The sequence below is a fragment of the Pseudomonas sp. KH_040 genome, from assembly GCF_057839305.1.
This window is the reverse complement of the sequence record NZ_CM174487.1, coordinates 3,443,189-3,558,531: the sequence shown is the minus strand read 5'-3', so window position 1 is coordinate 3,558,531 and position 115,343 is coordinate 3,443,189. Positions and strand designations below refer to the sequence as shown.

Sequence of the window (115,343 nt, the reverse complement as noted above, 5' to 3'; positions counted from 1 at the left end):
TTTCTGCGTGCCGATCATGTGCGAGGTGTAAGCGAGCATGCCGCTGCGGTCGGCCTCGGGGAAACCGCCACCGCCGTAATACACCTTGCCGTCGCTCGCGCTGTCGCGGTGGGTGTACGCAGCTTTCAGGCGCCAGCCGCCGGCCAGTTGCTGATCGAGGGTGGCAAACGCGGTTTTGTCCTGCAGCGGCCAGGAACTCCACGACGTCGCCATGTTGGTCGAACGGCCGAGACCGGCCTTGCTGCCATCGGCATTCCAGTAAGGCACGGTGCCCCAGGACGAGCCTTGCACATGCTTGTTCTGATAGTCGTAACCGACCGCCAGCACGGTGGAATCGCTCAGATCCGCCTCAAGCACGCCATAACCGACCTCGCGTTGCAGCGCGTATTTGTCCTTGATCGATTGGTTGTCGCGATAGGCCAACACCGTGCGCCCGCGCAAGCGTCCGTCGAACGCCAGCGGCCCGCCGACATCGACGTAGCTGTAATAATTGTCATAGCTGCCACCACTGACCCCGGCCAGCGCCTGCCACTGCGCGGTCGGACGCTTGCGCACCATGTTGATGGTCGCCGATGGATCACCGGCCCCCGTGGTCAGGCCCGTGGCACCGCGCACCACCTCGATACGGTCGTAGATGATGGTGTCGGAATCGGACTTCATGCGATCAAAGGTGTTGAGCATCCCGTCGATCTGGAAATTATTGATCGCATAACCGCGCGACGAATAACTGACCCTATCCGAATCCAGATGCTGCACCACAATGCCCGTGGTCTGGCGCATGGCCTCGGACAATGTACCGAGTTTGAAATCATCCATCTGCTGACGGGTGATCACCGACACCGATTGCGGGGTTTCCTTGATCGACAGGTTCAGGCGCGTCGCCGTGCTCATGGCGCCGGTGGTATAGGACTCGGTGTTCTCGGTGGTGGTGCCCAGACCTTGTGCACTGACGTTGGTCGCGGCCAGCTCAAGCGCCGTGTTCGCAGGCTGCGGCGGTTTTTCGGCTTCGGTTTCAGCCAGCAGATCGGCGCTGAATGCAGCGCTGCACAGGCCGAGGGTGAGGGTCATGGAACGGGTAATGGGCGCGAACATCGCAGCCGACTCCTTGTCTTTGAGGGAAAAATTCCGTTTGTTCAAAGACGAGGGGGAGGGCGGGGATTTAGTGTCAAACGAGAAATATTGTTATTTGCAGGTATTTCAAAAGCAAAGGATCGCAGCCTTCTGCGCGCCTGGACGGAGATCTGTAGGCGCGCAGAAGGCTGCGATCTTTTGATCCAAAAAACGCAACGTGGTCTGGCCCTGATTCGTGTTGAGTCAGAAGCCCAGCGGGTACTGGATCACGACATAGATCCGGTCGATATCATCACCCGCCTGCGCCTCGTTGGCCCGGTGCGAGACATGCGATACCTGCACCGACAGGTCCTTTGCCGCGCCCGACTGCACGACGTACTTCAAATCGATATCGCGCTCCCAATGCTTGCCGCCATCGCCTTGCTGCGGCTGGTAGTTTCCGCCGTCAGGGTCGAACGGATTGTAGGAGCCGCCCTTTGGCGCGTGGGTGCCGTCGATGTGGCTGCCGCTGACGTAGCGGGTCATGAAGTTCAGGCCGGGGATGCCGAAGGCGCCGAGGTCGAGGTCGTAGCGCGCCTGCCAGGAGCGTTCGTTGGCGCCGTTGAAGTCGGCGTATTTGATCGAGTTGGCGAGGTAGATCGAGTCGCCGCCAACGAAATCGAACGGCGTGTCGCCATTGATCCGTTGCCAGCCGAGCATCACCGCGTGGGGGCCGAAGGTGTATTTGCCGGACAGGCTGAACGCGGTGTTGTCGATGGCGCCGGCCAGCGCCCGGCCGGTGTCGCGGGTGTGGTAGAGGTTGGCGTCGAGCAGCACGCCCGATTGCTTGAAGTGCAGATTGCCGTAGTACTGGTGCCATGTGTCGCTGAGGTCTGAGGCGTACAGCGCGCCGCCGACGGGGCTATCGCTGAACAGATCAGCACCGAGAAAACTGATCCCGCCAGCCTCGGTGTTGGCGCCATAGCCGTAGAAATCGCCTTTGCCGGATGAACTGTCCTGATTCTTGAACGCGGTGAAATGCCCGGCCACCAGATTAAGGTGATCGAACTCGGCGCTGTTGAGCAGAAAACCGGTGGCGTACTCCGGTTGCAAGCGTTTGTCGGAAGTGTCGAACACCGGGGTTTCGACGGTCATTTCACCGAAGGCGAGGGTGGTGCGCGAGGTTTTCAGCTTGAGTGCGCCGCCCGCGCTGGAGTAGTCATTTTCGCTGCGACCTTCGCTATCGACCGGCAGCAGACCGGTCCCGGAATGCCCTTTGCCACCGTCCAGTTTCAGCCCGGCGAAGGCGTGGGCATCGATGCCGAAACCGATCGTTCCAAGTGTGAAACCGGATGAGAAAGTGCCGATAAAGCCTTGAGCCCATTCTTGTTTATAGTTTTTGCCGGAGGGTGAGGGCGAGCGATAGTCGTTGCTCAAGTAGAAATTGCGGGTGAGCACTTCGCTTTTGGCATCGTCGAAAAAACCGCTGGCGTGGGCGGTTGAGTTCAGACCGCAGAGCAGCGCGAGGAGGGTGAGGCGTGAAGGGGCGCGGTCGATCATGGTCGGTGGCCAGCGGCAATGAAGATGGCTGGGATGATCGCGGGAATGCAGGGCAGGGGATTGAGCGGATGTGCTGAATTGCTGTGGCTGTAAGGTCAAGAGGTTGTGATAGTGCTGACGCCATCGCTGGCAAGCCAGCTCCCACAGGGATCTATGGTGTACCCACCGATCTTGGCATCACACAAAAAAATGTGGGATGAATGTGGATTTTGTGACTGGAGCTGAAATCTGTGGGAGCTGGCTTGCCAGCGATGGCGGTGTGTCAGTCAAGTTTATCCAAGCTGACACACCGCTTTCGCGAGCAGGCTCGCTCCTACAGTTTTAAGCGCGTTACGACAATGGCGGCGTACGTGGCGGGATCTGGCGTTCGCTGCCGGTCGATTCAAACGCTGCAGCCAGGCGCAGCAGGTTCGAGTCGTCGTAGGCGCGGCCGGCGAAGGTCAGGCCGACCGGCATGCCGATGTCGGCCATCACGCCCATCGGCACGGTCACGGTCGGTACGCCGAGGTGGCGGATTGCAAGGTTGCCGTTGGCCACCCAGATACCGTTGCTCCAGGCAATGTCGGCCGACTCAGGGTTTACATCGGCGTCCGCCGGGCCGACATCAGCAACCGTCGGGAACAGCACGGCGTCGAGGCCCAGTGTGTCCATCCAGTCTTCGAGGTCGATGCGCCGAGTCTGTTCCAGGCCACGCAGGCCATCGGGCACGGTGGGGATTTCATTCCACGGCGTGATGCCGCGCTCGGCCATGCGCACGTATTCGTCCATGCCGGCAGCCAGATCGCCTTCACGGTTGGGCAGGGTACCCGGGTCGTGCGGGAAGATTTTCGGCCCGTCGACGTCAACCAGACGATTGAGTTTCGGGTCGCCGTTGGCTTGCAGGAAGTCGTCGAACGCCCAAGCGGTCAGATCCCATAACTCATGGTGAAGGAACTCTTTCGAGACCAGACCTCGGGTGAACACGGTTGGCGCGCCGGGACGATCGCCTTCGCAGTTGGAGACCAGCGGGAAATCGGTTTCGATGACTTCGGCACCGGCAGCTTCGAGTGCCTGACGCGCCTGTTTCCACAAGTCGATCACCGACTCACGGGTATTGATGCGTTGGCCGGTCGGGCCACCGATGCCCGGTGCTTCGCTGGTGCCGGCTTCAGGGTCGGCATTGATGAACATGCGCGGTACCGCGAAACGTTTGCCGGCCAGCGCTTTGGCGTCGGCGGCCAGATCGGCGTAAGCGGCGGGGCGCACCTCGCTGACGCTGGGGATCGGCACCCACGGTTGCAGGCGCCAGAGGTCACCACGGGTGTCCGGGTCTTCGGCGACGACGATGTCGAGGACTTCAAGCAGGTCAGCCATGGTCCGTGTGTAAGGCACGACCACGTCCATGGTCGGCGTCAACGGCCAGTTGCCGCGCACCGAGATCACCCCGCGCGACGGCGTGTAGGCGCACAAGCCATTGTTCGACGCCGGGCCACGCCCGCTCGACCAGGTTTCTTCAGCCAGACCGAATGCAGCGAAACTCGCAGCAGTGGCGGTGCCGGCACCGTTCGACGAGCCGGAGGCAAACGGCGCGGTCAGGTAATCGGCGTTGTAAGGACTTTCAGCGCGACCGTAGACGCCGCGTTGCATGCCGCCATTGGCCATCGGTGGCATGTTGGTCTTGCCCAGGCAAATTGCCCCGGCCGCGCGCAGGCGTTCGATGGTGAAGGCATCGCGATAGGCAACCAGATCAGCGAAGGCCGGGCTGCCGGACGCGGCGGTCAGGCCCTTGACCAGGTAGCTGTCCTTGGCGGTGTAAGGAATGCCGTCGAGCGGGCCGAGGGTTTCGCCTTTGGCGCGACGGGCATCGGAGGCCTGTGCTTCGTTCAACGCTTCAGGGTTGCGCACGACTACGGCATTCAGCGCCGTTGCTGTGTCGGCACCGTCGTAGGCGTCGATACGGGCCAGATAGGCCTGGACCAGCTCGACTGCGGTGGTCTGCCCGGACTCAAGGGCGGCACGCAGTTGGGCAATGGAAACCTCGGTGACTTCGATCATGCGCTCACCGCTGTTTGAATTTGGGTGTTTATCCTGGAATGGGTGTTCATATCGGTTCTCGTTGCACAGCTATAAGCGACAAGGTTAAGACTGGCGCCTATTTAACACCAAGCCGCGTGCGGAGTAATCGGCGGGATTGATCTCTTGCCTGTTTTCAACCCGACCGACGCCATCGCGAGCAGGCTCACTCCTACAGGGGCTGCGGGGTATGCAAAATTCGTGTCCGCTGTAGATCCATGTGGGAGCTGGCTTGCCAGCGATGGGGCCAGCCCATTCGATAATGAAGTGTCTGAACTATCGCCATCACTGGCAAGCCAGCTCCCACAGGGATTTGTTGCGTTCCCAGAAGACAGGTACGTCCTCAGACGATCACAGCACCCCATACTCCCGCGCCGTCCGATCCACCGCAATCCGCGTCTTGTCGATCAGCTCATCCAGCTCCGCACGCGTGGCGACCAGCGCCGGCGCCATGATCATCCGCCCCAGTGTCGACCGAATGATCAGCCCTTCCTCAAAACCAATCGTGCGGCAACGCCAGGCGATATCGTTTTCATTGGCAAAGCGCTTGCGGGTGGCCTTGTCCTCAGCAAATTGCAACGCCGCCACCAGACCAACCCCCTGAATCTCACCCACCAACGGGTGATTGCCAAACACTTCGCGCAGGCAGTTTTGCAGGTACGGGCCGGTGTCGGTTTTTACCTGAGCCACCACGCCCTCATCACGCAAGGCCTTGAGGTTGGCAATCGCCACGGCGGCCGCGACCGGGTGGCCGGAGTAGGTCAGGCCGTGGGCAAACACGCCGCCTTTCTCGACCAATGCATCGGCCATGCGCCGCGACAGAATCAGGCCACCCATGGGGATGTAGCCGGAGGTCAGGCCTTTGGCGATCGACAGGGTGTCGGGCTCGAACCCGAATGTCTGATGCGCGAACCATTCACCGGTGCGGCCGAAACCGCCAATCACTTCGTCCGCACACAGCAGCACATCGTATTGACGGCAGATACGCTGGATCTCCGGCCAGTACGTCGCCGGCGGAATGATCATGCCGCCCGCACCCTGAAACGGTTCGGCGACGAACGCCGCGACCTTGTCGGCGCCCAGTTCGAGAATCTTCTCTTCCAGTTGCCGCGCCGTGCGCAAGCCAAATTCTTCCGGGCTGAGGTTGCCTTCATGGGCGAACCAGTACGGCTCATCGATGTGCGCGACATCGGGAATGCTGCCGCCCATTTCGTGCATGAATTTCATCCCGCCCAGCGCCGTCGCAGCCAGGGTCGAGCCGTGGTAGCCATTCCAGCGGCCGATCATGATTTTCTTCTCGGGTTGGCCCATCACCTGCCAGAACTTGCGCACGGTGCGGATCAGCACTTCGTTGGCTTCGGAGCCGGAGTTGGTGTAGATCGCGTGGCTATAGTGCTTGGGCAGCAGGCTGAAGAGCAGTTCGGAGAGCTCGATCACCGCCGGGTGAGTGGTGTGGAAGAACATGTTGTAGTAGGGCAGTTGTTCCAGCTGCGCGGTGGCGGCAGCGGCGAGATCCTTGCGCCCGTAACCGAGGTTGGTGCACCACAGGCCGGACATGCCGTCCAGGTAACGCTTGCCGTCGTTGTCCCACAACGCCAGCCGATCGCCGCTGACCATCACCCGCGGGCCTTCCTCGTTGAGGGCCTTCTGGTCGACGAACGCGTGGATGTGGTGAGCGGCGTCAGCGGCTTGGTAATCGCGGGTACTGCGGGTCGAATCGAATTCGGCGGACATGGCGGATCTCCAGAGCAAAGGGCAAGTGAGTGCGTTCGTCGCAGCGCTGCACGGACAAAGTTTTGTCATCTAAAAATATTTTTGTAAAGAAAATATTTGTCGGTGAAAAAAGATCTCCGTAGGCTGAGAGCCATTGGCAAGGATCATCAGAGGCAACATGAGCGGACTCAGAGAGCGGCAGAAGGAACAACGCCGGCAGGTGATTGCCGAGGCGGCGCTTGAGCTGTTCAAAAGCAATGGCTTTGCGGCGACCACGCTGGAGCAGATCGCGGTCCAGGCGGGCGTTTCCGCACCCACAGTGGTGAATTATTTCGGCGGCAAGCAGGAGATTCTGCTGGCCTTGCTCAAGCAACCCGACGAGCAAGCCATGCGCGAAGCGCGGGCCAATCTGGACGAGGACAGCGATCCCCTGGAGGCGCTGTGCGAGTTCGAAGGGTTGATGACCGATTACCAGCTACAGGCAATGCCGGCTTCGTTGTGGCGGGAACTGGCGCCGTTTCTACTGACCGGTGAGCTGGCCGAGGCGATGAGTCCATGGAACGCGGCCGTGATCGAAGAGACCAAAGCGCTGCTTTTGCATTTCCAGCAAGCGGGAAAAGTGCGCGAATCGATCGATCTTGACGTGGTGGCAACCCTGTTCAACCAATACGCGAACATGGCGTTCATTCGGTTGGCAACGCAGGAAGTCCCGGACAGGGCCGCGCATGCCTTGCACATGCGCGGGGTTTTGAACCTGTTGTGTCACGGTATGCTGGAGCGCTGAGCGCCCCGATCAAAATCGCCACGTCACGCCACCGCCAACAATGTGCAGCGCGCTATTGGGATAACTCCCCGACAGCGTCTGCCCATTGCGTTTGGTCTGTTGCACATCCATGTCGCCCAGCCAGACCAGCGTGTAATTGAGGTTGAGGTCGGTGTCTTCGGCCAGTTTGTAGCTCAGCCCGGTCGCCAGCCGCCAGGTCTCGTTCATCGGGTTGTCGACGGTGCGATCCTTGTCCTTCACGGCGGAGCTGTCGTAACCCACGCCCATGTTCCAGCGCAGTTTCGGGCTGATCTGGTTCTGTGCGCCGATCGACAGGTGCCAGGTGTCCTGATACTTGCGGTCGACCGAACGTGAAACGTCGCCTGCCGCCGTATCCACCGACACGCCGATGTCGGCAAAGTCGCTCCAGTCCTGCCAGTTCACCGAACTCAACAGCGTCCACTGTTCGTTCAACTGATGGGCAATGCTCAGGGTCGCGGTCTGCGGGATGTTCATGTCGATTTCCAGGTCGTCGACGTCCAGCCGCGACAGCGCCAGATTGAGCAGCGGATTGCGAATGCCATGCACGGAAGGTGAGTCCTTGAACTCAAGTTTGACCTTGCTGGTGTAAGCCAGGCCGACAGTGGTGCGTTCATTTAACTGATAGCGCAGGCCGAGGTTGATCCCGGTGCCGATGTCGGTGTCCTTGTACTGCAACTTGCCATCCTCCTGAAACGGTGTGCCCGGCAGGAAGGCGTTATTGTCGATGGCCATTTTTGTGTAGTAGTAGCCATAGACCAGACGCGGTCCGATGCCCATCGAAAGATCGTCGGTGATCTTGTAGGCGAAGGTCGGCTGCATCGAAATACCGATCAATGTCGATTCCTGGCTGAAGTAGCGGCCGGCCCAGTCATCGTCGTATTTCACGCTCAGGCCGAAGTTGCCGTACATACCGAAGCCGATACTGGCGCGATCATTGAGCTCATGGCTGATAAAGAAACTGGTGCCCGGCAGGAGCGGCAGCGGATTGCCGCCCTCGTTGCCGGAAAAGTCGTTGTCACTGTCGCGATCAAAACCCAGGCCGCCAAATATGGCCTGACCGGTCAAGCTGATTTGCGTGCCCTTGAGTGCAGCAATGCCGGCCGGGTTACTCATCAACACGCTCGGGTCAGTGGCCAGCGCCGCCGAGCCGGCATTGGCCAGACCGGCGCCTTCCTGACCTGCTTCATACAGATCGATACCGCCCGCCAGTGCCTGACCGCCAGTGCCTGCCAGCGCAAGAATGATCAGTGAGTGCGTCGACTTCATCGCGAATTCCTTATCAATGCAGATCAGCCTTCAGGTTTAGTCGCGATTTGGCGTGCGCACCAGTCGAGACGATGTACCGGATGTGAACTAGGCTCACAGCGGTTCATCGATGGCCCACTCAGGAGCGCCGACATGGAAGACAAACCGCTGATCACCTTTCACAGTTCCAGAGCACTGCTGGACGTACTGATACGCGCGGGTCTGATCACCATTCTGGTGTTGTTCTGCTACGACATCTTTCATCCGTTTCTGAATGTCATGCTGTGGGCGCTGATCCTCGCGATCACCCTGTATCCACTCAATCAGAAGCTCGGCGCAAAGCTAGGCAACCGCTACGGTTGGGCGGCGATCTTGCTGGTGCTGCTGGGGTTGCTGATTCTGATGGTGCCGCTGAGCCTGCTCGGGGCTTCCGTTGCCGATTCGGTGAAAGTCGGCATGCACACGATGGAGGCAGGCCAGTTCGAGATCCCGCCACCACCGGCCAGCGTCGAGAACTGGCCGCTGATCGGTGCGCCGGTTTACGGCATCTGGCAACACGCCTCGCAAGACTTGAGCTGGGCGTTCAAGGAGCTGGCACCGCACCTGTCCAACTGGGGCAAAGTGTTATTGCATCAAGCCGCTGGCGTCGGTGCCGGGATCGTGGTGTTTGTGATTGCGCTGATCATCGCCGGATTGGTCATGACCCACGGCGAGCGCGGGCATCGCACGGCAGTGGCCATCACCACACGCATTTCCGGTCCGGTGCGTGGCCCGCAAATCGCCGAACTGTGCACGGCAACCATCCGCGCCGTAGCGCAGGGCGTAGTCGGCATCGCGTTTATTCAGATGCTGCTGGTCGGCGTGGCGCTGGTGGTCATGGGTGTACCGGCGGCCGGTATTCTCGCCTTGATGGTGTTGCTGTTGGGCATCACCCAATTGCCGGTGCTGCTGATCACGCTGCCCATCGTGATTTATGTCTTCGCGCAGGACGGGGTCAGCGCCAGCACGATTATCTTTGCGGTGTGGATGGCGATTGCCGGGCTTTCCGACAATGTGCTCAAGCCGATGTTGCTGGGACGCGGCGTTGCGGTGCCGATGCCGGTGGTGCTGATCGGTGCGCTCGGGGGCATGGTCACCAGCGGTATTATTGGTCTGTTCATCGGCCCGGTGATTTTGGCGGTCGGTTATGAGTTGTTCATCGGCTGGGTGTATCAACCGGCCGATGTCACCGAGCTTCTGGAGAGCCAGCGCAAAGAAAATCTGCCGTGACATTTATCGGTGCGCGGGAATCTGACAACCGTTCATCGCTCAACTACGCTGCCTTACGTATCCCTCTCTGACACTTGGGCGTAAGGAAACAGGCGCATGCGAAGCAGGCTGCTGGCGGTATGGATAGTGCTGTTCGCGGCGCTCTGGAGCGGGCTCGGCTGGGCGGCTGATGAGGCGACAAAACCGGCCGACGAGGCGGTTGAGCTGAAGGTCGCCAATCGCAGCATCATGCTGTTTCGCGCCACCATCCTCGGCGAAGCGCCGGCCTCGCGGGTCAAACGGGCGAAAATGGTCATCAGTGAGGCGCTGGATGAAGGCGAGGACCTCAACGTCAGCATTGATCCGATCCAGAACAGCTATCTGGTGCTGATCGGTTCTAAACGCGCCTTCATCGTCGCGCCCAAGGACATCGACACGCTGGCCTATTCATCGGTGCAACAGGCTGCCGAGGGCGCGGCGGAAAAACTCCGCCAAGTGGTCAATGAAACCCGCGAAGCGCGCAGTCTCGACTTGATTCTGCGCTCGTTGGCACTGGCTGCCGTGGCCACGCTGATTTACCTTGCGCTGCTTTGGGGCCTGGCGTATCTGCGCCGCAAACTGCTGGCAAAACTCCCCGAACTGATGGATCGCCACACTCAGGCACTGAAGGTCGGGCGGGTGCAACTGATCGACTCCAACTTCTTGTATCCGCTGGTCAGCCGTCTGCTGTTGCTGCTGCGCTGGCTGCTGATTTTGCTGTTGACCTATGAATGGCTGGGTTTCGTCCTGTCGCGCTTTCCCTACACGCGGCCATGGGGCGAAAGCCTCAATAACTATCTGTTCGAGCTGGCCGGGTATTTGTTGCAAGGCATCGTCGATGCGATTCCCGGACTGGGCGTAGCCCTGGCGATATTCTTTATCGCCCGTGGCGTCACCGCGTTCACCCGACGCATCCTGCGGCGCATGGCTACGCCGGGAACATTCAGCTGGCTCAATCACGAAACCCTGCAACCGACTCAACGCCTGACGGCGCTGGCGGTCTGGTTGTTTGCTCTGGCGATGGCCTATCCGTATCTGCCGGGTGCCGGTACCGATGCGTTCAAAGGCTTGTCGGTGCTGATCGGCCTGATGATTTCCCTCGGCGCGACCAGTGTGGTCGGGCAGGCCGCCGCTGGTTTGATCCTCACTTACACGCGCACCTTGCGTCCGGGTGAGTTCGTCAAAATCGGCGAGTACGAAGGCACCGTCACCGAGCTGGGCATGTTCACCACGCGCATTCGCACCGGTCTGGGGGAAGTGCTGACGCTACCCAATTCGATGATCACCGGCACGGTCACCAAAAACTACTCGCGCACCGTGCAAGGCCCCGGTTATGTGGTGGATACGGTGGTGACCATCGGCTACGACACGCCGTGGCGTCAGGTCGAAGCGATGCTGCTGGAAGCGGCGAAGCGTACGCCGGGGATTCTCGAAGATCCTGCGGCGCAGGTATTCCAGACCGCGTTGTCGGATTTTTACCCGGAATACCGGCTGGTCGCGCAAGCGATCCCAAGCCAGCCGCGCCCGCGTGCGGTGCTGCTGAGCATGCTCCACGCCAATATCCAGGACGTGTTCAACGAATACGGAGTGCAGATCATGTCGCCGCACTATCTGGGCGATCCGCAGAGCGAAAAGTGGGTGCCGCGAGAAAAGTGGTACACAGCACCCGCGCAAGAACCGAAGGATCAGTGACCGCCGCTCAAAGGAGTTCGCCCCATGCTCGAATTCATCCTGCACGCCTTGCGCACCGACCCGGAAATCGCGGTGTTCCTGGCGATTGCCCTGGGCGTGTTCGTCGGCCGGATTCACATCGGCAGCTTCCACCTCGGCTCGGTGGCCGGTGCGCTGTTGATGGGTTTGCTGATCGGGCAGATCGGTCTGGAAGTGCCGGCGGGCCTGAAGTCAGTGTTTTTCGTGATGTTCATCTACGCCGTCGGGTTCAAGAGTGGCCCGGAGTTTTTCGGCAGCCTCAATCGCGGCACACTGAAACTGGTGCTGCTCTCGGTGGTGCTGTGCGCCACTGCGCTGGGGGCGATTCTACTGATGTACTCGCTGTTCGATTTCGACGCCGGGTTCACCGCAGGCCTCGGTGCCGGTGCGCTGACCGACACGGCGATCATGGGCACCGCGACCAGCGCGATCAATCAACTGACGATTGATGCGGCGGCCAAGGCGCAACTCAACAGCCACATGGCAATCGCGTATGCCATCACCTATCTGTTCGGCACCATCGGCTTGATCGTGTTTGTCGGCAGCATCGCGCCGAAACTGCTCGGGGTGAATCTGCGCGAATCGGCGCGTGAACTGGAGCTGGAACTGGGCATCGCCAAGGAAGAAGAGGCGATCACCGTGCCTTACACGCGCATCGTCGTGCGGGCTCACCAAGTGGCGAGCAATGGCCAGGCGGATGGCCAGCGCATCATCGATTTTGAAAAACTGCATGACTCATTGACGGTTGAGCGCGTGGTGCGGGCCGGGCAAATCATCGAGCGTGATGAAAGTTTCGTTCTCATGGCCGGCGATGTCCTTGGCGTGTATGCCTTGCGTGATGCCGTCGGTACGCTGAGTCACTGGGTCGGGCCGGAAATCGACCACCCCGAGTCCTTGTCATTCCCCACCCGCGAAGTGGACATCGTCCTGACTTCAGCCGAGTTTGCCGGCAAGACTATCCATGCAGCGAAAAACCGGCTGGCCAGTGATGGACGCCTGGGCTGTTTCGTCAACACCATCTCCCGCCAGGGCTACGAGCTGCCGCTGCTGCCCAACACGGTGCTGCGCCGAGGCGACGTGCTGACGCTGACCGGGCGCACTGCCAGTGTCGAGGCGATTGCCAAACGCCTGGGGCGGATCCGCAAGAACAACTACAAAAGCGATATCGCCATGCACACCCTGGGCATGGTCCTCGGCTCACTGCTGGGATTGCTCTCGACCCATGTCGGCATGATCCCGGTGGAACTGGGCATTGGCGGCGGGGTGTTGGTCGCCGCGCTGGTGATTGGCTGGTACAACTCGCGCCACCCGGAAATCGGCGCGCTGCCGCCCGCAGCGCAATGGGCGTTTTCCGAGTTTGGCCTGACGGCGTTTGGTGCGGTAGTGGGTTTGCTTGCCGGGCCGGCGGCGTTTGCCGCAATGAAAGAGCAGGGGCTGGCATTGCTGCTGTCCGGCGCAGTGGTGACGATTTTGCCGCCACTGGTGGCGTTGTATTTCGGTCGCTATGTGCTGCGCCTGCACCCGATGATCCTGTTTGGCGCCTTGGCCGGCGCGCAGACGGAAGCGGCATCGATGAACAAGATCATCGAGCAGTCGGGGAGTAATACTCCGGTAATCGGTTTCACCGTGTGCTATGCGATTTCCAATGTGCTGCTGGCGGTGTGCGGGCCGATTATCATCTTCGTGGTTGCTGGCTAGAGCGGATTGTCAGAAACCACTTTCGCGCATCAATACCGCCAGCACATGAGTCGCGCCGTCGGCGAGCCAACTGCGCCGCTCACCCTCAATCTTCAGGTGCCCGCGGGTTTCGCGCAGGCTCGGCAACGGCTCATCGAGCTGAATCAACACCTGAAACAGCGCGTTGCTCGGGATCAGCGCATGTTCGGCATTGGTCGTCGGCACGGGCCCGCCAAAGCGTGACGACAACATGCGGTGCGACAGCTGACTGGCGCGGGTGCTGCCGATTTGCACGACCCGGCCGGACAACGGCGTGGTCTGGCCATCGGCATAGAAACGCACGTGATCTCCGGTAGCCATGCGGTGCACCTGATCCTGCGCGACATAAGCATCGACCTGCCAACTGCGCGGATCAATCAGCATACCCAGCGACTCCTGACGGCCGACCCATTGCCCGGCTTTCCAGTCAGGATTGACGTCCAGCCAAACCCCGGCAAACGGCGTTTGCAGGTTCAGCCGGGCGATTTCCGAGCGGGCGGCGCGGGCTTCTTCGAATTGCACATTGAGGCGCTGGCGAGTCACGGCGTCTTCGGCCAGGCCGCCGGGATCGGCGATCAACCCGGACAGCCGCGCCTCATAGCTGCGCGCATTGGCTTCGCTGGATTGCAGGCGCGAGGCGATGTCCGGCTCGTCCAGGGTAACCAGGGTTTCCCCAGCCTTGACCGGGCCGTGCGGGTGAATCGATTGCAAGCGCGCCGGGTAGGGCGCATACACGCGCAACTGGTGCTCGGCGCGGGCCACGCCGACCGCATCGATCTGCGTGCGCCATGGCATCGCCAAACCCAGCAGAATCAACAGCAGCATCGCGTAAAACGCCACTTTGCGCCGGCTCGGAATCGCCGCGCGGTTTTTCCACCAGTGGCCCAGCTCGCGCATCACGGGCAGGGCGATAAACCACGACAGTTCGACCATGAACAGGAAAATCCCCAAGACCTTGAAGAAAAACAGATAGACCGCCAGCGCGATCCCCAGAAACAGCACCAGCCGATAAACCCAGGTGATGATTGCGAAGGTCACCAGCAAACGCCGCTGACCGCTCGGAAACGTTTCCGGCCAGTCTTCCTGCAAACCCAACAGATTGCGCCGCAGGGTGACGCGCGCCAGCGCCGAAGCGCGTTCATGCAGGTTGGGAAAGTCGAGCAAATCGGAAAGGATGAAGTAGCCGTCAAAGCGCATGAACGGACTGGCATTCAGCGCCAGTGATAACAGCCAACTGGTGGTTGCCAGATAGAGCAGGGCATTGCGCAACGCGCCGGGATCACACAACGCCCAGCCCAGCGTCGACAGTCCGGCCAGCGACAACTCGGTCACGATTCCCGCCGAAGCGATCGCCAGACGTTGCCGTGAACGGCTGAGTTTCCAGCTCTCACCGGTGTCGGTGTAGAGCATCGGCCACATCACCACAAACGCAATGCCCATGTGCCCGACGCGCAAACCGAGCCGGGTCGCGACCAAGGCATGGCCGAGTTCATGCAGGGTTTTCGCGACGATCAGCGCCAGGGCAAAACTGAACAGGCCCTCGGTGGAAAACGACTCGACCACCGCGCTGGTGAACACATCCCACTGCTGCAACACCAGAATGATCCCAAGCAGGCTCAGACTCAGCACGATAATTCCGGTGAGCGGATGAAACAGCCAACCCAGCGCTCGCGCCAGGTATCGCAACGGCTGTTGCGGGCGCAGCAGCGGTATGCGGAAAAACAGGTAATGGTGCAGCCACCAGCGCCAGGTCAGCCAACTGCCTTCTGCGCTTTTGTTCTTGAGCCGTTCAAGCGCAGCGGGACCGGCGCGCAGCAACTGATGCTGTTCAAGGAACTGGCGAAAATCGAGGACTTGCTCGACATCCGGTTTCAGCGCGGTGCCTTCGGCGATCTGCTCGCTGATCTGACGCGGCGACTGGCCCCAGCGCAGCAGGCACTCGAATTCCAGCCAGCCGATGCGGTAGAAACGGTTGATCACCGTGTCCTGAATCACCCACGCCGGTTCGCCGTTGCTGCCATGGGCCGCTTCGCTCAGGCGCAAGTCTTCGCGCAGCGGCGGCACCGGCAGATCTGCCGGGTCGAGCATTACCAGCCACTCCAGGCGCGCAGCGTCGCCAGCGGCCGGCGCAGCAAGTAATAACCGAGCATGACCCGCCCGCCGTAAAGCTTCGCCGTGCCGTGCAGGCCGAGGCGCGCATGTTCGGGGGCGCCCTCAATGCTGGCGAGCAAGCGGTAGGCGACCACACCCTCATCGCTGGGCCGCGCCTGATAACTGGTTTCCAGAATCTGCCCCTTGAGGGGCGTTAGCGGATAAGCGGTGAGAAACAGCGTGACCTCGGCGCCCGGTTCCAGGGCGATGGCATCGGCCACGGCCAGTTGAATCAGCATGGCCGGTTGCGTCGGGTCAGCCACTTGCAGGATGCGCTCGCCGGTCACCACCGGTTTGCCCAGCCAGTCATTGGGGTCGCTGAACACCGCGACGCCGGCCTTTGGCGACAACACTTGTGTACGTTTCAGTTGCGCCTGCACCGCTGCCAACTCAGCCCGGCGTTGCTGCGCGCGCCCGGCGAGCAAGGTCAGTTCGCTTTTGCTCTGCGGGTTATCGAAGGCCCGTTGGCTGGCTGCCTGCAACTCGGCATCTGCCACCGCGACCTCTTTGCCGAGCACTTCAGCGCGGCTGCGCAGGGTGGTTTCGTCCAGCGCAAACAGAGGTGTGCCAGCCTCCACCGGTTGATTGGGTCGAACCTGTATCTTTTCGATCACGCCATCAATCGGTGAGCTGATGATCTGCGCCTGCCGCGAAACGATTTCAGTCGGCGCCAAAGCCGTTTGCCGCACCGGCAACAGCAGCAGGGCCGCGAGCACGATCAACACCAGCAGCAGTTGTTTGCGATTGGGCCGCCAGCGCCGCAAGCCCTTGCGCCGGGTCAGCGCTGACCAACAATAGGCCCAGGTGCTGACCAGCCCCTTGAGGTGGTGCCACAACAGCGCCGGCGGTTCCTGCTCCAGCAACAGCAGCAATAAGCCCAACCGTTGATTGTCGCGATCCTGCACTGGCACGCACCACAGCCCCGACGGCCACCATTCGTTCCAGCCTTCGGCGATGTCCAGCGGTGGACTGGCGCTGTCCTGGGACAGCCACACCGGCTCTGCATCGGGTACTTGCGCCGCGACCCAGCGACTGGCGCGCCGCAGCCACACCAGATAGGGCGAGTCTTCGCTGGGCCGTGACAGCCCCGAGACGTTCAACAGCTCCAGCGATGACTCACGCTGGGCGAACACCAGCGCCTGATGAAAGGGCAGCAGCGGGTACAGGTCGTTGGCCATGCTGAACGCCAGGCTGTTCAGCGAGTCAGCGGCCATGGCTTTATCACGCAGCGCATCGAGTTCGAGCAGCAGGTGAGGGTGAGGCAACGGCTCGTTCATGGTCATGGGCGCGCGTCTTGCTCGAACTGCGCGGTGCCGCTCATGCCGGCCATCAAGTCGGGGTACTTGTTGTCGAGCTTCGCTTCCAGTTCAACGGTTTGCGCTACTGCATCGACGCGTGAGTTGATGCCGCTGACATGGGCCGGATAGGTCTTGCCGGTTTCATGGATGCTGACCTGCAGCGGCAGGCCGGGCTTGAGGGTTTTCAGCAGGTTGGACGGTACGTTCAGGCGCACCTTCAGTGCACCGTCACTGACCAGATCGAACAGCGGCGTGCCGGCCGTAACCGTTTGGTAAGGCTTGACGTAAACCTTGGCCACACGCCCGGAAAACGGTGCGAGCACCTGGCAGTAACTGCTTTGCGCCGCGCCCATGGCCCGCGCGCCGTCGGCCTTTTGCACTTCGGTGTTGGCCATCGACACTTCGATATCGCCCACCGCGTTGAGTTGGCGCAGTTGTTGTTTGGCCTGCAGGTTCTGTTTGGCCATGGCCAGCTCCGCCGCCGCGACTTTCGCGCGCGCTTCGGCTTCATTGCAGTTGAAGCGGGCTAGCAATTGGGCCTTGGCGACCTGTTCGCCGAACCCGGCTTTCAGTTCGCCCAAGGTGCCGGCCATTTGGCTGGACAGGGTGGTTTCCAGTTCGGCGGCGAGCAACACGCGAATCGCACTGGCGCTTTCCAGTGTGGGTGCCGAAGTCGTTTCTTCAGCGTGGGCAGGGACGATCAGACTGGCCAACAACAGGGCCCCGAAACGGCACTCAAGGGCGATTTTGCGCATTCGGCGTTCCTTGCGAAGTGGCAGCGAGCAGACGTTGTTGTTCTTGTTCGTTCAAGGTGCGCTGGATTTCCCGGGCCAGGGTCTTGATGTCGTGTTGCGAGATTTCCTTGGGCAGCACGTCCAGCCCGACCGAGTTGTACATCCGCCCCCATGCGGCCTGCGCACTGGAGAACGCCGCTTCACGCTGATAACGCGAGAGCAGATAACGTCCCTCGGAGCGAATCACTTCCAGTTCCGAGCCCAACGCACCGGTTTTCGCCGCTTGCGCATAATCGAGCAGGCTGCGATCGACGCGCAGGCTGTCTTCGGCAAACTCGACCTCCTGCCGCGCCAGTTGATAGCGCAGGGTGCCGACCCGCACTTGGGTGAGAATCGCCATCGACAGCGCCACGCGCCGGGTGTCGTCGGTTTCGCTCTGGGATTTTTCCGCCGCGTTCAACGACGGCAGTTGCAGCAGACGAATCAGGTTCATCGACACTTGCAGACCGGTGCTCATCCAGTCGTTGTTGTAGAGGTATTTGTTGGAATCGTACTTGTAGCCGAAATCGACGCTGACGTTCGGCCATAGCTGCGCCTTGGCGATCTCCAGATCCTTTTGATTGACGCGTTTGCGGTACCACTCTTCCATGATTTCCGGTCGATTTTCCAACGACAGCTGTTCCAGCCGCGCCATGCTCTGGCGCACTTCCGGCAGCGGCGGGTCGGGCATGTCGGCGAGGATCATTTTCGAACCCGGCGGCAGCGACATCAGCGCCGATAGCTCGGCTTGAGCGAACTCCAGATCCTGCCGGCGCACGGTCAGCAAGTAGATCGAATCGAGCAGCGCGCGCTGATAGGCGAGGATTTCCTGACGCGGCAGCAGGCCACGGGTTTCCGCCTGGCGGGCCGAGGTCAGTGCGGTGTGGGTGCGCATCAGCAGTTTGTCGACTTCCGGCATCAAACGCTGGGCGCCGAGCGCCCGCCAATAGGCATTGCGCACGTCCTGCAGCACGTTCTGCGCGACTTTGCGCCGGCGCTCTTCGGCCATGAGGATCTGGTCGGATTTCTGCTGGGTACGGTAATACGCGACGCCAAAATCCAGCAGACTCCAGCTCAAACCCAGACCGTAGACTTCGCGATAGCGTTCTTCGGAGGTCGATGGACGCAAGCTGACCTGACGGTCTTCGATGCCGATCGAGGTGCCGCCGGAATCATTGTCACGCCCGGCATAACCGGCCGAGGCAACCAGACGCGGGAGCATTTCATGGCTGGAAACATCGCGCAGGTCCGAGGCAAGCGCGCTTTCCATGAGTTTGAGACGGTAGTCGAGGTTGTATTTCAGGGCCCGCGCGGCGGCTTCGTAAAAGGTGATCGGCGCGGTGACCGGCTCCTGACCGGAATACATGCGTGACTGGTCGGCGATGATGCGTTGACGGTTTTCTTCGTCGGTGGAGGGTTTCGGCTCCGTTGATGAGCAAGCACTGAGCAACAGTGCAGAAGCGATGGCGGTACTGAGAAGCCGGTTCGCGTGTAGGCGCATGTTCATTCCTTTGCATTCTTCGAATTTTTCTTCAGGTCGACCGCTTTACCGTGGCGTGCGCCGTTGCGCTGCATCGCGCAATTGCGCGCTGAAGCCCTTGGCCCGTGGTTTTTCATGAGGCTTTTCTGCGTGTGCCGGGCTGTGTGTCAGGTCGGCCGGGTTCAAGGTGAACAGCGACGGGTCGCTCAACAAGCCATCGGCGCTCAAACCGGTACGGCCCTGACGCCCCTGAATCCACAGCAGGTCGAGTTCGCTTTCGAGGCGACTGGTACGCACCGCTTGCGCGACGAATTGCCCCGGCACCAGGCCCAGACCATTGCCCACTGATTCGCTGGTGAACTCGCCGACCGCCGCCAGTCGCAGGTTGCTGCCATCGACGCCCCAGGCCGAGAGTTCGGAGATTTCAGCGGCGCGCTCGACCACCGGGGTGACGAAGATTGCCGGCTGTGGATCAGGAATCAGCAAGTTGCGGTTCAAAGTGTTCGGATCACGCTCGAAGTTATTGCCGCCGGGTGCCGGTATGAACGGCGTGGCGATGTCGAGGGTGATCACCAGTTCGGCCTGATCGCTGGCGCCGGCACGGTCGTTGATCGTGTAGGTGAACACGTCGCGCAGAATCTGCCCGAGGCCGGCGGCGGCGAGTACGGAAGGGTTGTTCTGATCGATGGTGTAGGTGTAACTGCCGTCGGCGTTCAGTACCAGTGTTCCGTACAAGCCAATGATCGGCTGGCCAATCACGCCCTCCGTGCCGGAACCGGCTTCAGCACCGGTGCGTACGCCGACCACTACCAGACTGTCATTGCCGTCGATGTCGCCATCGTTGGGCAGCACGTTGCCGGTGGTTTGCGGGGCAGGGGACTGATCGCTGGCAAACCCGCTGTCATTCTGCGCGACCGGTGCGTCGTTGGCGCCCTGAATGACCACCGTCAGCCGTGCGTCCGAGGTCGCGCCCGCCGCGTCGAGCATGCGATAGGTGAAGGTTTCGCTGAGGGTTTCGCCCGCAGTGCGCAAGGCCTGCACCACGGGATTGTTGTTGTCGATGACGTAGGTGTAACTGCCATCGGCATTCAGCGTCAGTTGCCCGTAGAGACCGATCAACACCTGTCCGGCACCGGTTGACTGGCCGGCCTGATTGCTGACGCTTTGCACCTGTTTGCCTTCGCCATTGGCGACGCTGTCGACATCCGTATCGTTGTCCAGCACGTTGCCGGTGGCGTTGCTGCCCGGCGTGCCGTTGTTGACGCCTCCGGCTTCGATCGCCGTGGCGCTGTCATCGGTGGCGACTGGTGTGTCGTTACGGCCATCGACGGTGATGCGCAATTCGGCGGTACTGGTGTCGCCCCAGCGATCGACGATGGTGTAGGTGAACACTTCATTCAGGGTCTGGCCGCTCTGACGCAAGGCCTGTACGGCAGCAAGGTTGTTGTCGACGGTGTAGGTGTAGCTGCCGTCGGCATTGATCAGCAAGTCGCCATACAAACCGCGCAACGAGGTGCCGACGCTGCCGACCGCGCCGATAGCGTTGACGGTGCCGGTGTGAATGCCGATCACCGACAGCGGATCGCTTTCGGCATCGGTGTCGTTGTCCAGCACATTGCCGCCGGGGTTGAGACCGGGTTGATCGTTGTTGCTGCCACCGGCCTCGATCGCCGTCGCTGTGTCGGTGTTGGCCACCGGTGCAATGTTGCGCCCGCGAATGATGATGTGGATTTCCGCCAGATCGTTCTGCCCGCCACGGTCGCTGACCTGATAGGTAAAGCGCTCATTGAGAAATTGCAGCGGCCCCAAAGCCAGCACCGCCGCATTGTTCGAATCGAGGTTGTAGGTGAAGCTGCCATCGGCGCCTATGATCAACTGCCCGTAGAGTCCGTTGATCAGCGTGCCGTTGCTGTTGTCGGTGCCAGCCGTGACCCCGGCCAGACTGCCGCCGGCGTCTTCCGTGCCGAAACGAATGCCGGTGACGGTCTTGCTGTCACCCTGGTCGACGTCGGTGTCATTGGGCAGCACGTTGCCGCTTGGGTTGACGCCATTGCCCTTGCCGTTATCGGCCACGGCCAGCACGGTATCGTTGGCCGCGACCGGCGCATCCCAGGCGCCGTCGATGCGAATGCTCAGTTGCGCAGTGTCGGTGGCCCCGGCGATGTCGCGCAGGCGATAGGTGAAGGTTTCCACCAGCGAATCGCCGACTTTCAGCGCCTGCACGGCGGCGAGGTTGTTGTTGACCACGTAACTGTAAGTGCCGTTGGTGTTGACGGTCAGCGTGCCGTACAAACCGTTGAAGGTCTGTGCGCCGGCAACGGTGGTGAAGGCACCGCCGGCCGCTTCGCTGCCCGTGCGGATGCCGGTGACCAGTTTGGCGTCGTTGGCATCGACATCGTTGTCGTTGTTCAGCACATTGCCGCTTGGGTTGACCCCGGGTGTGCCGTTGAACGTTCCGCCGGCCTCGACTGCCACGGCACTGTCGTTGCTGGCGATCGGGTTGTCGTTGGCCCCGCGCACGGTTATGGTCAGCGTCGCGCTGCTGGTGGCGCCGGCCAGGTCGCGGATCTGATAGGTAAAGGTTTCGGTGAGGGTGTCGGCATTGTTGCGCAGCGCCTGGACCAGCGGATTGAGGTTATCGACCACATAGCTGTAGCTGCCATCGGCATTCAGGGTGAGAACGCCGTAGGTGCCATTGAACCCGCTGCCGATCAGGCCCACCGACGAGCCTTGATTGATCCCGATGACACTGAGCACTTCGCCGTTGCCGTCGACATCGCTGTCATTGCTCAGCACGTTGCCGCTCGGATTGGTGCCTGGCGTGGCGTTGTTCAAGCCGCCGGCCTCAACCGCGGTGTTGCTGTCGTTCTGCGCGACCGGGGTGTCGTTGCGTCCCTGAATCGTGATGTTCAACGTCGCACGATCACCGGCGCCGGCGGCGTCGATCACCTCGTAGCTGAACGCATCGAGCAACGTATTGCCGGCGCGCAAGGCCTGCACGGCGGCCATGCTGTTGTCGAGGCGATAGCTGTAGCTGCCGTCGGCATTCAGCGTCAACCAGCCATAAGTGCCACGCAATTCGGTGCCGAGAACGCCAGCGTTACCGGTTCCGGCTTCGCTGCCAGTGCGCACCGAGGACACCGCGCGGGTCTCGCCATAGTCGTAATTGGGCAGATCGCCGGGGATTTCGCCGCCGTCGACGTCAGTGTCGTTGTCCAGCACGTTACCTGTCGGGTCCTGACCGGGCTGGCTGTTGTTCAGGCCTCCGGCCTCGATAGCCACGCCGGAATCATCGCTGGCCAGCGGGTTGTCGTTCTGCCCGCGGATCAGCACGATGATTTCCGCGGTGTCGGTTTGCGGTGTAGCACCGACGCCATCGCTGACGGTGTAGGTGAAGCGCTCGGAAAGCAGATCGGCGCTGCGGCGCAAGGCTTGAACGTCAGGGTTGCTGTTGTCGACTTCATAGACGTAGCTGCCGTCGGGGAAAATCGTCAGCGTGCCGTACAGCCCGGCAATCACCGTGCCGCCGAGATTCACCGCAATCGGTGTGCCCGGGTCGCCGCTCGCGCCGGACTTGATCAGCGTGACCGTCAACGGGTCGCCATCGGGGTCGGTATCGTTGGCCGTGACGTCGCCCGAAGGGTTGACGCCCGGCGTCAGGTTGTTGATCCCGCCGGCTTCGGTGGCAACGGCGATGACGTTTTGCGCCACGGGTGGATCGTTGACGCCGTGGACGGTAATCACCAGTTGCGCGGTGTCGGTCAGGCCGGAGGTGTCGGTCACGCGGTAGGTGAAGAACTCGGTCAATGTCTGCCCTGGCGCCAAGGCCTGGACCGCTGCATTGGTACTGTCGACGTCATAGAAGAACGAGCCATCGGCGCCAATGCGCAAGGTGCCGTAAAGGCCTGTCACCAAGGTGCCGTTGGCTGAGGTGGTGCCGGTGGCCACACCGCTCAGCACGTCGACGGCCGGGTTGTAACTGGCTTCGCTTTTGTTGATCACGCCATTGACCAGCAACTGGCTACTCGGCTGGTCATTGGCATCGACGTCCTGATCGACGCCGTTGCCGCCGGGTTGGGTGATCGGTCCGGGGCGGCTGGGGAACTGAATCACGTTGCCGCTCGGATTGCTTTCCGAGGCTGCGCCATTGCTCGACGCGGCTTGTGCCGACGCCGCATCATCGCTGGCAACCGGGTTGTCGTTGGCGCCCTGAATGACGATGCGCAGTTGCGCGACATCGTCGAGCCCACCGGTATCGGTCAGCCGATAGCTGAAGAACTCGACCAATTGTTGACCTGCGCTGAGCCGCTGAACCGTGGCGTTGCTGTTGTTGACCACATAGCTGTAAGTGCCGTCGGGATTGATGGTCAACGTACCGTAGAGCCCGGCAATCGCCGTAGCGCCGCTGACAGCCGTGAAGTTGCCAGAACCGGCCTCGGCCACCGGGCGGATGCCGGTCACGGTGCGGGTTTCGCCATTGGCGGCGCTGTCGACGTCCTGATCATTGGTCAACACATTGCCGGTGGCATCGCTGCCCGGTGTGCCGTTGTTGACACCGCCGGCCTCGACGGCCACGCCGTCATCGTCGATGCCCTGCGGCGTATCGTTGGCGCCCTGCAAGGTGACAGTCAGCGTGGCCGTCGAAGTCTCACCGGCAAGGTCCGCGAGCACATAATTGAAGTTGTCCTGCAAGGTCTGGCCCGACACGCGCAAGGCCTGCACGGCCGCATTGTTGTTATCGACGACATATTGGTACGAACCGTTGCTGCCAATCACCAACTGACCGTACAGGCCATTGATCACGGTGACACCGAGCACCGGCGTCTGAATGCCGGCGCCGGGGCCGACCGAAACCACGTGCAGTTGGTCGGCGTTGGTGGCGATGTCGACGTCGGTGTCATTGCTCAGCACATTGCCGCGTGGGTCGATACCAGCGGAAGCGTTGTTGCTGCCGCCTGCCTCCAGTGCCGTGGCGCTGTCGTTGACACCGACCGGGTTGTCATTGACGGCGGCGAGGACGATTTGCAGGGTGTCGGTGTCGGTCAGCGCATCGGCGGCCGTGCCGGGAATACCGTCGCCATCGGCATCGCCGTAGTTGCCACGATCGTTGCTGAGCACGGTCAGGGTGTCGGTGCCGTTGAAGTTGGCATTGCCCAGATAACGCAGGCTGGCCAGCGCGGTATTGATATCGGCGAGGTTGCCGGTCAGGGTCATGCTCGCAGTATTGGCCCCGCTGATCGTGACGCCCGGCACTGTCGCGCCGAGGAACAGTGTCCCGTGAGTGACCGTGAGAATGACGCTGATGGCGCGGTCGTTGACGTTCGGATCACGGCTGGCATCGACATCGGCAACGCTGATGCCGCCGATATTCAGCACCACGTCTTCCAGGCCGTTTTGCGTGCCGGGGAGGGTGTTGACCGGCGCGTCGTTCTGTTCGACGTAACCGGCGTTGGCGCTTTGCGTGTCGGCATCGCCCAACGTGATTGTGATCTGGCCGAGAGTGCCGGCATCGCTGTCGACGCGCACGCGCAGATCGCCCACCGGTTGCGGGTAACTGACCAACCCTGCGGGCACATCGATACGGAACACGCCCAGCGGCAACACGCCGAAGCGGTACTGGCCGTTGGCATCGGTCGTGGTGGTGAATTGCAGGTTGTCGGCAGTAGTGTCGAGGCGGCCGTCGGCGCCGGCCCAGGTCAGGGTCACTATTTGCCCGGCCAGACCGGCGCCGTCCGGTGTGGCGCTGGCGGTCGGGCTGGCGGTGTCGTTCCACAAGGTGCCGGTGATCACGCCAAGCCCGGCGGTGTCGCGCAAAATGTACTGGTTCGGGCCGACGGCGCTGCCGTCGCGCTCGCCGGTGGCGGTACCATCGACCCCGACGCTGTTGCCGCCCCAACTGGTGAAGTCTTCGGGCAGGCTGCTCCAGGTCAGTGTCGCGTTGCTGCTGGCGATAATCGTCGAGTTCGGCAAGTCGACCGAGTAGCGCACCTGAATCTGCGCGCCGACATTCAGTTGATCGAAGTTGACGCTCAAACCGCCGCTGGTGCTGAAGCTGATTCCCGCCGGCAGGTTGCCCGGGCCGTAACTCACGCCATTGATACTGACGCTGAGCAGGGTGTAATTGCTGCCGCCGGCAAAGCCGTCGCTGACGCGCGCATCGAACGCCGGCAGGCCGCCGTTCTGGGTAAAGCTCAGTTGCACCGTCGCGTTGCCGGTGCTGCCGGCAGGGTTTGGGTTGAACGCGACAATCTGCTTGTCGAGGCCGCTGAAGCTCGGCTCGACCACCCGTTCAAACACCGTGTCACTGACCGCACGCCCGGCACCGTTGACGATTTCCTGTGCGGTTACCGCCAGTTGCGCGCCGGCAATGTTGGCGGCGATGTTGGTCACACGCACGTTGAACTCGATCGAGATGCCTTCCAGATCGTCGTCGTTGCCATTGCCGTTGACCACGTTGCCGAGGTTGAACGTCACAACCTGGCTGCCATCGGGGTTGGTGACGACGGTCAGCCGGCTGGGGTCGAAGATGCCTTGCGGCGCCAGACCTGACAGGTCGGCGGTGATCGGCAGGGCCTCGGGGCTGTTTTCGTTGCCGTCGATATTCAGCGTGCCGCCGACGATCAGGTTGGCGTCGCTGGTCAGCCCGCCGTTGGAAATGAACGCAATGCGCAGGGCATTGACCAGCGCATCCGGGGAGATGAACTGCAAGCCGTTGGCCAGGGTGATTTGCACCTGATAGTTGGGGTTGTTGCCTTCGGGCACCAGCACCACCACGCGGTAGCGAATCACTTCGCCGACGGTGACTTGTTCGACGGTTGCGGAGGTCGGGTTCGGCGCCGCCGTGTCCGGCAGGCCACCGACACGGGATATTTCGATGGCCTGAGCCACAGGAATCAACAAAGTCGACAGGTTACGGTAATCGTTGAGCGTGCCGCCATTGAGCACGCCATCAACGCCGGTACGTTCGCCGGCATTGCCGCCGTCGAGGCTGGTCCATTGCACGCTGGCGACGTTGGCGATGTTAGATAACGCTGCGGCGCTGGCGTTGACGATGCCGCGCAGTTGCAAAACGATGCTGCCGCCCTTGGCGATGTCGATATTGGCGCCGCTGGCGGTGCGCAACTGGCCGCCGACGATTTCGAAGGCAACCCCGCCGTTGTTGGTGGCGCCGTTCTGATACAGCACGCCGACCAGCGTGACGTTGCTGAGCTGGGTCGGCAGGGTGTCGAGGAAACTGATGTCGAACGCACTGAAATCGGTGCTGCCATTGCCGTTAGTGATGGTGATATTGAAAGTCACCGTGTCGCCCTGGTCATAACCGCCCAGGCCCGAGGTCGAGGTGATCACCTGATTGATCTGCAAGGTCGGTTCGCGCAGGGTCACGGTGGGTTGGCCACCGCTCAGGGCAACGTTGCGATCCAGCGTGACCGCACCGTTCGGCGTGTCGCCATCCGGGTCGTTGTAAACCAACTGTGCATTGTTCTGCAGCGAGACGTTGGCCTGATTGGCAATGACGTTATTGGCCACCAGTTGCAGACGAATCACGAAGGTGTTGTTGCCGGTCTGGTTGTCCGCCGAAACGCTGGAAACGCTGAAAGTCCAGCGTCCATCGACCCCGTCGCTGCCCAATGTACCGCCGATCCCGGCGAAACCACCGACCAGCACGCTGCCGGCGAAATCGGCGCCGAGCGCGCCACTGCCGGCGCGGGTGGTGATGATCTGGTAGCCAAGGCCACCGTTGAAACTGGTGTCCAGGCGCATGCCCGGCGGAATCAGGTCTTCGATGCGCAGGTTTTGTGTGGTGCCTTCGGGCAGGGTGATGACAATGTCGTAGCGCATGCTTTCGCCGACCACCAGATCGCTGCCATTGGTGTGGCTGGCGCTGGAGTCGCCATTGTCCAGTGTGCCGTCGGCAAAGACTTTGCTGATGACCGGCGCGGCAATCTGCTGGCTGGCCAGATCGGTGAGGTCGGTCGGGGTGAAATCGGTACCGCCGTTGACGCTGGCGTAATTGCTCAGGGTCGCGGTGGATTGCAGGCTGCGACTGGCCTCAATGGTTGCGCTGACCACGACGTCATAGCTGATTACCACGACGTTGGCGCCGCTGGTATCGGCCGCCGTGCCGCTGCGCCCGGCCAACAGACTGGCCTGGCCACCCGCATCAAGAAAGGTGATCTGGTTGCCGCTGACGCTGTAGTCGGTGCCCAACACCAGCAGCGTGCCGTCGCCGCGATAAATCTGCAGGTTGGCCGCCGCCAGGCTGCCGCCGACAAAGCTCAAGCCAGAGGGCAGGGTGATGCTGGTGCTGACGTCAAATGCGCCGCCACCACCGCTGTTTTCAATCGCCGTGACCAGGCGCAAACGGTCGGCGCCGTCGATATTGCTGATGTTGCCGTCGACCGCCGACAGGTCGGTGACGTTGCCATTGAACGGCTTGCCGGTGCTGCCCGGCGGATTCCAGCTGCCGCTGGTGCCGGTCACCGTGCCGTTGGAACCGGACACCACGCCGTGCTTGATATTGAGCACCGGCTCGGCGACCGACACGATCGCGACAACGTCGGAGGAAATCAGCGTGCGGTCGGTGAGGGTGGTCTGCTGGCTCGATTGTGCGAGGACGTCGAGCGAGCGCTGGTCGGCAAATGGCTGATCGCCGACCCGGACCGTGAAGCGAATGACGATGCGGCTGCCGGTGGTGGTGTTGGTGGCAAAACTGCCGAAATCGAACACCACCGAGTTGCCGTCGGCGCTGGTGACGCTGACCACACCGCCGGCATTGGTATTGCCCGCGCCCAGTTGCCACTGGCCGACATCACTGCCCGAGCCCCAGGTGATCCCGCTGACATTGAACAGCGGCAGCGGCAGGTACGCGGTGAGTTTGAACTGCTCGTAGTCGCCGGTGATCAAGTCGTAGCTCAGCTCGAAGGTCACTTCATCGCCGGGGCGCAGTTCACCGTTGCCCGGCGGTGCGCCGTTATTGACCTCGACCAGATTGATATCGACGTTGCTGGTAGGGATCACGCTGGTGGTGGTGGAACCATCGGTTTCGCTCTCGCCCGTCAGGTTGAAGCGATCGACCAACAGCGTGCCGTCTACCGTGGCGGTGTTGCCCAGTTCGTCACCTTCGTTGATGTCCGGGTGCGGGTTGCCTGAAGGCGGCTTGTAGGTCTGGCCGACGATGGCCGAATAGCTCAACACCGCGACCACGGCGCCCTGCAACGTGTCGTCGAAGGCCAGGTCGCCATTGAGCCAGCCGCGAATGTTGTTGAACGCATTGCGCAGCGACTGGGCGATATCGAACACCATCGAGGTGCTGCCGTCGGCATTGTTCACCACGCTGGTGACCAGGGTGATGGTCTGCGCGACACCGTTGATCGTCACCGTCAGGGTCGGCGTGCCGCTGAGGGTCTGGCCATCGCTGAGTTGGTCGCGGATGACCAGTTGGCCTTCGTTGAAGAAGTCCTTGCCGAAGGCAAAGTAGTCGGAAATCGCCAGGTTCAGGGTGTATTGCAGGGTGTCGCCGGGGCTGATGCCGCTGTGGCCGATGTCGTTCTGCATCGTTGCGGTTTTCAGCAGCGTGATCGATTTGGCGATGAACTGTGTGCTCTGGCCGGTGCCGCTGAAATCGATGGTGGTGTTCGGTGCGGTGACGTCGCGAGGATCGAGTGGCACCCATTGCCCCGAAGCCGTCGGCGGGCCCAGGGTCACGGTCACCGCGTCGCCGGTGACCGGGTTGATCACCGGTTGACCGTTGGCGTCGACTTCCGGCACGTAGAACGCGACCACGGTGTCGGTCTTGCCGGTGAGGCTGGCGTACTCCACGGTGAACGAATTGATGTAGACGTCGTTGGCCGCAATCAGCACAGCGATTTGCGCAGCATTGGTTACCACGGTGCCGTCGTGCAGGGTGATCGAGGTCAGCCGACCGCCAGCGCCGGGGGTGATCGAGTTGACCTGGATGTTGTCGGGCAGGGGTTGGGTGACGACGACGTTGCTCAACGTCTGGCCCGGCGCGGGCGTCGCCGACAGGGTCAGCGTGCGCACGTAGTTGGGGCCGGTGGCGGTTTCGCCTTCCGGGGTATTGATCGTTTCGCTGACGGTAATCACCGTCGGGTGCACGACGAAAGCCGCAGTGCCGGCCTGGATCAGGCTCGGATCGTTGGTCGGGTTGTCCAGCGCGTCATTGCCGAATTCGAAGCCGCCACTGGCGCGGATGGTCAGGTCGGGGCTGCCATTGGAAAACGCCGTGTCGGCCAGATTGCTCAGGCTGGCGGTGATCTGCACGCCAATCACCGGTTGCTGGTTGGTGACGCTGGCGAAAGGCAACTCAATCACCACCAGTTTGTCGCCGGCGCGCATGCCGTAGGTGGCGGCGTTGATGATCAGGAAGTTGCCGTTGGCGTCTTTGGCCAGTGGATGCGTGGCGTTGCCATTGGCATCGAAGGTCACCACGTGACTGATGAGGTTTTGCCCAAGGTAGGTGGCCGAAATGAAATTGACGCCGTCGTCGCCATCCTTGCCGGTGACCGGCATCGCCAGGTTGATGAATGGCGCGTAACCCACCTGGGTCGAGGTGTTGCTGAAGTTCACGGTAAACGTGAAACGGTCGCCAAGCAGTACATCGCTGCCGCCGGTGGACACCGTCGCGGTCGGCGCGGCATCGGCCAGCAATCCGTCGAAATGCGCCATCGCGAGGCTGCTGATGGCGATGCTCTTGTCGAGGTCACCGACGCGGGTTTCCAGGGTCCAGTCGCCGCCGGCCTTGCTGCTGCCGGTGTCATTGCTGGAGGCGCCGACATCGGCGCCGGTCCAGCGTGCCAGTTCGCTGACCAGGGTTTGCCCGGCCGCACCGGCGCCGACATCGCAACCGTAGAGCTGAATGTCCGCGCCTTGGGTCAGGTTGTTGCGCCATTGTCCGAGGGTCTTGCCCAGCGAGTCGATGTTGTCCGAACTGACCGTGCGGTTGCCCAGGGTGAACTGCCCGGAGGCGCCGTGGGACATGATCTGGATCGAATCGACCTTGCCCAGTTGCGCCAACGCCGCAGAGATCGCCGCCAGACCGTCTTCGCCGACATTCACCACAATCGCGGTGACATTACCCGGCAACTGCGCGACCAGTTGATCGCGGTTTTCAATGCGGCTGTCGATCACCAGCAAACTGCGTGCAGCAGAGGGTGCTGGCTCGCTGGCGCGGCCCTCGGTGGGCGTGCTGTGAGGAACCTGGGCGTCCACGGCGGCCGGTGGCGCGGCGGGATCGCTGTGATGTTGATCGGCGGCCGCCGAAGCGGCGGCGCCGTCGAACAGAATTCTCGGTTCCAACGCCAGTGACTGACGTTGCGGGCGCCAATGGGCGCCGGACAATCCATTGCGTGAACCTTGCATGATCGGCCTCGTACTGCCTGCTGAATCCATCCAATGAGTACCGACGCCGGGCGACGGACAAATTCAGCGTAGGACGTTTCTTACGCTTTTCCAGCGAACTTCAGGGACTTGCAACGGGGCGCGATAACAGCCTATTGCCATCAATGCGCGGTGTGTCTGTGCGTATTGGCGCACAGCAAGGGTGAGGTCTAGGCTGGTCAGTCAGTCGCCCATGCGGCGCAACGCCCACGCAGGGACAGGAGCGCAACCGATGAAAGCCCCAGCCAGTATTGTCTGCCTGATGTTCACGCTGGTGCTCGCGCCGGGAGCCCGCGCTAAAGACCCGTCGGCTGCGCCCGCTGCCGAGGCCACGGACGATGCGCCGTTGATCAATCCGCAAGTGGTCGACAAGTTGATCGACATGGGCAATTACCTGCGCAGCCTGCCGAAATTTCAGGTCGATGCCCAAGTCTCGCGCGACACGGTTCTGGAGTCCGGGCAGAAGATCAAGACCGAATCCGCCAACACCCTGAAAGTAGTCGGCCACGATCGTTTGTATGCGAAAAGCGAAGGCGATGTGCGCACTCGCGAGTTCTTCTATAACGGCAAGAAGCTCACCCAGTATTCGCCGTACCTGAAGTACTACACCACCGTTGATGCGCCGGCCACCGTCGCGGAAACCCTGCACAAGGTCGAGAGCTACTACGGTGTGCAGGTGCCGATGGAGGACCTGTTTCTGTTCGGCAGTGATCAGGCGCAGATCGATGCCTTGAAAGCCGCACTGTACGTAGGGCCGTCGGTCATCAAGGGCCAGCTCTGCGACCATTTGGCGTTTCGCCAGGAAGGTATTGACTGGCAGTTGTGGCTGACCCGCTCCGACAAACCCTTGCCGTGCAAACTGGTGATCACCACCACCGACGATAAGAGCTTCCCCGAGTACAGCGCGGTATATCAGTGGAACCTCAAGCCGACCATTCCGGACACGCAATTCACCTTCAAACCGGGCAAAGGCGATGTGGCGATTGCGTTTAAAAAAGCCAGCGATCAGGGAGGGCAGTGACATGAACAAGTCGATGACGTGGAGTCTGTTGTTATCGCTGGCCGCCGCCACGCTGTTGACCGCAGGATATGTCACCGAAGCCGATGCCCGGGGGCAACGCGCTCAGGGCCATGCCCGCGCCAACGTCAACCGCGCGCCGGCGCCGAACGCGCAACGGGCGCAGCGGATCAATGCGCCGCAACGCGCCAATCATCTGAATGCCGGCAATCGGGTCAATTCGGGCAATCGGGTCAACGCCGGCAACAACGTCGGCAATCGCAGGTACGTCAACAACGGCAACCGCAACGTCAACATCGACAACAGTCGCGATGTCGATATTGATGTCGACGGCCATGGCCGTTATGGCTACGACGATCACTACCATCCGGTAGCGACGGCGGCGGCAGTGACAGCTACCGTGGCGGTCACGGCAGCGGTGGTGGGAGCGATCTTTACCCCGGCGCAAATGCCCAGCAGTTGTGTGCAGGTGATTCGCTACAACGTCGCCTACATGCAGTGCGGCTCGACCTGGTACCAGCCTCAGTATCAGGGCAGTGATGTGACGTATGTGGTGGTCAACGCGCCTTGATCAGGCTTTCGGCACCCAGGGTTGCATCTGCGCGAGCATGCCTCGGCCGCCACGGCGCAACCCGGTGGCCAGGGTCAGCCACGACAGGTCAGTGATAATGACGTGTGCGGCCGGGACCAGCCGCACTTCACCGGCGGTGCCGCCGGCCGGTCCTCCGTCGGGCATGAAAATCGTCAGCCAGTCATCCACGCTCTCAACGATCAGGCACAACCGAAAACCTTCGCCTTCGGCAATTATTCCAACCTTGGAACCGTCTTCATTTTCCAGCCCGGCGAAGCGTGCCGTGGTGTCCTTGAACAACTGGTACCCCGGCAAGTTGCTCAGCAGCTTGTTTTCAGTGGCTTCCATGGCCCGCGCTGCCGCTGAGGTGCGTGCGAGCAGCCCGGCGAGAAAACACAGCACAATCAGACCCAACAACGTCGCCACACTCACCAATGTCACGCCCGCGACGTCATAGCCTTTGAACATCGGCAACAACTTCTCGACCGGCCCGCGCAGCAGGTGGATGGCTTTTTCGATCAGCACGACGATCAGCACCAGCGGCAGGATGAACAACAGCCCGCCGATCACGGTGGTCTTGATGAACTTGAACATGACGGCTCCTTGAATGACGTGCGACCGGATTCAAGGCTAGCTGATAAAAAAGGAATGAGCGCCGCGGCGCCCGTGCTGCAGATGGCACAAACCCGGCCAGTGCCGGGTTTGCGGTGGTTGCGCGGAATCAGTTAATCCGCGGGTGCTGCTGCACCAGTTCCTTGCGCTTGGCTTCGAGTGCGGCGATCTCGGCGTCGATGTCTTCGATTTTCTGCTCGATGTTGTCGTGGTGTTCTTGCAGCAGTTCCTTCGCTTCTTCAAGGTCGGAGGCGGCCGGCGCAGCGCCACGCAACGGCTTGTTGGCGGTTTCCTTCATCGTCACGCCGGTGGCCAGACCGACCACGGCGATGACCATCAGGTAATACGCCGGCATGTACAGATCGTTGGTGCTCTCGACCAGCCACGCGACCACGGTCGGCGTCAGACCGGCAATCAGCACTGAAACGTTGAAAGCCGCTGCCAGCGCGCTGTAGCGAATGTGCGTGGGGAACATCGCCGGTAGGGTCGAGGCCATGACGCCGATAAAGAAGTTCAGCAGCACGGCCAGCATCAGCAGGCCGGCGAAGATCAGCCCGATCTTGCCGCTGTTGATCAACATGAACGCCGGGATCGCCAGAATGAACAGGCCGATGCTGCCGACAACGATGAAGGGTTTGCGGCCAATCTTGTCGCTGATAAAGCCAATTGCCGGCTGCACGAAGAGCATGCCGACCATGATCGCGATGATGATCAACACGCCCCGGTTTTCGCTGTAGTGCAGGTTGTGCGACAGGTAACTCGGCATGTAGGTGAGCAGCATGTAGTAAGTAACGTTGGTCACCGCCACCACGCCGATGCAGGTCATCAGGCTGCGCCAGTGTTTGGTCGCGACCTCTTTGAACGAGACTTTCGGGCCGCCGGCGAGGCCTTCGCGATCGCCTTGCTCAAGCTTTTCGACATGCTGCTGGAATGCCGGGGTTTCTTCCAGGGCGTGACGCAGATAAAGACCGATCATGCCCAGCGGCAACGCGAGGAAGAACGGCAGGCGCCAGCCCCATTCCTCGAACTTGGCTTCGCCGAGCGTCGTCGAGATCAACACCACCACCCCGGCACCAAGGACGAAACCGGCGATCGAGCCGAAGTCCAGCCAACTGCCGAGGAACCCGCGTTTACGGTCCGGCGCATATTCGGCGACGAAGATCGAAGCGCCTGTGTATTCGCCACCGACCGAGAAACCCTGAGCCATTTTCGCCAGCAACAGCAGGATCGGTGCCCAGATGCCAATCGAGGCATAGGACGGAATCAGGCCGATGGCAAAGGTGCTCAGCGACATGATCACGATGGTCGCGGCGAGGACTTTCTGTCGTCCGTACTTGTCGCCCAGAGCGCCAAAGAACAAGCCACCCAGCGGCCGGATCAGGAAGGGCACCGAGAAGGTCGCCAGCGCGGCGATCATTTGCGTGCCGGGGTCGGCGCCGGGGAAGAACACTTTGCCGAGCACATAGGCGACGAAGCCATAGACACCAAAGTCGAACCATTCCATGGCATTGCCCAGTGCGGCGGCGGTGATCGCCTTGCGCATCTTGGCGTCGTCGACAATGGTGATGTCGTTCAGGCCGATCGGCTTGACGGTTTTCTTGCGTGATTTCATCCGGGTCTTCTCTTTGCTGATCCATCGTGCCGCGTAGATGCCATCTTTTTGCTGGCGCGTACTCTTTGGCTCAGATACATGAGGACACGAAATAATTCACTGCTCGGCGCTTTTTTTCCTGACGCACCTGTGTAGGAGCTGCCGAAGGCTGCGATCTTTTGATCGTTCCCACGCTCTGCGTGGGAATGCAGCCGGGGACGCTCCGCGTTCCAACAAGATCGCAGCCTTCGGCAGCTCCTACAGGGGAATGTGGTTACCGGCGCAGGGTTGCGTAGGATTTACCGAGGTCGCTGGCCCAGCCATCCAGCACCACTTTGACGTCGTCGGCAGTCAGCACCTGTTTGTCGTTCTCCAGCGGCACACCAGTGCCTTTGCGTATAACTTCGGCAATCACTTCGCCGGTCGAACCGTCCTCGAAAGACACCTCGGTAGCGACCTGACTGTCCTGATCACGGATACCGGTCGCCGTGCTTACGCCCGCAGCGACGAGGGTGACGGGCAGCCACTCATAAAAGCGCAAACCCTGAGTGCTGGTCGCCACTTGGGTGATGGCGGGGCGCACCACCAGCGTATTCGGCCCCGGTTGATTGACCAGATGCATGACCTTGCCCAACTCCAGCCTGAGCGCGGCGTCGTAGTAGTCGGTGACCCCAGACAATGTGCTCAGCGGAATCCGCAGAGTCGGCTCGGCGCTCGGGTAAAACTGGCTCGGCGCCAGATAAACCTGCGTGTATCGACCCCGGGCGAGGGCCGGGCTGACCCACGCCAATACAGGCTGACCGGACGGTGACTGGCGCTCGCTCAACACGCTGTAGTCATGCAGAAAACCGCTGTGTTCGACCTTGTTACTGCTGCAGGCCGACAGGCTCAGGGTGGTGGCGAGGGCCAGCGACAGCGAATGCGTGCGGGTCATTAACGGGTTTCCTTGCGAGGTTGCGTGGCGATGCTATCCGAGCATTCGATGTGCAACTGGCCGTGGCTCATGATCCATTGGATCAGGTCGGCGGCGGCAATGCTGTGGACGTATTCGACCCAGTGCGCATTGGTCGGGCTGAATTGCTCGAAGTAGCGGCGCAGGACGATCCGGCTCTGATCGCTGGACACGCTCAGGCATGACTCCTGGAACACAATCGGCGTATCAGGGCCGAGCGCGGCGGTGCGCTGGCTGAGGATCAAGGGACGATTGCTGTTGTGCCCCCCGGCGCAATGGTTGTCGTTCAATAGCTTCATGCGAACCCCCTGGATTGGAATGGCCGCAGAATGCCCGCGAGGTTTTGCCAGAGAATGTCCGCTTGATGTCAGGCGGGTAGAAATGTTGCTCGATTGAAATAAATGACCCGGGCGGCGAAATGGCTTTAGATTGGCTTTTTTTGGTGCATGGATTCTGTAACTGTGAGCAGACTGCTGTTCGTCGACGACGACGTGGAAATTCTCGCGCTGCTGAAGAAGTTCTTCGTGCAGCACGCCTATGAAGTCGACGTGGCGCCACACGGCGAGGCCATGTGGGCGGCGATCGCGCAGAACCGTCCGGACACGATCATTCTTGACCTGATGATGCCCGGCGAAAGCGGCCTGAGTCTGTGCCAAAAGGTGCGCGCGCAGCTGGGCATTCCGATCATCATGCTCACGGCCATGGCCGAGCTGAGCGATCGCATTGTCGGTCTGGAGTTGGGCGCCGACGATTACCTGACCAAGCCTTTCGCCCCGCAGGAATTGCTCGCTCGCATACGTGCCTTGCAGCGCCGCGCTGGCGAACAGCGCAATCCGGTCGAGCCTTCACGCCCGGTGATCGGTTTCGCCGGTTGGCATCTGGACATCACCTGTCGCGAATTGCGCTCGCCGGAAAACGTGATGATTCCGCTGTCCGGCGGCGAGTTCGATTTACTCGTGGTCTTCCTCGATCACCCGCAGCGCATTCTCACCCGCGAACAGTTGATCGACCTGACTCACGGCCACGGCCATGACGCCTTCGATCGCAGCATCGATGTGCAAGTCAGCCGCCTGCGCCGCAAGATCGAACCGGACAGCAAGCGCCCGGACCTGATTCGTACGGTGCGCAACGGCGGTTATCTGTTCACTGCCAAGGTCAGCCGCTGATGATCCGCCGACTGTTGCGCGGCGACACCCTGCGCCGGCACATCGCCCTGACCATCGTGGCGGCGATGGTCGCGTCTCTGGCGTTGAATGCGCTGTTCGTGCAAGTCGCCGGCATCTGGGCGCGGCCACCGATTGAACGCACCGGCCTGCTGGAACAGATTGCCGCGACGTCGCGGGTGATCGAAGCGGCCCCGGCCAACCTGCGCCCGCAACTGGCCGCCGCCGCGAGCAGCGCCATGCTGCACGTGTCGTGGCAAGCACAGCGCGCGGATTTCGATCTGCCCAATGACGGCCTTCGCCTGCCAGCGAGCAGGGTGCCGGTGCTGCAGCAACTGCTGGGCAATGATCGAAAAATCGAGGTGTTCAGCCCAGGCGACTGGCCGAACGGCAGTCCCCAGGCGCATTACGCCGCCGTCGTGCAATTGGTCGATGGCAGTTGGTTGTCATTTATCCCGCCGGAGCGCAGTTGGGGTCTGGAGTTTGGCGTGCGTATCGTGATCGTCATCGCGTTGGGACTGATTGCCACATTGCTCGTCGCCTGGGTCGCCACCCGGCAACTGGCCAATCCGTTGCAGCGTTTCACGCGTGCCGCCAGACGCTTCGGCACTGACCTGCGCGCACCGCCGATCAAACTCGAAGGCCCCGACGAAATTCGTCAGGCGATCATCGCCTTCAACACCATGCAGGCACAGATCCAGCACTTCATCGCCGAGCGCACGCACATGCTCGCGTCAATTTCCCACGACCTGCGCGCACCGCTGACACGCATGCGTTTGCGCAGTGAATTCATGGAAGACCTCGATCATCAGGGCAAATTGATTCGCGACGTTGAAGAGATGCAGTCGATGATCAACGCTGCGTTGGCGTTCTTCCGCGAAGACACGCACCGCGAGCAGACCACGGCATTCGATCTGTCGGAGCTGCTGCAAACCATCGTCGACGACTACCGCGATCAGCACATCAATGTCGATTTCGATGGCCCGGCGCATCTGGTGTACGAAGGGCGACCGCTGGGGATCAAACGGGTGATCGTCAATCTGCTGGAGAATGCGCTGAAGTATGCGCAGCGTCCGGGCATCGCATTGAAGTGTGATGAGTATTCGATCTGTATCGAGGTCAGCGACGAAGGCCCCGGTATCCCCGAAGCGGCGTTGGAGCAGGTGTTCGATCCGTTCTTTCGCCTGGAGGCTTCGCGCAACCGCGACACCGGGGGCGTAGGCTTGGGGCTGTCGGCGGCGCGGGCGATTGTGCGCGAGCAGGGCGGAGAACTGACGTTGAGCAACCGTAGCGGCCAAGGATTGCTGGCGCGGGTTGAGTTGCCGCGTAACGGATAGTTGCTGGCGTGAAATTTATTCTGTAGATTTTCATGAAATTATAAAAAGATAATTTCATGAGGTCGCGCATGTTTCAGCAATCCAGCCAGCACGTCGACAGCTATTACGCCCATAGTTGCGCGGATATTCTGAGCAACCGCGCTGTGCTGGAAGGACAGCATGACGCTGACGTGGTGATCATCGGTGCCGGTTTCAGTGGATTGCACACGGCGTTGCGTCTGGCGTTGGCCGGCAAACGCGTGGTGGTGCTCGAAGCCAGTCGCGTGGCGTGGGCCGCGTCGGGGCGTAACGGCGGGCAGGCGATTCTTGGTTGGTCATGTGACATGCCGCCGCTGGAAGCTGCGTTGGGGCATGAACGGGCCAGACGGCTTTGGGATGGCATGCGCTGGGCCGCCGGGGAATTACGCGACTTGCCCGGGCGGCATGGTTTCGATTGCGACTATCGTCCCGGGCATTTGTGGACTTCGGTGATGCCACGGCGGGTCAGTCTGCTCAGCGAATGGCAACACGAGGCCAGCCACAAATGGGGCCACGATGGGTTGCAGTTCATTCCCCGTGAACAACTGCCGGAATGGGTGGCCACCGATCGCTATCAGGCCGGGCTTTACGACCCTGAGGGCGCGCACCTAAATCCATTGAAACTGGCGCTGGGCCTGGCGGATGCCATCGAGCGAGCCGGCGGGCGTATCCATGAACAAAGCAAGGCGTTGAGTTATCAGAAGCAGCGCGACGGTTTCCGCGTCAACACCGAGCGCGGTGCGGTGCGCGCCGATGTGCTGGTGCTGGCGTGCAACGCTTACCTCGATGAACTCGACCCGCAACTGTCCAGTTGCATTCTGCCGGTGGGCACCTACCAAGTGGCCACCGCACCACTGACATCCGAGCAGGCCACCGCGCTGTTGCCGCGCAATGTCTGCGTGACCGACAACCAGTTCGTCCTCGATTACTTCAGGCGCACGCCGGATAACCGTTTGTTGTTCGGTGGCGGCTGCACGTATCTCGGTGGCATGCCCAAAGACATTGCGGCAGCGACCCGACCGTTTCTTGAGCGGGTATTCCCGCAGCTCAAGGGCGTCGGTATCGAGTTTGCCTGGGGTGGGCATATCGACCTGACGATGAACCGCACACCCGATGTCGGCGGCGTGGGCAATCGATATTGGCTGCAAGGCTACTCGGGCCACGGCGTTCTGCCGACATTGGCCGCCGCGCGTGCGGTGTCCGATGCGATTCTTGGCGATGCGGATGAACTGGCGTTGTATCAGGGCCTGAGTAATGGCCGCTTCCCCGGTGGCAAGCATTTCGCGGCACCGCTGGAGGCGATTGGCAAAGCCTGGTATCGCCTGCGCGACAGTATTTGATGAGACCTTTTTCGGAATCCATGGCATGAACAAGCAAGAAGAAATCGCCGCGCTGGCGATCCTCATCCACGACCTGCGCAAGCACAAGAAATGGACCCTGAAGGAACTGGCCGACAAGATCGGCCGTTCGGTGGGTTTCCTCTCGCAGGTCGAGCGCGGCTTGTCGCGGCCAACCGTGGCGGATCTCACCGCGATCAGTGAAACCTTCGGCGTGCCGACCACTTATTTCTACAGCCTGCCCAAGCCTAAAGAGTTGCCGTGGGTCACGCGCCCGGACGAGCGCCGCACGTTGTATTACGCCAACGGCATCACCGACATTCTGGTGTCGCCGCAGATCCGCGCCTCGTTCTCCATGCTCGAAAGTCATCTCGAAGCCGGCGCCAGCAGCGGTGATCGCCATCTGACCGACAGCTCGGAGCAGGGTGGTTACATCCTCGAAGGCGAACTGACGCTGTGGCTGGGCGACGACGAAGAACCGACCACGCTGAAGGCTGGTGACAGCTTTCAATTCGACAGCCATACCCGCTGCCGCTACGGCAACCTCACCGAGCAGCTGACCCGCGTGCTCTGGGTCTACACCTGATCACAACAAAGGATGAACACGATGGACGCTGTCTGCGCTGACCTGCTCGCCGAAGTGCGTGCCTTTCGCCAACGCTACCCCGAGGTGCGTTATGTCGACCTGATTTGCCTGGACATTCCCGGGCACTTTTACGGCAAGCGTTACCCGGTAGACATGCTCGAAAAAGTCGCCGCCGGCAGCGTACTGAAGCTGCCGCAGAATTGCGTACTGTTGGGCGTGCAGGGTGGCTTGTTCCCGATCGGCGATTACTGCTTCAACGACGGCGACCCGGATGCCGTGCGCCGTCTGGTGCCGGGCACACTGAAACCGGTGACATGGGAAGCGCAGCCGCTGGGGCAGATGCTGATCACGTCGGACGGCACCGAAAAACCGATCGAATTCGAACCGCGTGAAGTCCTCGCACAGGTGCTCAAGCGTCTGGCGCGCAAAGGCATTCATCCGGTGGTGGCCTTCGAGCTGGAGTTCTACCTGTTCGATAAAAAGCTGCGCGACGGTCTGCCGCAATTCCCCCGCGACGACCTGACTGACGACGCCGATGATCAACCGAACCTGCACATCGAACGCCTTTCACGCTTTGCGCCGGTGCTGGATGACATGGTCGAAGCCACACGGGCGCAGGGCATCGACGCCACGGTGATTACCGCTGAACTTGGCCCCGGTCAGTTTGAAATCAACTTCGGCCATCTCGATGATGGCGTGCAAGCGGCGGATTGGGCGGCGTTGTTCTGCCGCAGCACGCGCGGTGTTGCGCTTAAACACGGCTACCGCGCCAGCTTTATGGCCAAACCGTACTTGCAGCATCCGGGCAGCGGTATGCATGTGCATGTCAGTCTCTACGATTCGGCGGGCAATAATCTGCTGGCCGCGAATGAGCAGCAGCCGTTACGCCATGCGGTCGCCGGGTGCCTGGAACTGCTGCCGCACAGCATGCCGATCTTTGCGCCGAACCAAAATGCGATGCGCCGTTTGGGCGGCACGGTGAACACGGCGAGCAAAGCCAGTTGGGGCTTTGAGGATCGCGATGCGTGCCTGCGCATTCCGGAGTCGGACGCGAAGAATTTGCGCGTTGAATATCGGCTGGCGGGCGCGGATGCCAATCCGTATCTGGTGTTGGCGGCGATTCTAGTGGGGCTGGAGCATGGGCTGGAGTCCGGCAAAGAACCGATTGCACCGCTGAATGAAGACCGCAGTAGCGGGATTGATTTTCCCAAGGAAATGTTCGAAGCCGTGCGTGCGATGCAACATCAGCCGCAATTGCGTGAAGGGTTGGGCGCTGAGTTTGTCGATGTGTATTGCGAGAACAAACGGCAGGATCATTTGGCGTTTATGCAGGAGATTGGTGCGCGGGAGTATCGGTGGTATTTGTGAGGCTAGGGACATCGTTATTGTGGGATTGATGACGGTTTTGCAGGTGACGGCAGGCGTAGTCAGCGAGAAAGACAATAGTGTCATGGAGATAATCGTGGTTTATAAGGAGCTTCGTAATGACAAGTGAAAGTAACCGGCACATTGAAGTAAATCCACAAGAGCATTTGAATGAGATTCGGCGCCTGTTAGCGAAGGCCAAGCGTAGTTCATCAAAGTCTATGGAAGAGATGAGGGCTCTGGAGCGTGAGCTTCAGATCAATGTTGAAAAAATAAAATACGAACTGGGCAAAGAGATAATTGAACAGGCTAACGCGCCGATCAATAGGGCTGTTAACGTTCTTAGTTATGTTTTAGCAGCGGTCGTTATCGTTGGTGGTGCGTTCGCCTGGATTACAACCAATAATCTTAAATCCACATTGCAGACCTTGATGACGCAAAGAATCGAGGGTTGGCTTTCATTGAACAATGACAGTTCGGAAGCCAGTAAAACACTTGATACTTATCGGACACGCGCTTTACTTGACTCCTATATGATCCAACTTGCCCGGCGTAAAGCTCAGAGTGACATTATGGCGAGACTGGATTTCAAGGCTGGCGACGAAAAACGGCTCTTGTCAATTGTCCAGTCAACGTCATCGGATCGTCAGGACTTCTACGACGCTTTACGTTTACTCGCCCTCGCAGACGGTGAATGGGGGATTATAGCTGGAGAGAATGGTTTGGGGCGGCAGCTCGTTGGGCTACTTAAAGACCCACAGTACGATGCAACGAGAAAGCTTGAAATACTTCAGATTCTTTCTCGCGATCGTAATTTGCTCGAGGTTGAGGCTGACTATATACAGGACGAGTCCGCACCTGAGTCGTTTCGCTATCAGTCTTACCTGAATCTTAAGGGTTATGATAAAAACTCAGTCCCAAATCAGCTTGCTTTAAAGTATGCGACTGCGCTGATCAGGGGTTCCAAAAGTACCTACAAGGTGCAGGATGCCTTGGAGTTCATCGCTTCTGTTGATCCGGACAATGCTGATTTAACGGCATTTCTTGGAAACATGAGCGAGCGTCAGCGTGAGGTCAGGATGGGTTATCGCCTGGCGGTTGCCAAAGGCCTCACCTCTCAACTTCCATCTCCAAGTTTTTCCGGCTATGAGGCGTTTGAAGAGAGCGAGCCAGTGGATAGGGGTTTGATACGCTCCAAAGTGGCAGAACTTATGTCGGAGTTACTGGATGATGGCCTGGTGCTAGGAGTCGACGAAAATTTTTCTGGCAAACCTCACCTCGAGATTCGCTATACGCAAGCGTCTGGCGTCGCATTATCAACGGTATTTCCGTTGGATCGCCTGCTTCAAGACGAACTGCTTATTCAGGAAATTTACAAGCGTCAATACACTAAAGGCTTAGATCGTTTTGCTCGATTTTTTTCAACGTTGGATAGAGGTGAAGTTGTAACTCAGGCAAAACTAACTGTGTCCGCAGAACAGCTTGGTGTGGGGCGCGATACATCACTGCCGAAAGCCATCATAGGCCGACTGGAGTTTGCCAAAGATGGAACATTAAAGTTCGCATGGAGAGATAGTTTGGGTGATTGGCAAACCAGTGCTATTGAAACGCTGATCGATGCAACCGTCAGTTTAACGGTCGATAAAAACTACATCTCGTATCGTGATACGAGCCTGACAGACTGGATTTTCTAGCTGGGGAGATTCGGAGACAGATCAAGACACTAGACGTACAGGCCGATAACAGCTACTCACTCCCTCAACCCTTCAACGACATCGGCCTGTTCCCGCCCGGAGGCAAGCCAAACAGCCTCCGTACCCCATTAAGAAACGCCCCATAAGGCCGCCCCAGAACCAGCATCATCACGGCCGCGCCAAGTGTGCCGCGCACCAAACCTTCTCCCGATGCACCACTAAAGGCAATGATCGCTGCATAAATCGGCACTTGAAAACTGACCAGGGCGATGCTGTCCCAGAGCAACCTCGACACTCGACCCTGACCTGCGCGCGTCATCACCCAATCGCGCCAGACACCGTAAGGTCGTGCGACCGGAATCATCAGCGCCGCGCCCAGAAGGCGCGCGTGCAGGACCTGATCCCAGGTCATGCCGGCAATCAAACGTTCATTGATGATGCCGGTGGTGGTGAAAAACAGGATCAGCGCTGTGGTGTCTGCGATAAATGCAGTCCGACGCGTTGGCTGTTGCAGGCGTTGCGGCACCTCAATTCTCCTTTCATGGCTTCAGCTTTCTTCAGTTAAACGCCGGCGCTTCATCGTGATGTGACAGCGGCTGCACCGCGAGGTGCGGAGATTCGCCGAAGTACTCGATCAGCAGTTCGGTGAGCACGCGGATCTTGCGCGCGGGATGCGGGCCTGGCGGGCGGAGGAGGTAGGCACCGGCAGGGGGCGGTGGATGGTTGGTCATGATCGGCACGAGTGCACCCGTGGCGATGTGCTCGTGGGTGAGGCAATCGGGCAAGTAGGCGACGCCGAGACCGGCAACTGCGGCCGCAGCGAGCGCAGTGCCATTGTCAGCCTTGAAGCGTCCTTGCGGGCGAACCGTGATGACCTTGTCAGCCGCCATGAATTGCCAGGCTTCGGTACCTTGCATGAGAGCCTGATGGGCGTGCAGTTCGTCCGGGGTTTCGGGGGCGCCGTGCGCTTTGATGTAGTCCGGACTCGCGACGAGCTTGGTGTAAACCGGGCCGATACGCCTGGCGATCAAGTTGGAGTCCTGCAGATAACCCACGCGAATGGCGCAATCGTAGCCCTCGGTAATCAGGTCAACGAAGCGATCGCTGTAGCAGGTCTGCATGTGCAACTGAGGGTGACGGCGAGCCATTTCCGCCAGCACCGGGGCGAAGTGCGTCGGCCCGAACGACAATGGCACTGCTACTCGCAGGCGGCCACGCAGGGCGCCAGCGGGCAGGATGGTTTCCCTGGCGATATCGATTTCGCTGCAGACTTTGGCGGCGTAATCGCGGAACGTCGCGCCGGCCTCGGTGAGCGATGCGCCGCGCGTCGAGCGTGCCAGCAGTTGCACGCCCAGTTCTGCTTCAAGCCGGGCCAGCCGGCGGCTGACGATTGATTTCGAGACCCCGAGCCGCAGCGCAGCCTGTGAAATACCTCCGGCATCCGCCACTTCGACGAAGGTTTGCAGTTCTTCGATATCCATTTTTGCGTTCCCCTTGGCGCGACACAGTTCGCCTCGGGATGCTACTACTGCCGCGAATAGGGGAACAGCACAATGGGTTTTCCAGGCACGGCGTCACTCGCGTGCGTTCTGGAATCACAAACCGCACGGGCTCCGGCCGATTCACCCACGTGCGTTACCCAGACAAAAGGACCTGCAAATGGCAAGCGAAGCAATCCGCAACCCCCACACCGATCAACTGCTGACGCCCGAGAATTCAGCATTGATCGTCATCGACTATCAACCGGTTCAGGTGTCTTCGATCCGCTCGATGCCTCGCGATGAACTGGTCTTCAACATCACCAGCGTTGCGAAAGCGGCAGTCAACTACAACCTGCCGATCATCCACTCGACCGTGAATGTCGCGACCGGGCGCAACAAACCGCCGATTCAAGAGTTGCAAGCGGTGCTCGGCCATCTGCCCACCTATGACCGCACGTCGATCAACAGTTGGGAGGACACCGAGTTCAAGCAGGCAGTCAAAGCGCTCGGGCGCAAAAAACTGATCATGACCGCGCTGTGGACTGAAGCCTGTCTGACCTTCCCGGTGCTCGACGCGATCCAGGAAGGCTATGAGGTTTATGTGCCGATCGATGCGGTGGGCGGCACGTCGCTGGCCGCGCACGAGGCGGCGTTGCGCAGAATGGAACAGGCAGGTGCGAAGCTGATCAGCCGGGTGCAGATGTACTGCGAACTGCAGCGCGACTGGGCGCGAGAGGTGACCGTGCCGGGCTTTATGGGCGTGTTCGAAAACTTCGACGGATTCAATGCTGAAAAGGCGCTGCAAGAGGCTGGCAACAAGGCCTGAGTAACGGGCCGTTGTTAAAGGTGGCGCTGGCAATCGCCGGCGCTGCCTTCATTTGGCCTGTTTCAAACGCCTGAAAATAATCTGAACCGCTTTAGGACCTGCTCGCCTAATGATTAGCTTGTGGTCAATCGCACAGGCGATGTGCCAATTCCGGCACACTCCGAGAGGTGGTCAACGTGGCTAAAGACGAAAAGAAAAGCAAAGACAAAGCTGACGCTTCGAAAGCCAGCAAGGATTTGAAGGACAAAAAGTCGTCACCTGCGAAGAAATCAGCAGCGGCTTCGGCGCTTTCGAAGTCCTCCGACAAGGACAAGAAAGACAAGAAGAAAGACGCCGAGCCGAAGAAATCTGCCAAGAAAGCCGATAGCAAGCCTGAGAAGGCCAAAGATTCGAAGAAGGCTGACAAGCCGGCTAAAAAGAAAAAGTGATCTTGAAGACAATAAAAAACCCGGCATTCGAACCGGGTTTTTTATCGCCTGTAATCGGAAAGTCAGAGCGCCGCTTTCACCTGCAAACCAAACACCAATGCATTGTCGATGTCCTGCCCGGAGAACGCGCCCGGCTCGATGATGTACTGCACATTCGGGCGCAGGGTCAGCCAAGGCGTTGCCTGATATCCGTAGCCGAGTTCGATCAATTGCTCGGCGCTGTCCAGGTTCGGGAACGCTGTGCCGTTGTTCAATGCAGCGTCTTGCAGCACGTCACGGCTGCGTGGGTTTGGCACGGCGCGTCCGTAACCCAAGGCGACGGTGTCACGCGGGCGACCTTCGAATGGTTTGTACAAAACCACCCCGGTGCCATACCACTTGCTGAACGGCGAAGCCGCTTCGCTGGCCGCCGAGTATTGGCCGAAGGCATGCAGGCTGCGGCCTTCGGAGGTCGGCGAGCGCCACACGGCTTGATCGACCAGCAGGTAATGACCGCCACGACCGGACACTTCGTCGTCGCTGCCAATGCGTTTTACATCAGAGCTGTCGTAGTAGTAGCCGACTTTGTACTCACCAGGCAGCTCACCCGCATGTTTGTACACCAGCTCGATCGGCACCACGGTACCGGTGGTGTGTTTCGGCCCAAGGTGCCAGGCGCGGCTGGAGTTGCCGTTACTTTCCGGATCGACGTTGAACGCGGCCACGCGCAGTTGCCACGAGGACGACAGGTCGTATTTCACCCGCACACCGAGGTGGGCGTTGGGGTAGTTGGTCCAGCCGCTACCGCCGGACATGTTTAGCGGATGGCCGCAGAAACCGGCGTTCATGAAGTTGCACAGAATGCCGCTATCAAGGCCGCCGAGGTCGTTGCCCATGGCCATGTAACCGAGTTTCACGTTGAGCGCCGGGGTGAACAGGCTGCGTTCGTAGCTCAATTCGGTGAGGCGCGTGTACAGGCCGCCGTAGTTTTCCTGAATCGGCAGACGGTTGCCGACGAGATCTTCCGAAGCGCTGTTGCCGCGACGGTCGTTGATAGTCAACTGGACCTTGCCGGCATTGTCGACGCCGTACAGTTTGCTCAGATCGAACTGCACGCCGAGCTTGATGTTCTGCGAGTAACGCGCCGAGCGGTGCAGGCCGCCGTCGGCGTTGTAAGCCATTTCACCGCTGTAATCGCCGGTGAACTTGATGCCTTGTTCATCCATCTGGTGACGCAAGCCACCCCAGTCACCGGTGAGAGTGCTGCGGGTCAACAGATCGGAATCGTTGTCGGCCAGCGCGGGGAGGGTAGTGGTGCACGCGACGCCCAGCAACAGGCCTTTGAACAGGTCGGAACGGGAAAAACGAACAGCCGATAGCATGTAAATCTTCCTGCAGAAAACTTGAGCAATAGGGGGGAAAGCAGCGCGGCACCCGAAGGTGCCGCGCTCAAAGCAAGCGTCCGCGTTTAACGTGGACACCGTGATCTATGGCAGGGCGTAAGCCATCACGTAGTCGCCGCGATCGGTCGACTGACGCGCACCACCGGCGGTGATGACGATGTATTGCTTGCCGGTTTTCGGCGAAACATAGGTCATCGGGCCGCCCTGACTGCCGACCGGCAGACGTGCTTTCCAGACTTCTTCACCGTTGCCGCTGTTGAACGCACGCAGGTAGAAGTCCTGAGTGCCGGCGATGAAGATCAAACCACCTTGGGTCGACAGCGTGCCGCCGAGGGTTGGCAGACCGATCTTGATCGGCAGGTGCATGCGGATGCCCAGTGGACCGGTGTCTTCAACAGTGCCGACCGGAACCTGCCAAGCAACTTTCTGGGTCTTCATGTCAATGGCAGTCAGCGTGCCGAACGGCGGCGCCTGGCAAGGAATGCCGGCTACCGACAGGAAGCGGTTTTTGTTCACGGCGTAAGGCGTGCCTTTCAGCGGTACGGCGCCCATGCCGGTGTTCAGTGCTTCGCCACCGCCAGCGGCCTGGCCTTTGTTTTGCGACGGGATCATCTGAATCCACAGGCCCAGGCGCATGTCGTTGACGAAGATGAAGCCGTGCACCGGGTCAGTGGAGATGCTGCCCCAGTTCATGCCACCCAGCGAACCCGGGAAACTCAGGGATTTATCGGTACCCGGTGCGGTGTAAAGACCGTCGTAGCGCATGCCTTTGAAGTCGATGCGGCAGAGCAGCTGATCGTACGGAGTGGCGCCCCACATGTCCGATTCGGTCAAGTGCTGAGCACCGATTTCTGGCATGCCCACCGATTTCGGCTGAGTCGGGGAGTATGGTTCGTTCGGGATGTTCGCCGCTTTGACCGGCACTTCTTTCACGTCGGTCAGCGGTTTGCCGGTGGCACGGTCGAGCACGTAGATCTGCCCGGCCTTGGTGCCGATGACCAGCGCCGGTACGGTTTTGCCGTCCTTGGTGAAGTCGATCAGGCTCGGCTGCATCGGCAGGTCGAAGTCCCAGAGGTCGTTGTGCACGGTCTGGAATACCCAGCGTTCAGCGCCAGTCGTGGCGTCCAGCGCGAGGATCGAAGCGCCGTAGGTGTGATCGAGTTTGCTGCGCTCGACACCATAGATGTCGGTCGAGGAGCTGCCCATCGGCAGGAACACGGTGTTGGTTGCCGGGTCGTAGGACATCGGCGCCCAGCTGTTCGGCGTGCTGCGCACATAAGTGCTGCCGTCGGCCGGTGCGTTTTTATCCTGCGGGTTACCCGGATCGAAGGCCCAACGCATGGCGCCGGTCATCACGTCGAAACCACGGATCACGCCGCCGGGCATGTCGGTCTGCACGTTGTCAGCTACGCGACCGCCAACTACCACAGTGGTACCGGCCATCAGCGGCGCGGACGACAGCTGATAGTAGCTGTCCGGGACATCACCCAGGCCAGCCTTCAGATCTACCTGACCGTTGTTGCCGAAACCCTGGCAGAACTCGCCCGTATCAGCATCGACCGCGATCAAACGGGCATCAATGGTGTTGGTCAGCAGACGACGCTGGCAGTTGGCGGCCGGCGCAGCCTTGGCTTCGATGATCGACGAGTTGCTCGGCTGAGCAATCGCTTTGGTGGCGTCGAAATAAGCCATGCCACGGCAGCGCTGCCAGACTTTCGACTGGGCGTTGATCGCGTTCTTCCACAGCTCTTTACCGGTGTCGGCATCGAGGGCAATCAGGTTGTTGTGCGGGGTGCAGATGAACACCTTGTTGCCAACCTGCAGCGGAGTGAGCTGGTCTTCAGCACCGTTGCCATCGCTCTCGGCGACGTCACCGGTGTGGTAGGTCCACGCGACTTTCAGCTTGTCGACATTGTTGCGGTTGATCTGGTCCAGCGCAGCGAAGCGGCTGCCGCCTTCGGTATTACCGTAGTGCGCCCAGTCCTTTTGCGCCTTGTCCGGCTCGACCGGAGTCAGGCCCGGGCCAGTGCCGGTTGCCGCCACGGTTGGATGGGCGACAAACATATTGCCGGCCGCTACAACCACGCCGACCGCCAGCACCGCAGCCACAGCGTAAGCGCCGCGACCGGCAACACCACCGTTGGCACGCTTGAGCAGCGGATAGACCAGCGCCACGACCAGGCCGATCACACTGAACATGAACAGGCGCGAGAACACCGGCCAGAACACCAGCCCGGCATCGCTCACCGCCCAGATCGCAGTTCCGACCAGGAACGCGGCAAACAGCCACGCGCCGGCAGGCTTGAAGCGCGCGATCAGCAGACCGGAAACGGCCATGACCAAGCCACCCACCAGGAAGTACCACGAGCCTCCCAGGCTGACCAACTTCACGCCGCCCGCAGCCAGCGCCAAGCCGAGCAGGGCGATGACGACGCCCAGCCCGATCAGAATGAATTTTGATATGCCCGAGAGGCGTTGACTCTGCTTCACGTTGAGTGTCCCGTTGAAATGAGGCGCGCATTATATAGTTAGGTAACTACCTAGTTAAATCACAAATTTCAACGTGAAGCGTAGTTCGAGGTTTCGGCTCGCGCCTGCAGAGGACTCAGATGTGGAAATGTCTGTCGAAATGCGCACAAGAATCGCTGTTCTGTCAGCTTGATTGTGAGTTGTGACAGATATCGGAAGCCGTACATTCAGGCGTAAATCATTTTCGCCGGGTTGTAAATGCGACGAATAACCGCCAGGTAGCCCGACCCAGAGCGGTCAATGGATGCGCTGAGCTATATGGATATGCTTTTTTAATCTTGGAATTCGCCACGGTTTACCGCTCAACTGGCGCCTTTTTGATAGGTAGCTATATATGTCCGAGCGGTATGAGGTGGTGGTTCTGGGCTTGGGCGCGATGGGCGCGGCAACGGTTTATCAGTTGGCGAAAGCGGGCGTGAACGTTGTCGGTATTGATCGTCATCATCCACCGCACAACCTCGGTTCCAGCCATGGCGATACTCGAATCACTCGGCTTTCGGTCGGCGAGGGCGCGCAATATGTGCCGATCGTGCGCAATTCTCATCGCATCTGGCGTGAGCTGGAGGCCCTGACCGGCGAGTCTTTGTTCGAGCAATCGGGGTTGCTGGTGCTGACGTCGAGCGCCGAATTCGATCCTGAAGATCAGACCGACTTCACCCTGCGCACCATCGGCCTGGCGCAAACCTACGGCATCGAGCACGAAATCCTGTCCGCCGAACAGATTCGCCAGCGCTTCCCACAATTCGCCAACGTGCACGACTCGGCCATCGGCTATTTTGAACCGGGCGGAGGCTTCGTGCGCCCCGAGCGCTGCATCGATGTTCAGCTCAAATTGGCCGAGCAACACGGAGCGACACTCTACAAAGGCGAGACTGTCACCGGGATCAGCTCGAACGAGGAGGGTGTCACGGTCACCACGGACCGGCGCACGCTGTTTGCCAATAAGCTGGTGATCAGCGCAGGCAACTGGAACGACGAGTGGCTCGGTGAGCCGTATGAGAATCTGCTCAGCGTTTACCGGCAGAAGCTGTTCTGGTTCGAGCTGGAAGAAAACGCCGGACTGGTCGGCCACTCACCGACGTTCATCTTCACCCACGGTCGCGGTGACGACAAAATCAACTACGGCTTTCCCGCGCTACCCGGCGAAAGCAGCATGAAAATCGCCACCGCGCAGTACCACACCTCAACGTCAGCGCAGGCCATCGACCGCACGGTTTCAGCGGCCGAAGCGCAGGACATGTACGAGCACCAGGTACACGATCGCATCGCCGGCGTGACCTCGACAGTGCTCAAGTCAGCGGTCTGCGCCTACACCGTGACGCCAGACCGGCATTTCATCATCGACGAGCATCCGTCGCTGCAACACACCCTGTTCGTCTCGGCCTGTTCCGGGCACGGTTTCAAACATTCCGCCGCGCTCGGCGAAGCGTTTGCACAGTGGTGCATGCGCGGCTCGAGCGACCTGGATCTGTCCTCTTTCTCCCTGAAACGCTTCGAAGGAAAACTATCGTGAAACGCGTCGCGCTCTCCGTAGCACTGCTGGTCGCCGCCATGGGCAATGCCTATGCCGAAACCCTGAAAATCGCCGTGGTGCCTGTGCCCCATGCCGAGATTCTGGAGTTCTTGAAGCCGGAGCTGGCCAAGGAAGGGGTGACGCTGGATGTCAAAGTCTTCTCTGACTACATTCAACCCGACCGGCAGACGGATGAAGGCTTGCTCGACGCCAATTACTTTCAGAGCAAACCGTATTACGAAGCCTACAAAAAAGACCGCCCGAGCAGCGATCAAGTGCCGATCGTCGCCGTGCACATCGAACCGTTCGGTGCCTACTCGAAGAAGATCAAAAACATCAGCGAACTCAAGGACGGCGCGACCATTGCCATTCCCAACGACCCGACCAACTCCGGTCGGGCGCTGCTGCTGATCGCCAAACAAGGCCTGATCACCCTGAAGGATCCTGACAACATCATGGCCACGCGCCTGGATATCGTCAGCAATCCCAAGCATCTGAAGTTCCAGGAGCTCGAAGCGGCTATGCTGCCGCGGGTGTTGAATCAGGTCGACATGGCGTTGATCAACGCCAACTACGCACTGGAAGCCAAACTGGTGCCGCACAAAGACGCGCTTTTTATCGAAAGTTCGGAGTCGCCGTACGCCAATTACCTGTACGTGCGTCGCGACAAGGCCAACGCGCCGGCGGTGCAGAAACTCGGCGCATTGCTTAACTCACCGCAAGTGAAGCAGTTCATTCTTGAGCGTTATCACGGTGATGTGGTGCCGGCGTTCTGACGCCGTCGGGAGCCGCCAGAAATGCTGACGGCTCCCGACATCCTCAAGCGATCTCTTCAAACCTGCGCACATCGCCCAAGGAATCACGCTGCATCGACTGCAGGTTTTTTTCGATGGTTTCACACAGCGCTTCCATCTGAATCTGATGCTCGCTGTGGCGAAACGGGCTCTGCAGATCGGTGCCGATGCGTTCGATGGCCAGCAGCATAAAACCGACCACGGTCGAGGCCAACGGCGTGAACCAGCCCAAAGACTCCACCAGCCCGACGGGCACGATCAGGCAGAACAGCGAAATAAACAGCCGTGGAAAATACACATAAGGGTAGGGCAGCGGCGTATTGGCAATCCGCTCCATGCCGCCCTGACTGTTGGACAAATCCACCAGCGTCGATTCCAGCCGCGCCAGGCGAATGCTGTCCAGACGTCCGGCCTTGTATTCCCGAGCGAGCAAAGTCGCGGAACCGGTGAGGATGTCATTGGCAAAGTTGTTGGTCGTGCCACTGCGGGCGAATTCATTGGCGGGAATAAACGCGCGGACTTCCTCAGGGCAAGGCTGCCCTTGCAGATGCGCGGCGAGGCAATTCACATAAGCGACGTGGCGGCGCAACAGGGTCGACTTGACCGGATTGACCTCGCCATCGGGATCATCCAGCAGCGTCAGCACCTGGCGGGCGAAGCTGCGTGAATTGTTGATCATCGACCCCCACAACGTGCGTGCTTCCCACCAACGGCTGTAAGCGCTGCTGTTGCGGAAACTGATCAGCACGATCAATGCCGAACCCAATAACGTCAGGGGCATCAATGGCAGATTCAGTTTGGCGTTGAGGAACAGCATGAAGTCGACGGTGACGGCGATGTCCCAGAGCAGCAGCCAGAACAACGCCCAGCCGACATAGCCCAGGGTCTTGATGATCAAACGGTATTTTCTGACGATGGCAGCTTTCAAACGGAAACCTCGTGGCGAGCGGTAAGCGTTAACGCCTTAGCTCGGACGCTGTTTTCGGGGGAAAGGTTCGGTCAATAGTCTGGCAATCGGCGTCTCGACTAGTCCGGGGTGATCATCGCCAAAGGCGTTACACCCTACGTTCTCGCTACGCCCGGCACATCCATATTGATCTTGCGCCAGAAAGCTTCCGACAAACTGTAGACCGAGAAGGCAATCAGCCCCAAAGCCATCACCATCAAGATCAGCCAGCCAGCGGGCAGATTCTGCAGCGCATCGAGCGCTTCCTTCATTCCAGGTGGATCCATGGCTTGATAGGTGGAACCGCTGACCGCCAGCAGCAATGCAATCTCGATAAACACCACTCCGCGTGCTATCAGACCAAAACGGGAGACCGGGCGGACGTAGCGCATGACATCCTCGTCGGCCTCGAAATACTTCTCGAACGACGCTTTCCATCCCTTGAAGATGTGAGCAATGCCGACCCCAAGCGGAATGAGGGCGATCAGGTACACCAGCCAGTTCGAGTGTTCCCAGGACAGCAGATGCGCCAGCCAGTCTTTGGTTTGTCCTGCGGAATTGCCCGAACTTTTAATCCCGCTGATGAGCAGGCCCAATGCGAAGAACGCCAGAGCACCGTTGACCAAGCCTCCGACAAACAGCCCTGTGCGAATCACCAGACCTTTGAGTTGTTTGCCGTGATGATCAACATCACGCGCTGCCTGCAGGACACGCCAGGCGGCGAATGACAGCAGTCCCGCCACGACAAGTCCCACCAGAAAATAGCCGAATGGCTGGCTTAGCAACGCCTCCAGACTCTTGTGGCTGTCCTTTGGTTTGGTCGAGTCATGAGCTGCGAGCAACGCGAAGATACCGATGATCAAATACAGCATTCCCCGGGCGGCGTAGCCTCCCCGAGCGAGGATGACAAGGTTGTGTTGCGCGGACATGGGACGTATTCCTGAGAGGTCATAGGAGAGCAGACCCTTCTTGCCGGGAGGGGTTCTATGAGCCGTCAAAACACTGCAGGGGCTTAGAGATCGAGAACGTCCTGCGAGCCCTGCTCAAGTCATACTCGCTGCCTCCAGAATCGGGCCTGCACAGTGACTTCCGTCTGTCGTAGGACTTGAACCATAAGGGGCGGATTGCGTCCTAACTTTCGCGAAATCAACCCTATGGAAGCAATCATGCTTTTGAAGAATAAGAGTCTCCTTGCTGTCATGTCCTGCGCCATGATGCTTGCAGCCGCCCCATTACTCCCTGCTGACATCTCTGTCATGAACTCTGCCTACGCGAAGGACGGTGGTGGTGGTGGTGGTGGTGGTGGTGGTGGTGGTGGTGGTGGTGGTGGTGGTGGCAATGGCGGCGGTGGTGGCAACGGCGGCGGCAATGGTGGTGGTAACGGCGGTGGCCACGGCGGCGGTACGGGCGGCGGTCATGGCGGCTCAGATCACGGCAGTGCCAATAGCAATGGGCGTGGCGATGGGCTCAGTAGTGATCATGCCGGCAAAGCCGTACGCGACCATGGCGAAAGCGGGAACCACTATGGCAGTGATCGCAATGGTGACAGCGGTCACGGCTCAACGACTTCAGGCGTCGCCCATTCCAAAGATACGCGCGGCGTGACCAAAGCGACTGCCATCTCCGACACGACACCAGGGGATCACAATTCGAAAGGGTTGAGCAAAGCTGGAGCGTCGACAGCAAAGAAATCACACTGATCCGCTATTTCTCTGCAACACCCACTGTAAATAAAGAGGGCGTCTGAAAAGGCGCCCTTTTTTATGCATTCGCACAAAGGTCGCTTGTGGAATCAATTCCTCCACGCCGGATAATGAACACTGGGACAACCCTGGCTCCCGTGCGAATTGCCCGGTCGTTGGCCCAGAAATGGAATCAGTTGGTCGCCAGGGCTGAGTACCTTGAGTGACTTCTCCAGGACATCGACGCCTTGAGTGAGCAATATCTCAACCGAATTTCATGGACTCATGATCGCCGCCAGTTTCGGATGGTTTTTCGCGTAATACAGCTCTGACTCGGCGTCATCTTCCAGGAAGTGCCATATCTTTTTTGATCGCACGGAATACATGACGATAATCAGAAATACCCCGAGATAAAGCCACATCAAACTGGTCGCGCCGGATCTGGACATGATGGCGCCCGTCATCATGAATGAGACCGAGCTTCCTAGTTGACTGATCACTAACGTGGATGCCATTAGTCGCACGCGTACGCCGGAGGGGATCGACATGAGCCTCTTGTCCATTCCGACCATCGTAATGCATGCACTCGTTGCCCCGGCGAAAAACAGGCAAGTACTCAACTGCCAGATTTCGTCGGCTTGCGTCGCTGCACAGAGTGCAAACGTTAATAGGGCCCAACATCCAAGATACTTGTCGCGCTGATTTTCCTTTTTGGTAATCAGCGGGCTTAAAAAGAACAAGCCTGCAACGGCTCCACCCGCGAATACCGCATTGAACAGGCCAACGCTACCTTCAGCTAGACCCCGGGTGTGTATGAGCGCTGGCACCAGCATCGGTACGGTCGCGGTAACGGCCAGACCAAGCAGTAATCCGGAAAACGTCAAAAATTGTTCTGGCGGTAGAACGCATTTGAGTTTAAGCCCCAAGAGCATGTCATTAACAAGATCGGCTGATGATTTTCCGGGTTGCAGGGAAGGGGCTGCACTCACCGGTAACGCCATGGCTAAAACCACAATGAGTAATCCCACTATCGACACGAATAGCAGTGAGATTTCCAGTGAATAAACCGTAATTACGATACCCGCCAACAAAGGTCCAGCAACCCGGCCGACAGTAACAACGATGCGCCGGACGCGAAATGCAGCGTCCGTACGATGTTTATCAACGGTTTCCGCAGGATAGATACCCAAGAGAGGCTGGATCATTCCAAATGCTGATGCAGCGATCACATCGATCACTATCAGCGCATGAAGGGAGTACCAGTTTGCGGCAAAAAAGTAGCGCAATACGCTGGCCATCAAGATCGCAAAACAGCCTACCTTGAGCGCCGTGCTGCGGCGCATTGACTCAACACGCGGCGCCAGACACAACATTGAAATGATCGCCGCGAGCGCGAGCGCTGTTTCGTATGCCGCCAGCTCCAGCAGACTTCCTCGCTGCACGATAATCAGCGGTAGCGTCGTATTCCAGCAGCCGAGGTAGATCCAAAGTAACAAGTCCAGGCAAAGATACTTTCGAAATGTACTCAAAGGGTGACTTCCTTGCTCCGCACCTTGTGTTCGGGATGTCATTCGCCCGCGCCGAATTATCCGCAACCGCTGCGCACATATCAGCTTATACCTGCGCTGACATCCGGTGATGTTCCAGCAAGAAGTCGACGAACAAGCGCACCCGCGCCGGCATCGCCGCGCCACCGACGAACACCGCATGAATCGGTTCCTGATCCCCCGGATTCCAGTCTTGCAACAGCGCAATCAGGTCGCCACGCTGCAGATCCTCACTCACGCTGAACTCTCCGATACGGGCAATGCCGGCGCCCACTCGCGCGAATTGTGCCAGCGCTTCACCACTGCTGCATTCGATGTTGCCACTGACCTTCAGGGAAAACGCTTTGCCATCGCGGATGAATGGCCAGTTGGGTTCGGCACGCTTGAAATTGAAGCGCAGGCAGTTGTGCTGGAGCAGGTCTTCCGGTTCCTGCGGGACTCCGTGGCGCTGCAGATACTCGGGCGATGCCACCACGACCTGGCCGGTGGTGCCGATCCTGCGTGCGGTCAGCGGGCTGTCGGGCAGATGGCCGAAGCGCACCGCGACGTCGGCCTGCCCGCCGAGAATGTCGACCACTTCGTCGCCGAGGGTTAGGTCGACGACGATGTTCGGGTAACGGGCGCTGAAGGCTGCGACCAAGGGCACGATGGCCAGGCGTCCATGACCAAGGGCGGCACTGACCCGCAATCGCCCCTTGGGCACGCCCTGGTCGGCGATGGCTTCTTCGACCTCGTCCATGTCGGCGAGGATACGCCGGGCGCCGCGCAGGAACGCTTCGCCCTCGGCCGTGAAGGTAATTGCTCGGGTGGTGCGCAACAGCAGGCGAGTGCCAAGCCGTTGCTCGGTGCGCGCAATGATCCTGCTGACTGCCGAAGGTGTCAGGCCCAGTGTACGCGCGGCAGCCGACAGACTGCCTTCCTGCGCCACGGTGGTGAACACGCTCATTTCACCTGACCTGCCGTTGAAATCCACCACTTGTGCCTCCTACGCAAAGGTGATTGCCAAAAATGCTATCTACCGCCTTAAAAGACGGGATCGTAGCATTGGCGGCATAGATAAGGAGCTTTCCATGCGTATCAATCCACCACTTGTTGCACTTGCCGTCGGTGCCTTCGGCATCGGCGTCACAGAATTCGCCCCCATGGGCATGTTGCCGGGTATCGCTGCGGATCTGGGCGTTTCCATTCCCGCTGCCGGTTTGCTGGTCAGTGCATATGCGTTGGGCGTATTGCTCGGCGCACCACTGATGACTCTGACCACCGGCAAGATTCCCCGGCGCTATCTGCTGATCGGGCTCATGGCGATTTTCACCCTGGGTAATCTGATGTCAGCGTTGGCCACCGATTACTACAGCCTCATGGTTGCCAGGGTCGTGACCTCACTGAACCACGGTGCCTTCTTTGGCGTTGGCTCCGTCGTCGCTGCCACCCTGGTCGCCCCGGAAAAACGTGCCGGGGCGGTTGCTGCTATGTTCATGGGCCTGACCCTGGCGACCATCGGCGGTGTGCCGCTGGCTGCCTGGTTTGGCGAAATGTTTGGTTGGCGCACCGCGTTCTGGGGCATTACCGGCCTCGGCGTGGTGACGATGGTCGCGTTGTGGTTCGCCTTGCCCAACGTGCGGGCGCCGCAAAGCGTCGGTGTCATGGCAGAAATTCGAGTGTTGGGGCGCGGCCCCGTGCTGGCCGCGCTGGCCCTGACCGTCGTCGGCTCGAGTGCAATGTTTACCGTCTTCACCTACATCGCACCGATCCTCAGCAGCGAGACCCATGCGTCCACCGCCTTCATCACCGCCATGCTGATGCTTTACGGTGTCGGTTTGACACTGGGCAACATGTGGGGCGGCAAGGCCGCTGACCGCTCAATCGATCGCACCCTGATCGTCTCGTTGAGCGTGCTGATTGTGGTCTTGTTGGCGTTCACCGTACTGATGCGCTGGCCGCTGCCGGCCGCCGTGGCCATCCTGATCTGGGGTATCGCCAGCTTCGCCCTGGTGCCGCCGCTGCAGATGCGTGTGATGGAAGCGGCGAAGGACGCGCCCAATCTGGCCTCGGCGGTGAACATCGGCGCCTTCAACTTCGGCAATGCGATTGGTGCGGCGCTGGGCGGCGCGGTGATCAGCAGCGGGCTGGGTTATCCGGCGATCTCCCTGGCCGGCGCGGCAATGGCGGGCCTGGGGTTGCTGATGGTGTTGGCGTTTGCGTGGCGCTCCAGAACGGTTGAAGCCGCCGTGGTGTAACACGTTCAACAATGCTCGGCGAGTTGTCAGTATTCGAGAGGATGAGTAAGCTGCCCCCATGAATCAGCCATCCCTATCTACCTCCTCGCCGAGCACTCGCGGCCCCGCCGAACACGACATTCGTGACCAGATTGTCGCCGCGGCCAATGAGCACTTCAGCCAATACGGCTACGGTAAAACCACGGTTTCCGACCTGGCCAAGGCCATCGGTTTTTCCAAGGCCTACATCTATAAGTTCTTTGATTCCAAGCAAGCGATTGGCGAGGCCATTTGCGCCAACTGCCTGGGCCAAATTGCTGCGGCGGTCGAACAAGCGATTAATACCGAAGCGGTTTCAGCCACCGAGCGTTTGCGCAGGTTGGTGAAAACCGTGATCGCTACGGGTGTGGATCTGTTCTTCAACGACCGCAAGCTTTACGACATCGCGGCGTTTTCCGCTTCGGAGCGCTGGAACAGTGCCCAGGTGTATGAGGCGCAGATCAAGGGTTTTATCCTCGATATCGTGCGTCAAGGGCGAGAAGCGGGGGAGTTCGAGCGCAAGACTCCGCTGGACGAGACGGTCGAGGCGATCCATCTGGCGTTGCGACCTTTCGTCAACCCGCTGCTGTTGCAACACAATCTGGATCTGATCGAACAAGCGCCCACGCTGACCACCAATCTCATCCTGCGCAGCCTCATGCCTTGACCCTTCCCTGAGCAGAATTTTCAGGCGAGTCAATTCAAGGCGACATCCTCTTATCATGGTTCCTGTTCCCTGCACATGAGCGGCGGGAGAGCTATACATTCAACTGGAAGTGACCATTATCGGAGTTGGTCATATGAGTGATATGGCTACATACAAGTCTAGATGCCAGGTGACCTAGCAATAGCGAGTCAGGCCCGTCAGTCGATCCGTAGTCCGATATTGCTGATGGCCAGGATGCAGTTATTTCTCATGTTGTGACTATTGACGATATTGGTCACAAGGCTGAGAATATGATGATCATCCTATTCCTCAGTAAGGGAATCTATGCGCCGGCTCCGACCTTTCCCCATTGCCGCATGCTTGCTGCCTCTCGCCCTGAGCGCCTGTGGCGAATCTTCGAGCGTTGCAGATCCCCGCACTCAGGCGCCGCTGGTCAGATCCGCTGCGGTTCAAGCGTCACCCGATGTCGCTCGTTCTTTCACCGGAGTGGTCGCGGCGCGCGTTCAGGGCGACCTGGGGTTTCGCGTTTCGGGCAAGGTGCTCGAACGTCTGGTTGATACGGGGGAGGTCGTCAAGCGAGGGCAGCCGCTGATGCGTCTTGACCCGATCGACCTTGGACTGCAAGCGCGGGCGCAGCAGGCGGCGGTCATAGCGGCTCGCGCCAGCGCCAAACAGACAGCCGACGACGAGGCTCGCTATCGCAAACTGGTCGGCGTTGGCGCCATTTCGGCATCAGCCTACGACCAGTACAGAGCCGCTGCGGAGACTGCAAAGGCGCAGCTCAACGCCGCGCAGGCGCAAGCGGACGTAGCGAGTAACGCTTCAGGTTATGCGTTGCTGGTTGCTGATGCGGACGGCGTGGTAGTGGAAACACTCGCTGAACCTGGACAAGTGGTAAGCCCGGGACAACCGGTGGTTCGACTGGCGCGCGCAGGTCAGCGCGAAGCCATCGTGCATCTGCCCGAAACGTTGCGTCCGGCAGCCGGTTCCACCGCACAAGCCAGCCTCTACGGGGTCAATTCAGCGGCGGTGACGGCAAAACTGCGGCTGCTTTCGGACTCCGCGGACCGCACGACGCGCACATTCGAAGCGCGCTATGTGCTTGAGGGGCCGCTGGCCAACGCGCCGATCGGTGCGACCGTCACCCTCAGCATTGCCGAGGGCGCCTCCCAGACACAGGCGTTACAAGTCCCCATCGCCGCGATTTACGACCCGGGCAAAGGACCCGGTGTGTGGGTGATCACCGGAACACCGGCAAAGGTGGCTTGGCGAGCGGTTAAGGTGCTGGGGTTGAGCGATGATTCGGCGCGCATCGCCGGCGACCTCACTGCCGGTGAGCAGGTGGTGGCGTTGGGCGCCCATCTGCTGCGCGATGGCGAAGAGGTGCGATTACCGCAACAGAGCGAAGCCAGCGTTGCCGGGAGTCGCCCATGAGCCAGGGGCGATTCAACCTGTCCGCCATCGCCGTTCGCGAGCGGGCGATCACGGTGTTCCTGATTTTCCTGATTGCCGTTGCCGGGACGTTGTCGTTCTTTCAATTGGGGCGTGCGGAGGATCCACCGTTTACGGTCAAGCAGTTGACCGTGATTACCGCGTGGCCGGGCGCGACGGCGCAGGAGATGCAGGATCAGGTCGCCGAACCCCTTGAAAAGCGCCTGCAGGAACTCAAGTGGTACGACCGCTCGGAAACCTACACCCGCCCTGGACTGGCGTTCACGATGGTGTCGTTGCTCGACAGCACGCCGCCGTCGCAAGTGCAGGAAGAGTTCTATCAAGCACGCAAGAAGCTCGACGATGAAGCCATCAGGCTGCCGGCCGGTGTTATCGGGCCGATGGTCAACGATGAGTTTTCCGACGTGACCTTCGCGCTGTTCGCCTTGAAAGCCAAGGGCGAGCCGCAGCGCTTGCTGGTGCGTGATGCCGAAGCCATGCGCCAGCGTCTGCTACACGTGCCAGGGGTGAAGAAGGTCAACATCATCGGTGAGCAAGCCGAGCGCATCTACGTTTCGTTTTCCCATGACCGCTTGGCGACTCTCGGCTTGTCACCGCAGGACATCTTCGCCGCGCTGAACAGTCAGAACGTGCTGACGCCCGCCGGCTCCATCGAAACCAACGGGCCACAGGTGTTTCTGCGTCTCGACGGTGCTTTCGACAAGGTGCAGAAAATTCGCGACACACCGGTCTCCGTGCAGGGCCGCACGCTCAAGCTCTCTGATGTCGCGATGGTTGAACGCGGTTACGAAGATCCGGTGACCTTTGTTGTGCGCAATAACGGCGAAGACGCGCTGCTGCTGGGCGTGGTGATGCGCGAGGGCTGGAACGGTCTCGATCTGGGCAAGGCGCTGGATGCGGAGACCGCGCGGATTAATGCGGAAATACCACTGGGCATGACACTCGCCAAAGTCACCGACCAGGCAGTCAATATTGACTCGGCGGTCGGCGAGTTCATGGTCAAGTTTTTTGTCGCGCTGCTGGTGGTCATGCTCGTGTGCTTTCTCAGCATGGGCTGGCGGGTCGGGGTGGTGGTCGCCGCGGCTGTGCCGTTGACCCTGGCGATCGTGTTCGTGGTGATGGCCGCCACCGGCAAGAACTTTGATCGCATTACCCTCGGCTCATTGATCCTCGCGCTCGGGCTGTTGGTCGATGACGCGATCATCGCCATTGAAATGATGGTGGTGAAAATGGAGGAGGGCTACGATCGCATCAAAGCGTCCGCGTATGCCTGGAGCCATACGGCGGCGCCGATGCTGTCCGGTACGCTGGTGACGGCAATCGGTTTCTTGCCGAACGGTTTTGCCCAGTCCACTGCCGGCGAGTACACCAGCAATATGTTCTGGATTGTCGGCATCGCGCTGATCGCGTCCTGGGTTGTCGCGGTGGCGTTCACCCCGTATCTGGGCGTGAAGTTGTTGCCGGACATCAAGAAGGTCGAAGGTGGCCACGCGGCGATCTACAATACGCCGAATTACAACCGTTTCCGCCGGCTGCTGACCGCGGTGATCGCTCGCAAATGGCTGGTGGCGGGCACGGTGGTCACGCTGTTTTTCATCGCCGTTCCAGGCATGGGGCTGGTGAAGAAACAGTTCTTCCCGACCTCTGACCGCCCCGAGGTGATGATCGAGGTGCAGATGCCCTACGGCACTTCGATCGAGCAGACCAGCGCCACGGCCGCCAAGGTCGAAGCCTGGTTGCAAAAGCAGGATGAGGCCAAAATCGTCACCGCCTATATCGGCCAGGGTGCGCCACGTTTCTTCCTGGCGATGGCGCCAGAACTGCCCGATCCTTCTTTTGCCAAAATCGTGGTGCTCACGGACAGTCAGGAAGCACGCGAAACCCTCAAGTTCCGGCTGCGCGAAGCGGTTGCAGAAGGCCTCGCGCCGGAGGCTCGTGTCAGGGCCACGCAAATTGTCTTTGGTCCTTATTCGCCGTTTCCGGTTGCCTACCGGGTGATGGGACCTGAGCCGGCGAAGTTGCGCGACATCGCCGAGCAGGTCCGCGGCGTGCTGCAAGACAGCCCGATGATGAGAACGGTGAACACTGACTGGGGGCCGCTGACCCCGACATTGCATTTCAATCTCGATCAGGACCGCCTGCAAGCCGTGGGGTTGACCTCCAATGCGGTTGCCCAGCAACTGCAGTTTCTGCTGAGCGGAGTGCCGATAACGGCGGTTCGCGAGGATATTCGTTCCGTGCAGGTCGTCGGGCGTGCGGCGGGTAATATCAGGCTCGACCCGGCGCAAATCAAGGGTTTCACCCTGGTCGGCGCGGCGGGACAACGCATCCCTTTGTCGCAGATCGGCGAGGTCGATGTGCGCATGGAGGATCCTATTCTGCGACGCCGTGACCGCACGCCAACCATCACCGTGCGTGGCGACATTGCCGAAGGTTTGCAGCCTCCGGATGTGTCGGGTGAGATCCTCAAGCAATTGCAGCCGATCATTGAAAAACTGCCTTCGGGTTACCGAATCGAGCAGGCGGGTGCCATCGAGGAGTCCGGTAAAGCGGGCAAGGCGATCTTGCCCTTGCTGCCAATCATGATCGCCATGACGTTGCTGATCATCATGGTGCAGGTGCGTTCGATCGCGGCGATGATCATGGTCTTCCTCACCTCGCCATTAGGCTTGATTGGTGTGGTGCCGACACTGCTTATCTTCAATCAACCATTTGGCATCAATGCACTGGTCGGGCTGATTGCGCTGTCGGGAATCCTGATGCGCAACACGCTGATTCTGATCGGGCAGATCCATCACAACACGCTGGAAGGACTGGACCCGTTCCACGCTGTGGTCGAAGCCACGGTGCAACGTGCGCGACCGGTCCTGCTGACGGCGCTGGCGGCCATCCTGGCCTTTATTCCCCTGACACACTCGGTGTTCTGGGGCACGCTGGCTTACACCCTGATTGGCGGCACATTCGTCGGCACCATCATGACGCTGGTGTTCCTGCCGGCGATGTATTCCATCTGGTTCAAGATCCGCCCTGAGCACAAGGTTCAGACTGAAACAGTCAGACTGGCGTAGTGACAACGCCTGCAATCGAGGCCCGCTTTGGCGGGCCTTGTTGTCCCACGTCAAAGCGTGGTGATCTGCCCATTGCGATCCAGTTCATACACCTTGTTGCCCTGCAATTTCTCCTTCAGCCACCGCTCGGCCTTGCCCAGCGGCCGCTGCCGCGCCCACAGCAAATCGACACCAATCTGCCAGTCGGTATGCGGATACGCCGAGAGCTGCAATTCCACCAGCTCACCCTTGGCCAGTTCGCGCTGAACGAGCTGGCGGGGCAGGGTGGCCCAGCCGAGCCCGGCGCGGACCATTTCCAGTAACGCCAGATAGCTTTCCGCTTGCCACAACTGGGTCGAGCGCAGGTATTCGCTGCTCGGCAGTTTGCTCGCGTGGGCGCTGAAGGCCAGTCGGCGATGGACGTGCAGGTCGTCGAACGTGACGTTGTCGAGTTGCGCCAATGGGTGCTCGGGGTGGCAGACGTGCAGCATGATCAGTTTGCCCAGTTGCTGAAACGCCAGCTCCTTGGGATAGCCGGGCTGTGAGAACGCCACACCGAGCACCGCTTCGCCGCTGCTGACCAGTTCGCTAACGTCGCCGTAAACCGGATGGCGGATGATCAGGTCGACAAAGGGGAACGCGGCTTCGAAGGCTTTGAGCACCGGCATGATCGGCCCGTACGGCGTTTCAATGGCGAGCGTCAGGCTGGTTTCGACGTTGTCCGAAAGGCAATCGGCGTGGGCTTCGAAGGTCATGCAGCGTTCGAGCACGGCTTCGGCCTGCACCAGCAATTTGTGGCCGCTGGCGGTGAGGGCGGGGCTGCGGTTAGTGCGGTCGAACAGGTCGACGCCAAGGTCGGTTTCGAGGTTGGCAATCGCCGCGCTGATGGTCGATTGGGTCTTGCCCAGTTTGCGCCCGGCGGCGGAAAACGATCCGCTTTTGACCACTTGGACAAACATCAACAGTTGATCGAGTGAGAAGCGCAAGCGGTGGACTCCCGGGTCGAGGATGGGGGTTTAAAGCAGATAACCAACGCCAGATTCGTGCCATCGAAAAAAGCGATGGTTGCTAATTTTGTTCATCGCAATAAACGTTCAACTATGGCCTCGCGTCAAACGATCTCCGGGGCGATCTGACTTTCAAGCGCCCCTGAGCATGCCCGCGATCTCAACAGATGCCGCACCTTCAGGAGCGTGTGAAATGACCACACAACGCATTCATCCGGTGGACGAGGTTTTGCCACTGCGACAGTTGTTCACGTTTGGCTTGCAGCATGTTCTGGTGATGTACGCGGGAGCGGTGGCGGTGCCGCTGATTCTTGGTAGCGCGATGGGGCTGACCTCGGCGCAGGTGGTGTTGCTGATCAACGCCAACCTGTTGACCTCGGGTGTGGCGACGTTGATTCAAACCCTCGGCTTCTGGAAGTTCGGCGCGCGGCTGCCGCTGATTCAGGGCTGCTCGTTTATTGCCCTGGCGCCGATGATCATGATCGGCAAAGAGTTCGGACTCAGCCAGATCTTCGGGGCGGTGATTGCCGCGGGCTTTATCACCATTGCGCTAGCGCCAGTGTTCAGCCGCTTGCTACGGTTTTTCCCGCCGGTGGTGATTGGCAGCCTGATCACCATTATCGGCATCTCGCTGATGCCGGCGGCGGCGATCTGGCTGGGCGGCGGCAATCCCGACTCGGCGGATTTCGGCAATCCGGCGAACTTGTTGCTGGGTCTGGCCACGGTCAGCGTGACGCTGGTGATCTATGCCAAATGCAAGGGCTTCCTCGGCAACCTCAGCGTGCTCATCGGCTTGTTTGTCGGCAGTCTGATCGCAGCGGCTTGCGGCATGACTCACTTCAATCGGGTCAGCGAAGCCGCGTGGTTTGAGCTGAGTGCGCCGATCGCCTTCGGCGCGCCGGAATTCGCACCAGTGCCGATTCTGATCATGACCCTGGCGATGCTGGTGATCATGGCCGAGACCACCGGCAACTGCTTGGCGATCGGCAAACTGACCGGCAAACCGACCACGCAACAGACTCTCGGCAACGCGTTCCGCGCCGACGGCTTGTCGACCATGCTCGGCGGTTTGTTCAACAGCTTTCCCTACAACGCCTTCACTCAGAACACCGGTTTGATCGCGCTTTCCAACGTGAAAAGCCGCTTCGTCGTGGCCGCCGCCGGGGCAATCATGGTGCTGATGGGCCTGTTCCCCAAACTCGGCGCGTTGATCGCCGCCGTGCCGACGCCAGTGCTCGGTGGCTGCGCGATCGTGATGTTCGGCATGACCACGGTGGCGGGCATTCAAGAACTGTCACGGGTGCAATTCGAGGGGACGCGCAACGGCATCATCGTTGCGGTTTCGGTGAGTGTCGGGGTGCTGCCGATGTCCTTTCCGGCGCTGTTCGAACACGTCGGTCCGACGTTGAAACTGGTGCTCGACAGCGGGATTTTCCTCGGAGCGATCACCGCCATCGCCCTCAACATCCTGCTCAACAACGAAAAAAAATCGACCGAAACCCTCGGCGCTGAACTGGCCGACTGACTGTTTGTTTTCCACTGCCCAGGAGTTACCCATGAATCAATTCACTCAGCTCATTCCGGCCGGCGTCAGCGAGCTTGATCTGACCTTGCTGCGCCAGACCATCGCCTTGTCCGAGGCATCGAAACAACGCGGTCGCCATCCGTTTGCGGCATTGGTGGCCGACCGCAACGGCAAGGTGATTGTCGAAGCGGGGAATAACTCGATGCCGCCGGAAGGCGATCCGACGCAGCACGCCGAGTTGGTGGCGGCCGCCGCAGCGGCAAAATTGCTGTCGCCGCAAGAGCTGGAACTGTGCACGCTGTACACCAGCGCCGAACCTTGCTGCATGTGCGCCGGCGCGGTGTATTGGACCGGAATCGGGCGAGTGGTTTATGCCTTGTCGGAGCATGCCTTGCTGGGATTGACGGGGGATCATCCGGAGAACCCGACGTTCTCTCTGCCGTGCCGCGAGGTGTTCGCCAAGGGGCAGCGCAAGGTCAGTGTGTTGGGGCCGATGCTGGAGGGCGAGGCGGCTGCACCGCATAAAGGCTTCTGGTCGTAAACTGCTGTCCGCGTCACAAGGTCCAGCGAGGCGGGGACGGTAAACGAGCTTGAATGCCGCGCATTCTCGGATGCGCGGCAATTCTCACGAATCCATCGCGAGACGAACCGCGCTTTTACAACGCAAACGTAGTCCCCCGAGTATTCACAAACAGCGAATAGATCGAGTGACTGCTGGCCATGAACAACCGATTGCCTTCGCGCCCCCCAAAGCACAAATTCGGGCAGCGCTCTGGCAGGGAAATGTGCCCGATGGCCTTGCCTTGCGAATTGAACACGCGCACGCCGTCGAGTTTTTCCAGGTCGGCCTTGGGATCACCATTGCCGCCCCAGCCGCACCACAGGTTGCCGGCTTCGTCGCACTTGATGCCGTCGATCGCGGCATAGTCCAGCCCTTCGATATGCTTGCGGCGTTCGCCGAGTGTGCCATCGTCCTTCACCGCGATCGCCCAGATCAGGCGATTGGGCTTGGCGCGACCTTCAACGACGTACAGTGTTTTCTCATCGGGAGAAAAGCACAGACCGTTGGGGCCGTTCAGATCGTCGATGACCCGCGTGACCTTTTTGCTCTCGCCGTCGATGCGGTACACGGCGTGGGGTTGGCTCGGAGTGATCTTGTGGCCTTCGTAGTTGTTGCTGGTCTGGAAGGGCGGGTCGGTGAACCAGATCGATCCGTCACTTTTGCAGACGATGTCGTTGGGCGAGTTGAAGGGCTTGCCGTCGAAGCTGTCGGCCAGCACGGTGATCGTGCCATTGGCTTCGGTGCGCGTGATGCGCCGGCCTTCGCTGGTGGTGGTAGAGCCTTCACAGACGATCAGACGCCCTTGGCGATCCCGGCACATGCCGTTGGAGAAGTTCGAGTGTTCTCGGTACACGCTGAAGGTATCGGTGATTTCGTCCCAGCGCATGATGCGATTGTTGGGAATGTCGCTTACCAGCAAGTAGCGGCCATCACCGACCCAGACCGGTCCTTCGGCCCAGCGCATACCGGTGGCAAGTTTTTCAACACTGGCGTTGAAAACACGTAGTTCAAGGAAGCTGTCGTCGAGAATGTGAATGAGTGGATCAGGGTAGCGCTGACTCAAGGGTTCGGCAGCCTCGGCGATCCGCGTCAGTGCGGTGCTGCCGACGGTGGCGAGCGTGGCGGAAACGGCGAGGGATTTTTTCAGGAAGCTGCGGCGGGTGTTGCCTTGCGCTCGGTCAGGGCTTTCAGGTCGAGCGGACAGGGATGAGTCCATGTAGCGATCTCCGTGGTTTTATTTTTATGTGGGAGACGTAGTAATACCTCGTGATAGGACATCGTACAAGTTGTTCGTTGCGCGACGCCAATGGGCGTAGGTAGCAGTGGAAGCCAGTAAGCATCATGGCCTCCACCTTAGAATTGGCATGCGATAACTTCGTGTCCTGCGGGCAAGGACAGCTTTTAGTCAACCATCACCTCATCCAGCGCCTGCTCAAGCAGGCTGACCGTGCGCTCGACATTCTGTAGCTTCTCCAGCCCGAACAGGCCGAGGCGAAAGGTCTGGAAGTCGGCCGGCTCATCGCATTGCAGCGGTACTCCGGCAGCGATCTGCAGGCCGTGTTGGGCAAATTTCTTGCCGCTTTTGATGTCGGCATCATCGGTGTAGCTCACGACGACGCCGGGCGCCTGAAAGCCTTCTGCGGCGACGCTTTTGATGCCTTTGCCGGTCAACAGCGCACGCACCCGATCGCCCAGCGCCTGTTGTTCATCGCGAACCTTGTCGAACCCGTACGCTTGTGTCTCTTTCATCACGTCGTTGAACCGCGCGAGTGAATCGCTGGGCATCGTCGCGTGATAGGCATGTCCGCCCTGTTCGTAGGCCTGCATGATTTGCAGCCACTTTTTCAGGTCGCAGGCGAAGCTGCTGCTTTGCGTGTGTTCGATACGCTCGAGCGCCCCAGCACTGAACATTACCAGGGCACAGCAAGGGGAGGCGCTCCAGCCTTTCTGGGGGGCGCTGATCAGCAGGTCGACGGCGCATTTGTGCATATCCACCCAAATCGTGCCGGAGGCGATGCAGTCCAGCACGAACAGGCCACCCACCGCATGCACGGCGTCGCCAACGGCTCGCAGGTACTCGTCGGGCAGGAGGATCCCGGATGAAGTTTCAACGTGGGGGGCGAAGACCACTTTCGGCTTCTGCGCCGCAATGGCTGCCAGCACTTCGTCCAGCGGCGGCGGGGCGTAGGCTGCCTGGCGCCCCGTCTCGACCGGCTGGGCTTTGAGCACCGTGGTGGCCGCCGGGATGTTGCCCATCTCCAGAATCTGGCTCCAGCGATAACTGAACCAGCCGTTGCGTATCACCAGACATGGCTGGCCGGTGGCGAACTGCCGCGCCACCGCTTCCATGCCGAATGTGCCGCTGCCCGGAACCACCGCCACCGCTTCGGCGTTGTAGACCTGTTTCAAGGTTTTGGAAATGTTCTTCATTGCGCCTTGAAAGGACTGCGACATGTGGTTCAGCGAGCGGTCGGTGTAGACCACTGAGTACTCGACCAATCCCTCGGGATCGATGCTCGGATAGAGCTTGGACATGGTGACTCCTTTGGCAGAGGGGTAAACATCATTGGCAAGCAAGTGTAGGCAAAGGGCAGGGATCAGCTCATTGATTTGCGCAAATGAGGTTAGAGTGCTCGGCAATGTCTCAATCGTTGCGTGAACCATGAAGCTGCCGCTGTTTATTTCTCTGGATGGGCCCAAGGGCACCGGCAAAACCACACTGCTGGAGGCTGTTACCGCTGCACTGCGGGCAGACAAGCACAAAGTCATTCGGCTCTGCGAGAGAAAAAGCGATCCGTACCGCGGCGAAACCATGGCCTTGGTCAACGAACTCGCCAGACATCCGTCGCGGGAACTGGAGTGGGCGGTGTGTCAACGCCTTGCGGATAGCCGTCGCTGGATTTCCCAGCAGGTGCTGCCCAAACAGCCACTGGACAGCATCATCCTGATCGACCGCTGGTATCCGTCTGACGCCGCATTTCGCCATAGCGTGCCGTTTGCCGAGATTCTGCAGTTGAACATGCAGCGAGGCGTGCGCGTGCCGGATCTGCATGTCGGCGTTGTCACCGCGCCGGATATTTCATGGGCGAGGGCGACGGCCCGGTCGCGAGGGCTGGGCGGCACGGTGATCCAGAAACACGCAGAGCACGTCGTGTGTAGCGAGATGTTTGAGCAGGCGGTTGCCGATCATGGCTGGGTGCTGTGCCGTAACGAAGGAACCATCGAAGCCGCAACGACTCAGGTAGTTGCAGAGATCTATAAAGTGCTTGGCTGATTGTCGATGTGCAGGCGCTGGTTTAATTTGAATTTCAGGTTTCTCTGATCTGAGCTAACTGTACTGACGGATCACACGCCCCCCATGCTCACAAACCTCTGGTATGTCGTTCTCCCATCGTCGCAGTTGACTGATGGATTGATGCCGGTTCAATTGCTCGGACAACCTTTTGTGGCGTTCCGCGATGACGCGGGTGTCGCTCACGTGCTGTCGGATATTTGCGTGCATCGCGGCGGCTCACTGTCCGCCGGCAGCAAGGTCGGCAACAGCGTGCAGTGTCCCTATCATGGCTGGCGGTTTGGCGCTGATGGTATGTGCACACTGATACCGGCGCAGCCGGACGTGCGGATTCCCGCCAAGGCCCGCGTCGATGCGTACCCGACGCTTGAGCGATACGGTTGGATCTGGGCGTTTTTAGGTGATCTGCCGGAGTCTGAGCGCCCACCATTGCCCACGCTCGACTGGATCGACGATCCCGCCATCCGCGTGGTCTCGGGCCACTTTGACTGGCAGGCCAGTTGGGACCGGATTATCGAAAACGGTCTGGATTTCGCGCATGCACCGTTTGTCCATGGTTCAACCTTCGGCGATCCGGATCATCCCGAGATTGAATCATTTGAGGTCGACAGCGATGCGTGGAGCGGTAGCGCCCAAATGCTCATGCGCAGACCGGCACGCAAAGGGCTGCTGCGGCGTAAATCCTCCACCGAGTTTGTCAGTGTGGTTACTGTTCCGGGGTTTCACCTGTCCGGTCCGTGCACAACGCTTGAGCTTGAGTTGCCCAACGGCTGGCGGATCTACATCGTCTCGGCGCATGTCCCGATTGACGCCAATCGCACGCGCACCTGGTGGATGATGGGCAGAACGTTCCTGCGCTCACGGCTGCTGGATCGCAGGTTCATTGCGAGCAATATCCGTATCTTCGAACAAGATCATGCCGTGCTGAAAAACGTCAGGCCCGAACGTGTGCCGGACTCTTTTCAGCAGGAGGTTTCGCTGAAATCCGACGCGCTGCAGATTGCCTTTCGCCGAGACGTACAGGCACTGGAACAGCGCGGCTGGCGCATCGATGAAGAGCGTCTTGCGCGAACCTTCACCGGACGCAAGGCCTGCGCAATACCCAGCCCCGAACGTCGTCAGATTCGCGCGTGGGCCATTGAGCCGATTCCGCTCGTGGACATCACCCACGAATCCGAATAGTGGTGCGAGCCAGACTGCGCTTGACGCAGACTGGCGCAACTCTTAGCGCGTCTCGCACTGAGGCGAAGGCTCACCGCTCAATGCATCGACCATCGGCGGATGCTCCTGCACCGCTTGACGCAAGTCTTCGGTCACCCGCAGCTCCGCACCTGTCGGCGAGAAGGTTGCTGCCGCTGCAAACGGCGCGGGATTGGCCGGAACCGGGCGTTTGCCACGGCGCCACAGGAAGAAGGTGACCATGCACAGATTGACCAGTGCAAACACCCAGAACAAACCATTGGCACCGAACGAATTCATCACCGGCGAGATCATCATCGGGCTGATCGCCGAGCCCAGTGAGTTGATCAGCAGCAGGCCCTGAATCATCGGCACCAACGCTTCGGCAGGCGCACGGTCAGCAGCATGGCTGACGGCAACCGGGTACAGCGCGAATACGCCGCCACCGAGCAGAAACAACATCACCGCGAGCATCGTCGAGGACAACGGCACCAGGACGATCAACAGCGACAACACCGTGCACGCCACTGTCAGAATCGTCAGCACCTGCAAGCGATCCTTGCGATCGGACCAACGCCCGACCGGGTATTGCAGGAGCATCGCGCCGAGGATCGTCCAGGCCATCATGCTGCCGACTTCACCGACATTCAGACCGCTGCGTTGCAGATACAACGGCAGCAAGGTGTAGATCGCCGCGATGGTCACACCCGAACCGAAACAGCCGACCAGCCCGGTCGGGGTCACGCCCAGCAGTTGCCGTGGTTTGAGCGGCTCGACCTGATCAAGCAGCGGCGACACGCGCGGCAGGATCACGATCGGCAACACCGACAACGAAGCGAGCATGCCGGCGACCATGAACGGTGCGCTGTCGCTGAGCCCGGTGATCTTGCCCAACGTTGCCTGACCCAGCACACCGGCGCCGTACAAGACGATCATGTACAACGCGAGCAAGCGCCCGCGAATCTTCGCGTCGCCCGCCAGCAGCAGCCAGCTTTCGATCACCAGAAATACGCCGACCGTGGCCCAGCCATTGATCAGGCGCAGGGCGAACCAGCCCCAGGTGTCATAAAACAATCCCTGCAACAGGATGGTCACGGCGATCAGCGAGGCAAAGCTGCCGTAGGCGCGGATATGACCGATGCGCAGAATCAAGCGGTCATTGAACACGGCACCCAGGGTCAGACCGATGAAGTAGGCCGATGAAACGATGCCGATCATCGTGGTCGACGCACCGGCAGCGTCCAGTTGAAGGGTGGTCAGCGACGACATGAAACCGTTGCCCAGCGCAACAATGAACAGCCCGAGCAGGGGCGCCAGCGCCATGGCCAGCAAACGCGGAGACATAAAAACCTCTGGAGTACGAACAGCGCAACGTGCGCCGCTGCGCATGCGATTGCCAAGCCGAAGTGTGTTGGGGTGCAAGTGCCCGCCAGACGGGCAGGGCGGTTGGATACGTTTCGGTCGCCAGATCCGGCGACTGCAAGAGCGCGCGGATTCTAAGGCTTGTGCGGAATTTTCCAATGGCTGTTTGCTGCGACAGTTGGACGCAGGTCAATCAAGGCTGAGTTATAACGACAGCTCATCCTTTGCAGGGCAAAAATGTTCCTTTATTGATCCTCTTGCGCTGGTTAGCCTGTGCGGTCGGTTTGCCATTTTCTGCCAGGAGTCATGATGCTGATCAAAGGTGAGCGGGCTGCCACGGCGTGTGGTTTGGTGGCGATCGTTTTGTGGAGTACCGCTGCCGGACTGATCAGGGGCGTCAGCGAGCATTTCGGCCCGTTGGGGGGCGCTGCGCTGATCTATTCGCTGGGCGCCATGCTCTTGCTAGTATTTCTCGGCCGCCCGCGGATTCGTTCGACATCCAGGCTCTATCTACTGCTCGGAAGCGCATTGTTCGTTGCTTATGAGGTGTGCCTGTCGTTGGCATTGGGTTTCGCCAGTGATCGCCATCAAGCCATCGAACTGGGTGTGGTCAATTATCTGTGGCCATGCCTGACCGCGGTGCTGGCGATCGTCATGAACGGGCAGAAAACCCGGTGGTTCATCATTCCGGGTTCCGCGCTGGCGATTTTCGGCATCTTGTGGGTGGTCAGTGGCGAGGGTTTATCGCTGCCGGGAATTGTGCGCAATGTTCAGTCCAACCCATTGAGCTACAGCCTGGCATTGACCTGTGCGATCACCTTTGCGCTGTATTGCAATGTCACGCGTCGCTATGCCGGCGGGCAGAATCTGGTGGTGCTGTTTTTTGTGCTGACGTCCGTCGTACTGTGGGGGAAGTGGTACGTGAGCCAGGAACAGATTCCGCCATTCACTTGGGAAAACTCCCTGGAGCTGCTGGCAGCCGGAATCGCCATGGCTGGCGGTTACGCGCTGTGGAACATCGGCATTCTGCGCGGAAACCTGACCTTGCTGGCGACCGCGTCCTACTCCGCGCCGGTGCTGTCGTCAGCATTCGCTGCGGTGTGGCTTGGCGTCAGTTTGCAGATGCAGTTCTGGCAGGGCGCCGTGCTGGTGACGGTGGGCTCGCTGCTGTGTTGGCATGCGACCCGGCAGCGCGACGTAACCCAGACAACACCGATCAAGGTCAGCGTGCGCGAGAACTCTCACTGAAACAGGCCTTAGCGGCCTCCCTTACCGGATGCTAAATTAGCGTCGCAACGCAAGTCTCCCCCAATCACGCGGGTTTATGGAGAGCAACAGCATGGAAGCCACCCCGGTAGACCGTTCAGCCCCGAGCCGTTACTTGGCAGTGCTGGGCTTATCACTGCTGCTCAACCCCTCAACCCCGGCCATGGCCTTTAACCCCGAGCTGCATTCGGCTTACGCGCTGAAAGCGGCGCAGGCGTTTCAGCGCTGCCCGGGAGTAAAGCTTCCTGCGCAGTTGGGCGAGGCCTTGGCTGATGGAACGGACGCAGAAGACTCAAGCCCGTTGACGATCCTTCAACGCATCACCCACTGGCATTTCTACAACCGCAACGAAAAGCTTGAGCCACTCTGGTTGGTCCAGCGCAATCTGGACGCGATTTTCAACAAACGCATCAAGAAGCTGAACGAGCTGCTGGTGAAACCTGATGCCGACCCGGTTGCGGTCTACGAGCAAGCAGGAAGGGTTTTGCATTACATACAGGACATGAGCGTCCCCGGCCATGTGGTGCCGGCTTACCACGCAAAGTTACCGGGCAATCATTCCGATCCATTTGATGAGTTCGAGAGCATTGAAGCGCTGCCAGTGTTCGACTTGTCTGACGTGCAGTGTCAGGCGCTTCGTGATGAGGCGGATAAAGCCGATGCCAACCCTCGACGTTTTCTGGACGCCGCTGCCACAGCAACCTTGCAAGCGATAGAGCAGATAGACGCGGCCGGTAAACCTGTCGTCGACGGTGCATGGAACGCATATTGGGTTTACCCCGCGCGAAACACCGATGAAGCCCGCAAAGGTTGGGGCCAATACGGTACCTGCGAATTTGCAAAGGGCAATGTCAATGCTGGGTGCAAGCGTGAAGAAGAGCTTGTGGCGTTGTTCGAACAACAGTCTCGGCAGGCTCAGAGAAACTCGGTGCTGATGCTTTTTTATGTGCAAAAGAAGCTGGCCGAAGCAGGCCAGAAAAACGCCAGTGCAATGGCTGATCAATAGTGGGGACTGAAATTTAGAATGCGCCGCTTAATAACTCATGGATGTGTTGTCGTCAGTGTTGCGATGCTGTGTTCAGGATGTACCTCCTATGCGACCGTGCCGACAATCAACGAACACGCTGGAACCGCAACCCAGGAAATCATCTCCAGCTTCAGCTACGAAGTAGACTCTCCCTGGAAAAACAGTCGCCTTGGCAAAGACGCCTACGCGCTGACAAAAAGCATGTTTCCAAATGCACAGGATCACAGCTCCGGGCCTGTAGCTTCGAAACTGCCTGCATTGGAAATAAAAGTCTCGGAATTTTCATTGGGTGGCGCTTGCACACAAGAGTATTTTACGGGGTTGAGTTTTGGTTTGATTCCGAGTTGGTGTACGAGGCCAGACCTGTTCAAGTTTGATTTCATTCTGAATAAAGAAAACGGCGTTTGCAGGCAAAAAACCTATTCAGTAAACGCCACAACGGTTTCACATCTCGTGGTGATTCCATTTGCACTGTCGCAGCCCGACAATCGACCACTGACCCTTTATCAGGCTTCGCTAAAAGATTTCCTTCAAGCCGATCAATGTTCCAAAGACTTGTGACCGGCGCATCAGGCCTTCAAAAATCTCGCGGCGTAACTGACAAACAACAACAGGAAAACCAAGCCACCCAATGCGACCACCAGCGTACTGAGATGCGCAACCATGCCGATGAACGCTGGGCCCATGAGAATGCCGGCGTAGCCCATCGAGATGATCGCCGGAATCGCGGTGCGCTGGGGCATGCGCTGTTGCCGGCCCGCCGCAGTAAACAGCACCGGGACAATGTTCGAGCAGCCGATGCCGACCAAAGCATAGCCCAGCAATGCCGCCTGCCAGCTCTCGAACACAAGCGAAACCAACATGCCGGCCGCGGCGCAGATCCCGCCCAGCGCCACCACGCGAACGCCACCCAGTCGGCTGACGATGGCATCTCCGGTCAGGCGCCCGAGGGTCATCGCCGCGGCGAAGCTCGCATAACCCAAACCGGCGTAGCTGGGTTCCATTGCACGTTGCGAGGCGAGAAAAACCGCGCTCCAGTCAAGCATGGCGCCTTCCGTCAGGAAAACAATGAAACACAGGCTGCCCAACAGCAGCACGATCCCCCGTGGCATCGCCAACAACGGGCCGTCTCTCTCGGTGCCATAGGGCAACAAACTCGGCGCAGCCTTGTACAGTGCGGCGAGGATGATCGCCACCAGACTCAGCACAGACAACAGCGGATCCAGCCCCAGGCTGAGCATCGCCGTCATGGCCCCGGCACCGGCGATACCGCCGACACTGTAAAGCCCGTGGAACCCGGATTGCAGGGTTTCGCCGCTGTTCTTTTCAACAATGATGGACTGGATATTGATCGCGCAATCGAGCATGCCCATGCTCGCGCCGAACCCCAGCACCGCAAGGGCCAGCCCCGGCAGCCAGGCTAGATGGCTCAGCATCGGCAACACTGCGCACAACGCGACAGTCGAGCAGATGATCACTGGCCGACAGCCAAACCGTGCAGTCAGATAACCGGCAAACGGCATGGCGACGATCGAGCCGATACCAAATCCCAGCAACAACAGGCCCAGTCCGCCGTCGTCCAGTCCGGTACGCGCTTTCACCAACGGCACGAGTGGCGCCCAGGCCGACATCACAATGCCGGTGATCAAAAATACAATGCGCGTCGACACGCGTTCGCCGTAGTTTGCATAAGTCGCCACGGATGATGTCGAGGTGTTCATTGAGGCGGACATCCTTATCGGTGTCTCCCGGCTTTTTTTGGCGACGAACCGGAATAACAGGTTTTCGAGACGAAAGAGTCCCTGCCAGCATCCGTCGGGATGCTGGCAGGGAGCAGGGTTAACATGAGTGAACAGAGCGCAGATCAGCCAACAGACTTCAACGGAATAGGGCCTTTGAGCCGATCCATCATGGTCGCGCAATACCAGTCATCGAACTGACAAACGCCGGTCTCGGCGGTTTCCGAATAAGGACCCGGCTCGTACGAAGGCGAAGTCACGCCACGCTGGGTACCCTCGACCAGCGTGCGGTCCTGATCGTTGGTGGCAATCCAGACTTTGGTCAGGCGCTCGATATCGTAATCAACACCTTCCACTGCGCTGTCCGGTACCAACCATTTAGTGGTGACCAAGGTTTCGGTGGCGCTGATCGGCAGCACCCGGAAGCTCAATGCATGGTCACCGAGGAAGTGATTCCAGGTGGACGGGTAGTGGAAGTACAGCAGCGCGCCGATGTCCGCTTCAGCTGTCTTGTCCAGGCGACCGGCAACGGCCGGTTTGCCGTCCATGGTGTAGCTGACGGCGCCGGATGACAGCGGAATACGGGTCATGCGGAACTGGCCGTTGATATCCATCACCAAACGGCTTGGCAACCCGGCGCTCTCGCACTTGGACCAGTAGGCCGAGAGTTCGGGATCATCTTCACCACTGATGCCGCCCACCGACAGGTTATCGACGAACGAATGCAACAGTTCCGGGTGTGAGCCGTCGCAGTGATAGCACTCGCGATTGTTTTCGAAGACCAGTTTCCAGTTGCCTTTCTCGATGATGTTCGACTCGAACGCCACTTTGCAGTTTTCAAGATAGTGCGGCGCGATGAAAGGGCTGACGGCTTTGCGAAAACCCTCGAAGTCCGGGGCCTTGGCGGCCACGCAGACGTAAATGTAGGTATCGACGATCTCGCAGTGAACGCTTTTCAGGCTGTATTGGGATTTGTCGAAATCCTGGCCCATGTTGCCGGCGAACAACAGGTTGCCATCCAGCTCATACGTCCACTTGTGATACGGGCAAACCATCTTCGCCACTTTGCCGTGATCGGCCTCGCAGATTTTTGCGCCACGGTGACGGCAGGCGTTATGGAACGCCCGGACCTCGCCGTCTTTGCCGCGCACCACTGCAACGGGGTAGTCACCGATCTGCAGGGTGAAATACTGCCCCGGCTTGGTAATTTCAAAGGTGTGGCCGGCGAAGATCCAGTCCTTGTGCCAGATCTGCTCAAGATCCTGACGGTAAACGCTTTCATTGCTGTAAAGGGCGCCCGGCAGCGAATGCCAGGGTTTGCGCTGTGCGATCAGGTCAAAAACGCTTTCTTTATTCATTATTATCCTCCCAGGGGCGACATAGCCCTCAGCCTATAGGGCGCAGGACAGCGATCACAAACGACATTTGCTGTGGGCAATTCATGCGTTGGGGTTATCGATGATGTCTGACTGGCGTGCCAGCACTGGGTGAAAAATCGGTTCCAGAACCGTAATGGCGCAGCTGGATTGTGCAATGTGTTTGATCGCTGTTTTCACCTCGGCGCTGCGTTCTACACCGAGACCGCTGGCGAACAGATCAAATTTCTGACTCAGCTCTTCAGCGCTGAGGGCCGTTTCGGGATCGCCACGCGCGGCGGTGACCGGACTGACCAGCACGGCACCGTTTTTCAGGTTGATGGTCAGTCGCGAGAGGATTTCGTCGGGGAATCGGGCGGAGATATCGGCGGCTTCGACGATTTCGATACGGCGGCTCAACGCCAGAATATCTTCGGCAAAAATCGCCGCCCCGGTGACTTCCTCCGGACCAACCTTGCCCCGCACAATCAGTGCGGCCAGCGGAAAGGCGAGGGCATACTGCGCCTCATCGGCGTCATTCGGCGTATGCCCCTGCAAACACATCGACTCGTAGAACGTTTCCACACGAACGGTTTCAATCGAGTCGGCATCGAGCTGAGGATTTTCCCGCTGCAGTTCGAGCATGGCGGTCAGCGCCGGTTGCGCCCAGCGGCAGACTGGCCAGGGTTTGAAGTACTGACTGTCGATCTCCCAACGTGTACCAATGTCGCTCCAGTATTCAGCGACGGTGACGTCTTCAACTGTTTCTGCCGGCGCACCGGTGATGCCTTCCCGGGCCATGAGCAGCGCATTCAATCCCGCAAATGCCCCTGCACCGTGGGCATCGCGCAGCATGGTCGGCGCTTGCACCACGCGCATCATCGGGCAGCGTGCACTGAAGTATTCGGCGATGCCCAAGGCATGGCGAAATGTCGGCTCATCGAAGCCCAGCAAACGCGCGCCGGCACAGACCACGCCCAGCGCGGAAAAACCACCCGATGCGTGATAAGTCGGCGAGGTCGCCATCAAGGCGGAACCGGCCCGCAGCGCCGTTTCATAACCGATACACAGTGCGCTCAGTAGCGCATGGCCGCTGATCGACTGGCCTTGATGATGCAGCGCATCGGCGAGGGCAAGCACGGCGGGAACAACGGTCGCTCCGGCGTGCCCCTTGGATTTGAAGTGGCCTTCGTGGGCGTCGAGGCTGTCAGCGCTGAAACCTCCGGCCCAAGCCGCACCGAGTACGTTGACGCGCTGCCCGGCAAAGATCAGGCGACTGCTGTAGGCGCCCGCCGGGTAATGCTGTTCGGCAAAACGCCGCATCGCGATACTGGTGTCATTGCTGGCCGCGCCGGCCATGACGCCGACGATATCCAGCAGACTGTCCTGCACAATTGCACGGGTCTTGAACGGGGCATCGAGGAAATCAAAGTCGCGACAGAATTCGAAGAGTGACATTCAACAATCCCTTCCTGTGAGTTGCGCCGGGCCGATCATGGCCGGCGCAACTCAACAATGAGCCACGGGGAGGGTGCCGCTCTAGCAACATTTTCGTCGGGCTATTGATAACCAAATCATCCGACGACGGTGCGGTGCGGATTAACGGCGGGGAAACTTCGCCAGAATCCATTCACGAAAACGCCGCAACTCGTCTTCGTTTTCGGAGCTTTCGCGACAGCTCAGGTAGTGCCAGCTGTTGCGCAATTGCACCTGCTGCTCGATCGGTCGCACCAGCAACCCTTGCTGCACCAACCCCGTGACCAAGTGATTCCAGCCCAGCGCAATGCCCTGATGGGTCAAGACCATGCTGATGAGTAGGTTGTAGTCGTTGGCGTTGAAGATTTGGGGGCTGTTCGGCGGACGGTCATCGATATCGATGGCCTGAAACGCCAGCCACACGCCCCAGTCGACATGCTCGGCGACTTGCGAGCGGCCATAGGGACTCAGGTTGAGCAATGCCGAATCGCGCACGCCTTCGATCGTCGAAATTTCCGGGTGTTTCTCCAGATACTGCGGGGTGCACACCGGATAAATCACGTCGTGGCACAACGGATAGCTTCTATAACCGTCACGGATGCGCGAAATCTTGGTGATGAAGATGTCCGGCTGCACACCGGGTTCCATTGTCAGAAAGTTCTGCGTGGTGATCAGGTTGAGTTCGATATCCGGGCACTGCGCGAAGAACTCTTGCAGATGATTCGACAGCCACAGTGCGGAAAAGGCCGGCGAGCAACAGACGGTGAGGACCTTCTTGGTCGACTGGCTGCTGCGGATGCGTTCGGCGGCCTGCGCGATGTTGACGAACGACAGTTGCGCGGCATCGAAGAACACCGCGCCGGCCGCCGTCAGCTCCACCGCCCGGCCGACGCGGGTAAACAGTTGCGCGCCCAGATAACTTTCCAGTTCACGAATCTGCCGGCTGATCGCGGCTTGGGAAACGCACAGCGCCTCCGCCGCGCGGGTAAAGCTTTCGTATTTGGCCGCGGCGACAAATGCCTTCACAGCCCTCAAGGACGGCATTTTCAGCAGGATGGTGTCAGGGTCGACATGCTTGCTCATTCGTACACTCTCCTAACGATACAGCTCCCCAACGAAGCGCGAGGAGGGTAACGGAACCGTGCGGGGAGGGCTACGCGAGCGTCGCTGTGAGGATAGACCCGGTCGCTCATGGTGCTGACGCGGCACTCGGCAATGGCTGTCGTCGCAACCGATAACCCGACGTTATCGAATTGTCCCTGTAAATGTAGTTGGATTAAGCGGGGTGATGCTAATAGATTTGAAACATCCCTTTTTCCTGGGACCTCAAAAATAATAAAAGGAAGCCCGTCGTGAAGACATCTATTCATTACCGCTGCCGCTTACAATTATTTTTGCTCGTTTGCCTGTCGCTTAATGCGAAAGACGCACGATGCGAAGGAGGCAAGGTATGACAAGTTCCGACGAGATCATCTGCGTAAAGAATGTTTTCAAAGTCTTCGGTACGCAGCCAGCACTTGCCATGAAAATGGTTAAAGAAGGTGCAACAAAAGCTGAAGTGTTCAAAAAGACCGGTCAGGCGATTGGCGTTTTTGATGCCAACTTCTCTGTTCGCCGCGGTGAGATTTTCGTCATCATGGGTTTGTCCGGCTCGGGCAAATCGACCATGGTCCGATTGTTCAACCGGCTGATCGAACCGACGTCCGGGCAGATCTTTCTCAATGGCAAGGAAATCACCGGCCTGGGCGACAAGGACTTGTTGCAGGTTCGCCGCAAAGACATGGGCATGGTCTTCCAGTCGTTTGCATTGATGCCGCACATGAGCGTCATCGACAACGTTAGCTTCGGTCTGGAAATCAGCGGTGTCAGCGAAAAAGAACGCTATTGCCGCGCGATGGGCGCACTGGAGCAGGTCGGGCTTTCGGGGCAGGAGCTGAGCTTTCCTCACCAACTCTCCGGCGGCATGCAACAACGTGTCGGCTTGGCCCGCGCGCTGGCCAACGATCCCGCCATTCTGCTGATGGACGAAGCGTTCTCGGCACTCGATCCGATGATTCGCAGCGAGATGCAGGGCGAACTGATCAAGCTCCAGGCCGAGCAGGATCGCACCATCATTTTCATCTCCCACGATATTGAAGAAGCGGTTCGCATCGGTCACCGCATTGCGATCATGGAAGGCGGACGCGTGGTGCAAATCGGCACGCCGCGTGAACTTCTGTGCAACCCGGTAAATAAATATGTGCGTGTTTTCTTTAATGGTTTCGACACCAGTCGCATTCTGAAAGCGGGTGATATCGCCCAGCAGGATTGCAATGTCGCTTATATACCGGGCGGGCAAATACCGATTAAAGCCGAAGCGTCTCTTCGAGACATCTTTCATATTGTCGCTGCCTCGGCAACGCCCATGCCGGTGGTAGATGAAGTTGGACTTTATAAAGGTTCGATTTCGCAGGGCCATCTTCTGAGCTGCCTGTGTAACAGCTGAACCGAGAATAATCAGAATTGATATGCCGTTTCTGAGTGCGAGGTAGCATCATGTCAGACTTCAACTTTTTAGATCCCTTTCAAAGTCTCAATATTCCTTTGGGATCCTGGGTGGAAACCGCCCTTAAATATCTGGTGCATAACTTCAGGGAAGTGTTTCGCTCGATCCGCTGGCCGGTCGATCAAGTGCTGGACGGTGTGCAGTGGGGACTGCTGTCGGTTCCGCCGACGGTCTTCATCATCATTGCCGGGCTGATCAGTTGGCAGATTGGTGGCAAACGCATTGCCATTTTCAGCGTCGCCACCCTCACCGGGCTTGGACTGATCGGTGTGTGGAACGATGCCATGGTCACGCTGGCCCTGGTGCTGACATCGCTGTTGTTCTGCGCGGTCTTCGGCATACCGCTGGGCATCTTGTGTGCACGAAGTGATCGCACGGAAATGATCATCCGTCCGGTGCTGGATGCCATGCAGACACTGCCGGCGTTCGTCTATCTGGTGCCGGTGGTGATGCTCTTTGGCATCGGCAACGTACCCGGTGTGATCGTCACCATCATCTTTTCCGTCGCGCCACTGGTGCGGCTGACCAACCTTGGTATTCGCCAAGTCCCAGCGGACAAGGTGGAAGCCGCCCGCGCATTCGGCTGCACGGCCACGCAAATGCTGATGAAGGTGCAGTTGCCGTTGGCGGCGCCAACGATGATGGCCGGCCTCAATCAGACCTTGATGCTGTCGCTATCGATGGTTGTGGTCGCCTCGATGATTTCGGTGGGCGGTCTCGGCTTGATGGTGTTGAGCGGCATCGGCCGCCTCGACATGGGCCTGGCCAGCGTCGGCGGTGCCGGGCTGGTGCTGCTCGCGGTATTCCTTGATCGACTGACCCAGGCAATGGGTGAGCGCAGCAGCGATCTGGCCTCCGGTCAGCGCTGGTATGAAAGCGGCCCTGTGGGGCTGGTCATGAAACTGAAGAAAAAGAAGAACGTTGCACGTCCAGTGACGAATTGAGTTGGCCTGCTCACCCCATTAAAAATTCCAAGCGTGGTGAAACATGAAACTGACAAATCTCAAGAAAAGCGTGGTTGCGAGCCTCGTGGCTTCAGTGTTTGGCACCTTGTTGTGCTCGGCGGCCTACGCGGCCGACGCCAACAAACCCGGTGCCGGCGTTTCGATTACGCCGATCTTCCCGACCATCGCCGAAGAGCGCTTCCGTGGTGAAGTGGTGATCGCCGGCCTCAAGGAACTGGGCTACGACGTCAAACAGCCAAAAGAAGTCGACTACCCGGCGATGTTTCTCGCGCTGTCTTACGGCGATGCGGACTTCACCGTGCATGAATGGGAACACCTGCACCAAGCGTTTTATGAAAAGGCCGGCGGCGATGACGTGATGGTCAAGGTCGGGCAAATCATGAAGGGCGTGCTGCAGGGCTACATGATCGACAAGAAGACTGCCGAGGCTTATCAGATCAAGGATCTGTCGGACCTGAAGAAACCCGAAATCGCCAAGCTCTTTGACAGCAACGGTGACGGTAAGGCTGACCTGACCGGCTGCAACCCGGGCTGGGGCTGCGAGATCATGGTTGAACACCACATGAAAGCCTACGGTCTGGGGCCCACCGTGGTCGACAACCGCGGCTCGTACTTCGCGTTGATGGCGGACACCATTGCACGCTTTCAGCAAGGCAAGCCAGTGCTGTTCTTTACCTGGGTTCCGCAGTGGATCGCCAGCGTATTGGTGGAAGGGCGTGACGTGGTCTGGTTGCCGGTGCCGTTCACCTCGCTGCCGGATGGCCAGGAAAGCAAGGACACCTTCCATGATGGCAAGAACCTCGGCTTCCCGGTGGACACGGTCAACGCCGTGATGAACAAAGAGTTCGCCGAGAAGAACCCGGTGGCGCGCAAATTCCTCTCTGAAGTCAGCATCCCGACCGCCGCTGAAAGTGCGCAAAATCTGCGCATGCAGAACGGTGAAAAGTCGCTGGCCGACATCAAACGTCATGCCGCGGAATGGATCAAGGCCAACCAGCAAGCCTATGACGGCTGGTTGAGTGACGCACGGGCGGCAGCGAAGTAATCGGTTCGAACACGGGTTGGCGGCGGGCCGTGCCAGTCGCCAAACCAACGGGTTGTCGTTTCAAGTGAAGGTGAGCGGGTGAGGCAAGATGGAAACGTTCCAGAGTCCGTTGAAACAACAGAACATCGGCTTTCGCCATTCCACCTTGATGTCGGGCCATGAACGGGTGGTGCGGGTGGCTTTTATTCTGCTCGATCATTTTTCGTTGACGACCCTTTCAACGGCGATGGATGCCTTTGCCACTGGAAACCTGATCAACGCTGAGACGATTTACACGGTATCGACCTACTCACTGCAGGGCGGGCTGGTTGAAAGTGATATCGGCGTGTCACTGGTCTCGCAAAGGCTGGTGGCGGAAGGCTTCAGTCATGATGCAGTGATTGTCGTCGGAGGTCAGCGTGTGAGGCTTGCCACGCAGCCAGTGCTGCGCCGAGTACTGAAGAAGTCCGCGAGCAAAGGGATCGTTGCCGGTTGCTGGAATGCCGCGTTTTATCTGGCCGATGCCGGTTTGCTCGAGACTGGGGAGTTTGCTTGTCACAGCGACAGCTGCGGTCTGATCAATGAATATTTCCCGCAGTTGAACGTTTCGACTCGCGAGTTTATTTGCGCACAGCGCCGAGCCACTTGCGCCAACGCTCATTCGGCGCTGGATATGACCCTGGCGATCATGCAGGAACTGGGCGCGCGCAACGATGCGCCACTGGTTGATGAAATAAAAAGGGTTCACCAGTCTGGACATCTTCAACCGAAGACTGCCGACAGTCTGCGCTGTTCAGCGATTCCCAAGCCTTTGAACATCGCGCTCGACTTGATGGAAAAAAACATTGAGGAACCGTTGGAAATTGACGCAATCGCCAGCCAGGTTGGCGTGTCTCGCCGGCAATTGGAAAGAAGGTTTGCCCGCTATCTCAATGCCGCACCCAATCGATACTACCTGGAACTGCGTTTGACTCGGGCTCGGCAACTGATTGTGCAAAGTGATCGTTCGTTGACGGATGTGGCACTGGCCACCGGGTTTGTCAGCTATCCGCACTTCTATAAACGCTTCAAGGATCTGTTTGGCTTACCGCCCATGACCTTCAGGGATTACTACTACGCCAACGACTATGCCAGTAGCGGACGTTATGCCGTGGCGGCCGGTTTTTAAAACAAACAGTCAATCGTCACTGTTTGCGCAAGTGCCAGTTTTGCAAGTTTCCGGATCAACGCCACTGCGTGCGTTTGCTTTGTGCGCGTGCGTTTTGCAACTTCAACGATTAACGGTTTAACACTATGAAAGTCAGTTCATTACCCGCCGATGATGATAGTTGTGGCTGGTTTCATTTGAGCAAGCTACGCAGTCCCGAGCCGGCTCACCGTGGGCACCGTTCAGCCCGCTGGGTGATCATCGGTGCCGGCTTCACGGGACTGGCGTGCGCGCGGCAACTGGCGTTGAATTTTCCCGACGATGAAGTGGTGCTTATCGAAGCGCAGGAAGTCGGACTGGGCCCGTCGGGGCGTAATGCCGGTTTTGCCATTGATCTTCCCCATGATATTGGCGCTGAGGATTACATCGGTGACATCGCACTGGCACGCACCAGTTTGAAACTCAATCTGGCCGGCCAATCGATACTTCGCGAGCTGGTCAATCAATACCGCATCGAATGCCAGATGAAAGCCTGCGGCAAATATCAGGCAGCGGTAGAGAACCGCGGTATCGCTGTACTCGATGCCTATCGCCGGGGCCTGGAAAAACTCGATCAGCCTTTTCAGATGATTGATGCCGATGAGTTGCCCGAACATTTGGGCACGCGGTTTTACCGCAAGGCGTTGTTCACGCCGGGCGCAGTGTTATTGCAACCGTCCGGACTGGTAAAAGGCCTCGCCGACAACTTGCCATCGAACGTCACGCTGTATGAGCGCACGCCGATTCTGGAAGTGGAGTACGGCACCAAGACGCTGCTCAAACATGCCCACGGCAGCATCACTGCCGACAAACTGATTCTGGCGAACAACTCGTTCGGCATGCGCTTCGGTTTCCTGCAAGGGCGCATGTTGCCGATCTACACCTACGCGAGCATCACCCGGCCGCTGACCGAAGAAGAACAGGCACGGCTGGGCGGCAAACCGTTCTGGGGCGCCATTCCGGCGGATCCGTTCGGCACCACGGTGCGCCGAACCCCGGACAACCGTTTGCTGATCCGCAACAGTTTCACCTTCAACCCGGATGGTCGCAGCAACAGTAAATACAACGAGCGTTTCGTGCGCCGGCACAAGGCTTCATTCGATCAGCGTTTCCCGATGTTGCCGGACGTGACGTTCGACTACACCTGGGGCGGCGCCTTGGCCATGTCACGCAACCACAACGGTTTCTTCGGTGAACTGGCGCCTAACGTTTATGCCGCACTGGGATGCAACGGTCTGGGTGTCACGCGCGGAACCGTCACCGGCAAGTTGCTCGCTGACTGGCTGGCGGGGCAGCGTGACCCACTGATTGATTTCCTGTTGCAGGCGCCAGGACCCAACAGCAACCCGCCAGAACCGTTCCTTTCGCTTGGGGTGAACATGAACCTCAAGTGGGGGCAGTACCGCGCCGGGAGAGAAAGCTGAGTCTGCGTTGACCGGTCGCTGAAGCCTCGTCGCTCTGCTGCCGTCCTGAAGGCTTGCGCCGCCAATAATCACGGTCTGCCCGGCATGCCGTCGGGCGCACGGATTGAACATTGAACCACTGGAGAAAACGCTATGAACTTTGACGGAATTTTTACCCCTGCGATTACCCCGTTGTCCGCTGATGGCCAGATCGACTATTCGGCGTTCTCCGACGTGCTCGAATATCTGATCGAGTCCAAGGTTCACGGCATCGTTATTGGCGGCTCCACCGGCGAGTATTACGCGCACACCGCCGAGGAGCGCGTGGCCGTCGCCGAGCGAGCCAAAGAGGTTATTCGCGGACGTTTGCCTCTGGTCATCGGCACCGGCGGCATTCGTACCGAAGACTCGGTGTACTTCGCCGAAAAGGCCAAGTCCCTGAAAGCGGACGCCATCCTGGTCGGTTCACCACCGTATGCCTTGCCGACGCAAAAGGAAATTGCCGCCCATGTGCTGGCCGTGGACAAGGCGGCCGGGCTACCGATCATGCTGTACAACTATCCGTCGCGGATGGGCGTGGCAATGGGCGACGAGTTTTTCGAGGCGATTGCCGGCTGCAAGAACATCGCCGCGATCAAGGAAAGTTCGGGTGAGATGAGTCGCCTGCACCGTCTGGCTCACGCTCATCCGTCGATCCAGTTGTCCTGTGGCTGGGATGATCAGGCGCTGGAGTTTTTCGCCTGGGGCGCGCGCAGCTGGGTATGCGCCGGCTCGAACTTCATCCCGCGTGAACACATTGCGCTCTACGAAGCCTGTGTCCTCGAGAAAAATTTCGATAAGGGCCGGCGGATCATGTCGGCGATGTTGCCATTGATGGATTTCCTCGAGAGCGGCAAGTTCGTGCAGTCGATCAAACACGGTAGCGAACTCAGTGGCCTGCGTGCTGGCGGTGTGCGGGCGCCACTGCAACCGCTGGAGCCTGCCGAGAAGCAAGCGCTGGAAAGCGTGATCAAAACCCTGCAGAAGAACGTCGCGCGTATCGTCGAGGTGGCTTGAAATGGCAGACCTGCTGAGTAAAGAGCAATACCTCGAACTGGCTGCGAAGCTCGAATTTCGCAACCAAGCGTTTATCAACGGCCAGTTTTGCGCCTCCAGATCGGGCAAGACATTTACCACGACCAACCCGGCCACCGAACAGGTATTGACCGAGATTGCCGCGTGCAATGCCGAGGACGTCGATGTCGCCGTTGCAGCGGCCAAGGAAGCCTTCGATGACGCACGCTGGCATTCACTGGCGCCGTCCGCACGCAAATCGGTATTGCAGCGCTTTGCCCAATTGCTGGAGGACAACGCCCATGAGCTGGCAGTGCTGGAAAGCCTGGACAGTGGCAAGCCGATTCGTGAATGCCAGAACATCGATGTGCCAGAGACGATTCATACGTTGCGTTGGCATGCCGAGCTGATCGACAAGATCTACGACGCTACGGCCCCCGTCGGCTCGGGTGCGGTGACCATGGTTGTGCGTGAACCGATTGGCGTTGTCGGCCTGGTGTTGCCGTGGAATTTCCCGCTGCTGATGCTCGCCTGGAAAATCGGCCCGTCGCTCGCCGCAGGCTGTTCGATCGTGGTCAAACCGGCCAAGGAAACCACCTTAAGCACCTTGCGCGTCGCCGAACTGGCGTATCAGGCTGGGATTCCCGCCGGCGTGTTCAGCGTCGTGCCCGGGGGAGGGAAAGAAGCGGGCGAGCCGCTGGGCCGTCACCCGGATGTGGCGATGGTCAGCTTCACCGGATCAACCGATACCGGGCGGCTGTTTCTCAAATACTCCAGCGAGTCGAACCTGAAACGCATCGTGCTGGAATGTGGCGGCAAGAACCCCGCCGTGGTGATGAATGATGTCGAAGACATCGACCTCGTCGCTCAGCACGTGGTGAACGGCGCGTTCTGGAATATGGGTGAAAACTGCTCGGCCTCTTCGCGCCTGATCGTCCACGCCGACGTCAAGGATGAACTGCTGCAGCGTGTGCAGGTTCATTTGGGTGACTGGAAAATGGGTGATCCACTGGATCCTGAAAACCGCCTGGGTTCGATGATCAGCAAAGCGCATTTCGACAAGGTGCGCTCCTACCTTGACGTGGCCCGCGACGAAAACCTGCATGTGCTGGTGGGCGGCAAAACCCGCCAGGATATTTTCGTCGAACCGACTATCGTTGACGGCGTGAGTCGCGATAGCCGTTTGTTCCAGGAAGAGATTTTTGGCCCGGTACTGAGCGTCACCACGTTCCAGACCGTTGACGAAGCGATTGAGCTGGCCAACGACACGGCCTACGGCCTGGCTGCATCGGCTTACACCGGCAACCTGCGCCATGCCCTGAAACTCTCACGCGGGATTCGCGCCGGGATTGTCACGGTGAACTGCTTCGGTGAGGGCGACGCCTCTACGCCATTCGGCGGCTACAAAGAGTCGGGGTTTGGCGGACGCGATAAGTCGATCTGGGCGCACGACCAATACACAGAGATCAAAACCATCTGGATTGATGCTTCCTGATAACGCCTTGACGCAACAAATCGCATCGCCCCGACCACTGAATTGAGTGGCGGGGCGATTGCCACATACCGTAACCCCCATCCATGAGCTGGACTGGTTAGTGGCCACGTCAGCAGAAAGCTTTCAGTCATCCGCTTTTCTGCAGACATTTTGAACCTAACTCGACATCGGTGGCTCAACCGGGAAATGTTCGGGGTGGGCGAAATGAACGCGTTCAAGAATCAACTGACATTCGCACAAGAAACCAGATTACTCGCCTTGGCGGCCTGGCAACGTGCACTGGAAAACCTTGAATTGCGAATGGACTGCCCAGACGCCTATCACGACGAACTGCTGCGCCAGTCGGATGAAATGGATCGCTTGGGCATACTCAGTTGGGACGAGTGGCGCGACCAACGAAGGCAAGCAGACGTCGCCTACCTGCGCGCAGTCGCTGGAGACGATTACCATTGAGGTCATGTACGTTGGTTATCCGCATCCGCTGAAAAGATCGAATCAACATAACAGGAGTTCCCATGTCCGAGCCGTTGACCTCATCAGCCGCACCAGCACGCTCCTGGTTCGCTCGTTTCTCGGGGTCTGGATGGGGCGGGCGCGTCTTCTGGTCAATTCTGATCGGGGTGACAATCTTCCTGCTGATCAGCGGGTATGGCGCCTTCGTCGGGGCCAACAAACAGAATCTGTACTTCGCCTTTATCGGTGGCATGACCGGCTTCGCTGCGACGGCAATCGGTGCTGTCGTAGCGATTGCGTTACGAGACATCGCCGCCCGAACCCAAGACATCATGCTCGGCTTTGCCGCCGGGATGATGCTGGCCGCCAGTTCGTTTTCGCTGATTCTGCCGGGCATAGAAGCGGCTCAGGCGCTTTGCGGTAATCAGTTGCTCGCAGCCTGCGTCGTCGTTGCAGGATTGGGATTGGGCGTAGCGCTGATGGTCGGCCTTGATCGTTTCGTGCCTCACGAACACGAGAAAAGCGGACGCCGCGGGCCGGATGCGCAGCGCATCAATCGTGTCTGGTTGTTCGTTCTGGCAATCACACTGCATAACCTGCCGGAAGGCATGGCCATTGGCGTGAGCTTCGCCAACGGCGACATGAAGGTCGGATTGCCGCTGACCGCGGCGATCGCCATTCAGGATATTCCCGAAGGTCTGGCTGTCGCCCTGGCATTACGCGTGACAGGCATCTCAGCACTTCGCGCCGCGCTTATTGCGGTGGGCTCAGGGTTGATGGAACCGATTGGCGCCATTGTCGGACTGGGTATTTCCAGCAGCTTTGCGTTGGGATATCCCATTGCGCTCGGTTTGGCGGCCGGGGCGATGATTTTTGTGGTCTCCCATGAGGTCATTCCCGAGACTCATCGCAACGGGCATGAGACCCCGGCGACCTTGGGGCTGATGCTCGGCTTTGGGGTGATGATGTTTCTCGATACTGCTTTGGGTTAATCACGAACCTGACCACTGGAGAGAAACCCTCACGCACTGGCTTTAACCTCAGCCTTGACCACTGATTTACGATAAGTCAGCAAAACGATGCCCATGACCACAATCACCCCGCCGAGAATCTGTCCTTTGCTGAGCATTTGGTCCAGCACAATCCAGCCCATCAGCAGCGTTGCCAATGGCTCGATGTTCATGACCGGCGCATTGCGCGGCATGTCGAGGCGAGGCACGGAAATGAACAGGACGATAAAACCTGTGCCGTATAGCACCACCAACGTGGCGAGGGCCAGCCATCCGGTCGAGGTGGCGGGCAGGTTCAATCCGCCGGGAAGGGCGCCCGTCAGCCCTGCCAGGTTGACGCTGCTGAACACGATGAAAATGGTCAGCAGACTGCGCACCGAGCCACGTACCTGAGACAGTTTGTGGTCGGTGATCCACAGCGCGCAGGCGAACACGCTGGCGGCGCAGAATGCGAGCGCGACGCCGGTCAGCCATTGCGCACTGACGTCCGTCGTGGTCGAGAGACGCCCGGGGACATCCAGCACAAACACCAGGCCCAGTAGAATCAAACCCATCAACGTCGCGGTACGTGCGCTCGGTCGCGGGCCACCCAGTGCCCAGGTGAGCAATGCCAGCAGAATGGGGAATACGTTCGCCACCAGCAGGGCCAGCGCCACCGGCACCCGTGCGACAGCAGAGTAGAGGCACAGACTCTGCGCAGTGATCAGCAGCCCCAGCAACAGTTGCCAGCGCCAGGCACCCGCCGGCAAGCGCAGGCTTTGTCTCTGCCACAGCACCAAGATGGCGAGCACCAGCAAGGTCCCGCCGGAACGCATTAAAATCGCCAGCAGCACACCCGCGCCATCATCAAATGCGACTCGCGCCGCCACATGATTGCCGGCAAACGCACAGCCCATGCACAACAGAATGATCACCGCCAGATAACGGGGGTAGGGCGGCGGTACGGTTTGCGTAGCGGCAGGGCGAGGCATGGCAGATCTCAGGATTGTTAGCCGTTCGAACGACTTGGTTTTTATTGGTTGTCGTACAACTAGCCCGTTTTATCGCATTCGGCGACGTCGGGCAATAGTCCTGAAAGCGCACAGCTACGCATAAGTTCAGCGTTATGGTGGATTTTTACCTATTTGATTAAATGTAGAGATCGTATGACTTGATAGGGCAGGGGCGCATCGGCCCCTGCTTGGATTTACACATCATGAGAGGCGGGTGGTCTGCTTCTGCTCAGGCATGAAATGGATAATCGATGTAGCCACGCTGATCCCCGCCAAAGAAGCTGCTCGGATCCGGCGCGTTGAGCGCCAAGCCATCATGCAGCCGACGCGGCAAGTCCGGGTTGGCCAGGAACGGGCGGCCAAACGCAATGATGTCGGCACGATCGGCAACCAGTGCCTGTTCGGCAGATTGCGCATCGTAGCCGCCCGCGAGGATCAGCACGCCGTTCCACGTTTTGCGCAACTGGGCAATGATCGCGTCCCAGCGCGGATCGAAGTTCTCATCTTTGACTGTTCCGACCATCGCAGGCTCGACCAGATGCAGGTAGGCCAGATTCCATTGGTTGAGCGCCTCGACGAGGAGGCCGAAGGTCGCCTCCGGAGTGTCATCACCCATGCCCATGAAGCGGCCCATCGGCGTCAGGCGTACGCCGACCCGTTCGGCACCGACTTCTTCAGCCACGGCCGCAACCACTTCCAGCAGAAACCGCGCGCGATTCTCCACGCTGCCGCCATAGGCATCGTCACGCTGATTGCTGTTGCTGTTAAGAAACTGGTCGAGCAGGTAACCGTTGCCGGCATGAATCTCTACACCGTCCATGCCTGCCTGCAATGCGTTGCGCGCGGCCACGCGGTAGTCCTCGACGATGCCGGCGATTTCCGCAGTTTCCAGCGCGCGCGGCACCGGCACATCGCCCCAGACGCCGTTACCGTTTTCGTCGACGATAAACGTCTTGCCCGGCACCGGCAGTGCGCTGGGCGCAACGGGCAGGCCGGCATCGGGTTGAAAGCTCGGATGGGAAACCCGGCCGACGTGCCACAGTTGCATGAAGATCAACCCGCCGGCCTCATGCACCGCGGCGCTGACGTCACGCCACGCCTCAACTTGCTCAGGGCTGTAGATGCCCGGCGTCCAGGCGTAACCCTGAGCCTGCCGGGAGATTTGTGTGGCCTCGGTGATGATCAGCGCGGCACTGGCCCGCTGGCGGTAGTACTCGGCGTTCATCGGTGTTGGCACATCGCCCGGTTGGCCAGCACGTGAGCGCGTCAACGGCGCCATCGCCACGCGATGGGCGAGGGTGTAAGGACCGAGTGCGAGGGGTTGGAACAGACGACGAGTCATGGGTAGCTCCAGATTTCAATAGAAGGAATTCAAGCGCGGCAGCGGTGCCGCAAACCAGTGCCGCTAACTTAACCGCGCTCAGCGGGGCTGATAATCGGTGACCGGCGCTACGCTGTTTTGCGCGCAACGCAACGGCGCCCGTGCTTATCAGCGATGAACACGGGCGTGGCTCAGGCAGGTTGGTTGGACCGGGTCAGCGGCAGGTTCAGCCAGCGCCGGCCGGTGGCGTTGGCGACGGCGCTGCCAAGCGCTGCGGCCATTGGCCCCTGAACGATTTCAGCGGCACCGAGGAACGGTTCTCCCGGCTGGTCGAGCAAGTGCACGTCGACTTTTTTCGGCAGTTGCGTGAAACGCAGAATCGGATAACCGCTCCAGTCGTAGCTGCGAATGCCCCCCGCGTCGTAGGCGACTTTTTCGTACAGGGTCCAGCTCGCGGACTGCACAATGCCGCCCTCGACCTGATTGCGCAGGCCATCGGGGCTGACGATCTGTCCGACGTCCACCGCCGTCACCACGTGATCGATGCGGATCTCGCCGGTCTGCGGATGCACCCGCAGCTTCACGGCGATGCCGCAGTAACCCATGATGTTTTTGTAGCGGGCAAAGGCGAAACCGATACCGGCGCCGGGCTCGCTGCTTTTTTGCGGCCAACCGATCTCATCACGCACACGTTCTACGACCGCGCGAGCACGCGGATCGCTGAGATGGGCCAGACGCAAGGCGACTGCGTCGATACCTGCCCTGATCGCCAGTTCGTCGATACTCGCCTCGATGGCGAAGATGTTGATGTGCGCTCCCAGCGAACGCATGGCCGAGGTGCGAAAGGGCATCTGAGTGACGAAGGTCATGTTGATGCGCGTCGAGTTCAACTCGTACAGCGGCACCGCGTTGCGATCACCATCGCCTTCGGGCTGGGCGATCGGCACGGAGGGCGCCGAGGCGAAGGGCCGCGCGAGCAAGCGTGCCGGCAACAGACGCCCGGCGTTGACGATGCGTTCGTTGTGCGGCGTGGTCCAGAGTTCGTAGGCCCAATCCTGCAAACGGCCGTGGCTGAGACCAGCGTCAACTTCGGTGACCATCGCCGAGCTGTATGGCTCCCAAAGATTTTCCTGTTCGCGCATCCATTGCACGCGCACCGGCGTACCGGGCACGCGCAGCGCGATCAATGCCGCATCGGCGGCGGCATCATCGGCGCCGTTATGCCCGTAGCACCCTGAGCCTTCGGTATGAATACAGCGCACCCGCTCAGGTGGCAGACCGAGCATTTCGGCAATGCCGGCGCGCAGCGGGTAAACGCCTTGGGTGTGGGTCCATACGGTGAGAACGCCGTCCTTGAACCAGGCCACCGCGCAGGACGGACCGATCGAGCCATGCATCAGATATTGCTTGGTGACCCGCGCCTGAAAACGCGTGTCGGCCGCGCCGCTCGGCGTGCCACTGTGGCTGATCGGATAGCGCCGTGAGGGCAGGCGTTTGAGCAGGCCATGAATCTCGTCTGCTTCGGGAATCGCCTCACCGCCGCTCCATTGCGCGACTTCGCTGGCACGGCGCATGGCTTTGATCGCTTGCCACTCATCACCGGCGACCACCGCCAGATAGTTACCGTCGCGGATCACCTTGACCCCAGCCTGCGTTTCGATGGACGCCGCGTCGAATGCCTGCAACGTGCAGCCCGGACGGGGCGGGCGGATCACCCGCGCATGCAGCATCCCCGGCAGGCGCATGTCCTGGACGAATGCTGCGCCACCGCTGACCTTCGCCGGGATGTCGAGGCGCGGCAACGAATGGCCGATCAGTTTGAAATCAGCGGCGGCCATCGCCGGTGACTGCGCCTTGGCATATTGATGCACATCGACATGCTTGACCGCGTCGGCGTAACTCATCCGCTGAGCAGCCGGGCCTTCGATAACCCCTTCGCGGGTGCTCAGCAGCCCTGCATCAACCTGCCAACTGCGCGCAGCAGCATCGACGAGCATTTCGCGCACCTGCGCGGCGGCGTTATACAACGCGGTACCGCTGTCGAAAATGCTGTGGCTGCCGGCGGTGTAGCCTTCGTTGGGCGTCAGCGCGGTGTCGGCGGTGAGCAGGTTTATGGCGGTCGCCGGTACCTGCAAACGCTCGGCGGCGATTTGCAGCAGCGCGGTTTTCACCCCGGTACCCAATTCGACCTTGCCGGTGTAGACGGTAATGCCGTCGGCGCCGATGCGGATCCAGGCGTCGAGAAACGGGTTGGTGCGCAGGCTGCCGGGCAGGTCGGGGGCGAGGACCACGGTGCCGAGCGTATCGACTTCCGTATCTGCCAACACACGCCGCGCCACCGGCAGCAGGGTGAATGCCACCAGCAACGCGCCACCGCGCAAGAACGCGCGTCGGCTCGGGTTCAATTCATTCGACTCACTCATGTCAGGCTCCCGTTGTGCCCGGCCACCTGTTTGATCGCCTCGATGATCCGCAAATGCGTACCGCAGCGGCACAGGTTGCCGGCCATGTGCTCGCGAATGGTCGCCTCATCCGGGTGGCGATTACGCTCAAGCAACGCTTGCGCGCGCATTAGCATGCCGGCAATGCAGTAGCCGCATTGCGCGGCCTGTTTCTCGATGAACGCGGCTTGCAGAGGGCCGGGTTTTTCCGCGCTGCCGAGGCTTTCCACGGTGCGGATTTTTTTGTCTTCGAGGCCGGCGCAAGGTGTCAGGCAGGCGAACACCGGTTGATCGTCGACGATCACCGTGCAGGCGCCGCACTGACCGAGACCGCAGCCGTATTTGGCGCCGTTGAGGTTCAAGTGATTGCGCAGCGCATACAGCAGCGGCATGTCCGGCTCCAGCTCAAGCGGTTGTGCGGCTCCGTTGACGTTGAGAGTGATCTGGCTCATTTCGTCTCCTGACGTAACGCTTCAATAGTGGAAGAGAGGTCGGTCCACGGCTGATCGGGGCTGGCTTGCTGACGCAGATACGCGGCCAGTGCGCCGAGTTGCGCGTTGTCGAGGCTGGCGGCGAATGCAGGCATCACCGGGCCGGGCGATCCGGGTGTGGCGGGCAAGCCTTCAAGCACGGTTTTGAGGAAGTTGCGCGAACTGGCCGCTTGCAGCGCCGAGGTGTTTTGCAACCCCGGGCGACCATCGATGCTGCGCATCGGTGCCGCCGGGCCATGGCAACCGGCGCAGGCGCTGCTGAAGAGCAGGGCGCCGGTCGAGTGGTCTGCCGCTTCACTGGCAGGCGTCTTCGCCGTCGTCTCTGTCACCGAAGGAGGGGTTTCCAGGCTGAGTAAATACTCGGCAATCGCCTCGGCTTCACTGGCGGGCAAGCTGGCCAGACTCAAGCTGACTGGACGCATCGGCCCGGCGGGGGTGCCGTGGCCATTGACGATCTCGGCGCGTAGATAGCCCACCAGTTGCTCGCGACTCCACGGGTTGGCGCGTTGGCCCATTCCGACCAGCGCGGGCGCCTGCCAGCCGTCGACGCTGCCGCCCTGCAAGTATTCCGAAGATTTTTCCGCGCCGATCAGGTTCAGCGGCGAATGGCAGCCGGCGCAATGGCCCGGCCCGTCGACCAGATAACGCCCGCGATTCCACGCCTCGCTGCGCTCCGCCAGCGGCGTCAGTGGCTCACCGTGCAGGAACAGCAGGTTCCAGAACGCCACCAACGGACGAATGTTCATCGGAAAATTCATCTGGTTCTGCGCGGCCGGCGCGTGCACGGCGGGGCCGCTCATCAAGTAGGCATAAGCGTCGGCGATGTCTGCTGCGCTCATGCGCCGGTAGTGCACGTAGGGGAACGCCGGATAGAGCAAGTGACCGTCGCGAGCAATGCCTTGACGCATCGCTCGCTCGAAGGCCGGCAGTGACCATTGGCCGATACCGGTCTCAGCGTCCGGGGTGATGTTGGTGCTGTACAGCGTGCCGAACGGCGTTACCAGCGGCAGTCCGCCGGCCAGATATTCACCACCGGGGCGGGTATGGCAGACCGCACAGTCGCCGGCCTCGACGACCCGCGCCCCGCGTTGCAACTGCGCAACATCGAACAGCGTCGGGCGCTCGATTGGCGCAATCGCCGGGCGCCACATCAGCCAAACGGCGCCGATCAGGCCGAGCACGGCGGCGACTGCCACGCTGATCCATAGCGTTCTGGACTTCAGAAATGAGCTGTTCATGGCACAGGAAAAAACGCGGCAGGCGATGACAGGACGGATGGGCTGCGGGTCATGGAGACGCTCCTTGTGATGGCCGGGGAAGGGCGCCGCATGGGACGACAGCGCCAGAGGCCAAAGCGTAGAGAAACCGTCTGCGCGGGAGAATCAGCGGCGCACGCAACAGCGCGTTGCGCGAGAAGCAACGCCTGCGCCGTTGCGCCGGACGCATCACTGCGTTGCCCGCCGCGTGGATTCTGCGCATCGCCACGGGGCCGTAGCCTTGGCAGCACTTTCCTGAACTCAATGAGGTGTCATCATGCTCACGGGCAATCCGGCCGTTGCGGCCAACGCCGAACAGCCAACTTCACTTTCCGGCCTGATGGTCGCGTTCCTGGCATTTTGCTGTGGCGCGGTCGTGGCCAATCTTTATTACGCACAGCCAATCGTCGAACTGATTGCGCCGCAGATCGGTCTGTCCAGCGCCAATGCCAGCCTGATCGTTTCGCTGACGCAGTTTGGCTACGCGCTGGGCCTGTTACTGCTGGTGCCACTGGCCGACCTGATGGAAAACCGCCGGCTGGTGGTTGGTTTCACCCTGGCGGCGAGCGTCACGCTGTTGTGCGTCGGACTGACCCATTCGCCGTCACTGTTCCTGGTGTTGTCTTTGCTAATCGGTCTGACCTCGGTGGCCGTGCAGATCCTTGTGCCGCTGGCGGCACACCTGGCGCCCGAAGCCAGCCGTGGCCGCGTCGTCGGCAATATCATGAGCGGCCTGCTGCTGGGCATTCTGTTGTCACGGCCACTGTCGAGCCTGCTGGTTGAAGTGTTCGGCTGGCGCGGGGTGTTTTACAGCGCGGCGGCCCTGATGGCGGTCATCGCGCTGGTCACTGCGGTGGCGCTGCCGCGTCGGCTGCCGACGCATAAAGCTTCGTATGCTGCGCTGATCGGTTCGGTGTTTGCCTTGGCCCGGCGCTATCCGCTGTTGCGTCAGCGCTCGCTGTATCAAGGGCTGTTGTTTGCCAGTTTCAGTCTGTTCTGGACCCTCGCGCCGATTGAACTGATGCGTCACCACGGCTTCACTCAGGCACAAGTTGCGATCTTCGCGCTGGTCGGTGCGGTGGGTGCCATTGCCGCGCCGATTGCCGGACGTCTGGCCGATGCCGGGCATGGTCGTCGCGGCACGCTGGTCGCCTTGTTGCTGGCGCCGGTTTCGCTGTTGATCGCTGCACTCCCGGGCAGTGGCTATTTCTGGCTGGTGGTGTGCGCGGTGCTGCTGGATTTCGCTGTGCAATTGAACATGGTGCTCGGCCAGCGTGAGGTGTACGCCCTCGATCCCCACAGCCGTGCGCGCCTGAATGCGGTGTACATGACCAGCATTTTCGTCGGCGGCGCGCTGGGCTCACTGGTCGCCAGTCCGCTGTACGAGCATTTCGGCTGGAACCTGTCCGCCGTCGCGGTGGCGCTGCTGCCAGCGCTGGCGCTCGGGTTGTTCCTGAGCCGCAAGGCCGATGACTGAACAGCCGGCAAGTGTGTTCAAGCACGGCGGTACAAGACGTCGGGGGAACAGTGATGCACAATCATCCGCGTTCCCTCTCGACCGGACCCCGCTTATGGACAAGTTGCTGGCACTGAAGATGTTTGTGGAAACCGTGCGCTGCGGGGGCTATTCCTCGGCAGCGCGCAAACTCGGGATATCCACGTCGTCAGTGACACGGCAAGTGGCCGGGCTGGAGCACGAGTTGGGCGCGAGCCTGCTCAATCGCACCACGCGCAACACCAGCGTGACCGTTGCCGGCCAGACCTATTTCGAAAAAGCCGTGGCGATTCTCGACGCGATCGACGAAGCCGATGCTGTCGTCGCCGATCGTGGCGCCGAAGCGCAGGGCCGTCTGCGCATCAGCGTGCCGGTGGAGTTCGGGCGACGCCTGATTGCTCCGCATTTGAGTCGTTTGCTGGAGCGGCATCCGGGTCTGGAGATCAGTCTGTCGCTGAGCGATCAGGTCAGCGACCTGCTTAGCGAGCAAATCGATGTGTCGGTGCGGCTGGGATCGTCGGTGGTCAGTGAAGACATTGTCAGCAAACGCGTGGGGCAGTTCGAACGCTGGGTGGTAGCCAGTCCGGAGTATCTGGCGCGTAGCGCGGCGCTCTGTCATCCACGGGATTTGCTTGAGCACCAATGCCTGCGTTTCGATTACGGCGGCACCCACCAGCACTGGACCTTTCAGAATGAAGACGCGCCCATTCAGCTCAACGTCCATGGGCGCCTGCAAAGCAACAACGCCGACATCCTGCGCGAAGCTGCCATCGGTGGCGGCGGGGTGACGCTGCTGGCTGATTGGCTGGTACGCGACGACGTAGCAGCCGGCCGGCTGACCCGCTTGCTTGAGCAGTACGAGGTCAATCCCGGCAGTGCCAGCACCTGCATCAACGCGTTGTATTTACCCAATCACCGTGGCTCCAGCCGGATCAATGTGTTTATCGATTTCCTGATGGAAATTCTCGGCCCGGCGCCCGCGACCACGCCCGCAGCGTAATTCCTGCGGCTCAACGGCGCCCGGTTCGCGTACTCACGTCCACCCAAACCGCCAACACCAGAATGCTGCCCTTGACGATCATCTGCCAGTAGCTGTCGACATCGAGCATCGACATGCCGTTGTCCAGACTGGTGATAACCAGCGCACCGAGGAGGGCGCCGTACACCGTGCCGGAACCGCCGCGCATGGAAGTACCGCCGATAAAGCACGCGGCGATGGCGTCGAGTTCGCCCATGCTGCCGGCCGAAGGTGAACCGGCGGCCAGGCGCGCGGTATTGACCACGCCGGCGAGGGCGCACATCACGCCCATGATCCCGAAGATCCACAGCTTCACGGCTTGCACATTTATCCCGGACAGGCGCGTCGCTTCCATATTGCTGCCCACGGCATACACGCGCCGGCCGAACACGGTTTGACTGGTGACGTAGCTGAACACGCCCAGCAAAATCAGCAGCAACAGGACCGGCACTGGAATGCCGTCATAGCTGTTGAGCGTCTGTACGAAGCCGGCGAGCACAGCGCCGATCACCAACACGCGGATGACGTCACGCACTAACGAATGCGCCGCGAGGCCGTGCAGGGCGCGATTACGCCGTTGTTTCCAGGTGAGGAACACGGTCAGCGCGAACAGCAAAATACCCAGACCAGTGCCGATCGCATGGGGCAGGTAACCCTGGCCAATGTAGACCAGCTCCGGCGATACCGGCGCGATGGTCGTGCCGCCGGTAATCCCCAGCAAAATCCCGCGAAAAGCCAGCATGCCGCCCAGGCCGACGATGAACGAGGGGATGCGCAGGTAAGCCGTCATGTAGCCGTTGGCGAGGCCAATCATCAGCCCGCAGAGGGCGACCAGACTCAGATTCGCCAGCAGCGGAATGTGGTAGACCACATCAAGAATCGCCGCGAGGCCACCGAGCAGGCCGAGCAATGAGCCGACCGATAAATCGATCTCGCCGCTGATGATCACCAGCACCATGCCGCAGGCAAGAATGCCGGTAATCGACATCTGCCGCAGCAGATTGGACAGGTTGCGCGGAGTGAGGAATCCGCCTTCGGTCTGCCAGCTGAAGAACAGCCAGATCAGCACCACGGCAAACACCAGCGCGAGCATTTTGTAGCGGGTGAACAGTTGTTTGACCTGATTCATTTACGCGGTTTTCCGATCATTATTGTTATGGCTGCCAGGCTGGCTGAGTGCGGCGGCGAGCACCTGCTCTTGTGTCAGATCATGGTTGATGAAGTCGCCACGCAACTGACCTTCGCCGATCACCAGCACGCGGTCGGACACGCCGAGCACTTCGGCCAGTTCCGACGAGACCATGATGATCGACACGCCGGCGGCGGCCAGCGCGCCCATCAACTTGTAGATTTCGTATTTGGCGCCGACGTCCACGCCTCGGGTCGGCTCGTCGAGAATCAACACCCGGGGTTTGGCCAGCAGCATCTTCGCCAGCACGGCTTTTTGTTGATTGCCACCCGACAGGCTGGTGATCGGCAGGAACGGGCTGGCGGTTTTGAGATGCAGGCGCGAGATTTCCCGATCGATGCTGCCCAGTTCGGCTTCGGCGTCGATGCGGGTCAGTTTCGAGTAGTTGTCCAGCACGGCGAGGGTGATGTTCTGACCGACGCCCAGATCCGGAATGATGCCTTGGCGCTTGCGGTCCTCGGGCACCAGGCACAGTCCGGCGCGGATGGACTTGAGTGGCGTGCGGGTGTCGATGGGTTGGCCATCGAGCCAGACTTCGCCCTCGTGGCGACCGGGGTAAGCGCCGAACAGCGCGGTCACCAGTTCGGTACGCCCGGCACCGACCAGCCCGGCAATGCCGAGGATTTCGCCGCGCTTGAGGACGAAGGAAATATCGTCGACCCGTTTGCGCTTGGGGTTGTCGACGTCGTAGCAGGTGATGTGCCGGGCCTCGAAAATCACCTCGCCGATGTCGTGCGGCTCACTGGGGTAGAGGTTGCTCATTTCGCGGCCGACCATCTGCGTGATGATCTGCGCAATGTCCATGTCGGCCATGGCGGTGGTAGCGATGTGTTTGCCGTCGCGGATCACCGAAATGGTGTCGCACACAGCGGCCACTTCATCGAGCTTGTGCGAGATGTAGACGCAGGCAACGCCTTTGGCTTTGAGATCGCGGATGATGTCCAGCAGCACCTCGATTTCCGAACGGCTCAAGGCTGATGAAGGCTCGTCGAGGATCAGCAGGCGGGCCTTTTTATTGAGGGCTTTGGCGATTTCCACCAGTTGCTGATAGCCGCCGCCGTACTGCGACACCGGCAGCGCTACGTTCATGTCGGGGACTTTCAATTCGCGCATCAGCGCTTCGGCGCGGTGGATCATCGCCGGGTAATTCATGCGTCCGCCGGGCAGCGTCAGTTCATGGCCCATGAAAATGTTTTCGGCCACCGACAGGTCGGGCACCAGCGTCAGCTCCTGGTGAATGATGACGATACCGGCGGCTTCCGTTTCACTGATCGATTGCGCCCTGAGCGGTTGCCCGTCCCAGAGGATTTCACCGTCCCAGGTGCCGTGCGGGTAGACCGCCGAAAGGATTTTCATCAGCGTGGATTTGCCGGCGCCATTCTCGCCGCACAGGCCAACGCACTCGCCGGGCCTGACCTTGATGTCGATGCCGTTGAGGGCTTTGACACCGCCGAAGGTTTTGACGATGCCGTTCATTTGCAGCAGATAGTCGGACATGGACAGGGCTCGTATATCAAAGACTCACACACCACGAAACCTGTGGGAGTGAGCTTGCTCGCGAAAGCGTCGGTTCAGACAATGCTTCGTTGACTGACACAACGCCTTCGCGAGCAGGCTCGCTCCCACAAGGGTTTTTCGCATTACCGGAGATCACTTCCCGGCAATTTGCGCCTTGGTGTAGAAGCCGTCCTGTTCGAGCAGGTCGATGTTGTCCTTGGTCAGCGGGGTTGGCGTGAGCAGGATGGTGTCGACCTTTTTGCTGCCGTTGTCGTACTGCGAACTGAAGGCGGGTTTTTCGTTGCGCGCCAGTTGCACCGAGAGCTTGGCGGCTTCGGTGGCGATGAGTTTCAGTGGCTTGTACACGGTCATGGTTTGCGTGCCGGCGATCACACGTTTGACTGCGGCAAGGTCAGCATCCTGTCCGGAAATCGGCACCTTGCCGGCCAGTTGCTGCGCCGCCAGTGCCTGAATGGCTCCGCCGGCCGTGGCGTCGTTGGAAGCGACGATGCCGTCGATTTTGTTGTCGTTGCGGGTCAAGGCGTTTTCAACAATGCTCAGCGCTTCGGTCGGGTTCCATTCCTTCACCCACTGTTGGCCGACGATCTTGATATCGCCCTTGTCGATGGCCGGTTGCAGCACCTTCATCTGGCCTTCGCGGAGGATCTTGGCGTTGTTGTCGGTCGGGGCTCCGCCGAGCAGGAAGTAATTGCCCTTGGGCGCGGCATTCAGCACGCCGCTGGCCTGCATCTCGCCGACCTTTTCGTTATCGAAGGAAATGTAGGCGTCGACATCAGCGTTGAGAATCAGTCGATCGTAGGAGACGACTTTGATCCCGGCTTTCTTCGCTTCGGCCACTGCGTTGGTCAGTACCGTGGCATTGAACGGCACGATGACGATGACATCGACGCCCCGGGAAATCAGGTTTTCGATCTGGGAAATCTGTTTCTGCTCGTTGGCATCGGCCGACTGTACGAAGACCTTGGCGTCCATTTTTTCTGCTGCCGCGACGAAGTAATCACGGTCACGCGACCAGCGTTCCAGACGCAGGTCATCAATGGAGAAACCGATTTTCGGGTGGGCAGCGTCAGCCATCACCGGCAGTGACAGCAGCGCCAGGGCAGTGGCCAATAGCGTGCGTTTTACGTTCTTCATAGTGGGGCGTCCTTTTATTGTTGTTGGAAAGACACGGCCTGACGATGAGTATCGGGCTGGTAAAACTGTAGAGAATCCGCAGACGCTGCAGGCACAGAATTGTCGTAGAAATGTCACCGCGTCGATGCGCCCGCAGATTCCCCGTGTGATCAGCGATAGATAAACCGGTTGACGATGTTCTCGAGCCTTTCCTGGCGGCCGCTGACCGCTTGCGGGTTCAACTCGTTGGTGAACGCGTGCTCGGCCAACGACTCAAGGTTGAAGTCACCGGCCATCACCGCCTGCCCGAACGGCTGCTGCCAACCGGCGTAGCGTTGATCCTTGAGCCGTTGCAGTTCGTCGTTCTGCACCATGGCCGCTGCGCGCTCCAGGGACAGGGCGAGAACGTCCATAGCACCGACGTGGCCATGGAACAGATCAATCTGATCAAGGCTTTGCCGGCGAACCTTGGAGTCGAAGTTGAAACCGCCATTCTTGAAGCCGCCAGCCTTGAGTATTTCATAGGTGGCCAAGGTCATTTCTTCGACGCTGTTAGGGAATTGATCGGTGTCCCAGCCGTTTTGCGGATCGCCACGGTTGGCGTCGATGCTGCCGAAAATCCCCAGCGAGACCGCCGTCGCAATCTCGTGATGAAAGCTATGACCGGCCAGTGTCGCGTGGTTGGCCTCGATGTTGACCTTGATTTCGTGCTCCAGCCCGAACTGCTGGAGAAAGCCGAACACGGTGGCGCTGTCGTAATCGTATTGATGCTTGGTCGGCTCCTGCGGCTTGGGTTCGATCAGCAGATCACCGGTGAAGCCGATCTTGTGTTTGTGCTCGACCACCATGCGCATAAAGCGGCCCAGCTGTTCGCGCTCACGTTTCAAGTCCGTGTTGAGCAGGGTTTCGTAGCCTTCGCGACCGCCCCACAACACGTAGTTGGCGCCTTTCAGGCGATGGGTCGCGTTCATGGCGCTGAACACCTGGGCAGCGGCGCAGGCGAACACTTCGGGATCGGGGTTGCTCGCGGCGCCGGCAGCGAAACGCGGGTTGCTGAAGCAATTGGCGGTGCCCCACAGCAGCTTGATACCGCTGGCTTCCTGGTGTTGCTCGAGGTGGTCAACCATCTGCGCGAAGTGGTTGCGGTACTCCTTCAGAGAGCTGCCTTCCGGAGCGACATCGGTGTCATGGAAGCAGTAATAGTCGATACCCAGTTTGGAGAAAAACTCGAAGGCGGCGGCTGCTTTGCCGATCGCCAGTTCCATCGGGTCGCCGGCATGTTGCCAAGGGCGCTTGAACGTCCCCGCACCGAACACATCGGAACCCGGCCAGACGAACGTGTGCCAGTAACAGGCGGCCATGCGCAGGTGTTCGCGCATGGGTTTGCCGAGGATGAGTTTGTCGGCGTCGTAGTGACGAAAGGAGAGGGGAGAATCGCTGTCTGGGCCTTCGTAGCGAATCGCATCGACATCGGGGAAATACTGCATGGACCTTGTCCTTGTTGTTCTTGGCGGTGTCTCGATACTAGCAACGGCCCTGTACCCGCTGATTATGAAAAACATCAACACGGGGTGCGATTTTGCGTATTGAGCTTCTTCGGCCAGGCGCCTAGTCTGTGCCAATCGCCTCTGTGACAAGGGGGCCCAGAACAAGCATAAAAACAATGAAAACCGTACCGCCTGTTCACCGCATCGCCCTGTTGTTCAACGGCAGCAAGATCTACGACCGAGGCATCATCAGCGGCATCGGCAACTACCTGAGCAGCACCCGTGCTTCCTGGGACCTGTTTCTCGAGGAGGATTTTCTCTGTCGCTTGAAAGGCATCGAACGCTGGCAGGGCGACGGGATCATTGCTGACTTCGATGATCCGCTGATTGGCGAGGCGCTGGCCGATATCCAGATGCCAGTGGTAGCGGTAGGGGGCTCGTACGAGGATAAGCGCGCTTATCCGAAAGCGATTCCCTACGTCGCCACCGATAACAACGCGCTGATGACGCTGGCCTACAAGCATTTGATCGAGGCGGGACTGCAGCGCTTTGCCTGCTTCAGCCTGCCGGAAGCGCAAGCCAATCGCTGGGCGCAAGAGCGCGAAAAAGCCTTTCGCAAACTGATGAAACGCGATGGTCTGCACGGCGAAATCTATCGCGGCATGGGCACCAGCGCACCGCTCTGGGACAGCGCCGTCGAACAGTTGATCGCCTGGCTGCAAAGCCTGCCCAAACCCATCGGCATCATCGCCGTCAGCGACGCCCGCGCCCGCCAGTTGCTGCAAGCCTGCCTGACCGCCGGCATTGCGGTGCCGGAGCAGGTGGCATTGATCGGCATCGACAACGATCCGCTGACCCGCAGCCTGACTCGAGTGCCGCTGAGTTCGGTTATTCAGGGCACGGAAACCATGGGCCGTACCGCCGCGCAACTGCTCCACCAGATGCTGCACGGCATGCCATCTACCGGTACGCAGATCCTGATCCCGCCGGATGCGGTCAACGTGCAGGTGTCGAGTTTGCACCAGCCGTTGGGCAATCCTTACGTCATGCAGGCGCTGCTGTTCATTCGCCAATATGCTTGCCAAGGCATTAAAACAGCGCAGGTGGCGGCTTATGTCGGCGTTTCGCGTTCGTCACTCGAAGCGCATTTTCGTGCTGAGCGAGGCTGTAGCGTGCATGACGAGATTTTGCGTTTCAAACTGGCAGCGGCGACTAGCGGCCTTAAAGATGCAGATTCAGTGATTGCCGACGTTGCGCGCAGTTGTGGGTTTAAATCTGCGCAGTATCTGCACACGGTGTTTCGGCGGGAGTTTGGCTGCACGCCGCGGGAGTATCAGCAAGGAGCAGGGATGCGCTAATGGAATGGCGGAAATGAGGTTAGAGCGGGCATCAATGTCTTGATTGTTGCGTGAACAATGAATCGTCCGCTGTTCGTTTCTCTGGATGGGCCCAAAGGTACCGGCAAAACCACACTGTTGGAGGCCGTTACGCAAGTACTGAGGGCGGGCAACCAGAAAGTCATCCGGCTTTGCGAGAGAAAAAGCGATCCGTTCAGGGGTGAAACCATGGCCTTGGTTAACACTCTGGCGAGAAATCCTTGCCGGGATCTGGAGTGGGCTGTGTGTCAGCGCCTTGCGGATAGCCGTCGCTGGATCTCCCAGAACGTTCTGACGAAGCAGCCGCTGGACAGCATCATCTTGATCGATCGCTGGTATCCCTCGGATGCGGCGTTTCGCCAAACCATCCCGTTTGCCGAGATTCTTCAATTGAATATGGAGCGAGATGTGCGGGTGCCAGATCTGCATGTCGGCGTCGTCACCGATCCGGATATTTCATGGGCCAGAGCTGCTAACCGATCACGAGGACTGGGCGGCACTGTGATCCAGAAGCACGCAGAGCATGTGGCGTGTACGGAAATGTTCGAGCAAGCGGTCAAGGATCACGGTTGGATGTTGTGCCGTAATGAAGGAACGGTTGAGGAGGCGACGATGCTGGTGGTTTCTCGGGTCTATGAGGTGCTTGGGTTGAACGTCGAAGTGGATGCCAGTCTTGGCGCTCAGGGTATCGCGTAGACCTTGAAGTTCAGTGGACACGGCCTGCCAGGAAGGGGCGTCTGGTGAAATTTTCTGGGGTTGGGCAGGACGCTTGCTCAGGCGCTCTGAATAGCCTGATGACGCTTTTATAGAAACAGGATGAGCAAAACCGCGACAGCCACAAAGCCATCGCGGTTGTTCTGCATTTTAGCGGTTAGCGTCGGCCAAGCCAGCCTCGATGAAGCGAACGGAACTCTCCATAGCCTGCTGACCTTCTGGCAGCATGGTGGCGTAGAAGTGCCAAGCGTGGAACATCGCAGGCCATACTTCCAGGTTCACGCGAACCCGGTTATCTGCCAGGTGAGTTGCGAGGCGCATTGCATCACTCAACATCAGCTCGTTTTCGCCGATCTGCACCAAGATTGGTGGAAGACCGGTGACGTCCGCGAACACAGGTGAGGCAAGAGGATGATTGGCCAATGTGTCGCCGAGGAATGCTCTGGCGAGGATGTCCAAGACAGGCTTGGAGTTCAGAGGATCCAGACCTTCACGGTTGCTCATGGAAGCGCCGGTGTGTTCAAGGTTCGCCCATGGTGAGATGGAGGAGCCAACCGCAGGCAATGGAAGCCCTTTCGATTTAGCCGCAACCATGACGCTGACAACCATCGCGCCGCCAGCCGACTCGCCAGAGAACGCAATTTTGTTAGCCGGGATTTTCTGCTCAAGCAACCATTCGTAAGCGCGCAATGTGTCGTCAATTGATGCTGGGAACTTGTGCTCAGGAGCGAGGCGGTAGTCCGGCATGTACACACGAGCACCGAGCATTTTAGAGTAGTTGCCGCCGATACCGTGGTAGCCGTCTGGACGTCCTACAATGTAGGCGCCGCCGTGGATGTACATCACGACCGCGTCGGTTTTGATCTCGTCCGGAGTAACCAGTGTGCCGGGTACGCCACCCATGTCGACTGCTTCGAATTTAACGCCAGCTGGCGCTGGATTTTGCGCGAGCATTCTTGCGTAAGAGTCGCGGATGTCGCTCATTTTTGTGGTGGTATCGATTCCTTTAAGAACGGGTACCAGATCGCTAAGGCTATTGGCCCAGGTTTGGACGGCTGCTTGGACTTTAGTGTTCATAATGACCTCAATTGATCGTTGGGAGTGGATTAGCTAATTGAGATACTATGCTTAGTATTGGGGAATAGGGTTCCCCATAACAGGTGCTAAGCCGCCCGAACGTTGAAACCACCGAGGCCGTATGGAACTCCATAACCTGAATGATATCGCCGCGTTTGTAAGCTCGGTAAACGCTGGAAGCTTCACTGCGGCGGCAAAGCAGCTTGGCCTTACGCGCTCTGCAGTCGGGAAGTCGATAGTCAGGCTCGAGGCTCGTTTACAGGTACGTTTACTGAATCGCACTACGCGCAGTTTAAGCATGACGGATGACGGCCAGGTTCTGTATGAGCGCTGCGTGGGCGTTCTTCAGGATCTGGACGACGTGGAGGATGCCCTTGCGTTTCGTCGTTCGACACCCAGTGGGCGACTGCGGATGAGTCTGCCGGTTGCGCTGGGCAGACTTCATGTCCTTCAGCACATTGAGTGCTGCCTTAAGGATTGGCCCTCACTGAGCGTGGATATCACCTTTTCTGACAGGCTGGTCGATCTGATCGATGAGGGATTTGATTTGGCCATGCGTATCGGGCCACCGAAGGAAGATTCTCGGTTGTTAACGCGCACTGTGGCCTACCAACAAATGATTACCTGCGCTTCCCCCAAATATTTGGCTGAGCACGCCGAGCCTAAAACGCCGGAGGATTTATCCGAGCACCAGTGCCTGCATTTCGTGAGCGGTGGGAGATTGCTTCCTTGGAATTTTCGCGTGAGTGGTAGCTCTGTGTCCGTTACTCATGGTGGAAGGCTACAGATGGACAGTGCTGAGTCATTACACCAGTCAGCTGTAGCTGGCCTGGGCATCGCGACTCTTCCTTCCTACGTGGTGAACGACGATTTGAGGAGGGGCAAGCTTGTTCAATTGCTCGCTGGGTATGCAGAGGCGGCAGAGCCTATTCGGGTGATCTACCCTAGCAAGCGGCACCTCTCTCCAAAAATTCGACTCTTCATCGATAAGCTCGTGGAGGCTTGGTCACCATGCCCACCATGGGAGCAGCATTCTGCGGAAGGCATTCACTCTGCCTGACCCGTGAGCGAGGCCCGCTCGTCTAGTCGATACCTAGCATATGCATCGCGTATTCATTTCACTTGAGCATCGACTTCCAGGCGTGGGCACTGCGCCCGTATTCCGTGCATTTGCCAAAGGAGCCAGTGCCTCAGAGGCTTAGTGCGCCGGTGTTTTCCACATCCTCAATAGATGCTCATGACTGCGTTTCGTAGGAACTACTGGCGCTCCTTGCTGGGGAAGTGACCATGCAGACCGCTTGACAGCGGTCAAATATCCGAATAAAAATGAAGCGCTTCATAAATATCTCTTTAGAGAATAAATACAAAAAATAGAGTCGTGAAAATATCATGGACTTTGTTGGCTTATGGCCGCAGGCTGTGAAAATGAAGCGATTCATATTTGCCGTTTTACTAGGCAAGCCTGGAGTTCATAATGGTCACTGCATCATTAGCTTTCGCTCGGTCAACCACGCCGGCTGCCCTCTTATCTAAAGTCACCGACCGCCCCGGCACGGAGGCACAGGCTTCGCCACACAAATCTCCTAAAACCACCCGCATACATGAGTCCGAAATTTTCGGTCAGCCAGTGCGGCATTGGACGCGTGTGAGCATCACCGCGCCTTGTTTCTGTTTTTTCAGCGCGGGGGAGTTTGACATGACGAATCTTCGACATTCAGGACGCACAGTTCTCATTACCGGGGCAGGAGGGGGCATTGGTGCCTCAATTGCCCGGCTGTACTGCGAGGAGGGCGCGCGGGTTGCTTTGGTAGATTTCGACGAACAGTCAGTTTCCGAGCTTTCACGGCAACTCAGTGCTGCCGGACATTGGGTGGCTTGGGCTAAAGCTGACGTATCAGATTTCGCTCAATGCAGTCGAGCCTGTCTTGAGCTTGGTGAGCAGCTCGGCCCGATCGACACCTTGATTAACAATGCAGGTATTTCACCCAAACACGAGGGCGCACCAGCGCCGATTTGGGAAATGGATCCTCAGGAATGGGATCGCGTCGTTGGCATCAACCTGACAGGCTCATTCAACTTGGTCAGAGCTCTCGCACCAGCGATGGTCGAACGCCGTTTTGGAAGAATAGTGAATATGTCTTCCGTTGCCGGCAGCGCTTACCTCCCTATCGTCGCGGCGCATTACAGCGCCACGAAAGCAGCAGTTATCGGTTTTACCCGTCACCTGGCAGGTGAGCTCGGGCCTTATGGCATTACGGCAAACGCACTGGCTCCGGGACGCATCGAAACGCCGCTTCTAAAAACCGTTTCTGCGCAAGCGAACCAGGCAGTCGTTGATGAGACTCCGTTGGGCCGTCTTGGAACGTCACTTGAGGTAGCTAAAGCAGCATGCTTTTTGACTTCAAACGACAGTGACTTCATCACGGGCCAAGTTTTGGATGTGGCGGGTGGCTGGTTGATGCGCTGATCCATCCGGGCTCGTATTCAGCGTAACGATTTATCTCACAGTTTTTCAGCAGCGGGTGATGGCATGGTTCGAACAATGGGTTTTCCTGGCCGATACGAGCAAGGGCCAGGCGCACTAAAGCAGCTTGGCAGAATCCTTTCCGATATGGGGCAATCGCGCCCTTTGGTCTTGTGCGACGAATTCGTCTCGAAGCATCTGTGGCCTGAGGTAGGGAACGCATTGTCAGAGCATGGCTTCGAGGCGAACAATATCGTTTTTCCTGGTGAATGCACTAAAGCTGCAATTGCGTCTCTCTGTGAGCGATCAGCAGATTACAGGCCAGACACCATCATCGCTTTGGGCGGGGGTAAGACAATTGACACGGCTAAAGGGATGGCTGCTCAGCTTAACGTCCCCATCGTCGTATGCCCGACCATTGCTTCCAGCGACGCCCCAACCAGCCGTTTGATTGTGCTTTACGACGAGGCGCACAAGGTCGTTGGCGTCGAGTACCTGAACATGAACCCCTCTGCAGTAGTCGTGGACACCGAAGTGATTGTCCGTGCGCCTGCAAGGTTTTTCGCCGCAGGCATCGGCGACGCCATCAGTAAAAAGTTTGAGGCGCAACAATGTCAGTCTGCCGGAGGCAATAACTCATTTGGTACTCCAGCGTTGAACACGGCATTGCTGCTAACAGAGGCTGTGTTTAAGACGCTTATGACCTACGGGTACAGCGCTTACCAAGCAGTAGGCCGGCACGAGGTTAATGATGATGTCGAGCGGGTTGTTGAAGGAACCGTCCTTATCAGTGGCGTTGGGTTTGAGAGTGGCGGCTTGTCGTTAGCCCATGCGCTTGTGCGAGGTCTTACGTCAATTCCTGCGATTACTTCCATGCTGCATGGTGAGCTTGTCGCATTCGGGACGCTGGTGCAGATGTCCGTCGAAGAGCGCCCAGACTCAGAGATCCTAGGGGTCGCTCAGCTTCTGAATGATGTGAATCTTCCCGTCACCCTCGACGGCCTTGGCCAGACGTCTCCGTTTACCTCTGAGGAATTGGACATTGTCGTCCAGGCAACACTGGGTGCGGTGTATGCGAAAAATATGGCGCCAGCCCTTACGGCTGAGCGAATCATCCGAGGACTCGCTCGTGCCGACGAGCTGGGACAACGATTGGAACGTTTCAACTAACCGCTAAATGCAGCACAGCTAATCCAAGAATAAAAGAGGCTCAGAAAATGACAGACAAGACCGTTCCGCATATTCATGACTTGCTCAAAGACTCCCCTAAGAATTGGGGTAAGTGGGGCCCGGATGATGAGGTAGGCTCACTCAACTACCTTACAGATATCGAAGTGCTCCAAGGGGTCAAAGAGGTCAAGCAAGGCAAGACATTTACTTTGCAGGTGCGGATGGCAGATCCTGCTGGTGACCCGGTCTGGCCTGGTCGCTCCCAGTCAAAACGCATGAATATCATGGATCGTGGTCACTACAACTGTGGCAAAGGCCCACATTTTCCGGGCTCTTACGAGTTCGCCGACGACGTGATGTTTTTTCATCTTCAAGGGTCAACTCAGTACGACGCCCTTGGGCATGTCTGGTACGACGATCAGATCTGGAATGGCTACAGCGCCGATACCACTATCGGTTCGCTGGCCAAGGCGAGCGTTGCTCCATTGGGTGAAAAAGGCATCGTTGGCCGAGGCATTCTGATCGACATCGCGCGCCACCGTGGTAAAGACGTGCTGGATGCAGGTGAAACGTTCAACCATGAGGATTTAATGGCTGCGGCCCGGGCTCAAGGCGTCTCTATCAACAAGCGCGACATTCTCATCATCCGCACTGGATGGATTGGCTCGTTTTATAAACGCGACCCGGAAGAGTTCTACAAAGACTTTATCGAGCCAGGCCTGACCTACAGCCCTGAGCTGGTGAAGTGGTTTCAGGAGATGGAAATTCCGAACATCGTCACCGACACCATTGCTAACGAAGTCACCGTCGACCCCGTGTCAGGAGTTGCGTTGCCGTTGCACAACGCACTCATGAGGAACTTGGGCATCACTCTCACTGAGATCGCTCAGCTTGATCCTCTCGCTGAGGACTGCGCTGAGGACGGTCAGTGGACGTTTCTCTATACCGCAGCCCCTCTAAAGGTCGTTGGCGGAACCGGAGCTCCTGTGAATCCGATCGTCATTAAATAAGTGTTTTTGCCTGGGGGCAGCAGAAACGCTGCTCTCAGGTTTTTCCCTCCAATTAACGGCTCCCGAACGGCAGGCTGTTGGCTTATCATCCTCTGCGCAAATCGAGGGCGTTCTTCTGATCGTCCTGTCTCCGCGCTACGATCGAGGATGCTGAATCTCCAATGAAAAAAATCGAGAAACCGAAGCTCAAGGATGTGGCTGAATTGGCGGGCGTCTCGATGGGGAGTGCTTCAAGAGCATTGGCTGTCCCGCACTTAGTGAAACCTGCCACGCTGGCCAAAGTACAAGCAGCTGTTCAAGAGCTCGGGTACGTGCGCGACGGGGCCGCGCGTGCTTTGGCATCCAGGCGCACGCACAGCATCGGAGCCGTTTTTCCTACTTTTAACAACCCTGCGTTCGCTGAAGCTGTCCAGGCCCTCCAGTTAAGGCTAACGGAGCTTGGGTATCATCTAATCATTTCTTCCCATGAATACGACCAGGCGCAAGAACTGGTAAACGTAAGGAACATGATTGAGCGGGGCGTCGAAGGCCTACTGTTAGTGGGTACTGAACATAGTCCTGAAATTTATGAAGCACTAACTGCCGCCCAATGCCCATTCATTCTCATGTGGTCGCTAGATGGTGCTCACGACCATCACTGCGTGGGATTCAGCAATGAGGAGGGTGGTCGATTGATTGCCAAGCACTTGCTTAGCCTTGGTCATCAAAGTATCGCGATGATCAGTGGAGTTGTTTCTAACAACGAACGGGCAAAATACCGTCTGAAAGGAATCACCGCTCAGCTACTCGAGTCAGGGATAGAGCTTTCAAGTGAACGGATTATTGAGCAGCCATTCACGATTGAGGGAGGGCGCGCCGGGCTGCGGATTGCTATGGAGCTTAACCCCAAGCCTACGGCCATTGTCTGCAGCACTGACCTCACCTGTATCGGAGCGTTGGCGGAAGCGCGCTCCAATGGGATCGACGTCCCCAAAGAACTATCAGTCAGCGGGTTCGATGATATCGAGTTCGCGGCTGCCTACGTGCCAGCCCTGACGACCGTCAGGGTGCCGACTTCGAAAATTGGTATCAGCAGCGCCAACAACATCGTTGCGCTAATCGAGGGGCGCCCACTTGCACGCCGCGAGCGCATACAAATCGAACTCGTCGTCCGAGATAGTACGGCGCCACGGCCCTAGAGCGTTTCCAGAAAGGCACTAAACTCTTGGTGCTTCATTGGCATTGAACCAGCCTGGGCGGTACTCGCTCCAGGTCAGTTGCCAGAAGCCCTCATGCTTGCGACGAAGCCGCATTCGGTAATGCGCGCCATAGAGAGGCGTGCCATCTTGCGTGTGTGAGTTTCCAGGAATGACTCTGCCGACAATCATTTCCGCTACACCCTTTTCCTCGTCGGCCTTGATCTCCAGCACGTCCGCGAAATGCTGCATCCACGGCCAGGGCCTGCGAAACTCTTTGAAGGAGCCGATGATCGCGTGGCGCCCTTCAATAAGGCCCATCGGTTGGAAATCACCAGCGGCGTCGTTGGCAAAGCAATGGGCAAGTAGCTGCATGTCAGCCTGATCCAGCGCCCATGAGTAACGAGCGTAGGTTTCAGCAATACACTCCTCGCTGGGTACCGAAGGCGTTGAGCTTGGGAAAGCAAGCCATGGCGAATTCAGCTCGCTAACGATGGTGGGGGCTGGATCGCCAATCCTCCATCCATCGTCACCTGGTGGAAGCTGCCAGTGAGTGGCAAGCGAGTAGTCCCCGGTTACCCAATTCAAGGCAATCAGCACGCTGTCGAGGCGCCAAGTGCCTGCTGTCTTTTTCAGAGAGCCTGTGACAGTCATACCAAATCCGAGCGTGGCCGACTTTGTGGCTTTGCTGATATGGCCATAGGCGTAGAAACTGAAATTGGCGTCGGTTTCTCCACCACCCACATAGTGATTGGTTGCCTTCACTGAAAAGCCATCAGCCTTGGCACGGTCTTGCTGGAAAGCTCTGACGATCTTGCGTCCACCCTCATGAGCGGACATGTGGCTTGTCACCAACTGGCAATTGTCAGTGAACATGTCCCCAGCAGATTCCCAATTACCGCTCTCCCAGGCTTCCAGAAAGGTGGCTATAACGCCCTTAATTTCGGTGCGATCATTTGAGCCGGTCACTGGGTCACCTGCGAGGCAGGTTGGCCTATGGGGAAGTGTGGCAGGACATACTCAGCCATCTCCTCCAGGACATCAGCGGCTGGTCGCTGCAGAGGTTTGATATTCAGTGCGACGTGTGAAACACCTTCATCCTGTTGCCGTTTCCAGAGCTCCACGAGAGCATTACGCCCGATCCTTATTCCGTTGTAGCCGCGTTCCAGCGGTGTGCTCGGATCCTTCGCCAGATCGAAAAACGTCGCGTAGCCGTATGGTTTTACATTGCCGGTCTGGCTGGCAGAACGGAACTCGCGGATGAGGCCGGGCAAACGATTGAAGTCGCTCAGATGCCAAATCCAGGCATCGGCATTATTGGCTATCCACTCAAGCGTCTGACGGGCCCGGCCCACGACAATCATGGGGAGTCGAGGGCCCACGGGCTTGGGTACCATGTCTAGCAAGCCTTCCAGCTGGCCGAAAAGTTTGGTTGAGACGCTTGGGAAGCTGGTTTCAGTGACTGTCTTAATCAGCTCGAAGCCTTCCCGGTATCGTTCTTCTCTCGCTTCGAAATCAATCCCGAATGCTGGATATTCAATCGGGCGATCTCCGCTGGATAGCCCTAGCAAGAAACGACCGCCGGTTAGCTGGTCGACCGAAACGGACTGCTTAGCGACGATCAGTGGTTCACGTAACGGAAGAACGATGCCCGTTGTGCCCAAGGCAATGTTTTTGGTAACAGCAGCCAGATATCCCAGATATACAAACGGGTCGATCATTTGACCAGTATCACCAAAGCTCGGGTCATAGAAGGGCACATCTCTCATCCACAGACTTGCGAATCCAGCCTCGTCCGCGATGCGAGCAAGGCGTTGATGATCCTGCAGCGTGGGAAACGGTGAATTCGGATAGCCCTCCAAGGGCATGATGTATCCGAAGGTGAGGCCTTCGGGCTGGAACACTCGCGAATAGGCCGGGTGAGCTGCAAGTTCGGGACTGAGCTCAAGGGAAGGGCTGAGAGAAGTCATTGCTAAACCTCATTATTTCAAGCCGATTACTACTGTGTAAGCGGCTTTCAGATGAACAGGTCTGCATGGTAGTGAAGGTATTGGGGAAAATGTGTCCCCTCTGATGGGGCGC

At 59.4% G+C, this 115,343-nt stretch carries 88 protein-coding genes (1 of these 88 cut by a window edge); 46 read left to right on the top strand and 42 right to left on the bottom strand.

Annotation, left to right across the window (positions count from 1 at the left end):
* From AC3IUF_RS15825 to AC3IUF_RS15810, 4 genes are all read right to left on the bottom strand, one after another.
* On the bottom strand, positions 1-1,092 hold the 5' portion of the coding sequence (locus AC3IUF_RS15825; RefSeq protein ID WP_489278554.1) for a TonB-dependent siderophore receptor. 1,137 nt of this gene lie to the left of the window's left edge; 1,092 of the gene's 2,229 nt are visible here — the first part of the coding sequence; the start codon lies at positions 1,090-1,092; the stop codon falls past the left edge of the window.
* A 222-nt stretch (positions 1,093-1,314) separates the two neighbouring features.
* On the bottom strand, positions 1,315-2,610 hold the full coding sequence (locus AC3IUF_RS15820; RefSeq protein WP_489278552.1) for an OprD family porin: 1,296 nt from the start codon (positions 2,608-2,610) through the stop codon (positions 1,315-1,317).
* A 330-nt stretch (positions 2,611-2,940) separates the two neighbouring features.
* Positions 2,941-4,644, bottom strand: coding sequence for an amidase (locus AC3IUF_RS15815; protein ID WP_489278551.1), 1,704 nt, complete (start codon positions 4,642-4,644; stop codon positions 2,941-2,943).
* A gap of 369 nt (positions 4,645-5,013) precedes the next feature.
* Complete coding sequence (locus AC3IUF_RS15810) at positions 5,014-6,396, bottom strand: aspartate aminotransferase family protein (protein ID WP_489278550.1); 1,383 nt, start codon at positions 6,394-6,396, stop codon at positions 5,014-5,016.
* 157 nt (positions 6,397-6,553) lie between these two features.
* Between AC3IUF_RS15810 and AC3IUF_RS15805 the strand changes: the two genes are divergently transcribed.
* Positions 6,554-7,159, top strand: coding sequence for a TetR/AcrR family transcriptional regulator (locus AC3IUF_RS15805; RefSeq protein ID WP_007913329.1), 606 nt, complete (start codon positions 6,554-6,556; stop codon positions 7,157-7,159).
* Positions 7,160-7,168: 9 nt separating this feature from the next.
* On the opposite strand, the gene AC3IUF_RS15800 is transcribed toward AC3IUF_RS15805, so the two are convergent.
* Positions 7,169-8,446 (bottom strand): OmpP1/FadL family transporter, encoded by a 1,278-nt coding sequence (locus AC3IUF_RS15800; protein ID WP_414894295.1) that lies wholly within the window; start codon positions 8,444-8,446, stop codon positions 7,169-7,171.
* Between the two features lie 132 nt (positions 8,447-8,578).
* Between AC3IUF_RS15800 and AC3IUF_RS15795 the strand changes: the two genes are divergently transcribed.
* From AC3IUF_RS15795 to aspT, 3 genes are all read left to right on the top strand, one after another.
* On the top strand, positions 8,579-9,694 hold the full coding sequence (locus AC3IUF_RS15795) for an AI-2E family transporter (protein ID WP_007913325.1): 1,116 nt from the start codon (positions 8,579-8,581) through the stop codon (positions 9,692-9,694).
* Positions 9,695-9,790: 96 nt separating this feature from the next.
* Positions 9,791-11,404, top strand: a complete 1,614-nt coding sequence (locus AC3IUF_RS15790; RefSeq protein ID WP_489278548.1) for a mechanosensitive ion channel family protein — start codon at positions 9,791-9,793, stop codon at positions 11,402-11,404.
* 24 nt (positions 11,405-11,428) lie between these two features.
* Positions 11,429-13,120, top strand: coding sequence for an aspartate-alanine antiporter (gene aspT, locus AC3IUF_RS15785; protein ID WP_489278547.1), 1,692 nt, complete (start codon positions 11,429-11,431; stop codon positions 13,118-13,120).
* 9 nt (positions 13,121-13,129) lie between these two features.
* Here aspT and AC3IUF_RS15780 read toward each other — a convergent pair whose 3' ends face one another.
* From AC3IUF_RS15780 to AC3IUF_RS15760, 5 genes are read right to left on the bottom strand one after another with little or no spacing between them, the layout of a single operon-like run.
* Positions 13,130-15,226 (bottom strand): site-2 protease family protein, encoded by a 2,097-nt coding sequence (locus AC3IUF_RS15780; RefSeq protein ID WP_489278546.1) that lies wholly within the window; start codon positions 15,224-15,226, stop codon positions 13,130-13,132.
* Positions 15,226-16,572: an efflux RND transporter periplasmic adaptor subunit gene (locus AC3IUF_RS15775; RefSeq protein ID WP_007913317.1), complete on the bottom strand. Its 1,347-nt coding sequence runs from the start codon at positions 16,570-16,572 to the stop codon at positions 15,226-15,228. Before AC3IUF_RS15775 ends, AC3IUF_RS15780 begins: the two co-directional genes overlap by 1 nt.
* Entirely contained in the window at positions 16,569-17,342 is a 774-nt protein-coding gene (locus AC3IUF_RS15770; protein ID WP_007913315.1) for an efflux RND transporter periplasmic adaptor subunit, read from the bottom strand. The genes AC3IUF_RS15775 and AC3IUF_RS15770 overlap by 4 nt, the downstream gene beginning before the upstream one ends.
* Positions 17,323-18,861, bottom strand: a complete 1,539-nt coding sequence (locus tag AC3IUF_RS15765; RefSeq protein ID WP_038361564.1) for a TolC family protein — start codon at positions 18,859-18,861, stop codon at positions 17,323-17,325. Before AC3IUF_RS15765 ends, AC3IUF_RS15770 begins: the two co-directional genes overlap by 20 nt.
* A 45-nt stretch (positions 18,862-18,906) precedes the next feature.
* Positions 18,907-30,219 (bottom strand): cadherin-like domain-containing protein, encoded by an 11,313-nt coding sequence (locus AC3IUF_RS15760; RefSeq protein ID WP_489278544.1) that lies wholly within the window; start codon positions 30,217-30,219, stop codon positions 18,907-18,909.
* Between the two features lie 250 nt (positions 30,220-30,469).
* On the opposite strand from AC3IUF_RS15760, the gene AC3IUF_RS15755 reads away from it, so the two are divergent.
* Positions 30,470-31,258 (top strand): DUF2092 domain-containing protein, encoded by a 789-nt coding sequence (locus AC3IUF_RS15755; RefSeq protein ID WP_489278542.1) that lies wholly within the window; start codon positions 30,470-30,472, stop codon positions 31,256-31,258.
* A 1-nt stretch (position 31,259) separates the two neighbouring features.
* Entirely contained in the window at positions 31,260-31,826 is a 567-nt protein-coding gene (locus AC3IUF_RS15750) for a hypothetical protein (protein WP_489278540.1), read from the top strand.
* On the opposite strand, the gene AC3IUF_RS15745 is transcribed toward AC3IUF_RS15750, so the two are convergent.
* The 4 genes from AC3IUF_RS15745 to AC3IUF_RS15730 all read right to left on the bottom strand — a co-directional run bounded on the left by AC3IUF_RS15745 (position 31,827) and on the right by AC3IUF_RS15730 (position 35,280).
* Entirely contained in the window at positions 31,827-32,420 is a 594-nt protein-coding gene (locus tag AC3IUF_RS15745) for a DUF502 domain-containing protein (RefSeq protein WP_007913304.1), read from the bottom strand.
* 127 nt (positions 32,421-32,547) lie between these two features.
* The gene (gene proP / locus AC3IUF_RS15740; RefSeq protein ID WP_038361543.1) at positions 32,548-34,050 is read right to left on the bottom strand and encodes a glycine betaine/L-proline transporter ProP; all 1,503 of its coding nucleotides are present in this window, start codon (positions 34,048-34,050) and stop codon (positions 32,548-32,550) included.
* Between the two features lie 253 nt (positions 34,051-34,303).
* Positions 34,304-34,963: a DUF3313 domain-containing protein gene (locus AC3IUF_RS15735; protein WP_095112114.1), complete on the bottom strand. Its 660-nt coding sequence runs from the start codon at positions 34,961-34,963 to the stop codon at positions 34,304-34,306.
* Positions 34,963-35,280: a hypothetical protein gene (locus AC3IUF_RS15730; protein WP_414917186.1), complete on the bottom strand. Its 318-nt coding sequence runs from the start codon at positions 35,278-35,280 to the stop codon at positions 34,963-34,965. Before AC3IUF_RS15730 ends, AC3IUF_RS15735 begins: the two co-directional genes overlap by 1 nt.
* A gap of 147 nt (positions 35,281-35,427) precedes the next feature.
* Here AC3IUF_RS15730 and AC3IUF_RS15725 point away from each other — a divergent pair, with 147 nt between their 5' ends.
* From AC3IUF_RS15725 to AC3IUF_RS15700, 6 genes are all read left to right on the top strand, one after another.
* Positions 35,428-36,147 carry a response regulator gene (locus tag AC3IUF_RS15725; protein ID WP_489278538.1) on the top strand — a complete coding sequence of 240 codons (720 nt, stop codon included), beginning with the start codon at positions 35,428-35,430 and terminating at the stop codon, positions 36,145-36,147.
* Entirely contained in the window at positions 36,147-37,481 is a 1,335-nt protein-coding gene (locus tag AC3IUF_RS15720) for an ATP-binding protein (protein WP_007913295.1), read from the top strand. Before AC3IUF_RS15725 ends, AC3IUF_RS15720 begins: the two co-directional genes overlap by 1 nt.
* A 68-nt stretch (positions 37,482-37,549) precedes the next feature.
* Positions 37,550-38,839 (top strand): NAD(P)/FAD-dependent oxidoreductase, encoded by a 1,290-nt coding sequence (locus AC3IUF_RS15715; protein ID WP_489278536.1) that lies wholly within the window; start codon positions 37,550-37,552, stop codon positions 38,837-38,839.
* A 25-nt stretch (positions 38,840-38,864) separates the two neighbouring features.
* Positions 38,865-39,422 (top strand): helix-turn-helix domain-containing protein, encoded by a 558-nt coding sequence (locus AC3IUF_RS15710; RefSeq protein WP_397480513.1) that lies wholly within the window; start codon positions 38,865-38,867, stop codon positions 39,420-39,422.
* Positions 39,423-39,443: 21 nt separating this feature from the next.
* Entirely contained in the window at positions 39,444-40,790 is a 1,347-nt protein-coding gene (locus AC3IUF_RS15705) for a glutamine synthetase family protein (protein WP_489278534.1), read from the top strand.
* Between the two features lie 116 nt (positions 40,791-40,906).
* Positions 40,907-42,481, top strand: a complete 1,575-nt coding sequence (locus AC3IUF_RS15700) for a hypothetical protein (protein ID WP_489278533.1) — start codon at positions 40,907-40,909, stop codon at positions 42,479-42,481.
* Between the two features lie 64 nt (positions 42,482-42,545).
* On the opposite strand, the gene alaE is transcribed toward AC3IUF_RS15700, so the two are convergent.
* Positions 42,546-43,007 (bottom strand): L-alanine exporter AlaE, encoded by a 462-nt coding sequence (alaE, locus tag AC3IUF_RS15695; RefSeq protein ID WP_489278531.1) that lies wholly within the window; start codon positions 43,005-43,007, stop codon positions 42,546-42,548.
* A 31-nt stretch (positions 43,008-43,038) separates the two neighbouring features.
* The gene (locus tag AC3IUF_RS15690; RefSeq protein WP_489278529.1) at positions 43,039-43,962 is read right to left on the bottom strand and encodes a LysR family transcriptional regulator; all 924 of its coding nucleotides are present in this window, start codon (positions 43,960-43,962) and stop codon (positions 43,039-43,041) included.
* A gap of 178 nt (positions 43,963-44,140) precedes the next feature.
* Here AC3IUF_RS15690 and AC3IUF_RS15685 point away from each other — a divergent pair, with 178 nt between their 5' ends.
* Together AC3IUF_RS15685 and AC3IUF_RS15680 are read left to right on the top strand one after the other, a co-directional pair.
* The gene (locus AC3IUF_RS15685; RefSeq protein ID WP_038361513.1) at positions 44,141-44,788 is read left to right on the top strand and encodes a hydrolase; all 648 of its coding nucleotides are present in this window, start codon (positions 44,141-44,143) and stop codon (positions 44,786-44,788) included.
* A gap of 176 nt (positions 44,789-44,964) precedes the next feature.
* Positions 44,965-45,216 carry a hypothetical protein gene (locus tag AC3IUF_RS15680; RefSeq protein ID WP_007913274.1) on the top strand — a complete coding sequence of 84 codons (252 nt, stop codon included), beginning with the start codon at positions 44,965-44,967 and terminating at the stop codon, positions 45,214-45,216.
* Positions 45,217-45,278: 62 nt separating this feature from the next.
* Here the strand turns inward: AC3IUF_RS15680 and AC3IUF_RS15675 are convergent, their stop codons facing one another.
* On the bottom strand, positions 45,279-46,577 hold the full coding sequence (locus tag AC3IUF_RS15675; protein WP_489278526.1) for a carbohydrate porin: 1,299 nt from the start codon (positions 46,575-46,577) through the stop codon (positions 45,279-45,281).
* Between the two features lie 105 nt (positions 46,578-46,682).
* Positions 46,683-49,088 (bottom strand): glucose/quinate/shikimate family membrane-bound PQQ-dependent dehydrogenase, encoded by a 2,406-nt coding sequence (locus AC3IUF_RS15670; RefSeq protein ID WP_489278525.1) that lies wholly within the window; start codon positions 49,086-49,088, stop codon positions 46,683-46,685.
* Between the two features lie 373 nt (positions 49,089-49,461).
* Here AC3IUF_RS15670 and solA point away from each other — a divergent pair, with 373 nt between their 5' ends.
* The gene (gene solA, locus AC3IUF_RS15665; RefSeq protein ID WP_489278523.1) at positions 49,462-50,640 is read left to right on the top strand and encodes an N-methyl-L-tryptophan oxidase; all 1,179 of its coding nucleotides are present in this window, start codon (positions 49,462-49,464) and stop codon (positions 50,638-50,640) included.
* On the top strand, positions 50,637-51,416 hold the full coding sequence (locus AC3IUF_RS15660; RefSeq protein WP_095112128.1) for a MetQ/NlpA family ABC transporter substrate-binding protein: 780 nt from the start codon (positions 50,637-50,639) through the stop codon (positions 51,414-51,416). Before solA ends, AC3IUF_RS15660 begins: the two co-directional genes overlap by 4 nt.
* A gap of 43 nt (positions 51,417-51,459) precedes the next feature.
* On the opposite strand, the gene AC3IUF_RS15655 is transcribed toward AC3IUF_RS15660, so the two are convergent.
* Together AC3IUF_RS15655 and AC3IUF_RS15650 are read right to left on the bottom strand one after the other, a co-directional pair.
* On the bottom strand, positions 51,460-52,362 hold the full coding sequence (locus AC3IUF_RS15655; RefSeq protein ID WP_489278522.1) for a bestrophin family protein: 903 nt from the start codon (positions 52,360-52,362) through the stop codon (positions 51,460-51,462).
* A 134-nt stretch (positions 52,363-52,496) separates the two neighbouring features.
* Positions 52,497-53,309: a DUF1206 domain-containing protein gene (locus AC3IUF_RS15650; protein ID WP_489278521.1), complete on the bottom strand. Its 813-nt coding sequence runs from the start codon at positions 53,307-53,309 to the stop codon at positions 52,497-52,499.
* A gap of 237 nt (positions 53,310-53,546) precedes the next feature.
* On the opposite strand from AC3IUF_RS15650, the gene AC3IUF_RS15645 reads away from it, so the two are divergent.
* On the top strand, positions 53,547-54,080 hold the full coding sequence (locus AC3IUF_RS15645; RefSeq protein ID WP_489278520.1) for a hypothetical protein: 534 nt from the start codon (positions 53,547-53,549) through the stop codon (positions 54,078-54,080).
* A 257-nt stretch (positions 54,081-54,337) separates the two neighbouring features.
* Here the strand turns inward: AC3IUF_RS15645 and AC3IUF_RS15640 are convergent, their stop codons facing one another.
* Positions 54,338-55,591, bottom strand: a complete 1,254-nt coding sequence (locus AC3IUF_RS15640) for an MFS transporter (protein ID WP_489278519.1) — start codon at positions 55,589-55,591, stop codon at positions 54,338-54,340.
* An 85-nt stretch (positions 55,592-55,676) separates the two neighbouring features.
* On the bottom strand, positions 55,677-56,582 hold the full coding sequence (locus tag AC3IUF_RS15635; RefSeq protein WP_489278518.1) for a LysR family transcriptional regulator: 906 nt from the start codon (positions 56,580-56,582) through the stop codon (positions 55,677-55,679).
* Between the two features lie 97 nt (positions 56,583-56,679).
* Here AC3IUF_RS15635 and AC3IUF_RS15630 point away from each other — a divergent pair, with 97 nt between their 5' ends.
* The 4 genes from AC3IUF_RS15630 (at position 56,680) to AC3IUF_RS15615 (ending at position 63,051) form a co-directional block, all read left to right on the top strand.
* Positions 56,680-57,846, top strand: coding sequence for an MFS transporter (locus tag AC3IUF_RS15630; protein ID WP_489278517.1), 1,167 nt, complete (start codon positions 56,680-56,682; stop codon positions 57,844-57,846).
* Positions 57,847-57,904: 58 nt separating this feature from the next.
* Entirely contained in the window at positions 57,905-58,531 is a 627-nt protein-coding gene (locus AC3IUF_RS15625) for a TetR/AcrR family transcriptional regulator (protein ID WP_489278515.1), read from the top strand.
* Positions 58,532-58,855: 324 nt separating this feature from the next.
* A complete protein-coding gene (locus AC3IUF_RS15620) occupies positions 58,856-59,965 on the top strand; it encodes an efflux RND transporter periplasmic adaptor subunit (RefSeq protein ID WP_414894277.1) in 1,110 nt (369 codons plus the stop codon).
* A complete protein-coding gene (locus AC3IUF_RS15615; RefSeq protein WP_489278513.1) occupies positions 59,962-63,051 on the top strand; it encodes an efflux RND transporter permease subunit in 3,090 nt (1,029 codons plus the stop codon). The genes AC3IUF_RS15620 and AC3IUF_RS15615 overlap by 4 nt, the downstream gene beginning before the upstream one ends.
* 50 nt (positions 63,052-63,101) lie before the next feature.
* Here the strand turns inward: AC3IUF_RS15615 and AC3IUF_RS15610 are convergent, their stop codons facing one another.
* Positions 63,102-64,016: a LysR family transcriptional regulator gene (locus AC3IUF_RS15610; protein ID WP_007913252.1), complete on the bottom strand. Its 915-nt coding sequence runs from the start codon at positions 64,014-64,016 to the stop codon at positions 63,102-63,104.
* 214 nt (positions 64,017-64,230) lie between these two features.
* Between AC3IUF_RS15610 and AC3IUF_RS15605 the strand changes: the two genes are divergently transcribed.
* Both AC3IUF_RS15605 and AC3IUF_RS15600 read left to right on the top strand, forming a co-directional pair.
* Entirely contained in the window at positions 64,231-65,562 is a 1,332-nt protein-coding gene (locus tag AC3IUF_RS15605) for a nucleobase:cation symporter-2 family protein (RefSeq protein ID WP_489278511.1), read from the top strand.
* Positions 65,563-65,593: 31 nt separating this feature from the next.
* Positions 65,594-66,103 (top strand): nucleoside deaminase, encoded by a 510-nt coding sequence (locus tag AC3IUF_RS15600; RefSeq protein WP_463543086.1) that lies wholly within the window; start codon positions 65,594-65,596, stop codon positions 66,101-66,103.
* Between the two features lie 115 nt (positions 66,104-66,218).
* Here the strand turns inward: AC3IUF_RS15600 and AC3IUF_RS15595 are convergent, their stop codons facing one another.
* Positions 66,219-67,340, bottom strand: coding sequence for an SMP-30/gluconolactonase/LRE family protein (locus tag AC3IUF_RS15595; protein ID WP_489278509.1), 1,122 nt, complete (start codon positions 67,338-67,340; stop codon positions 66,219-66,221).
* A gap of 185 nt (positions 67,341-67,525) precedes the next feature.
* Complete coding sequence (locus tag AC3IUF_RS15590) at positions 67,526-68,659, bottom strand: aminotransferase class V-fold PLP-dependent enzyme (RefSeq protein WP_489278507.1); 1,134 nt, start codon at positions 68,657-68,659, stop codon at positions 67,526-67,528.
* Positions 68,660-68,786: 127 nt separating this feature from the next.
* Between AC3IUF_RS15590 and AC3IUF_RS15585 the strand changes: the two genes are divergently transcribed.
* On the top strand, positions 68,787-69,398 hold the full coding sequence (locus AC3IUF_RS15585) for a dTMP kinase (protein ID WP_489278505.1): 612 nt from the start codon (positions 68,787-68,789) through the stop codon (positions 69,396-69,398).
* Positions 69,399-69,482: 84 nt separating this feature from the next.
* Positions 69,483-70,598 carry an aromatic ring-hydroxylating dioxygenase subunit alpha gene (locus AC3IUF_RS15580; RefSeq protein WP_489278503.1) on the top strand — a complete coding sequence of 372 codons (1,116 nt, stop codon included), beginning with the start codon at positions 69,483-69,485 and terminating at the stop codon, positions 70,596-70,598.
* 42 nt (positions 70,599-70,640) lie between these two features.
* Here AC3IUF_RS15580 and AC3IUF_RS15575 read toward each other — a convergent pair whose 3' ends face one another.
* A complete protein-coding gene (locus AC3IUF_RS15575) occupies positions 70,641-71,984 on the bottom strand; it encodes an MFS transporter (protein WP_489278502.1) in 1,344 nt (447 codons plus the stop codon).
* 282 nt (positions 71,985-72,266) lie between these two features.
* On the opposite strand from AC3IUF_RS15575, the gene yddG reads away from it, so the two are divergent.
* The 3 genes from yddG to AC3IUF_RS15560 all read left to right on the top strand — a co-directional run bounded on the left by yddG (position 72,267) and on the right by AC3IUF_RS15560 (position 74,811).
* Positions 72,267-73,205 carry an aromatic amino acid DMT transporter YddG gene (gene yddG / locus AC3IUF_RS15570; protein WP_489278500.1) on the top strand — a complete coding sequence of 313 codons (939 nt, stop codon included), beginning with the start codon at positions 72,267-72,269 and terminating at the stop codon, positions 73,203-73,205.
* Between the two features lie 91 nt (positions 73,206-73,296).
* Positions 73,297-74,229 (top strand): hypothetical protein, encoded by a 933-nt coding sequence (locus tag AC3IUF_RS15565; RefSeq protein ID WP_095112143.1) that lies wholly within the window; start codon positions 73,297-73,299, stop codon positions 74,227-74,229.
* An 18-nt stretch (positions 74,230-74,247) separates the two neighbouring features.
* Positions 74,248-74,811: a hypothetical protein gene (locus AC3IUF_RS15560; RefSeq protein WP_489278498.1), complete on the top strand. Its 564-nt coding sequence runs from the start codon at positions 74,248-74,250 to the stop codon at positions 74,809-74,811.
* A gap of 8 nt (positions 74,812-74,819) precedes the next feature.
* On the opposite strand, the gene AC3IUF_RS15555 is transcribed toward AC3IUF_RS15560, so the two are convergent.
* From AC3IUF_RS15555 to AC3IUF_RS15540, 4 genes are all read right to left on the bottom strand, one after another.
* Positions 74,820-75,971: an MFS transporter gene (locus AC3IUF_RS15555; protein ID WP_489278497.1), complete on the bottom strand. Its 1,152-nt coding sequence runs from the start codon at positions 75,969-75,971 to the stop codon at positions 74,820-74,822.
* A gap of 143 nt (positions 75,972-76,114) precedes the next feature.
* Positions 76,115-77,350: an aromatic ring-hydroxylating oxygenase subunit alpha gene (locus tag AC3IUF_RS15550; protein ID WP_447787553.1), complete on the bottom strand. Its 1,236-nt coding sequence runs from the start codon at positions 77,348-77,350 to the stop codon at positions 76,115-76,117.
* 78 nt (positions 77,351-77,428) lie between these two features.
* Positions 77,429-78,802 (bottom strand): MmgE/PrpD family protein, encoded by a 1,374-nt coding sequence (locus AC3IUF_RS15545; RefSeq protein WP_489278496.1) that lies wholly within the window; start codon positions 78,800-78,802, stop codon positions 77,429-77,431.
* Positions 78,803-78,943: 141 nt separating this feature from the next.
* Positions 78,944-79,903, bottom strand: coding sequence for a LysR family transcriptional regulator (locus AC3IUF_RS15540; protein ID WP_007913217.1), 960 nt, complete (start codon positions 79,901-79,903; stop codon positions 78,944-78,946).
* A 367-nt stretch (positions 79,904-80,270) separates the two neighbouring features.
* Here AC3IUF_RS15540 and AC3IUF_RS15535 point away from each other — a divergent pair, with 367 nt between their 5' ends.
* From AC3IUF_RS15535 to AC3IUF_RS15495, 9 genes are all read left to right on the top strand, one after another.
* Positions 80,271-81,305, top strand: a complete 1,035-nt coding sequence (locus tag AC3IUF_RS15535; protein WP_489278494.1) for a quaternary amine ABC transporter ATP-binding protein — start codon at positions 80,271-80,273, stop codon at positions 81,303-81,305.
* Positions 81,306-81,355: 50 nt separating this feature from the next.
* Positions 81,356-82,309: a glycine betaine/L-proline ABC transporter permease ProW gene (gene proW / locus AC3IUF_RS15530; protein WP_489278493.1), complete on the top strand. Its 954-nt coding sequence runs from the start codon at positions 81,356-81,358 to the stop codon at positions 82,307-82,309.
* A gap of 43 nt (positions 82,310-82,352) precedes the next feature.
* A complete protein-coding gene (gene proX / locus AC3IUF_RS15525) occupies positions 82,353-83,375 on the top strand; it encodes a glycine betaine/L-proline ABC transporter substrate-binding protein ProX (protein ID WP_447785463.1) in 1,023 nt (340 codons plus the stop codon).
* Positions 83,376-83,463: 88 nt separating this feature from the next.
* The gene (locus AC3IUF_RS15520; RefSeq protein WP_414917153.1) at positions 83,464-84,522 is read left to right on the top strand and encodes a GlxA family transcriptional regulator; all 1,059 of its coding nucleotides are present in this window, start codon (positions 83,464-83,466) and stop codon (positions 84,520-84,522) included.
* Positions 84,523-84,647: 125 nt separating this feature from the next.
* The gene (locus AC3IUF_RS15515; RefSeq protein ID WP_489278492.1) at positions 84,648-85,964 is read left to right on the top strand and encodes an NAD(P)/FAD-dependent oxidoreductase; all 1,317 of its coding nucleotides are present in this window, start codon (positions 84,648-84,650) and stop codon (positions 85,962-85,964) included.
* 132 nt (positions 85,965-86,096) lie between these two features.
* Positions 86,097-86,999 carry a dihydrodipicolinate synthase family protein gene (locus AC3IUF_RS15510; protein WP_414917151.1) on the top strand — a complete coding sequence of 301 codons (903 nt, stop codon included), beginning with the start codon at positions 86,097-86,099 and terminating at the stop codon, positions 86,997-86,999.
* Position 87,000: 1 nt separating this feature from the next.
* Positions 87,001-88,491, top strand: a complete 1,491-nt coding sequence (locus tag AC3IUF_RS15505) for an aldehyde dehydrogenase (protein ID WP_489278491.1) — start codon at positions 87,001-87,003, stop codon at positions 88,489-88,491.
* Positions 88,492-88,695: 204 nt separating this feature from the next.
* Positions 88,696-88,944 carry a hypothetical protein gene (locus AC3IUF_RS15500; protein WP_489278490.1) on the top strand — a complete coding sequence of 83 codons (249 nt, stop codon included), beginning with the start codon at positions 88,696-88,698 and terminating at the stop codon, positions 88,942-88,944.
* Between the two features lie 62 nt (positions 88,945-89,006).
* Positions 89,007-89,936 (top strand): ZIP family metal transporter, encoded by a 930-nt coding sequence (locus AC3IUF_RS15495; protein ID WP_489278489.1) that lies wholly within the window; start codon positions 89,007-89,009, stop codon positions 89,934-89,936.
* Between the two features lie 29 nt (positions 89,937-89,965).
* Here AC3IUF_RS15495 and AC3IUF_RS15490 read toward each other — a convergent pair whose 3' ends face one another.
* From AC3IUF_RS15490 to AC3IUF_RS15470, 5 genes are all read right to left on the bottom strand, one after another.
* Entirely contained in the window at positions 89,966-90,925 is a 960-nt protein-coding gene (locus AC3IUF_RS15490; RefSeq protein ID WP_095112155.1) for an EamA family transporter, read from the bottom strand.
* Between the two features lie 250 nt (positions 90,926-91,175).
* Positions 91,176-92,288: an alkene reductase gene (locus AC3IUF_RS15485; RefSeq protein WP_489278487.1), complete on the bottom strand. Its 1,113-nt coding sequence runs from the start codon at positions 92,286-92,288 to the stop codon at positions 91,176-91,178.
* 170 nt (positions 92,289-92,458) lie between these two features.
* Complete coding sequence (locus AC3IUF_RS15480; RefSeq protein WP_489278485.1) at positions 92,459-94,690, bottom strand: xanthine dehydrogenase family protein molybdopterin-binding subunit; 2,232 nt, start codon at positions 94,688-94,690, stop codon at positions 92,459-92,461.
* Positions 94,687-95,160 carry a (2Fe-2S)-binding protein gene (locus AC3IUF_RS15475; protein ID WP_007913200.1) on the bottom strand — a complete coding sequence of 158 codons (474 nt, stop codon included), beginning with the start codon at positions 95,158-95,160 and terminating at the stop codon, positions 94,687-94,689. The genes AC3IUF_RS15480 and AC3IUF_RS15475 overlap by 4 nt, the downstream gene beginning before the upstream one ends.
* Positions 95,157-96,437 (bottom strand): c-type cytochrome, encoded by a 1,281-nt coding sequence (locus AC3IUF_RS15470; RefSeq protein ID WP_489278483.1) that lies wholly within the window; start codon positions 96,435-96,437, stop codon positions 95,157-95,159. Before AC3IUF_RS15470 ends, AC3IUF_RS15475 begins: the two co-directional genes overlap by 4 nt.
* A 295-nt stretch (positions 96,438-96,732) precedes the next feature.
* Between AC3IUF_RS15470 and AC3IUF_RS15465 the strand changes: the two genes are divergently transcribed.
* Positions 96,733-97,932 (top strand): MFS transporter, encoded by a 1,200-nt coding sequence (locus tag AC3IUF_RS15465; protein WP_489278481.1) that lies wholly within the window; start codon positions 96,733-96,735, stop codon positions 97,930-97,932.
* Positions 97,933-98,026: 94 nt separating this feature from the next.
* Positions 98,027-98,950, top strand: coding sequence for a LysR family transcriptional regulator (locus AC3IUF_RS15460; RefSeq protein WP_489278480.1), 924 nt, complete (start codon positions 98,027-98,029; stop codon positions 98,948-98,950).
* Between the two features lie 10 nt (positions 98,951-98,960).
* Here the strand turns inward: AC3IUF_RS15460 and AC3IUF_RS15455 are convergent, their stop codons facing one another.
* The 4 genes from AC3IUF_RS15455 to xylA form a co-directional block, all read right to left on the bottom strand.
* The gene (locus AC3IUF_RS15455; RefSeq protein ID WP_007913196.1) at positions 98,961-100,097 is read right to left on the bottom strand and encodes a sugar ABC transporter permease; all 1,137 of its coding nucleotides are present in this window, start codon (positions 100,095-100,097) and stop codon (positions 98,961-98,963) included.
* Entirely contained in the window at positions 100,098-101,654 is a 1,557-nt protein-coding gene (gene xylG, locus AC3IUF_RS15450; protein ID WP_489278478.1) for a D-xylose ABC transporter ATP-binding protein, read from the bottom strand.
* Positions 101,655-101,807: 153 nt separating this feature from the next.
* Positions 101,808-102,809, bottom strand: coding sequence for a D-xylose ABC transporter substrate-binding protein (gene xylF / locus AC3IUF_RS15445; RefSeq protein ID WP_007913194.1), 1,002 nt, complete (start codon positions 102,807-102,809; stop codon positions 101,808-101,810).
* Between the two features lie 149 nt (positions 102,810-102,958).
* Positions 102,959-104,275 (bottom strand): xylose isomerase, encoded by a 1,317-nt coding sequence (gene xylA, locus AC3IUF_RS15440; RefSeq protein WP_116030316.1) that lies wholly within the window; start codon positions 104,273-104,275, stop codon positions 102,959-102,961.
* A gap of 176 nt (positions 104,276-104,451) precedes the next feature.
* Between xylA and AC3IUF_RS15435 the strand changes: the two genes are divergently transcribed.
* Together AC3IUF_RS15435 and AC3IUF_RS15430 are read left to right on the top strand one after the other, a co-directional pair.
* Positions 104,452-105,633 (top strand): XylR family transcriptional regulator, encoded by a 1,182-nt coding sequence (locus tag AC3IUF_RS15435; protein ID WP_447785432.1) that lies wholly within the window; start codon positions 104,452-104,454, stop codon positions 105,631-105,633.
* Between the two features lie 57 nt (positions 105,634-105,690).
* Positions 105,691-106,347 carry a dTMP kinase gene (locus tag AC3IUF_RS15430; RefSeq protein WP_007913190.1) on the top strand — a complete coding sequence of 219 codons (657 nt, stop codon included), beginning with the start codon at positions 105,691-105,693 and terminating at the stop codon, positions 106,345-106,347.
* 168 nt (positions 106,348-106,515) lie between these two features.
* Here the strand turns inward: AC3IUF_RS15430 and AC3IUF_RS15425 are convergent, their stop codons facing one another.
* Complete coding sequence (locus AC3IUF_RS15425) at positions 106,516-107,442, bottom strand: alpha/beta hydrolase (RefSeq protein ID WP_489278476.1); 927 nt, start codon at positions 107,440-107,442, stop codon at positions 106,516-106,518.
* A 121-nt stretch (positions 107,443-107,563) separates the two neighbouring features.
* Here AC3IUF_RS15425 and AC3IUF_RS15420 point away from each other — a divergent pair, with 121 nt between their 5' ends.
* The 5 genes from AC3IUF_RS15420 (at position 107,564) to AC3IUF_RS15400 (ending at position 113,264) form a co-directional block, all read left to right on the top strand.
* Complete coding sequence (locus AC3IUF_RS15420; RefSeq protein WP_489278474.1) at positions 107,564-108,502, top strand: LysR family transcriptional regulator; 939 nt, start codon at positions 107,564-107,566, stop codon at positions 108,500-108,502.
* Between the two features lie 414 nt (positions 108,503-108,916).
* Entirely contained in the window at positions 108,917-109,909 is a 993-nt protein-coding gene (locus tag AC3IUF_RS15415) for an SDR family oxidoreductase (RefSeq protein ID WP_489278473.1), read from the top strand.
* Between the two features lie 63 nt (positions 109,910-109,972).
* Entirely contained in the window at positions 109,973-111,076 is a 1,104-nt protein-coding gene (locus AC3IUF_RS15410) for a glycerol dehydrogenase (protein ID WP_489278472.1), read from the top strand.
* Between the two features lie 47 nt (positions 111,077-111,123).
* Positions 111,124-112,086, top strand: a complete 963-nt coding sequence (locus tag AC3IUF_RS15405; protein ID WP_007913184.1) for a cyclase family protein — start codon at positions 111,124-111,126, stop codon at positions 112,084-112,086.
* A gap of 161 nt (positions 112,087-112,247) precedes the next feature.
* Complete coding sequence (locus AC3IUF_RS15400; RefSeq protein WP_007913182.1) at positions 112,248-113,264, top strand: LacI family DNA-binding transcriptional regulator; 1,017 nt, start codon at positions 112,248-112,250, stop codon at positions 113,262-113,264.
* Positions 113,265-113,282: 18 nt separating this feature from the next.
* Here AC3IUF_RS15400 and AC3IUF_RS15395 read toward each other — a convergent pair whose 3' ends face one another.
* Both AC3IUF_RS15395 and AC3IUF_RS15390 read right to left on the bottom strand, forming a co-directional pair.
* Positions 113,283-114,230, bottom strand: a complete 948-nt coding sequence (locus AC3IUF_RS15395) for a nuclear transport factor 2 family protein (RefSeq protein ID WP_007913181.1) — start codon at positions 114,228-114,230, stop codon at positions 113,283-113,285.
* A complete protein-coding gene (locus AC3IUF_RS15390) occupies positions 114,227-115,231 on the bottom strand; it encodes an LLM class oxidoreductase (protein WP_123375239.1) in 1,005 nt (334 codons plus the stop codon). Before AC3IUF_RS15390 ends, AC3IUF_RS15395 begins: the two co-directional genes overlap by 4 nt.
* Positions 115,232-115,343: the final 112 nt, after the last annotated feature.

Excerpts from the sequence above, each read along its gene's own strand:
- aspT (WP_489278547.1), top strand. The coding sequence starts at position 11,429 with ATGCTCGAATTCATCCTGCACGCCTTGCGCACCGACCCGGAAATCGCG.
- AC3IUF_RS15800 (WP_414894295.1), bottom strand. The coding sequence starts at position 8,446 with ATGAAGTCGACGCACTCACTGATCATTCTTGCGCTGGCAGGCACTGGC.
- AC3IUF_RS15600 (WP_463543086.1), top strand. The coding sequence starts at position 65,594 with ATGAATCAATTCACTCAGCTCATTCCGGCCGGCGTCAGCGAGCTTGAT.
- AC3IUF_RS15630 (WP_489278517.1), top strand. The coding sequence starts at position 56,680 with ATGCGTATCAATCCACCACTTGTTGCACTTGCCGTCGGTGCCTTCGGC.
- AC3IUF_RS15710 (WP_397480513.1), top strand. The coding sequence starts at position 38,865 with ATGAACAAGCAAGAAGAAATCGCCGCGCTGGCGATCCTCATCCACGAC.
- AC3IUF_RS15715 (WP_489278536.1), top strand. The coding sequence starts at position 37,550 with ATGTTTCAGCAATCCAGCCAGCACGTCGACAGCTATTACGCCCATAGT.
- AC3IUF_RS15690 (WP_489278529.1), bottom strand. The coding sequence starts at position 43,962 with ATGGATATCGAAGAACTGCAAACCTTCGTCGAAGTGGCGGATGCCGGA.
- AC3IUF_RS15545 (WP_489278496.1), bottom strand. The coding sequence starts at position 78,802 with ATGTCACTCTTCGAATTCTGTCGCGACTTTGATTTCCTCGATGCCCCG.
- AC3IUF_RS15555 (WP_489278497.1), bottom strand. The coding sequence starts at position 75,971 with ATGAACACCTCGACATCATCCGTGGCGACTTATGCAAACTACGGCGAA.
- AC3IUF_RS15675 (WP_489278526.1), bottom strand. The coding sequence starts at position 46,577 with ATGCTATCGGCTGTTCGTTTTTCCCGTTCCGACCTGTTCAAAGGCCTG.
- AC3IUF_RS15720 (WP_007913295.1), top strand. The coding sequence starts at position 36,147 with ATGATCCGCCGACTGTTGCGCGGCGACACCCTGCGCCGGCACATCGCC.
- xylA (WP_116030316.1), bottom strand. The coding sequence starts at position 104,275 with ATGCAGTATTTCCCCGATGTCGATGCGATTCGCTACGAAGGCCCAGAC.
- AC3IUF_RS15650 (WP_489278521.1), bottom strand. The coding sequence starts at position 53,309 with ATGTCCGCGCAACACAACCTTGTCATCCTCGCTCGGGGAGGCTACGCC.
- AC3IUF_RS15625 (WP_489278515.1), top strand. The coding sequence starts at position 57,905 with ATGAATCAGCCATCCCTATCTACCTCCTCGCCGAGCACTCGCGGCCCC.
- AC3IUF_RS15750 (WP_489278540.1), top strand. The coding sequence starts at position 31,260 with ATGAACAAGTCGATGACGTGGAGTCTGTTGTTATCGCTGGCCGCCGCC.
- AC3IUF_RS15580 (WP_489278503.1), top strand. The coding sequence starts at position 69,483 with ATGCTCACAAACCTCTGGTATGTCGTTCTCCCATCGTCGCAGTTGACT.
- AC3IUF_RS15795 (WP_007913325.1), top strand. The coding sequence starts at position 8,579 with ATGGAAGACAAACCGCTGATCACCTTTCACAGTTCCAGAGCACTGCTG.
- AC3IUF_RS15685 (WP_038361513.1), top strand. The coding sequence starts at position 44,141 with ATGGCAAGCGAAGCAATCCGCAACCCCCACACCGATCAACTGCTGACG.
- AC3IUF_RS15780 (WP_489278546.1), bottom strand. The coding sequence starts at position 15,226 with ATGCTCGACCCGGCAGATCTGCCGGTGCCGCCGCTGCGCGAAGACTTG.
- xylF (WP_007913194.1), bottom strand. The coding sequence starts at position 102,809 with ATGAAGAACGTAAAACGCACGCTATTGGCCACTGCCCTGGCGCTGCTG.
- AC3IUF_RS15465 (WP_489278481.1), top strand. The coding sequence starts at position 96,733 with ATGCTCACGGGCAATCCGGCCGTTGCGGCCAACGCCGAACAGCCAACT.
- AC3IUF_RS15490 (WP_095112155.1), bottom strand. The coding sequence starts at position 90,925 with ATGCCTCGCCCTGCCGCTACGCAAACCGTACCGCCGCCCTACCCCCGT.
- AC3IUF_RS15730 (WP_414917186.1), bottom strand. The coding sequence starts at position 35,280 with ATGAAGCTATTGAACGACAACCATTGCGCCGGGGGGCACAACAGCAAT.
- xylG (WP_489278478.1), bottom strand. The coding sequence starts at position 101,654 with ATGTCCGACTATCTGCTGCAAATGAACGGCATCGTCAAAACCTTCGGC.
- AC3IUF_RS15765 (WP_038361564.1), bottom strand. The coding sequence starts at position 18,861 with ATGCGCCTACACGCGAACCGGCTTCTCAGTACCGCCATCGCTTCTGCA.
- AC3IUF_RS15770 (WP_007913315.1), bottom strand. The coding sequence starts at position 17,342 with ATGCGCAAAATCGCCCTTGAGTGCCGTTTCGGGGCCCTGTTGTTGGCC.
- AC3IUF_RS15460 (WP_489278480.1), top strand. The coding sequence starts at position 98,027 with ATGGACAAGTTGCTGGCACTGAAGATGTTTGTGGAAACCGTGCGCTGC.
- AC3IUF_RS15420 (WP_489278474.1), top strand. The coding sequence starts at position 107,564 with ATGGAACTCCATAACCTGAATGATATCGCCGCGTTTGTAAGCTCGGTA.
- AC3IUF_RS15520 (WP_414917153.1), top strand. The coding sequence starts at position 83,464 with ATGGAAACGTTCCAGAGTCCGTTGAAACAACAGAACATCGGCTTTCGC.
- AC3IUF_RS15585 (WP_489278505.1), top strand. The coding sequence starts at position 68,787 with ATGAAGCTGCCGCTGTTTATTTCTCTGGATGGGCCCAAGGGCACCGGC.
- AC3IUF_RS15615 (WP_489278513.1), top strand. The coding sequence starts at position 59,962 with ATGAGCCAGGGGCGATTCAACCTGTCCGCCATCGCCGTTCGCGAGCGG.
- AC3IUF_RS15470 (WP_489278483.1), bottom strand. The coding sequence starts at position 96,437 with ATGAACAGCTCATTTCTGAAGTCCAGAACGCTATGGATCAGCGTGGCA.
- AC3IUF_RS15700 (WP_489278533.1), top strand. The coding sequence starts at position 40,907 with ATGACAAGTGAAAGTAACCGGCACATTGAAGTAAATCCACAAGAGCAT.
- AC3IUF_RS15510 (WP_414917151.1), top strand. The coding sequence starts at position 86,097 with ATGAACTTTGACGGAATTTTTACCCCTGCGATTACCCCGTTGTCCGCT.
- yddG (WP_489278500.1), top strand. The coding sequence starts at position 72,267 with ATGCTGATCAAAGGTGAGCGGGCTGCCACGGCGTGTGGTTTGGTGGCG.
- AC3IUF_RS15735 (WP_095112114.1), bottom strand. The coding sequence starts at position 34,963 with ATGACCCGCACGCATTCGCTGTCGCTGGCCCTCGCCACCACCCTGAGC.
- AC3IUF_RS15790 (WP_489278548.1), top strand. The coding sequence starts at position 9,791 with ATGCGAAGCAGGCTGCTGGCGGTATGGATAGTGCTGTTCGCGGCGCTC.
- AC3IUF_RS15755 (WP_489278542.1), top strand. The coding sequence starts at position 30,470 with ATGAAAGCCCCAGCCAGTATTGTCTGCCTGATGTTCACGCTGGTGCTC.
- AC3IUF_RS15560 (WP_489278498.1), top strand. The coding sequence starts at position 74,248 with ATGCGCCGCTTAATAACTCATGGATGTGTTGTCGTCAGTGTTGCGATG.
- AC3IUF_RS15575 (WP_489278502.1), bottom strand. The coding sequence starts at position 71,984 with ATGCGCAGCGGCGCACGTTGCGCTGTTCGTACTCCAGAGGTTTTTATG.
- AC3IUF_RS15810 (WP_489278550.1), bottom strand. The coding sequence starts at position 6,396 with ATGTCCGCCGAATTCGATTCGACCCGCAGTACCCGCGATTACCAAGCC.
- AC3IUF_RS15725 (WP_489278538.1), top strand. The coding sequence starts at position 35,428 with ATGGATTCTGTAACTGTGAGCAGACTGCTGTTCGTCGACGACGACGTG.
- AC3IUF_RS15745 (WP_007913304.1), bottom strand. The coding sequence starts at position 32,420 with ATGTTCAAGTTCATCAAGACCACCGTGATCGGCGGGCTGTTGTTCATC.
- AC3IUF_RS15535 (WP_489278494.1), top strand. The coding sequence starts at position 80,271 with ATGACAAGTTCCGACGAGATCATCTGCGTAAAGAATGTTTTCAAAGTC.
- AC3IUF_RS15565 (WP_095112143.1), top strand. The coding sequence starts at position 73,297 with ATGGAAGCCACCCCGGTAGACCGTTCAGCCCCGAGCCGTTACTTGGCA.
- AC3IUF_RS15390 (WP_123375239.1), bottom strand. The coding sequence starts at position 115,231 with ATGACTTCTCTCAGCCCTTCCCTTGAGCTCAGTCCCGAACTTGCAGCT.
- AC3IUF_RS15435 (WP_447785432.1), top strand. The coding sequence starts at position 104,452 with ATGAAAACCGTACCGCCTGTTCACCGCATCGCCCTGTTGTTCAACGGC.
- proW (WP_489278493.1), top strand. The coding sequence starts at position 81,356 with ATGTCAGACTTCAACTTTTTAGATCCCTTTCAAAGTCTCAATATTCCT.
- AC3IUF_RS15815 (WP_489278551.1), bottom strand. The coding sequence starts at position 4,644 with ATGATCGAAGTCACCGAGGTTTCCATTGCCCAACTGCGTGCCGCCCTT.
- AC3IUF_RS15495 (WP_489278489.1), top strand. The coding sequence starts at position 89,007 with ATGTCCGAGCCGTTGACCTCATCAGCCGCACCAGCACGCTCCTGGTTC.
- AC3IUF_RS15590 (WP_489278507.1), bottom strand. The coding sequence starts at position 68,659 with ATGTCCAAGCTCTATCCGAGCATCGATCCCGAGGGATTGGTCGAGTAC.
- AC3IUF_RS15705 (WP_489278534.1), top strand. The coding sequence starts at position 39,444 with ATGGACGCTGTCTGCGCTGACCTGCTCGCCGAAGTGCGTGCCTTTCGC.
- AC3IUF_RS15760 (WP_489278544.1), bottom strand. The coding sequence starts at position 30,219 with ATGCAAGGTTCACGCAATGGATTGTCCGGCGCCCATTGGCGCCCGCAA.
- AC3IUF_RS15405 (WP_007913184.1), top strand. The coding sequence starts at position 111,124 with ATGACAGACAAGACCGTTCCGCATATTCATGACTTGCTCAAAGACTCC.
- AC3IUF_RS15410 (WP_489278472.1), top strand. The coding sequence starts at position 109,973 with ATGGTTCGAACAATGGGTTTTCCTGGCCGATACGAGCAAGGGCCAGGC.
- AC3IUF_RS15425 (WP_489278476.1), bottom strand. The coding sequence starts at position 107,442 with ATGAACACTAAAGTCCAAGCAGCCGTCCAAACCTGGGCCAATAGCCTT.
- AC3IUF_RS15620 (WP_414894277.1), top strand. The coding sequence starts at position 58,856 with ATGCGCCGGCTCCGACCTTTCCCCATTGCCGCATGCTTGCTGCCTCTC.
- AC3IUF_RS15820 (WP_489278552.1), bottom strand. The coding sequence starts at position 2,610 with ATGATCGACCGCGCCCCTTCACGCCTCACCCTCCTCGCGCTGCTCTGC.
- AC3IUF_RS15515 (WP_489278492.1), top strand. The coding sequence starts at position 84,648 with ATGAAAGTCAGTTCATTACCCGCCGATGATGATAGTTGTGGCTGGTTT.
- AC3IUF_RS15505 (WP_489278491.1), top strand. The coding sequence starts at position 87,001 with ATGGCAGACCTGCTGAGTAAAGAGCAATACCTCGAACTGGCTGCGAAG.
- AC3IUF_RS15485 (WP_489278487.1), bottom strand. The coding sequence starts at position 92,288 with ATGACTCGTCGTCTGTTCCAACCCCTCGCACTCGGTCCTTACACCCTC.
- AC3IUF_RS15475 (WP_007913200.1), bottom strand. The coding sequence starts at position 95,160 with ATGAGCCAGATCACTCTCAACGTCAACGGAGCCGCACAACCGCTTGAG.
- AC3IUF_RS15595 (WP_489278509.1), bottom strand. The coding sequence starts at position 67,340 with ATGGACTCATCCCTGTCCGCTCGACCTGAAAGCCCTGACCGAGCGCAA.
- AC3IUF_RS15480 (WP_489278485.1), bottom strand. The coding sequence starts at position 94,690 with ATGAGTGAGTCGAATGAATTGAACCCGAGCCGACGCGCGTTCTTGCGC.
- AC3IUF_RS15430 (WP_007913190.1), top strand. The coding sequence starts at position 105,691 with ATGAATCGTCCGCTGTTCGTTTCTCTGGATGGGCCCAAAGGTACCGGC.
- AC3IUF_RS15540 (WP_007913217.1), bottom strand. The coding sequence starts at position 79,903 with ATGAGCAAGCATGTCGACCCTGACACCATCCTGCTGAAAATGCCGTCC.
- AC3IUF_RS15500 (WP_489278490.1), top strand. The coding sequence starts at position 88,696 with ATGAACGCGTTCAAGAATCAACTGACATTCGCACAAGAAACCAGATTA.
- AC3IUF_RS15415 (WP_489278473.1), top strand. The coding sequence starts at position 108,917 with ATGGTCACTGCATCATTAGCTTTCGCTCGGTCAACCACGCCGGCTGCC.
- AC3IUF_RS15645 (WP_489278520.1), top strand. The coding sequence starts at position 53,547 with ATGCTTTTGAAGAATAAGAGTCTCCTTGCTGTCATGTCCTGCGCCATG.
- AC3IUF_RS15805 (WP_007913329.1), top strand. The coding sequence starts at position 6,554 with ATGAGCGGACTCAGAGAGCGGCAGAAGGAACAACGCCGGCAGGTGATT.
- AC3IUF_RS15775 (WP_007913317.1), bottom strand. The coding sequence starts at position 16,572 with ATGACCATGAACGAGCCGTTGCCTCACCCTCACCTGCTGCTCGAACTC.
- AC3IUF_RS15605 (WP_489278511.1), top strand. The coding sequence starts at position 64,231 with ATGACCACACAACGCATTCATCCGGTGGACGAGGTTTTGCCACTGCGA.
- AC3IUF_RS15400 (WP_007913182.1), top strand. The coding sequence starts at position 112,248 with ATGAAAAAAATCGAGAAACCGAAGCTCAAGGATGTGGCTGAATTGGCG.
- AC3IUF_RS15455 (WP_007913196.1), bottom strand. The coding sequence starts at position 100,097 with ATGAATCAGGTCAAACAACTGTTCACCCGCTACAAAATGCTCGCGCTG.
- solA (WP_489278523.1), top strand. The coding sequence starts at position 49,462 with ATGTCCGAGCGGTATGAGGTGGTGGTTCTGGGCTTGGGCGCGATGGGC.
- proP (WP_038361543.1), bottom strand. The coding sequence starts at position 34,050 with ATGAAATCACGCAAGAAAACCGTCAAGCCGATCGGCCTGAACGACATC.
- proX (WP_447785463.1), top strand. The coding sequence starts at position 82,353 with ATGAAACTGACAAATCTCAAGAAAAGCGTGGTTGCGAGCCTCGTGGCT.